Origin of the sequence: Mycolicibacterium frederiksbergense (assembly GCF_012223425.1) — a bacterium.
GTDB lineage: Bacteria > Actinomycetota > Actinomycetes > Mycobacteriales > Mycobacteriaceae > Mycobacterium > Mycobacterium frederiksbergense.
Window position 1 is genome coordinate 3208249 of sequence record NZ_CP038799.1, and the last position, 112190, is coordinate 3320438.

General features: G+C 67.3%; 114 protein-coding genes and 1 pseudogene (1 of these 115 running past the window's edge). 60 read left to right on the forward strand and 55 right to left on the reverse strand.

All coding sequences use genetic code 11. From position 1 onward, the window contains the following. Together EXE63_RS18435 and mhuD are read right to left on the reverse strand one after the other, a co-directional pair. Positions 1 to 243: pseudogene (locus EXE63_RS18435) on the reverse strand (serine hydrolase); the annotation flags it as partial. Continuing rightward, positions 224 to 535, reverse strand: a complete 312-nt coding sequence (gene mhuD, locus EXE63_RS18440) for a mycobilin-forming heme oxygenase MhuD (RefSeq protein WP_105362825.1) — start codon at positions 533 to 535, stop codon at positions 224 to 226. The gene mhuD and the pseudogene EXE63_RS18435, both read right to left, overlap by 20 nt. Positions 536 to 577: 42 nt before the next feature. On the opposite strand from mhuD, the gene EXE63_RS18445 reads away from it, so the two are divergent. Beyond that, the gene (locus EXE63_RS18445; protein ID WP_168143100.1) at positions 578 to 1360 is read left to right on the forward strand and encodes an alpha/beta fold hydrolase; all 783 of its coding nucleotides are present in this window, start codon (positions 578 to 580) and stop codon (positions 1358 to 1360) included. Here EXE63_RS18445 and EXE63_RS18450 read toward each other — a convergent pair. Continuing rightward, positions 1334 to 1612, reverse strand: a complete 279-nt coding sequence (locus tag EXE63_RS18450; protein ID WP_168143101.1) for a hypothetical protein — start codon at positions 1610 to 1612, stop codon at positions 1334 to 1336. The genes EXE63_RS18445 and EXE63_RS18450 overlap by 27 nt on opposite strands. 71 nt (positions 1613 to 1683) lie before the next feature. Between EXE63_RS18450 and EXE63_RS18455 the strand changes: the two genes are divergently transcribed. Continuing rightward, entirely contained in the window at positions 1684 to 2655 is a 972-nt protein-coding gene (locus EXE63_RS18455; RefSeq protein ID WP_168143102.1) for a GlxA family transcriptional regulator, read from the forward strand. Here the strand turns inward: EXE63_RS18455 and EXE63_RS18460 are convergent. Continuing rightward, entirely contained in the window at positions 2652 to 3548 is an 897-nt protein-coding gene (locus EXE63_RS18460; RefSeq protein WP_168143103.1) for an iron-sulfur binding domain-containing protein, read from the reverse strand. The genes EXE63_RS18455 and EXE63_RS18460 overlap by 4 nt on opposite strands. On the opposite strand from EXE63_RS18460, the gene EXE63_RS18465 reads away from it, so the two are divergent. Further along, the gene (locus tag EXE63_RS18465) at positions 3547 to 4167 is read left to right on the forward strand and encodes a carbonic anhydrase (protein WP_168143104.1); all 621 of its coding nucleotides are present in this window, start codon (positions 3547 to 3549) and stop codon (positions 4165 to 4167) included. The two genes, EXE63_RS18460 and EXE63_RS18465, sit on opposite strands and share 2 nt — an antisense overlap. A 69-nt stretch (positions 4168 to 4236) precedes the next feature. Further along, positions 4237 to 5022 carry a hypothetical protein gene (locus EXE63_RS18470; protein ID WP_168143105.1) on the forward strand — a complete coding sequence of 262 codons (786 nt, stop codon included), beginning with the start codon at positions 4237 to 4239 and terminating at the stop codon, positions 5020 to 5022. A 6-nt stretch (positions 5023 to 5028) separates the two neighbouring features. Here the strand turns inward: EXE63_RS18470 and disA are convergent, their stop codons facing one another. The 3 genes from disA to EXE63_RS18485 are packed head-to-tail and all read right to left on the reverse strand — an operon-like array spanning position 5029 to position 8177. After that, positions 5029 to 6141 carry a DNA integrity scanning diadenylate cyclase DisA gene (gene disA / locus EXE63_RS18475; RefSeq protein WP_168143106.1) on the reverse strand — a complete coding sequence of 371 codons (1113 nt, stop codon included), beginning with the start codon at positions 6139 to 6141 and terminating at the stop codon, positions 5029 to 5031. A gap of 8 nt (positions 6142 to 6149) precedes the next feature. After that, positions 6150 to 7547, reverse strand: coding sequence for a DNA repair protein RadA (radA, locus tag EXE63_RS18480; protein WP_168143107.1), 1398 nt, complete (start codon positions 7545 to 7547; stop codon positions 6150 to 6152). A 48-nt stretch (positions 7548 to 7595) separates the two neighbouring features. After that, on the reverse strand, positions 7596 to 8177 hold the full coding sequence (locus EXE63_RS18485; RefSeq protein WP_168143108.1) for a copper chaperone PCu(A)C domain-containing protein: 582 nt from the start codon (positions 8175 to 8177) through the stop codon (positions 7596 to 7598). Between the two features lie 248 nt (positions 8178 to 8425). On the opposite strand from EXE63_RS18485, the gene carD reads away from it, so the two are divergent. From carD to EXE63_RS18520, 7 genes are all read left to right on the forward strand, one after another. Beyond that, positions 8426 to 8914 (forward strand): RNA polymerase-binding transcription factor CarD, encoded by a 489-nt coding sequence (gene carD, locus EXE63_RS18490; RefSeq protein WP_057170837.1) that lies wholly within the window; start codon positions 8426 to 8428, stop codon positions 8912 to 8914. Between the two features lie 18 nt (positions 8915 to 8932). Next, positions 8933 to 9412 (forward strand): 2-C-methyl-D-erythritol 2,4-cyclodiphosphate synthase, encoded by a 480-nt coding sequence (gene ispF, locus EXE63_RS18495; protein WP_168143109.1) that lies wholly within the window; start codon positions 8933 to 8935, stop codon positions 9410 to 9412. Between the two features lie 78 nt (positions 9413 to 9490). After that, complete coding sequence (cysS, locus tag EXE63_RS18500; protein ID WP_234904604.1) at positions 9491 to 10894, forward strand: cysteine--tRNA ligase; 1404 nt, start codon at positions 9491 to 9493, stop codon at positions 10892 to 10894. Beyond that, on the forward strand, positions 10894 to 11838 hold the full coding sequence (gene rlmB, locus EXE63_RS18505) for a 23S rRNA (guanosine(2251)-2'-O)-methyltransferase RlmB (RefSeq protein ID WP_105365811.1): 945 nt from the start codon (positions 10894 to 10896) through the stop codon (positions 11836 to 11838). Before cysS ends, rlmB begins: the two co-directional genes overlap by 1 nt. A gap of 88 nt (positions 11839 to 11926) precedes the next feature. Further along, complete coding sequence (locus EXE63_RS18510) at positions 11927 to 12769, forward strand: SH3-like domain-containing protein (RefSeq protein ID WP_168143111.1); 843 nt, start codon at positions 11927 to 11929, stop codon at positions 12767 to 12769. Between the two features lie 22 nt (positions 12770 to 12791). Next, entirely contained in the window at positions 12792 to 13520 is a 729-nt protein-coding gene (scnC, locus tag EXE63_RS18515) for a thiocyanate hydrolase subunit gamma (protein ID WP_168143112.1), read from the forward strand. A gap of 56 nt (positions 13521 to 13576) precedes the next feature. Beyond that, positions 13577 to 13858, forward strand: a complete 282-nt coding sequence (locus EXE63_RS18520) for a thiocyanate hydrolase (protein ID WP_233213219.1) — start codon at positions 13577 to 13579, stop codon at positions 13856 to 13858. A gap of 2 nt (positions 13859 to 13860) precedes the next feature. Here the strand turns inward: EXE63_RS18520 and EXE63_RS18525 are convergent, their stop codons facing one another. The 4 genes from EXE63_RS18525 to mrf are packed head-to-tail and all read right to left on the reverse strand — an operon-like array spanning position 13861 to position 17466. Continuing rightward, positions 13861 to 15093 (reverse strand): SLC13 family permease, encoded by a 1233-nt coding sequence (locus EXE63_RS18525; protein ID WP_168143113.1) that lies wholly within the window; start codon positions 15091 to 15093, stop codon positions 13861 to 13863. Continuing rightward, complete coding sequence (locus tag EXE63_RS18530) at positions 15084 to 15998, reverse strand: MBL fold metallo-hydrolase (RefSeq protein WP_168143114.1); 915 nt, start codon at positions 15996 to 15998, stop codon at positions 15084 to 15086. The genes EXE63_RS18525 and EXE63_RS18530 overlap by 10 nt, the downstream gene beginning before the upstream one ends. A 38-nt stretch (positions 15999 to 16036) precedes the next feature. After that, positions 16037 to 16279 carry a type B 50S ribosomal protein L31 gene (locus EXE63_RS18535; RefSeq protein ID WP_168143115.1) on the reverse strand — a complete coding sequence of 81 codons (243 nt, stop codon included), beginning with the start codon at positions 16277 to 16279 and terminating at the stop codon, positions 16037 to 16039. Beyond that, the gene (gene mrf / locus EXE63_RS18540) at positions 16276 to 17466 is read right to left on the reverse strand and encodes a ribosome hibernation factor-recruiting GTPase MRF (RefSeq protein WP_168143116.1); all 1191 of its coding nucleotides are present in this window, start codon (positions 17464 to 17466) and stop codon (positions 16276 to 16278) included. Before mrf ends, EXE63_RS18535 begins: the two co-directional genes overlap by 4 nt. A gap of 117 nt (positions 17467 to 17583) precedes the next feature. Between mrf and rpmB the strand changes: the two genes are divergently transcribed. Genes rpmB through rpsR form a run of 4 tightly spaced genes read left to right on the forward strand, consistent with a single transcriptional unit; the run spans position 17584 to position 18546 of the window. Further along, entirely contained in the window at positions 17584 to 17820 is a 237-nt protein-coding gene (rpmB, locus tag EXE63_RS18545) for a 50S ribosomal protein L28 (protein ID WP_168143117.1), read from the forward strand. Further along, the gene (gene rpmG / locus EXE63_RS18550; RefSeq protein ID WP_105365803.1) at positions 17820 to 17987 is read left to right on the forward strand and encodes a 50S ribosomal protein L33; all 168 of its coding nucleotides are present in this window, start codon (positions 17820 to 17822) and stop codon (positions 17985 to 17987) included. Before rpmB ends, rpmG begins: the two co-directional genes overlap by 1 nt. Further along, positions 17987 to 18292, forward strand: coding sequence for a 30S ribosomal protein S14 (rpsN, locus tag EXE63_RS18555; RefSeq protein ID WP_168143118.1), 306 nt, complete (start codon positions 17987 to 17989; stop codon positions 18290 to 18292). Before rpmG ends, rpsN begins: the two co-directional genes overlap by 1 nt. Continuing rightward, entirely contained in the window at positions 18292 to 18546 is a 255-nt protein-coding gene (gene rpsR / locus EXE63_RS18560; protein ID WP_168143119.1) for a 30S ribosomal protein S18, read from the forward strand. The genes rpsN and rpsR overlap by 1 nt, the downstream gene beginning before the upstream one ends. On the opposite strand, the gene bluB is transcribed toward rpsR, so the two are convergent. Together bluB and EXE63_RS18570 are read right to left on the reverse strand one after the other, a co-directional pair. Continuing rightward, the gene (gene bluB / locus EXE63_RS18565; protein ID WP_209999736.1) at positions 18543 to 19211 is read right to left on the reverse strand and encodes a 5,6-dimethylbenzimidazole synthase; all 669 of its coding nucleotides are present in this window, start codon (positions 19209 to 19211) and stop codon (positions 18543 to 18545) included. The genes rpsR and bluB overlap by 4 nt on opposite strands. Positions 19212 to 19221: 10 nt before the next feature. Continuing rightward, positions 19222 to 20424 (reverse strand): MFS transporter, encoded by a 1203-nt coding sequence (locus EXE63_RS18570; protein WP_168143120.1) that lies wholly within the window; start codon positions 20422 to 20424, stop codon positions 19222 to 19224. Positions 20425 to 20523: 99 nt separating this feature from the next. On the opposite strand from EXE63_RS18570, the gene EXE63_RS18575 reads away from it, so the two are divergent. Continuing rightward, positions 20524 to 20859, forward strand: a complete 336-nt coding sequence (locus tag EXE63_RS18575) for an ArsR/SmtB family transcription factor (protein WP_168143121.1) — start codon at positions 20524 to 20526, stop codon at positions 20857 to 20859. Positions 20860 to 20899: 40 nt separating this feature from the next. Here EXE63_RS18575 and EXE63_RS18580 read toward each other — a convergent pair whose 3' ends face one another. Continuing rightward, a complete protein-coding gene (locus EXE63_RS18580; protein ID WP_168143122.1) occupies positions 20900 to 21664 on the reverse strand; it encodes a LamB/YcsF family protein in 765 nt (254 codons plus the stop codon). Positions 21665 to 21669: 5 nt separating this feature from the next. Next, positions 21670 to 22311, reverse strand: a complete 642-nt coding sequence (aztA, locus tag EXE63_RS18585; protein ID WP_234904181.1) for a zinc ABC transporter ATP-binding protein AztA — start codon at positions 22309 to 22311, stop codon at positions 21670 to 21672. A gap of 41 nt (positions 22312 to 22352) precedes the next feature. Here aztA and aztB point away from each other — a divergent pair, with 41 nt between their 5' ends. The 3 genes from aztB to aztD are packed head-to-tail and all read left to right on the forward strand — an operon-like array spanning position 22353 to position 26506. Beyond that, positions 22353 to 24350 carry a zinc ABC transporter permease AztB gene (gene aztB / locus EXE63_RS18590; RefSeq protein ID WP_168143124.1) on the forward strand — a complete coding sequence of 666 codons (1998 nt, stop codon included), beginning with the start codon at positions 22353 to 22355 and terminating at the stop codon, positions 24348 to 24350. Next, positions 24347 to 25258, forward strand: coding sequence for a zinc ABC transporter substrate-binding protein AztC (aztC, locus tag EXE63_RS18595; protein WP_168143125.1), 912 nt, complete (start codon positions 24347 to 24349; stop codon positions 25256 to 25258). Before aztB ends, aztC begins: the two co-directional genes overlap by 4 nt. Positions 25259 to 25297: 39 nt before the next feature. Then, positions 25298 to 26506, forward strand: a complete 1209-nt coding sequence (gene aztD / locus EXE63_RS18600; protein WP_168143126.1) for a zinc metallochaperone AztD — start codon at positions 25298 to 25300, stop codon at positions 26504 to 26506. Positions 26507 to 26554: 48 nt separating this feature from the next. Here the strand turns inward: aztD and EXE63_RS18605 are convergent, their stop codons facing one another. After that, the gene (locus tag EXE63_RS18605; protein ID WP_168143127.1) at positions 26555 to 27697 is read right to left on the reverse strand and encodes a GTP-binding protein; all 1143 of its coding nucleotides are present in this window, start codon (positions 27695 to 27697) and stop codon (positions 26555 to 26557) included. 57 nt (positions 27698 to 27754) lie between these two features. On the opposite strand from EXE63_RS18605, the gene EXE63_RS18610 reads away from it, so the two are divergent. The 4 genes from EXE63_RS18610 to EXE63_RS18625 are packed head-to-tail and all read left to right on the forward strand — an operon-like array spanning position 27755 to position 31498. Continuing rightward, on the forward strand, positions 27755 to 28771 hold the full coding sequence (locus EXE63_RS18610) for a metal ABC transporter solute-binding protein, Zn/Mn family (protein WP_168143128.1): 1017 nt from the start codon (positions 27755 to 27757) through the stop codon (positions 28769 to 28771). Beyond that, complete coding sequence (locus EXE63_RS18615) at positions 28761 to 29525, forward strand: metal ABC transporter ATP-binding protein (RefSeq protein ID WP_234904182.1); 765 nt, start codon at positions 28761 to 28763, stop codon at positions 29523 to 29525. The genes EXE63_RS18610 and EXE63_RS18615 overlap by 11 nt, the downstream gene beginning before the upstream one ends. After that, positions 29526 to 30386, forward strand: a complete 861-nt coding sequence (locus tag EXE63_RS18620; protein WP_168143130.1) for a metal ABC transporter permease — start codon at positions 29526 to 29528, stop codon at positions 30384 to 30386. It begins immediately after the preceding gene. 11 nt (positions 30387 to 30397) lie between these two features. Continuing rightward, positions 30398 to 31498: an Rv3575c family transcriptional regulator gene (locus EXE63_RS18625; RefSeq protein WP_168143131.1), complete on the forward strand. Its 1101-nt coding sequence runs from the start codon at positions 30398 to 30400 to the stop codon at positions 31496 to 31498. Here the strand turns inward: EXE63_RS18625 and EXE63_RS18630 are convergent. From EXE63_RS18630 to kstR, 3 genes are read right to left on the reverse strand one after another with little or no spacing between them, the layout of a single operon-like run. Then, a complete protein-coding gene (locus EXE63_RS18630) occupies positions 31495 to 32121 on the reverse strand; it encodes a class I SAM-dependent methyltransferase (protein ID WP_168143132.1) in 627 nt (208 codons plus the stop codon). The genes EXE63_RS18625 and EXE63_RS18630 overlap by 4 nt on opposite strands. Positions 32122 to 32157: 36 nt before the next feature. Next, the gene (gene otsB, locus EXE63_RS18635; protein ID WP_168143133.1) at positions 32158 to 32949 is read right to left on the reverse strand and encodes a trehalose-phosphatase; all 792 of its coding nucleotides are present in this window, start codon (positions 32947 to 32949) and stop codon (positions 32158 to 32160) included. Between the two features lie 3 nt (positions 32950 to 32952). Continuing rightward, a complete protein-coding gene (gene kstR, locus EXE63_RS18640; RefSeq protein WP_105365785.1) occupies positions 32953 to 33615 on the reverse strand; it encodes a cholesterol catabolism transcriptional regulator KstR in 663 nt (220 codons plus the stop codon). A 200-nt stretch (positions 33616 to 33815) separates the two neighbouring features. Here kstR and EXE63_RS18645 point away from each other — a divergent pair, with 200 nt between their 5' ends. Then, complete coding sequence (locus EXE63_RS18645; protein ID WP_209999739.1) at positions 33816 to 35996, forward strand: acyl-CoA dehydrogenase family protein; 2181 nt, start codon at positions 33816 to 33818, stop codon at positions 35994 to 35996. Here the strand turns inward: EXE63_RS18645 and EXE63_RS18650 are convergent. From EXE63_RS18650 to EXE63_RS18660, 3 genes are read right to left on the reverse strand one after another with little or no spacing between them, the layout of a single operon-like run. Further along, on the reverse strand, positions 35956 to 36600 hold the full coding sequence (locus EXE63_RS18650; protein WP_168145652.1) for a TetR/AcrR family transcriptional regulator: 645 nt from the start codon (positions 36598 to 36600) through the stop codon (positions 35956 to 35958). The genes EXE63_RS18645 and EXE63_RS18650 overlap by 41 nt on opposite strands. 14 nt (positions 36601 to 36614) lie before the next feature. Then, on the reverse strand, positions 36615 to 37190 hold the full coding sequence (locus tag EXE63_RS18655) for a hypothetical protein (RefSeq protein WP_168143134.1): 576 nt from the start codon (positions 37188 to 37190) through the stop codon (positions 36615 to 36617). Between the two features lie 39 nt (positions 37191 to 37229). Then, on the reverse strand, positions 37230 to 38285 hold the full coding sequence (locus EXE63_RS18660) for a ferredoxin--NADP reductase (protein WP_168143135.1): 1056 nt from the start codon (positions 38283 to 38285) through the stop codon (positions 37230 to 37232). Between the two features lie 149 nt (positions 38286 to 38434). Between EXE63_RS18660 and hsaA the strand changes: the two genes are divergently transcribed. Genes hsaA through hsaB form a run of 4 tightly spaced genes read left to right on the forward strand, consistent with a single transcriptional unit; the run spans position 38435 to position 41975 of the window. Next, positions 38435 to 39619, forward strand: coding sequence for a 3-hydroxy-9,10-secoandrosta-1,3,5(10)-triene-9,17-dione monooxygenase oxygenase subunit (gene hsaA, locus EXE63_RS18665; protein ID WP_168143136.1), 1185 nt, complete (start codon positions 38435 to 38437; stop codon positions 39617 to 39619). Positions 39620 to 39621: 2 nt separating this feature from the next. Next, the gene (hsaD, locus tag EXE63_RS18670) at positions 39622 to 40494 is read left to right on the forward strand and encodes a 4,5:9,10-diseco-3-hydroxy-5,9,17-trioxoandrosta-1(10),2-diene-4-oate hydrolase (RefSeq protein WP_168143137.1); all 873 of its coding nucleotides are present in this window, start codon (positions 39622 to 39624) and stop codon (positions 40492 to 40494) included. Positions 40495 to 40506: 12 nt separating this feature from the next. Further along, positions 40507 to 41406 (forward strand): iron-dependent extradiol dioxygenase HsaC, encoded by a 900-nt coding sequence (gene hsaC / locus EXE63_RS18675; RefSeq protein WP_105365779.1) that lies wholly within the window; start codon positions 40507 to 40509, stop codon positions 41404 to 41406. A 2-nt stretch (positions 41407 to 41408) separates the two neighbouring features. Then, entirely contained in the window at positions 41409 to 41975 is a 567-nt protein-coding gene (gene hsaB, locus EXE63_RS18680; RefSeq protein ID WP_168143138.1) for a 3-hydroxy-9,10-secoandrosta-1,3,5(10)-triene-9,17-dione monooxygenase reductase subunit, read from the forward strand. 106 nt (positions 41976 to 42081) lie between these two features. Here the strand turns inward: hsaB and EXE63_RS18685 are convergent, their stop codons facing one another. Genes EXE63_RS18685 through EXE63_RS18695 form a run of 3 tightly spaced genes read right to left on the reverse strand, consistent with a single transcriptional unit; the run spans position 42082 to position 44768 of the window. Continuing rightward, positions 42082 to 43068, reverse strand: a complete 987-nt coding sequence (locus EXE63_RS18685) for an Rv2253/PknI dimerization domain-containing protein (RefSeq protein ID WP_168143139.1) — start codon at positions 43066 to 43068, stop codon at positions 42082 to 42084. Further along, positions 43049 to 43852: an alpha/beta fold hydrolase gene (locus EXE63_RS18690; RefSeq protein ID WP_168143140.1), complete on the reverse strand. Its 804-nt coding sequence runs from the start codon at positions 43850 to 43852 to the stop codon at positions 43049 to 43051. Before EXE63_RS18690 ends, EXE63_RS18685 begins: the two co-directional genes overlap by 20 nt. A 13-nt stretch (positions 43853 to 43865) precedes the next feature. Then, the gene (locus EXE63_RS18695) at positions 43866 to 44768 is read right to left on the reverse strand and encodes a LysR family transcriptional regulator (protein ID WP_209999753.1); all 903 of its coding nucleotides are present in this window, start codon (positions 44766 to 44768) and stop codon (positions 43866 to 43868) included. A gap of 74 nt (positions 44769 to 44842) precedes the next feature. Between EXE63_RS18695 and EXE63_RS18700 the strand changes: the two genes are divergently transcribed. Genes EXE63_RS18700 through EXE63_RS18710 form a run of 3 tightly spaced genes read left to right on the forward strand, consistent with a single transcriptional unit; the run spans position 44843 to position 48854 of the window. Beyond that, on the forward strand, positions 44843 to 46195 hold the full coding sequence (locus tag EXE63_RS18700; RefSeq protein ID WP_168143142.1) for an MFS transporter: 1353 nt from the start codon (positions 44843 to 44845) through the stop codon (positions 46193 to 46195). Next, positions 46192 to 46938: a 3-hydroxybutyrate dehydrogenase gene (locus EXE63_RS18705; RefSeq protein ID WP_168143143.1), complete on the forward strand. Its 747-nt coding sequence runs from the start codon at positions 46192 to 46194 to the stop codon at positions 46936 to 46938. The genes EXE63_RS18700 and EXE63_RS18705 overlap by 4 nt, the downstream gene beginning before the upstream one ends. Then, the gene (locus EXE63_RS18710) at positions 46935 to 48854 is read left to right on the forward strand and encodes an acetoacetate--CoA ligase (protein ID WP_234904183.1); all 1920 of its coding nucleotides are present in this window, start codon (positions 46935 to 46937) and stop codon (positions 48852 to 48854) included. The genes EXE63_RS18705 and EXE63_RS18710 overlap by 4 nt, the downstream gene beginning before the upstream one ends. Here the strand turns inward: EXE63_RS18710 and EXE63_RS18715 are convergent. Beyond that, positions 48835 to 50115, reverse strand: a complete 1281-nt coding sequence (locus EXE63_RS18715) for a 13E12 repeat family protein (RefSeq protein WP_168143145.1) — start codon at positions 50113 to 50115, stop codon at positions 48835 to 48837. The two genes, EXE63_RS18710 and EXE63_RS18715, sit on opposite strands and share 20 nt — an antisense overlap. Positions 50116 to 50201: 86 nt before the next feature. Between EXE63_RS18715 and EXE63_RS18720 the strand changes: the two genes are divergently transcribed. After that, positions 50202 to 51029 (forward strand): alpha/beta fold hydrolase, encoded by an 828-nt coding sequence (locus EXE63_RS18720; RefSeq protein WP_168143146.1) that lies wholly within the window; start codon positions 50202 to 50204, stop codon positions 51027 to 51029. Here EXE63_RS18720 and EXE63_RS18725 read toward each other — a convergent pair. Further along, a complete protein-coding gene (locus tag EXE63_RS18725) occupies positions 50995 to 52191 on the reverse strand; it encodes a pyridoxal phosphate-dependent aminotransferase (protein ID WP_168143147.1) in 1197 nt (398 codons plus the stop codon). The two genes, EXE63_RS18720 and EXE63_RS18725, sit on opposite strands and share 35 nt — an antisense overlap. A 43-nt stretch (positions 52192 to 52234) precedes the next feature. Between EXE63_RS18725 and EXE63_RS18730 the strand changes: the two genes are divergently transcribed. Beyond that, positions 52235 to 52792 carry an isochorismatase family protein gene (locus EXE63_RS18730; protein WP_168143148.1) on the forward strand — a complete coding sequence of 186 codons (558 nt, stop codon included), beginning with the start codon at positions 52235 to 52237 and terminating at the stop codon, positions 52790 to 52792. 284 nt (positions 52793 to 53076) lie between these two features. Here the strand turns inward: EXE63_RS18730 and EXE63_RS18735 are convergent, their stop codons facing one another. From EXE63_RS18735 to fadD3, 5 genes are all read right to left on the reverse strand, one after another. After that, the gene (locus EXE63_RS18735) at positions 53077 to 54168 is read right to left on the reverse strand and encodes an IS110 family RNA-guided transposase (RefSeq protein WP_168143149.1); all 1092 of its coding nucleotides are present in this window, start codon (positions 54166 to 54168) and stop codon (positions 53077 to 53079) included. A 125-nt stretch (positions 54169 to 54293) separates the two neighbouring features. Then, positions 54294 to 55229, reverse strand: a complete 936-nt coding sequence (gene ipdE2, locus EXE63_RS18740; RefSeq protein WP_168143150.1) for an acyl-CoA dehydrogenase IpdE2 — start codon at positions 55227 to 55229, stop codon at positions 54294 to 54296. 2 nt (positions 55230 to 55231) lie between these two features. Beyond that, positions 55232 to 56185 carry an acyl-CoA dehydrogenase family protein gene (locus tag EXE63_RS18745; RefSeq protein WP_168143151.1) on the reverse strand — a complete coding sequence of 318 codons (954 nt, stop codon included), beginning with the start codon at positions 56183 to 56185 and terminating at the stop codon, positions 55232 to 55234. Further along, entirely contained in the window at positions 56185 to 57315 is a 1131-nt protein-coding gene (locus EXE63_RS18750; protein ID WP_168143152.1) for an acyl-CoA dehydrogenase family protein, read from the reverse strand. The genes EXE63_RS18745 and EXE63_RS18750 overlap by 1 nt, the downstream gene beginning before the upstream one ends. 1 nt (position 57316) lies before the next feature. Further along, positions 57317 to 58855 (reverse strand): 3-((3aS,4S,7aS)-7a-methyl-1,5-dioxo-octahydro-1H-inden-4-yl)propanoate--CoA ligase FadD3, encoded by a 1539-nt coding sequence (fadD3, locus tag EXE63_RS18755; protein WP_168143153.1) that lies wholly within the window; start codon positions 58853 to 58855, stop codon positions 57317 to 57319. 47 nt (positions 58856 to 58902) lie between these two features. On the opposite strand from fadD3, the gene ipdE1 reads away from it, so the two are divergent. The 8 genes from ipdE1 to fadA6 all read left to right on the forward strand — a co-directional run bounded on the left by ipdE1 (position 58903) and on the right by fadA6 (position 66705). Continuing rightward, entirely contained in the window at positions 58903 to 60051 is a 1149-nt protein-coding gene (ipdE1, locus tag EXE63_RS18760; protein ID WP_168143154.1) for an acyl-CoA dehydrogenase IpdE1, read from the forward strand. Continuing rightward, a complete protein-coding gene (gene ipdF / locus EXE63_RS18765) occupies positions 60048 to 60839 on the forward strand; it encodes a (5R,7aS)-5-hydroxy-7a-methyl-1-oxo-2,3,5,6,7,7a-hexahydro-1H-indene-carboxyl-CoA reductase (protein WP_168143155.1) in 792 nt (263 codons plus the stop codon). The genes ipdE1 and ipdF overlap by 4 nt, the downstream gene beginning before the upstream one ends. Before the next feature lie 65 nt (positions 60840 to 60904). Next, the gene (locus tag EXE63_RS18770; protein ID WP_168143156.1) at positions 60905 to 61570 is read left to right on the forward strand and encodes a response regulator transcription factor; all 666 of its coding nucleotides are present in this window, start codon (positions 60905 to 60907) and stop codon (positions 61568 to 61570) included. Then, complete coding sequence (locus tag EXE63_RS18775) at positions 61567 to 62559, forward strand: HAMP domain-containing sensor histidine kinase (protein WP_168143157.1); 993 nt, start codon at positions 61567 to 61569, stop codon at positions 62557 to 62559. Before EXE63_RS18770 ends, EXE63_RS18775 begins: the two co-directional genes overlap by 4 nt. Before the next feature lie 2 nt (positions 62560 to 62561). After that, on the forward strand, positions 62562 to 64085 hold the full coding sequence (locus tag EXE63_RS18780) for a DUF4153 domain-containing protein (RefSeq protein ID WP_234904606.1): 1524 nt from the start codon (positions 62562 to 62564) through the stop codon (positions 64083 to 64085). Between the two features lie 79 nt (positions 64086 to 64164). After that, positions 64165 to 64911 (forward strand): SAM-dependent methyltransferase, encoded by a 747-nt coding sequence (locus EXE63_RS18785; RefSeq protein WP_168143158.1) that lies wholly within the window; start codon positions 64165 to 64167, stop codon positions 64909 to 64911. Between the two features lie 53 nt (positions 64912 to 64964). Then, the gene (locus EXE63_RS18790) at positions 64965 to 65555 is read left to right on the forward strand and encodes a TetR/AcrR family transcriptional regulator (RefSeq protein WP_168143159.1); all 591 of its coding nucleotides are present in this window, start codon (positions 64965 to 64967) and stop codon (positions 65553 to 65555) included. Position 65556: 1 nt separating this feature from the next. Beyond that, positions 65557 to 66705: a steroid 3-ketoacyl-CoA thiolase FadA6 gene (gene fadA6, locus EXE63_RS18795; RefSeq protein WP_168143160.1), complete on the forward strand. Its 1149-nt coding sequence runs from the start codon at positions 65557 to 65559 to the stop codon at positions 66703 to 66705. Here the strand turns inward: fadA6 and EXE63_RS18800 are convergent. Both EXE63_RS18800 and EXE63_RS18805 read right to left on the reverse strand, forming a co-directional pair. After that, positions 66689 to 69388 (reverse strand): molybdopterin-dependent oxidoreductase, encoded by a 2700-nt coding sequence (locus EXE63_RS18800; RefSeq protein ID WP_168143161.1) that lies wholly within the window; start codon positions 69386 to 69388, stop codon positions 66689 to 66691. The two genes, fadA6 and EXE63_RS18800, sit on opposite strands and share 17 nt — an antisense overlap. Next, positions 69385 to 70200, reverse strand: coding sequence for an FAD binding domain-containing protein (locus EXE63_RS18805; protein ID WP_168143162.1), 816 nt, complete (start codon positions 70198 to 70200; stop codon positions 69385 to 69387). Before EXE63_RS18805 ends, EXE63_RS18800 begins: the two co-directional genes overlap by 4 nt. 85 nt (positions 70201 to 70285) lie before the next feature. On the opposite strand from EXE63_RS18805, the gene EXE63_RS18810 reads away from it, so the two are divergent. After that, positions 70286 to 71635, forward strand: coding sequence for a guanine deaminase (locus EXE63_RS18810; protein ID WP_168143163.1), 1350 nt, complete (start codon positions 70286 to 70288; stop codon positions 71633 to 71635). Here the strand turns inward: EXE63_RS18810 and hpxO are convergent. From hpxO to EXE63_RS18830, 4 genes are read right to left on the reverse strand one after another with little or no spacing between them, the layout of a single operon-like run. After that, on the reverse strand, positions 71619 to 72785 hold the full coding sequence (hpxO, locus tag EXE63_RS18815) for an FAD-dependent urate hydroxylase HpxO (RefSeq protein ID WP_168143164.1): 1167 nt from the start codon (positions 72783 to 72785) through the stop codon (positions 71619 to 71621). The genes EXE63_RS18810 and hpxO overlap by 17 nt on opposite strands. A 2-nt stretch (positions 72786 to 72787) precedes the next feature. Beyond that, complete coding sequence (uraH, locus tag EXE63_RS18820) at positions 72788 to 73105, reverse strand: hydroxyisourate hydrolase (protein WP_168143165.1); 318 nt, start codon at positions 73103 to 73105, stop codon at positions 72788 to 72790. Positions 73106 to 73113: 8 nt separating this feature from the next. Continuing rightward, positions 73114 to 73569 carry a 2-oxo-4-hydroxy-4-carboxy-5-ureidoimidazoline decarboxylase gene (gene uraD, locus EXE63_RS18825; protein ID WP_234904607.1) on the reverse strand — a complete coding sequence of 152 codons (456 nt, stop codon included), beginning with the start codon at positions 73567 to 73569 and terminating at the stop codon, positions 73114 to 73116. Positions 73570 to 73616: 47 nt separating this feature from the next. Further along, complete coding sequence (locus EXE63_RS18830) at positions 73617 to 75518, reverse strand: PbuX/PucJ/PucK family nucleobase permease (protein ID WP_168143167.1); 1902 nt, start codon at positions 75516 to 75518, stop codon at positions 73617 to 73619. A gap of 160 nt (positions 75519 to 75678) precedes the next feature. On the opposite strand from EXE63_RS18830, the gene EXE63_RS18835 reads away from it, so the two are divergent. Then, complete coding sequence (locus tag EXE63_RS18835) at positions 75679 to 76104, forward strand: cupin domain-containing protein (protein WP_168143168.1); 426 nt, start codon at positions 75679 to 75681, stop codon at positions 76102 to 76104. 5 nt (positions 76105 to 76109) lie between these two features. Here the strand turns inward: EXE63_RS18835 and EXE63_RS18840 are convergent, their stop codons facing one another. From EXE63_RS18840 to echA20, 6 genes are all read right to left on the reverse strand, one after another. Continuing rightward, positions 76110 to 77714, reverse strand: coding sequence for an SMI1/KNR4 family protein (locus EXE63_RS18840; RefSeq protein WP_168143169.1), 1605 nt, complete (start codon positions 77712 to 77714; stop codon positions 76110 to 76112). A gap of 59 nt (positions 77715 to 77773) precedes the next feature. Then, the gene (locus tag EXE63_RS18845; RefSeq protein WP_168143170.1) at positions 77774 to 78886 is read right to left on the reverse strand and encodes an NDMA-dependent alcohol dehydrogenase; all 1113 of its coding nucleotides are present in this window, start codon (positions 78884 to 78886) and stop codon (positions 77774 to 77776) included. Between the two features lie 113 nt (positions 78887 to 78999). Continuing rightward, a complete protein-coding gene (ipdC, locus tag EXE63_RS18850; protein WP_168143171.1) occupies positions 79000 to 80076 on the reverse strand; it encodes a (3aS,4S,5R,7aS)-5-hydroxy-7a-methyl-1-oxo-octahydro-1H-indene-4-carboxyl-CoA dehydrogenase in 1077 nt (358 codons plus the stop codon). Positions 80077 to 80079: 3 nt separating this feature from the next. Further along, positions 80080 to 80829 carry a cholesterol ring-cleaving hydrolase subunit IpdB gene (ipdB, locus tag EXE63_RS18855; protein ID WP_168143172.1) on the reverse strand — a complete coding sequence of 250 codons (750 nt, stop codon included), beginning with the start codon at positions 80827 to 80829 and terminating at the stop codon, positions 80080 to 80082. Continuing rightward, entirely contained in the window at positions 80826 to 81704 is an 879-nt protein-coding gene (ipdA, locus tag EXE63_RS18860; RefSeq protein WP_168143173.1) for a cholesterol ring-cleaving hydrolase subunit IpdA, read from the reverse strand. Before ipdA ends, ipdB begins: the two co-directional genes overlap by 4 nt. A gap of 78 nt (positions 81705 to 81782) precedes the next feature. Continuing rightward, a complete protein-coding gene (gene echA20 / locus EXE63_RS18865; RefSeq protein WP_105363929.1) occupies positions 81783 to 82553 on the reverse strand; it encodes a (7aS)-7a-methyl-1,5-dioxo-2,3,5,6,7,7a-hexahydro-1H-indene-carboxyl-CoA hydrolase in 771 nt (256 codons plus the stop codon). A 58-nt stretch (positions 82554 to 82611) separates the two neighbouring features. Here echA20 and EXE63_RS18870 point away from each other — a divergent pair, with 58 nt between their 5' ends. Next, complete coding sequence (locus tag EXE63_RS18870) at positions 82612 to 83385, forward strand: SDR family oxidoreductase (protein WP_168143174.1); 774 nt, start codon at positions 82612 to 82614, stop codon at positions 83383 to 83385. 12 nt (positions 83386 to 83397) lie between these two features. Continuing rightward, complete coding sequence (locus EXE63_RS18875) at positions 83398 to 84303, forward strand: SDR family oxidoreductase (RefSeq protein WP_168143175.1); 906 nt, start codon at positions 83398 to 83400, stop codon at positions 84301 to 84303. A 12-nt stretch (positions 84304 to 84315) separates the two neighbouring features. Here the strand turns inward: EXE63_RS18875 and EXE63_RS18880 are convergent, their stop codons facing one another. Beyond that, positions 84316 to 85551, reverse strand: a complete 1236-nt coding sequence (locus EXE63_RS18880; protein ID WP_168143176.1) for a histidine phosphatase family protein — start codon at positions 85549 to 85551, stop codon at positions 84316 to 84318. 75 nt (positions 85552 to 85626) lie between these two features. Between EXE63_RS18880 and EXE63_RS18885 the strand changes: the two genes are divergently transcribed. Next, a complete protein-coding gene (locus tag EXE63_RS18885; protein ID WP_168143177.1) occupies positions 85627 to 88407 on the forward strand; it encodes a helix-turn-helix transcriptional regulator in 2781 nt (926 codons plus the stop codon). A 1-nt stretch (position 88408) separates the two neighbouring features. Here the strand turns inward: EXE63_RS18885 and EXE63_RS18890 are convergent, their stop codons facing one another. The 5 genes from EXE63_RS18890 to EXE63_RS18910 form a co-directional block, all read right to left on the reverse strand. Continuing rightward, a complete protein-coding gene (locus EXE63_RS18890; protein ID WP_168143178.1) occupies positions 88409 to 90349 on the reverse strand; it encodes a thiamine pyrophosphate-dependent enzyme in 1941 nt (646 codons plus the stop codon). Continuing rightward, on the reverse strand, positions 90346 to 91962 hold the full coding sequence (locus EXE63_RS18895) for a glutamate synthase-related protein (RefSeq protein ID WP_234904185.1): 1617 nt from the start codon (positions 91960 to 91962) through the stop codon (positions 90346 to 90348). Before EXE63_RS18895 ends, EXE63_RS18890 begins: the two co-directional genes overlap by 4 nt. A gap of 66 nt (positions 91963 to 92028) precedes the next feature. Next, complete coding sequence (locus EXE63_RS18900; protein ID WP_168143179.1) at positions 92029 to 92508, reverse strand: nitroreductase family deazaflavin-dependent oxidoreductase; 480 nt, start codon at positions 92506 to 92508, stop codon at positions 92029 to 92031. Between the two features lie 9 nt (positions 92509 to 92517). Beyond that, positions 92518 to 92892, reverse strand: coding sequence for a DUF8021 domain-containing protein (locus EXE63_RS18905; protein WP_168143180.1), 375 nt, complete (start codon positions 92890 to 92892; stop codon positions 92518 to 92520). A gap of 54 nt (positions 92893 to 92946) precedes the next feature. Then, entirely contained in the window at positions 92947 to 94110 is a 1164-nt protein-coding gene (locus tag EXE63_RS18910; RefSeq protein ID WP_168143181.1) for a steroid 3-ketoacyl-CoA thiolase, read from the reverse strand. A 162-nt stretch (positions 94111 to 94272) separates the two neighbouring features. Between EXE63_RS18910 and EXE63_RS18915 the strand changes: the two genes are divergently transcribed. Genes EXE63_RS18915 through EXE63_RS18950 form a run of 8 tightly spaced genes read left to right on the forward strand, consistent with a single transcriptional unit; the run spans position 94273 to position 102118 of the window. Next, entirely contained in the window at positions 94273 to 95526 is a 1254-nt protein-coding gene (locus tag EXE63_RS18915) for a cytochrome P450 (RefSeq protein ID WP_168143182.1), read from the forward strand. A 22-nt stretch (positions 95527 to 95548) separates the two neighbouring features. Further along, complete coding sequence (locus EXE63_RS18920) at positions 95549 to 96547, forward strand: acyl-CoA dehydrogenase family protein (RefSeq protein WP_168143183.1); 999 nt, start codon at positions 95549 to 95551, stop codon at positions 96545 to 96547. Beyond that, positions 96547 to 97710 (forward strand): acyl-CoA dehydrogenase FadE29, encoded by a 1164-nt coding sequence (gene fadE29, locus EXE63_RS18925; protein WP_168143184.1) that lies wholly within the window; start codon positions 96547 to 96549, stop codon positions 97708 to 97710. Before EXE63_RS18920 ends, fadE29 begins: the two co-directional genes overlap by 1 nt. Then, complete coding sequence (locus tag EXE63_RS18930; protein WP_168143185.1) at positions 97707 to 98666, forward strand: bifunctional MaoC family dehydratase N-terminal/OB-fold nucleic acid binding domain-containing protein; 960 nt, start codon at positions 97707 to 97709, stop codon at positions 98664 to 98666. Before fadE29 ends, EXE63_RS18930 begins: the two co-directional genes overlap by 4 nt. Then, positions 98663 to 99055 carry a MaoC family dehydratase gene (locus tag EXE63_RS18935; protein WP_436277550.1) on the forward strand — a complete coding sequence of 131 codons (393 nt, stop codon included), beginning with the start codon at positions 98663 to 98665 and terminating at the stop codon, positions 99053 to 99055. The genes EXE63_RS18930 and EXE63_RS18935 overlap by 4 nt, the downstream gene beginning before the upstream one ends. Next, positions 99052 to 100212, forward strand: a complete 1161-nt coding sequence (gene ltp2 / locus EXE63_RS18940; protein ID WP_168143187.1) for a 17-hydroxy-3-oxo-4-pregnene-20-carboxyl-CoA lyase — start codon at positions 99052 to 99054, stop codon at positions 100210 to 100212. Before EXE63_RS18935 ends, ltp2 begins: the two co-directional genes overlap by 4 nt. A gap of 43 nt (positions 100213 to 100255) precedes the next feature. Further along, complete coding sequence (locus EXE63_RS18945) at positions 100256 to 101353, forward strand: hypothetical protein (RefSeq protein ID WP_168143188.1); 1098 nt, start codon at positions 100256 to 100258, stop codon at positions 101351 to 101353. 6 nt (positions 101354 to 101359) lie between these two features. Continuing rightward, positions 101360 to 102118, forward strand: a complete 759-nt coding sequence (locus EXE63_RS18950; protein ID WP_168143189.1) for a hypothetical protein — start codon at positions 101360 to 101362, stop codon at positions 102116 to 102118. Positions 102119 to 102132: 14 nt separating this feature from the next. On the opposite strand, the gene EXE63_RS18955 is transcribed toward EXE63_RS18950, so the two are convergent. From EXE63_RS18955 to kstD, 3 genes are all read right to left on the reverse strand, one after another. After that, positions 102133 to 102855 carry a GAF and ANTAR domain-containing protein gene (locus EXE63_RS18955; RefSeq protein WP_168143190.1) on the reverse strand — a complete coding sequence of 241 codons (723 nt, stop codon included), beginning with the start codon at positions 102853 to 102855 and terminating at the stop codon, positions 102133 to 102135. A gap of 95 nt (positions 102856 to 102950) precedes the next feature. Further along, positions 102951 to 103814, reverse strand: a complete 864-nt coding sequence (locus tag EXE63_RS18960; protein ID WP_168143191.1) for an enoyl-CoA hydratase ChsH3 — start codon at positions 103812 to 103814, stop codon at positions 102951 to 102953. Position 103815: 1 nt separating this feature from the next. After that, the gene (gene kstD, locus EXE63_RS18965; RefSeq protein WP_168143192.1) at positions 103816 to 105498 is read right to left on the reverse strand and encodes a 3-oxosteroid 1-dehydrogenase; all 1683 of its coding nucleotides are present in this window, start codon (positions 105496 to 105498) and stop codon (positions 103816 to 103818) included. A 95-nt stretch (positions 105499 to 105593) separates the two neighbouring features. Here kstD and EXE63_RS18970 point away from each other — a divergent pair, with 95 nt between their 5' ends. The 6 genes from EXE63_RS18970 (at position 105594) to EXE63_RS18990 (ending at position 110206) form a co-directional block, all read left to right on the forward strand. Then, positions 105594 to 106379, forward strand: a complete 786-nt coding sequence (locus EXE63_RS18970) for a 2-keto-4-pentenoate hydratase (protein WP_168143193.1) — start codon at positions 105594 to 105596, stop codon at positions 106377 to 106379. Between the two features lie 9 nt (positions 106380 to 106388). Continuing rightward, positions 106389 to 107306 (forward strand): acetaldehyde dehydrogenase (acetylating), encoded by a 918-nt coding sequence (locus tag EXE63_RS18975; RefSeq protein ID WP_168143194.1) that lies wholly within the window; start codon positions 106389 to 106391, stop codon positions 107304 to 107306. Further along, on the forward strand, positions 107303 to 108361 hold the full coding sequence (gene dmpG, locus EXE63_RS18980) for a 4-hydroxy-2-oxovalerate aldolase (RefSeq protein WP_168143195.1): 1059 nt from the start codon (positions 107303 to 107305) through the stop codon (positions 108359 to 108361). The genes EXE63_RS18975 and dmpG overlap by 4 nt, the downstream gene beginning before the upstream one ends. Before the next feature lie 648 nt (positions 108362 to 109009). Further along, on the forward strand, positions 109010 to 109258 hold the full coding sequence (locus EXE63_RS33615; RefSeq protein ID WP_436277552.1) for a hypothetical protein: 249 nt from the start codon (positions 109010 to 109012) through the stop codon (positions 109256 to 109258). Between the two features lie 14 nt (positions 109259 to 109272). Further along, positions 109273 to 109695, forward strand: coding sequence for a 3-oxoacyl-[acyl-carrier-protein] synthase III C-terminal domain-containing protein (locus EXE63_RS33620; protein ID WP_436277554.1), 423 nt, complete (start codon positions 109273 to 109275; stop codon positions 109693 to 109695). Positions 109696 to 109705: 10 nt separating this feature from the next. Next, positions 109706 to 110206: an isoprenylcysteine carboxyl methyltransferase family protein gene (locus EXE63_RS18990; RefSeq protein WP_168143196.1), complete on the forward strand. Its 501-nt coding sequence runs from the start codon at positions 109706 to 109708 to the stop codon at positions 110204 to 110206. Positions 110207 to 110273: 67 nt separating this feature from the next. Here EXE63_RS18990 and EXE63_RS18995 read toward each other — a convergent pair whose 3' ends face one another. Continuing rightward, positions 110274 to 111323, reverse strand: coding sequence for an alpha/beta fold hydrolase (locus EXE63_RS18995; protein ID WP_168143197.1), 1050 nt, complete (start codon positions 111321 to 111323; stop codon positions 110274 to 110276). Continuing rightward, positions 111323 to 112190, reverse strand: the 3' portion of a protein-coding gene (gene fmdA, locus EXE63_RS19000; RefSeq protein WP_168143198.1) for a formamidase. It continues 377 nt past the right edge of the window; only the last 868 of its 1245 coding nucleotides appear in the window; the start codon falls outside the window, past its right edge; it ends in the stop codon at positions 111323 to 111325. Before fmdA ends, EXE63_RS18995 begins: the two co-directional genes overlap by 1 nt.

Below are 112190 nucleotides of genomic sequence, written 5' to 3' on the forward strand. Positions count from 1 at the left end.
CATGCCGGGCACGGCCAGTGTCCCGACGGTCACTGTGCCGATCGGCCAGTCGGAATTGACCATGTCCAGCAGCTGTTTGGCGCGCAGCCCCTGCGGGGTGTTGGTGTCGATGTGCATGCCGTACGCCGCGTCGGCGACCGGCGGCCCGGTCTGCCCGCAGCTGGAGGTCAGCAGAACGACCGCGGTGGCCAGCGCGCCGACACCGAGCGCGCGCCGCTGCGTGCTACTTGCCAGTCCCCGCAACGTCCAACACAACCTCGAACTCCAGCAGCGATGCGCCGGTGGAAACCGGCTTGGCCTGCTGCCCGGCGTGGGCTTCCGCGGCCGGGCCCTTGGCCCACGCCTCGAATGCCTCGTCGGACTCCCACTGGGTGACCACGAAGTAGCGGTTCTCGCCCTTGACCGGACGCAGCAGCTGGAAGCCGAGGAAGCCGGGCTGGTTGTCCACCGCGTGTGCGCGATGGGCGAACCGCTTCTCCAGCTCTGGGCCTGCGTCGGCCGGTACCTCGATGGCATTGATCTTCACGACGGGCATGCGGTTCAGGCTACCCGGGCCCGGTCGCGGCAGGATGGCGGCATGCGCAGCGTTTCGCTCACGTCCCGCGGCGGCCCCGAGGATGCCGGTGGTGAACCTCTCGTCCTGGTGCACGGCCTGATGGGCCGCGGCAGCACGTGGTCGCGGCAGCTGCCCTGGCTGACCCGATTCGGCCCGGTCTACACCTATGACGCGCCCTGGCACCGCGGCCGCGATGTCAGCGATCCGTACCCGATCAGCACCGAGCGTTTCGTCGAGGATCTCGGGGCGGCGGTGGACTCGCTGGGGCGCCCGGTCACGCTGATCGGACATTCGATGGGCGGGCTGCATTCCTGGTGCCTGGCGGCCGAGCGACCGGATCTGGTGAGCGCGGTGGTGGTCGAGGACATGGCGCCGGATTTCAGGGGCCGGACCACCGGCCCGTGGGAGCCGTGGCTGCACGCGCTGCCCGTCGAGTTCGACTCCGCCGAACAGGTCTATCAGGAGTTCGGGCCGGTCGCCGGGCAGTACTTCCTGGAGGCGTTCGACCGGATCGAGTCCGGTTGGCGACTACACGGTCACACTGCCCGCTGGATCGAGATCGCCGCGCAATGGGGCACCCGCGATTACTGGGCGCAGTGGGAAGCGGTGCGGGCGCCGGTGCTGCTGCTGGAGGCCGGCGGCACCGTCGCGCCACCCGGGCAGATGCGCAAGATGCACGAGACGGGTCACCGGTCGACATATCTGAACGTTCCAGGTGCGGGACACCTGATCCACGATGATGCGCCGGAGGTCTACCGCCGGGCGGTGGAGTCGTTCCTAGCGGCGTTCGCCCGAGGCGCTTGAGGTGGGCCAGGAGGGCTGGGCCTCGAAGCGGGTGCGGATGGCGTCGAGGTCGTGCATCGCCCGCAAGCCGTCGCGGTCATCGGGATGGCCGCTGCCGGCAAGCCTGCCGACGAACGGCGCGGCGGGACGGAACTGATCGAGGGACAGCCGCAGGATCCCGGTACGGCGGGCGGTACGGCTGAGCGCCCAGGTGAGCGCGAACGGTGCCAGCAGTACGGCGCCCAGTGCGAGGTAGGTCAGTGGAGTAGTCATGGCAGTAAGTCTCCGTTGATAAATATCCGGCCAACAGTGGCAGGAATGACACCTTGAGATAAAATGCTGCCATGGCGATATCGAGCGTATCGGTGCTGGTGCTGGACGGTCTAGCGATTTTCGAGTTCGGCGTGATCTGCGAGGTCTTCGGCATCGACCGCTCCTCCGACGGTGTGCCCAATTTCGATTTCAGGGTGTGTGGGCCCGAGGCCGGCCGGCCGATCCGCACCGCCGTCGGCGCCACCCTGACGCCGGACCACGGGCTCGACGACCTGATCGGTGCCGACCTGGTGGCCATTCCGGCGATCAGCGGGACCGACTACTCGCCCGCGGCGCTGGCCGCGGTACGCAGGGCCGTCGAGTCCGGTTCGACCGTTCTGACCGTCTGCTCCGGCGCCTTCCTGGCCGGCGCGGCGGGTCTGTTGGACGGCAGGCCCTGCACCACCCACTGGATGCACGCCGACGATCTGGCCACCGCATATCCGACCGCGCGAGTGGACCGCAATGTGCTGTTCGTCGACGACGGGAACCTCATCACCAGTGCGGGAACCGCCGCGGGTATCGACGCCTGCCTGCACCTGGTGCGCCGTGAACTCGGCGCCGAGATCACCAACAAGATCGCCCGGCGGATGGTGGTGCCACCCCAGCGAGACGGCGGCCAGCGTCAGTACATCGACCAGCCGATACCGGTCCGTTACTCGGAAGGCTTTGCCCCGCAGCTAGATTGGATTCTGGCCAACCTCGACAAACCGCATACCGTGGCCAACCTCGCGGCCCGCGCCAACATGTCGGCGCGCACCTTCGCCCGGCGGTTCGTCGACGAGACCGGGCGGACCCCGATGCAGTGGGTGACCGATCAGCGGGTGCTCTACGCGCGCCGCTTGCTCGAGGAGACCGACCTGGACATCGACCGGGTGGCCGACCGCTGCGGGTTCGGCACCGCGACGTTGCTGCGCCACCACTTCCGGCGCATCATCGGCGTGACGCCGTCCGATTACCGGCGGCGTTTCTCCTGCGACAATGCCTGCGAGGCGACCGCTTAACCGCCTTCGCCCGCAAGGGCGAACAGGCCCGCTGCCGTCTGCTCGACCAGGCCGTCGACCAGCAGCGAATCCAGCGCCCGGTCGCGTTGCGCGGTATCGGAAAGCCACACCACATCCAATTGCGCCCGGGTGACCGGGTCGGTGCTGGCGCGCAACACATCGAGCAGGCGTCCACGGCACTGCCGGTCGGTGCCGGCGTAGCGCTGTACCCTTCGGGCCGGCGTTGACGCGGCCGGATATCCCGCGCTGCGCCAGCGGCAGGCGCGCAGCGGGCACACCCCGCATTTGGGGGCGCGTGCGGTGCAGACGATCGCCCCGAGTTCCATCAGCGCCGCCGAGAAGCGCGGCGCCGCATCACCTTCGGGCAGCAGTGCGGCCACCTCGTCGAGATCGCGGGTGCTGGCCGGCGCCTCCGCGACGCCGTGCACGACCCGCGACACCACCCGGCGGACGTTGGTGTCCACCACCGCGACCCGCTGTCGATAGGCGAAACACGCGATGGCCCTCGCCGTGTAGGCCCCGACGCCGGGCAGGGTCAGCAGGGTCTCCACATCGGTGGGCACCTCGTCGCCGTGCTGGCTCGCGATGGTCACCGCGCACTCGTGCAGGCGCTTGGCGCGGCGGGGATAACCCAATTTGCCCCACGCCCGCAGTACATCGGCCGGACCGGCCGCCGCGGTCGCCGACGGCGTCGGCCACCGGGCAACCCAGGCCAGCCAGATCGGCTCCACCCGGCTCACCGGCGTCTGCTGCAGCATGAACTCGCTGACCAGGATCTGCCACGCGGTGACCTCGGGCCGCCGCCACGGGAGATCGCGTTCAGCCTCGTCGAACCAGGCGAGCAGCTCCTCTGGGTCGATACCGACACCAGGCTCGGGCACAATACCGATCATGCCCAACTCGAATCCCATCGCCGCGTGGAAGTCACTCAAAGAGGGTAACGAGCGTTTTGTTGCCGGAAAGCCGCTGCATCCCAGCCAGGGGATCGAGGACCGCGCCCGGCTGACCGAGGCGCAGAAGCCGACCGCTGTCCTGTTCGGCTGCGGTGACAGCCGCGTCGCCGCGGAGCTCATCTTCGACCAGGGTCTCGGCGAGATGTTCGTGGTCCGCACGGCCGGCCACGTCATCGACTCGGCGGTGCTCGGTTCCATCGAGTACGCGGTCGGTGTGCTCAACGTGCCGCTGATCGCGGTGCTGGGGCACGACAGCTGCGGCGCGGTGAAGGCCACCCTGAACGCGCTCGACGAGGGCGACATTCCCGGTGGCTACATCCGTGACATCGTCGAGCGGGTCCTGCCGTCGATCCTGATGGGCCGCCGCGACGGCCTGACCCGGGTCGACGAGTTCGAGGCCCGCCACGTCATCGAGACCGGCGCGCAGCTGCTGGCCCGCTCGACGGTCATCGCCGAGCGGGTCGAGGCGGGCAGCCTGGCGATCGTGGGGCTGACCTACCATCTGGCCGACGGCCGGGTGGCGCTGCGCCAGCATTTGGGCGATATCGGCGAAGCCTGACCGATACCACACCCGACACGCCGACACGCCTCGAACGACTACAGGTGGCCTCGGCTTACCGTTGAGGTCGTGCTAGACACCGAGCCCCCGCGCCAGCTGCCACCGGAGATCTACCGGCGCCGCAGGGCGCTGGCGATAGGTGTCGCAGTGGTGGTGATCGTCATCGTCGCCGCCATCGTGGCGGTCGTGGTCGCCAACAGCACCGGATCCGACGGTGCCACCGCTGATCCGTCGGCCAACACCGAGGTCGCGCCGGCCCCCACGCCGTTGCCGGGTGAGGAGCCCGGGGTGAAGACCCCGGTCGTTCCGCCCGCCGCCCAGGCCCCGCCGCCGGTGCCGACACCGACCACCGCGGTCGTTCCGCCCCCGGTGTTGCAGGAGGGCGATGACTGCCCGGACTCCACTTTGGCGGTCAAGGGCATCACCAGCGCCCCCGACTATGTGATGGGCGATCAGCCGAAGTTCACCATGGTCGTCACCAATATCGGGCTGGTGGCCTGCCAGCGTGATGTCGGGGCCGCCGTGCTGGCCGCCTACGTGTACTCGCTGGACAACAAGCGGCTGTGGTCGAACCTGGACTGCGCGCCGTCCAACGAGACGCTGGTCAAGACCTTCAACCCGGGCGAGCAGGTGACCACCGAGGTCACCTGGACCGGTATGGACTCCGCCCCGAACTGCCCGCTGCCCCGCCAGCCGATCGGTCCGGGCACCTACAACCTGCTGGTTCAGCTCGGCAACCTGCGGTCGGCTTCGGTGCCGTTCGTCCTGTCCGAAGCGGCCCCGGCGCCACCGGCCGACGCGCCGCCGCCCGCGGAAGCCCAGCCGCACGAGGGTGGCGGGCAGGCGCCGGGCTGACGCAGCTCAGGCCAGCTGGTCGGCGATCGTCGACTCGGCCAGCTGGGACAGACCCTCCCTGATGTGGCGGGCCCACATCGAGCCGATACCGTCCACCGACTGCAGGTCGGTGGCACTGGCCGCGAGCACGCCCTGCAACGACCCGAAGGACCGCACCAGCAGATCGACATGGGCGAACTGCAGTCGCGGGATGCCCGCCATCGCCCGATAGCCGCGTGAACTCATCGCCGAGTCCTGCGCCTCGATGGTCGACGGATAGCCGAAAACCCTTGCCAGCGCGGTGAAGTCGAGCAGCTCATTGTCCGACAGTGCGTCCAGTTCCTCCAGCGTGGCGCTCACCTGGGCCGCACTCGGCGGATCCGGATTGGCGTGATAGTCGCGCATGATGAGCTCGCGGGCGGTGTCGTTGCCGCCGACGAGTTCCTCCAGTTGCAGCTTGAGCTGACGGCCGTCGGTGCCCAGTTCGACGACGTCTGCGTCGATTTCCAGGCTGATCCGGCGGACCATCTCCAGGCGCTGGGCGACCGTCATCACGTCGCGCAGCGTCACGAAGTCCTCGATCTCCGCGGTGGACAGCTGCCGGTTCACCTCGTCGAGACGGGACTTGTAGCGCTCCAGCGTCGCGATGGTCTGGTTGGCCCGGGACAGGATGGTCGGGGTGTCGGGCACCACGTGTCGCTCCCCGGCGGCGTACACCGTGACGATGCTCATCGAGTGGCTGACCGAGATGACCGGGTAGCCGGTCTGTACGGCGGCGCGCTCCGCGGAGCGGTGCCGGGTGCCGGATTCGTCGGTGGGGATCGACGGGTCGGGCACCAACTGCACATTGGCCTTGAGGATGCGGGAGCCGTCGCTGGAGAGCACCACCGCGCCGTCCATCTTGGACAGCTCGCGGAGTTTGGTGGGTGCGTACCGGACATCGAGGTTGAAGCCGCCGTCGCAGATCGCCTCGACGCTGTCGTCGTAGCCGAGCACGATCAGCGCACCGGTGCGACCCCGCAGGATCCGTTCCAGGCCGTCCCGCAGGTCGGTGCCCGGCGCCAGCCTGCCGAGCGTCTCGCGCAACGTGGGGCGGGCCAGATGCACCACGTTCCGGCTGCCCCTGGACTTCACCGCCATCGCGCCTCCTAGGATCGGCCGCCATTGTTGTCGATCGACCGGAGTGCCCGCAATGCCGTGCCGATGTTGTCCGCGGTGGTCAGGCGTAGACCTGCGGGCACATCCTTGACCCCGGGCGGCACGATCGCGTCCGTGAAGCCCAGCCGGGCCGCCTCGGCGAGTCTGCGGTCCATCCCGCTGACCCGGCGCAGATCCCCGGCCAGCCCGACCTCGCCGATGGCGATGGCCGTTGCCGGTAGCGGCACATCGGTCTGGGCCGATGCGATGGCCATGGCCACCGCCAGGTCCGCGGAGGGGTCGGTCAGGCGCATACCGCCCACGGTGGACAGGTAGATGTCGTGCTGCCCGAGTTTCAGGCCGGTGCGCTTCTCCAGCACGGCGGTGATCATCGCGGCACGGGCGGAGTCGATACCGCTGACGGCGCGCCGCGGGGTGCCCTGCGCCACGTTGCCGATCAATGCCTGCACCTCGCCGAGCAGCGGCCGTTTGCCGTCCATCGTCACCGTGACGGCGGTGCCCGGTACCGGGGCCGGGCGCTGATCCCGGAACAGCCCCGACGGGTCTTCCACACATTCGATCCCGTTGTCGTGCAACAGGAAACAGCCGACCTCATCTGATGCGCCGAAACGGTTCTTCACCCCGCGCACCATGCGCAGGGCCGAGGCGCGGTCGCCTTCGAAGTGCAGCACGACGTCGACGAGGTGCTCCAGTGAGCGTGGGCCGGCGATGGCACCGTCCTTGGTGACATGGCCGACCAGCAGCAGGGCGACACCGTCGGCCGCGCGGGACATCTTGGCGTAGGACGTCAGCGCCGTGGTGACCGCCCGCACCTGGGTGACCCCGCCGGTCACCCCGTCGGATTCGGAGCTGGACATCGTCTGCACCGAGTCGACCACCACCAGGGTGGGCTTGACCGCCTCGATATGGCCGAGCGCGGTCTGCAGATCGGATTCGGCGGCCAGATACATCTCGTCGTGTGTGCACCCGGTGCGTTCGGCCCGCAACCGGATCTGCCCGGCCGATTCCTCACCGGACAGGTAGAGCGCGCGCCGGCCTCTGCTGGCCCAGCGATGCGCGACCTCGAGCAGCAGGGTCGACTTGCCCACCCCGGGATCACCGGCCAGCAGTGTGACCGAGCCTGGCACCAGTCCGCCGCCGAGCACCCGGTCGAGTTCGCTCACCCCGGTGGGGAAGTGTCTGGTGACACCCGGGTCGATCGTCGTGATCGGAACCGCGGGGGAGGACGGCGCGACCGCGCGCCGGGTGGAACTGCCGTTCAGCGCGGTGAGCGCGGCGACTTCGTTGACGGTGCCCCAGGTACCGCAGTCCGGGCAGCGCCCGACCCATTTGGGCAGGACGTGACTGCATTCCGAACACCGGTATTGCGAACGTACTTTCGAAGCCACGCTGTGAACGGTATCGGTTCCCCCCGACAAACCGGTCAGATCGTCAGGTCAGTGCCCACCCGTGTCGTGTCCGCCGCCGACGACGGGCTCACCATCGCGGCGTGCCACCTCGCCGGCCGAGATCGGCACGGCGACGGTCGTGCTGCCGGCACGCTCGAAGGTGAAGGTGAAGTCGTACATGAGCCCGTTGGAGATCGGTTCGGTCAGCGTCACTTGCGCGTCGACGTCGTCCTCGCGCTCGATGGTGCCCAGGGCGTCATGACCGTCGGGGTCGCCGACGAGCAGCAGACCGCTGGCCGGGATCTCGCCATCGCCGGTGAGCGTCACCGTGCCGACATCGGATGTGACGGAGACCAGCTTGTCATCGACGTCGGCGGAGTTGTTGGCGGCCGCGAAGATCAGCTCGGCATCGGTACCGGGCTGCACGTAGTCGGTGGTCTGCGGCGCTCGCAGGAACACGTTGCGCAACGCGATGTCACCGACAGTGCCGACGGTGCCGTTGACGGCGGGTTCCTGATTGGCGCTCTGGGACACCTGACCGGCGCTGCAGCCGGTGAGGGCGAGGCCGGCGATCAGGGCGCCGGCGGCCAGGCGGGCCGCGCGCACATTGGAGCGGTTCACTGCGACCACTGGAGCCTCCTGCTCAACCGGACGGATTCGACTATGCACTGTAGTAGGTGCTGATTGCGCGCGGTAGCCGAGGGCTTCTCAGGGCCGTGGCGGGCCCCGAACTGGGCGCCAAGACAGCCGTCCACGTGCATGTATCGGCCACGGTGTCAACCCCTAGTCTTCGTCGCCGATGCCCCTGACCTGCATTGTTGTTCCGCGCGTGTCCGGGCTCCGTGCTAACATTGAGCGGTGAAAGGGGCTCGAAACTGATGATTTTCAAGGTCGGAGACACCGTTGTCTATCCACACCACGGTGCGGCGTTAATCGAGGCGATCGAAACCCGAACCATCAAGGGTGAGCAGAGAGAGTATCTCGTCCTGAAGGTTTCGCAGGGAGATCTCACTGTTCGTGTTCCCGCTGACAACGCCGAGTACGTGGGTGTCCGCGACGTCGTCGGCCAGGAAGGCCTCGACAAGGTCTTCCAGGTGCTGCGCGCGCCGCACACCGAGGAGCCGACCAACTGGTCGCGCCGGTACAAGGCGAATCTGGAGAAGCTTGCTTCCGGTGACGTGAACAAGGTCGCCGAGGTGGTTCGTGACCTGTGGCGTCGGGACCAGGAGCGCGGCCTGTCCGCAGGCGAGAAGCGCATGCTGGCCAAGGCTCGCCAGATCCTCGTCGGTGAGCTCGCGCTCGCCGAGAACACCGTCGACGCCAAGGCCGAGATCATTCTCGAAGAGGCGCTCGCGGCAGCGTCCTAGCCGTCACGAAGCGACGATGTGACGGATCTGCGCGTCGGTCTCGGGACCGACGTTCATCCCATCGAGGCCGGGCGGCCGTGTTGGTTGCTCTGCCTGTTGTTCGACCAGGCCGATGGCTGCGCCGGTCATTCTGACGGTGACGTCGCCGCTCATGCATTGTGCGATGCGCTGCTGAGCGCGGCCGGGCTCGGCGATCTCGGTGCCGTGTTCGGTACCGATCAACCCCAGTGGCACGGTGTGGGCGGCGCGGACATGCTCCGCCACGTCCACGGTCTGCTGGCGGCCGAAGGGTTCCGGGTGGGCAATGCCGCCGTACAGGTGATCGGTAACCGGCCCAAGATCGGGCCGCGCCGCACCGAGGCCCAGAACCTGCTCTCGGAACTGCTCGGCGCGCCGGTTTCGGTGTCGGCCACCACCACCGACGGACTCGGCCTGACCGGTCGCGGTGAGGGTCTGGCGGCGATCGCGACCGCACTTGTCGTCGGTCCGCACCGGTAACGCCACGAGGCTGGTGCGACCGACGGCAGAAGGCCGGTAAGCTGGCACGTCGTGACTGGACTGCGGCTTTACGACACGATGGCGGGCGCCGTTCGTGACTTCGTGCCGTTGCGCCCCGGCCACGCCTCGATCTATCTGTGCGGTGCCACCGTTCAGGGGCAACCCCATATCGGGCATGTGCGCAGCGGTGTGGCCTTCGATGTGTTGCGGCGGTGGTTGACCGCCAAGGGCTTCGACGTCGCGTTCGTCCGCAACGTCACCGATATCGACGACAAGATCCTGAACAAGGCCGCCGACGCGGGCCGCCCGTGGTGGGAATGGGCGGCGACCTTCGAGCGCGCCTTCACCGCCGCCTACGAGGCGCTGGGCGTGCTGCCGCCCTCGGTCGAGCCACGAGCCACCGGGCACATCACCCAGATGGTCGAACTGATCGAGCGGATGATCGAGCGCGGCCATGCCTACGAGGGCGGTGGGGACGTCTACTTCGATGTGCTCAGCCTGCCCGACTACGGCAAGCTCTCCGGGCACCGCATCGACGATGTGCACCAGGGCGAGGGTGCGGCCACGGGCAAGCGTGATCCGCGCGATTTCACGTTGTGGAAGGGCGCGAAGCCGGGCGAACCGTCGTGGCCGACGCCGTGGGGACAGGGCCGCCCCGGTTGGCACACCGAATGTGTGGCCATGTGTGAGGCGTACCTGGGTGCGGAGTTCGACATCCACGCCGGCGGCATGGACCTGGTGTTCCCGCACCACGAGAACGAGATCGCCCAGGCCGAGGCCGCCGGCGACGGCTTCGCCCGGTACTGGCTGCACAACGGCTGGGTCACCATGGGCGGCGAGAAGATGAGCAAATCGCTGGGCAATGTGCTAGCGATTCCCGCTGTGCTGCAGCGGGTTCGGGCTGCGGAGCTGCGTTACTACCTGGGCAGCGCACACTACCGTTCGATGCTGGAGTTCTCCGAGAACGCGCTGACCGACGCGGCCAAGGCCTATACCGGCATCGAGGAGTTCCTGCACCGGGTGCGCAACCGCGTCGGCGCGGTGGAACCGGGCACCTGGACCGACAAGTTCGAAGCGGCCCTCGACGACGATCTGGCGGTGCCGATCGCGCTGGCCGAGGTGCACACCGCCCGCGCGGAGGGTAACCGGGCGCTCGACGCCGGTGACCACGACGGCGCGATGGCCGCGGCCCGGTCGATCCGGGCCATGATGGGCATCCTCGGCTGCGACCCGCTCGATGAGCGCTGGGAGTCCCGGGACGAGACCTCGGCCGCGCTGGCCGCCGTGGATGTGTTGGTGCACTGGGCACTTGCCGGGCGCACCGAGGCGCGCGAGAAGCGCGACTGGGCCGCCGCAGACGCGATCAGGGACCGGCTCAAAGAGGCCGGCATCGAGGTCACCGACACCGCAGACGGGCCCCAGTGGTCGCTGACCGAAGCGGAGCACGGTCTGAGCGAGCGAACCGACGGGAAGAAAAACTGATGGCCGGAAACTCACAGCGCCGCGGCGCCATCCGCAAAGAGGGCACCAAGAAGGGCCCGGTGGTGGGCTCCGGTGGAGTGCGGCGGCGCGGGCTGGAAGGCAAGAAGGCCACGCCTGCGGCCAAGGACCGGCCGCACCATCCCGCCGCCAAGAAGGCCGCCAAGGCAGCGCGCGCGGCGCAGGGCCGACACCGCAAGACCGACGAGACCGAGGTCGTGCTCGGGCGCAACCCCGTGGTGGAGTGTCTGCGCGCCGGCGTGCCCGCCACCGCCCTGTGGGTGATGCTCGGAGTGGACGCCGACGAGCGGATCACCGAATCCGTGCAGCGCGCAGCCGATTCCGGCATCTCGATCCTGGAGGTTCAGAAGCACGATCTGGACCGGATCGCCAGCAACGGGCTGCACCAGGGCCTCGCCCTGCAGGTGCCGCCCTACTCGTATACCCACCCCGATGATCTGCTCAAGGCCGCCCAACGCGACAGCATCCCGGCCCTGCTGGTGGCGCTGGACAACATCTCCGACCCCCGCAACCTCGGTGCCATCGTGCGCTCGGTCGCGGCGTTCGGCGGGCACGGTGTGGTCATCCCGCAGCGTCGCTCGGCATCGGTCACCGCGGTGGCCTGGCGGACGAGTGCCGGTGCGGCGGCACGCCTTCCGGTCTCGCGGGCGACGAACTTGAACCGGACCCTGAACAGTTGGTCGGACGCCGGCCTGCAGGTGGTCGGTCTGGACGCCAAGGGTGACACCGAACTGGACCAGCTGGATGCCTCCGGGCCGATGGTGGTCGTGGTGGGCTCCGAGGGCAAGGGGCTGTCCCGGCTGGTGCGGGAGAACTGCGACGCGATCGTCTCGATCCCGATGGCCGGGCCCACCGAATCACTGAACGCCTCGGTGGCCGCCGGTGTGGTGCTCGCCGAGATCGCCCGCCAGCGCCGCCGCGGCTAGCAAACTCCTTCGCCGGTTTTGGGGGCGCCGCCTCCACGTGCGGGTTATGGTCGATGGGCCCATCCCAGTGGAGCCCGAGGAAGTCCCCATGAGTACTCCCGCGCAGCGCGCCGCCCAGCTGGAACTCGTCGCCAGGCTCAAGTCGTCCTATCCCGAACTACCGGACGCCCCCACACCTGATCTGCTCGACCACGAGTACATCGCCGCCTATCTCAAGCCGGTCCACGACGTGGGTGGTGAACCGGACGCCCCGATGAAGTACGAGAACAAGCAGTACGAGGCGTGGGAGGAACTCACCTACGTGATCTGCGAGGTGCTGGCCTGGCGCGGTATCTGGCTGTCCGAGGAGCGGCGCCGGATCGGCAATGTCGATGTCGGGCGCGCCGAATATCTGGGACTTCCGTACTACGGGCGCTGGCTGTTGTCGGTGGCGCGGATCCTGGTGGAGAAGCACCATATCGGACTCACCGAACTCACCGAGCGGATGGCCGAGGTCAAGGCCCGCTACGCAGGTGGTCTCAACGGCCGCGCCGTCGAGGCTCAGCCCAGGTTCGAAGGTGACGGGTCCGGGGTCAAGCGCAACAGCCACCATCTGCACGCGGTCGGTAAGGGTGACCCGCAGGTCTACGCCGGACTGGCCGGGCCCCCCGCGTTCGGAGTCGGTGACCGGGTGGTGGTCCGTGACGAGCTACCGGTGCTGTTCTACACCCGCACACCGGAGTACGTCCGCGGTGCCCCCGGTGAGATCGCGGCGGTGGCCTATGAGAGCCCGGCCGCCGAGGACGAGACCTGGGATCGCCCCGACGCACCGCCGGAATGGTTCTATGTGGTGCGTTTCAACATGTCCCAGCTGTGGCACGGCTACACCGGTACCGCCACCGACACCCTCCAGACCGAGATCCCCGAACATTGGCTCAGGCCCGCCAGTTGATTTCTGGCAGAAGGGTTTTTGCATGACCGAGCACGGTGCACATCACGACCATGACCACGACCATGAGCGCACGGTGGCGCCGATGGTCGACGAGATCACCGATTTCGAAGTGCTGGAAGTAGCACTGCGCGAACTGTGCATAGAGAAGGGCATCTTCACCGCGGCCGAACACCGCCAATTCACCGAGTTCGCCGAGCAGATCGGGCCGGCACCGGCCGCGCATCTCGTGGCGCGCGCCTGGCTGGATCCCGAGTTCAAGGCACTCGCACTTGCCGAGCCGATGTCGGCCAGTAAGGAAGTCGGTGTCGATTGGATGGAACCCACCGGCTTCGGCACGCCCAGCGACTTCACCGCCTTCCAGATCCTGGAGGACACCCCGAACCTGCACAACGTCATCGTCTGTGCGCTGTGCTCGTGCTATCCGCGACCCATCCTCGGCAACTCGCCGGAGTGGTATCGCACGCCGAATTACCGTCGGCGACTGGTCCGTTGGCCCAGGCAAGTTCTTGCCGAGTTCGGCCTGTACCTGTCCGACGACATCGAGGTGCGGGTGCAGGACTCGAACCAGAAGCACCGCTTCATGGTCATGCCGATGCGTCCAGAGGGCACCGAGGACTGGACCGAGGACCAACTGGCCGAGATCGTGACCCGTGATTCCCTGATCGGAGTGGCACTACCGAAGCCGGGCGTCACCACCAACGTCATCACCGACACCCGTCCGGCCGTTCACCCGATCCCGGACCGGCCGTGAACACGCCGATCGCCCCGCTGCAACAGATCGTCGAACGCGATCAGGTGTGGCCGCGGATGGCCGCCAAGTACGGCGTCGACAATCCCGTACCGCCGTGGAAGACCAGCCTCGACGGCCTGTGCGATGCCCTCGACGCCGCGTCGTGCAGCGCCGATGTGCCGAGCTTCAAGGAACGCCGCGATGAGGAGGACGCGCTCGCGGCGACCCTGTACGCGGCCCTGCCCTATCCCGAGAACCAGTTGATGGCCTTGGCCCATTCGCTGCTCGTGCGGGGTGTGATCACCGAGTCCGAGCTCGAAGCGCGGCTCGCCACCGTCCGCGCCCGCTTGCAGTCCTGAACTCAACCTGCCCGGGTGACGGCCCACAGGCACACCACCGCGGCGATCAGCGTCAACGGGGTGGTGCACAGCCCGACCCTGCTGAACTCGGTGAACCGTGCCCGCAACCCGTCACGGTGAACGATCCCGCGCCACAACAGGTTTGCCAGTGAGCCGGGGTAAGTCAGGTTGGGCCCGATATTGACCCCGATCAGCACGGCCAGCACCGCTGCCGGTCCCACGGGCGTCACCAGCGGCAGCATCACCAGCACCGCGGGCAGATTGTTGACGACGTTCGACAGCAGTGCCGCCACCGCGGCGATCCCCAGCAGTGCCGGCAGGCCCTGACCATCGGGGATGAGGCGGGCCATCGCGGGCTCGAGACCGTTGTTCATGACGGCGGCAACCACGACGCCGAGGCACAGCACGAATGCCAGGAACGGAAGGTCCAGTGCGGCAAAGATCCCGGATACTGTGCTGCGCTTCTGGGCCAGGCTGCGTACGCCGAGTACGAGCGCCCCGGCCAGCGCGGCCCAGGCGGGTGACAGGCCCAGCAGTGAGGTGACCGCGAATCCGGCGAGGGTCGCGAACACGACCGCGAGCGCGAAGACCGGCACCCGCAGGGGCTCATCCGGTGTGGTGTGGTGTGGTTGGACGGACAGGTCTTTCGCGAAGATCCATCGCAGCAGCACGAACTCGACCAGGATCGCAGCCAGCCAGGGCAGCGCCATGGTGGCGGCGAAATGCAGGAATGTCAGACCGGCCGCGCTGAACGCCAGCAGGTTGGTCAGGTTCGACACCGGCAGCAGCAGCGACGCGGTGTTGGAAAGATGCGCCGTGGCATAGGCGTGCGGACGGGCCGGCACGGACAGGGCACGCGCGGTGGCGAGCACCACCGGTGTCAGCAACACCACGGTCGCGTCCAGGCTCAGCACGGCCGTGACGGCCGCCGAGATGGCGAATACCGAGACGAGCAAGCGATTTTGGCCGCTGGAGGTAACCCGCGCCATCAGCACGCCGGCCGCGTGGAACAGCCCGACGTCGTCGCACAGTCGCGCCAGGACCAGGATGGCCGCCAGAAATCCGACCACCAGCGCCAGTTCGGACACCTCGGCGACCGCCGCATCCCAGGGCACCGCGCCGGTTGCGATCACCGTGGCCGCCGCGGCCACCGCGACCACGGCCTGGAAACGGGGGCGCAGCAGCGCAAATCCGAGCACCGCGGCGAGCGCGGCTACGGAGAGGGTCAGCGCCACGGATCCGTCGGCTGCCACAGCGTCGGCAGATGCAGGCCGACACCGTCCTGCGCGGCCAGCGCGGTCAGCGTCCGCATCGTCACGTCCAGATCGTCACCGGCGTACGGCAACGCCCGCAGTGGGCGGTCCAGGGGCCGGAAGAAATCATCCCAGTGGATGAGCACGACGCGGCGCGCGCCGACGGTGCGGACGGTCTCGGCCCAGTAGTCGCGCAGGTAGGTTTCGGGCTGCAGACCGAGCTGTCCGACGCCCAGATAGACCACCTCGGCGCGCTGACCGGCCAGCGCGCCCGGCACGAAGCCGGCGCTGCCGACGACCAGCATCCGGCGCCCGCTGGGCCGGTGCGCCACCATCGTCGACCAGGCCTCGCCGCACCGGTACACCGAGGCCCGCACGGGTGGGTCGACCGGCGCGTCGATCACACCGGGAAAGCGGTCCGGCGGGCAGTGGTCGCCGACGATCAGCGTGACCTGGAAGTTGCCGAGGCGCATCGATTCCCCGGGGGTGGCCACCACGACGCGGTCGGCGGGCAACCGGTGTCCGATGTGCGCCGCCGAGTGACCGCCGACCAGTGTCGCGCCGGTGCGTTGCGCGACCACCGCCGAGTCCATGGCATGGTCGAAGTGGGTGTGCACCGGGAGTACCGCGTCGAGGCTCCGTACCCCGAGCCGGCCCAGGCAACCGTCGATGCGGGGCTCCGACGGCGCGATCCGGCCCAGCCCTACCTGCAGCAGTGACGGCCTGCTGAAGAAGCCGTCGGTCAAGATCGCCGATGTGCCATCGGAGATCAGCAGCGTGGTGACACCGGCCCAGGTCACCGTCGGTGCTGCGGTCGTGCCGGCCGGCGGCAGGTCGAAGTACCGGGCGTAATCGTCGATATCGGGCCGGCCGGCTTTCAGACGCATGCCCAAAGCCTATTGCCCGAAGCTGGAGGACCCCTGCGCTACCGGGTCCCGTACCGGCGGCGGAACTTCTCCACCTGCCCGGCCGTGTCGAGGTGGCGGTTGGTGCCGGTCCAGAACGGGTGTGAATCGGAGGTCACGTCGACGACCACCAGTGGGTAGGTGGCGCCCTGGTAGTCGATGGTGCGGTCGCTCTTGATGGTCGATCTGGTGACGAAGGTCTTGCCGGTGTTGGCATCCTGGAAGACCACCGGATGGTAATCGGGGTGGATATCGGGCTTCATTCTTCTCCGTTCAACATGATGTGGTCATCGGTCAGGTCGTGTGCACGCTCGGAGCAGGGATCTTCGTGCCACTCCCCGAACGGGTCGGGGAAGCCGGCCCAGCCCTGTGGGTTGTCCAGTTCGGCATCCGTGAGCAGTGCGCCGTGCAGTGCGGTCATGATGGTGCCCGGGTTGGCCCCGCAGACCAGGATGGTCAGCGCGATGTGCCGGTCGCCGAACCGGTCGTCCCAGTGCGAGGCGGCCATCGCCGTGCGCTCGGGGTCGGCATAGGCGCGATCGCTCTCCGACATGCCTGCCAGCCAGCGCCCGGCGTCGCCGACGCCCAGTCCGCCGCCCGCCGATTCGATCCACACCACGGTGTCGGGTTGGCTGGCCAGCCAGGCCCGTCCGCGTGCCCGCACCACCCCGTCGAGCAACGCATCGATGGCCTGATGTAGACGCTCTGGATGAAAAGGCCTGCGCGCGTTGAACTCCAAGAGTTCCACCTCGCCATCGGGCTGCAGCGGCGGCTGCCCGGCCAGCAGCGAATCGTGCGGGTCGTCGCTGCGGCCCCGGCGCGACTGGGCGTCGAGGTGCTTGAGCGCGGTGGTGAAGTGCTGCAATCCGACGGTGATCCGCGCCCGGGGTGCCAACCTCCGCAGCACGGCCAGCGTCGCCCGGTCGGCTTCGGTCAGCACCAGCACATCGGCGAAGGCCGCCTGCCCGACCACCACCTGTGCCACGGTGCGGGAGTCGTCGAGCTCGTCCTCGCCGAGCGCCTGGCTCAGCCAGACACCGGTGTCGATACATGTCACGACGGCCTGGATCTCGACGTCGCGCCCGGCCGGTCCGTCGATGTAGCCGGGGCCCAGTTGCACCGGGGTGTCGTTGATGGCCGTGCAGATCGCTTCCGGGTCAAGCCATTCCATCAGCTGCACGACGATGCGCTGCACGTCGTCGCGCCGGTGCAGTTGGCGCAGCAGGATCAGCAGATCATTGCGGATGGTGCAGGTGACACAGCAGTTGGTGATCTCCAGCGGCCACTGGGTGATCACCAACTTGGTGTCCCGCATGCCGCTGACCTGCCGGACCACCACGTGCCCGTCGACCGAATAGCCGACCACCGCGGTTCCCTCGTCGCGCAGCAGGACGTCGACGGCGTCGGTCCCCGCGCCCTGACCGGCTACCAGTATCACTGGCGTCCGCATCTCATCACACCCTATCGGTAACGATTTTCAATAAGTCAGTTCCGTACGCTACCGTGTGGCGGTCAGCTTGTCGAAAATCGTTTTCATTAACGACCGAGCATGTATGAGGAGCCGTCGATGTCTGCGCACTGCCAGGTCACCGGGCGCGCACCGGGTTTCGGTAACCGAGTGTCGCATTCCAACCGGCGTACCCGTCGCCGCTGGAATCCCAATATCCAGATCAAGACCTACTACCTGCCCTCGGAGGACCGGCGGATCCGGCTGCGGGTCAGTACCAAAGGGATGAAGGTCATCGACCGCGACGGGATCGAGGCCGTGGTCGGTCGGCTGCGCCGGGAAGGGCAGAAGGTCTGATGGCCAAGAGCAACGACATCCGGCCCATCGTCAAGCTGAAAAGCACCGCAGGCACCGGGTATACGTACGTCACGCGGAAGAACAGGCGCAACGATCCGGACCGGTTGGTGTTGAAGAAGTATGACCCGGTGCTGCGCAAGCACGTCGATTTCAAGGAAGAACGCTGATGGCCAAGAAGTCCAAGATCGTCGCGAACGAGCGACGCCGCGAGACGGTGGCGCGCTACGCCGAGCGTCGTGCCGAACTGAAAGAGCTGATCCGCCGGCCGGATACCGAAGCGGCGCAACGCGCTGCCGCCCAAGCCGAGCTGCAGCGGATGCCGCGCGATGCCAGTCCGGTCCGGGTGCGCAACCGCGATGCGGTCGACGGGAGGCCGCGCGGCCACCTGCGCAAGTTCGGGCTGTCGCGGGTACGCACGCGCGAGCTGGCGCACCGCGGTGAGCTGCCCGGCATCCGGAAAGCGAGCTGGTGATGGCACCCCGCGCACCGAAGAAGCGCAGACCCGCGCCCGAAGAGATCAAACGACCCCGACAGAACAAGCTCAAGGCCCTCGGTATCACCGAGGTCGACTACAAGGACATCTCGGTACTGCGGACGTTCATCTCCGATCGCGGCAAGATCCGGTCCCGTCGGGTCACCGGGCTCACCCCGCAACAGCAGCGGCAGGTCGCGATCGCGATCAAGAACGCCAGGGAAATGGCGTTGCTGCCCTACGGCGGGCCCTAGCCGTCGGCACCCGAAGTTGCTGTGGCCCAACCGTTCTCCGAGACGAATTCCGACAGCGGCCGGCCCATGGTCCACTCGTCGATCTCCAGGGCCGGCCGGTCCGGGAAATCCGGAACCGGTCCCAGACAGAGGATGGCTACCGGATCGGCACCCGCCGGCATGCCCAGCAGTTCGGCCAACCGGGCAGGCTCGAAGATCGACACCCAGCCCATGCCGAGGCCTTCCGCACGAGCGGCCAGCCACAGGTTCTGGATCGCGCACGACACCGATGCCAGATCCATCTGCGGCATCGTGCGGCGCCCGAAGACATGGCGCTGCCGATCGTCGCGCAGCGCGACCACCAATAGTTCGGCGCATTCCAGGATGCCCTCGACCTTGAGCTCCAGGAACTCCTCGGCGCGCGGGCCCAGCGCCTCGGCGGTCAGCTTGCGTTCCTGATCGACCAGGTCATGAATCGCGTGGCGCAGGTGCGCATCGGTGACCCGGATGAAGTGCCACGGCTGCATCAGGCCGACACTCGGTGCGGCGTGTGCGGCGTGCAGCAGCCGGGCCAGGATGCCCTCGTCGACCGCGGTGCCGGCAACGAAGCGGCGCATATCCCGACGTTCGGCGATGGTCCGGTAGACGGCCCGGCGCTCGGCGGCGCTGAACGCGTGATCGGTCACGCCCGTCAGCCTAGAGACCCCGGGCGGCCCTGGTGCTGCGCAGCCCCGCCGCGGCCGCGCCGAGGCACGCCGCGGCGACGGCACCGGCGAACCAGGGGAACACGGATGCCAGATCCCACCTGGTGGCGGCCCAGCCGGCGATGAGGGTCGGGACGGCCATCGCGGTGTAGGCCAGCAGATAGAACGCCGACATCGTCTCACCGCGCCGCGTCGGGGGCACCACGTCGGACAGGTGGCGCAACGAGCCGCCGAATCCCAGTCCGAACGTCACGCCGAGCAGCACCGCGGCCACGAACACCAGCTCCCAGCGGTGGGTCAGCAGGACCGGAATGGTCAACAGCAGCGACACGGCCATCCCGATATCGCCGATGATCGCCGAGTATCTGGCGGGCAGCCGGGTGGCGCCGAGCTGGGCCATGGCGGCGGCGAACGCGGTGGTGGCGACCACCGCGCCACCGAAGACCAGGTTGTCGATATGAGTCTGCTGGGCGGCCAGCGACGGGTACAGCGACAGCAGCACCCCGAGCACCGACCAGGAGGCCATGGCGCCCAGCGCCGAGAACCAGAAATCAGCGCGGATCTCCTCCGGCACAGCCGGTTTGGCCAGCCGGATGGGGCCGGGCGTGCGCACGGTGTGTGGCTCGTTGAGGGCCAGCACGCCGACGCCGATCAACAGGCAGATCACCGCGACGACGGCATACGGCGTGCGCAGCGGATGCGGCGCGTACTGGGCCAGCAGAGCGGACCCGATGATGGCGACCGTCATCCCGATGTTGAAGCTGACGCCACTGAGTTGGCCGGTGCGCACCCCGCGGTCCGGGCGCAGATCGAGCAGTGCCGCCGCGCCGGCGACGACGATGGAGCCGACCGCGGCGCCGTGGATGGTGCGGGCCAGCAGCAGCATCGCCATGCTGTCGGCGATCAGGAAGACCCCGAGGCCGATCAGCAGGGCCACCAGCGCCCCGATCAGAACCGGCTTGCGGCCGACGACATCGGAGATTTTTCCCGACACCAACACCGCCGCCAGGGCCGCCAGCGCGTACACCGCGAAGACGATGGTGGTGGCCAGTGGGGACAGGTGCCAGTTCGCCTCATAGATGCCGTACAGCGGGGCGGGCAACCCCGAGACACCCAGCGCGACGCCGCTCAGCACCAGCACCACCGGGTAGGCCCAGCGTTGGGTCGGGGTGGTCGCAGGGTCGAATGCCACCATCGCGGTCACCTCCGGTGTCTGGTTTGACGGACATCGAACCCGTCCGAGGCTACGCTGGGTTCGACAGAGATCAAACCGAATATGACCGAGGTTATTCCGATGGCAGACAACGCGCTGGTCACCGAGTATCCGGTGCACCCGGTCGGGTCCGTGCAGAAGGTGCTGGCGGCGATCCATGATCCTGTGCGGTTGGAGATGGTGCGCCGGTTGCACAACGCGCAGGCGCCGCTGCAGTGTGTGGCGCTCTACGACGGCATCAACAAATCCACGGCCACCCACCACTTCAAGATCCTGCGCGAGGCCGGCATCACCGAACGTCTGATGATCGACGGGCTGACGTATCAGAAGCTGCGTCGCGACGCGGTCGAGTCGGCTCTGCCCGGATTGTTGGCCAGCGTCGTCGGCGGCGCCAACCGGGACGCCGCGTCTCAGTAGCTGCACCGGCTCATCCGCTACGAGCTGACCGAGACGACCACTAGCGGAACGGAGCGGGCGTGATCCCGTGCTCGGCGAGCCGCGCCCGGGCTGCGGCCGCAATATGTACCGCACCGGGCGAATCCCCGTGCACGCACACCGATTCGGCGTTGACCGGGATGCTCGTGCCGTCGACGGCGGTGACCCGGCCCTCGGTCACCATCGTCAGCACCCGGTCGGCGATCTCGTCGGTGTCGTGCAGTACGGCGCCGGGATCGCGGCGGGACACCAGCTGTCCGTCGGGTCGATAGGCCCGGTCGGCGAATACCTCCGAGACCGTCCGCACGCCGAGTTCCTGCGCGGCGGCGAAGAATGCCGATCCGCTGAGTCCCAGCACCGGCAACTCCGGATCCACGGTGTAGACCGCCTCGGCGACCGCCCGGGCCTGCGCTTCGTGAGTGACGATCGTGTTGTACAGGGCGCCATGTGGTTTCACATAGGTCACCGCGGTACCGGCGGCCTGTGCCAATGCCGACAAGGCGCCGATCTGATACATCAGGTCGGCGGTGAGGTCCGGGGCATCCACGTCGATGAACCGCCGCCCGAAGCCGGCCAGATCGCGGTACCCCACCTGGGCGCCGATCCGCACACCGTGTGCGGCGGCGGCATGGCAGACCCGCAGCAGCCCGGCCGGGTCGCCGGCGTGGAATCCGCAGGCGACATTGGCCGATGTCACGATGTCGAGCATGGCGTCGTCGTCGCCGAGCGTCCAGACGCCGAAACCCTCTCCGAGATCAGCGTTCAGATCGACGGTGTGCGAGGTCACGACGTTCAGCCTAGTGCGCCGCCCTGCCCGGCAAGGTCCAGTCGGCCGTCGGCGGCCTGCATCACGGCGGCGTCGTGGGTGGCCGCGATGACGGTCGCGCCGTCGTCGGCAAGGCGTCGCAGGTGCGCGATCAGCAGCGCCGCCGAGGCGGCATCCAATCCGGTGGTGGGTTCATCGAGCAGGAGCAGCGGTGCCTCCTGGACGAAAGCCTGCGCCAGCAGCACCCGTTGCCGCTGCCCTCCGGACAGTTCGCCGAGGGTGCGGTGCCGCAGTTCGGCGATGCCCAGTGTCGCCAGCCAGTGCTCGACGATGGCCCGGTCTGCAGCCTTGGGCCGGCGCAACAATCCGAGATGCCGCCACCGGCCCATCATCACGGCCTCGGACACTGTCACCGGAAACGAGTCGGTTACCCGACTGCGCTGCACGGCGAATGCGACGTTGTCCGTGCCGGCGCGAATGCTGCCCGCGTCGGGTTGCTGGACGCCGGCCAGAAGCCCGAGCAATGTCGACTTGCCGCACCCGTTGGGCCCGGTGAGGGCGGTCACCACCCCCACCGGGATGGTCAGGTCGAGCCCACGGAAGACCGGTGCGCCGGCGTAGCTGAAGTCCAGGCCGGCGACGCGGATGGGAACGGTGACCGCGGTCACCTTATTGATAATGACATTCATTACTGCTAAGAGTGTACGGCATGACGCACTGGCTGATCGACCCGTTCCAGGCCGACATGGTCCTTCGGGCACTGGTGGCCGGCGTGATCGCCGCGTGCCTGTGCTCCCTGGTGGGGTGCTGGGTCCTGTTGCGCCGCAGCGTATTCCTGGGCGAGGCGATGACGCACGGCATGCTGCCCGGGGTCGCGATCGCCGCGCTGCTGGGGGTGAGCCTGATGGCCGGCGGGCTGGTGGCGGCGCTGGTCATGGCCTTCGGGGTCGCGGCAATTGGGCGTTCCTCGAAGCTGGCCTCGGATACCAGCATCGGTCTGCTGCTGGTCGGCATGCTCGCCCTCGGCGTCATCGTGGTGTCGCGGTCACAGAGCTTCGCGGTGGACCTCACCGGCTTCCTGTTCGGAGACGTCTTCGCGGTGCGGACCAATGATCTCGTCGTCCTGGCGGTGGCACTGCTGCTGACCTTCGTCGCCGTCGTCGCCGGCCACCGAGCTTTCGTGGCGGTGACGTTCGATCCGCGCAAGGCCGCCACCCTGGGCCTTCGCCCGAACCTGGCAATTCCCGCGATGACCGTGCTCATGGCGGTGGCCATGGTGGCCTCCTTCCACGTCGTGGGCACGCTGCTGGTGCTCGGACTGCTCGTCGCGCCGCCCGCTGCCGCGCTCATGTGGGCACGCTCCATCCCCCGGGTGATGGTGTTGTCCGCGGTGATCGGCAGTGCGGCGGTCTACCTCGGGCTGATGATCTCCTGGTACGCCGGTACCGCGGGGGGAGCGACCATCGCCGGTGTCGCGGTGCTGCTGTTCTTCGCCTCGACCGCGCTCGCATTGCTGCGCAACCGCTGGAAGCCCGTCGCGGCCGTCGCCGCCACGGCGGTGGTCGCGGTGGGCTGTTCCAGCACGCAACCGCCCCCGGCGCCGCCGGAGACCTCCTCGGCCTCAACCGGCGACGGGGTGGACATCGAAGACGGCGCCCGCGAAATCGACGGTGCGCTGACCAAGCTGGTGCTGGTCGACCCGACCACCGGAGCGACGTCGGTGTATGACGCCGTGGACGAGATCGAGACCCAGATCGGTTCCTACGGAGCGGTTTCTGCGCTCTACGGGGACGGTCGATTCGGCTATCTGCGAACGGGGGAGCGGACGGCCGTGGTCGATGCCGGCGCGTGGACCTTCGACCATGGCGAGCACTACCACTACTTCGCCAGCGAACCGGCCGAGGTGGCGACCCTCGATCTGCCGGTCGCGGCGGTGGCCGCAAGCAGCTCCACGGTGGCGGTCCGGTCGGAGTCCGGTGTGGTGGACCTCTTCGATCGCGAAAAGCTCGGCACCAAGGCGATCGAAAGCGCGGAGGGGCTGACGGCCCCACCGGACACCGCGACCGTGGTGCCCTACGGCAGCAGGATCGTCTCCGTGTCCAACGGCGGTCGGATCCAGGTCACCGGTGACGCCGGCACGAGCGAACTCGATGCTGAATGTGCCGGCCCGACCTGGGCCAGGGCAACCCGCAAGGCGGTCGTCTTCGGCTGTGAGAACGGCGCGGTCCGGGTCACCGGCGGCGAGAAGGATCTCACCGTCACCGCGATGCCCTATCCCGCAGACGCACCGGCGCAACATCCGGCTCAGATGGAACACCGGGACCGCTCCGATGTATTCGCCGGGGTGGCCGAGGGAACGGTCTGGGTGCTCGACAGCCGGCAGCGCGCCTGGACGCCCATCCCCGTCCCCGATGCCATCGCCACCAATACCGCCGGTGACGGAACCGTATTGGTGCTGCGCCGGGACGGAAGCCTGAGTTCCTTCGATGTCCAGACGCGTGCCGAGACTGCGCGGATCCCCCTGATCTCCGGCGGAGTACCCGCCGAGGGGCCGCAGCCGGTCGTCGATCTCGATTCCGACCGTGCCTATGTCAACAACGCGGCAGCCAAGGAGATCTACGAGATCGACTATGCCGATGGGTTGCGGATCGCTCGCACCCTGCGCACCGAGGTCACGCCGGGACTCATGGTCGAGGCCGGCCGGTGACACGGCGGGCCCTCGCATCACTCGCGGCTCTGATCAGCGTCCTGGCCACCGCCTGCGGCGGCGGGTCCGGCGGTGGCAGCGGCGAGATCGTGGTGACCACCAACATTCTCGGAGACGTTGTCCGCAACATCGTCGGGGACGCGGCCGCGGTCCGGGTGTTGATGCAACCCAACGCCGATCCACACTCGTTCGGAGTCTCGGCCCGGGACGCCGCCGCGATGAACGGCGCCGGCCTCATCGTCTACAACGGTCTCGGACTCGAAGAGAACGTCACCCGCAACGTCGAAAGTGCTTCCTCGCAAGGTGTGTCGACGCTCGCGGTCGGCGAACGCATCGACCCGATCACGTACGCCGAGGGCGACAGCGCGGGCATGCCGGATCCGCACTTCTGGACCGATCCAGAACGGATGATCGCCGCCGTCGATGTCATCGAGGAAGCGATCGTGCGCGATGTCGCCGGTGTCGACGTCGACGCCGTCATCCGCAACGCCGAGAACTATCGCGCACAACTGCGCCGCCTCGACGACACGATGAGCCAGGGTTTCGCCGCGCTCCCACCGGACCGGCGCAAGCTGGTGACCAACCATCATGTGCTGGGATATCTGGCGGAGCGCTTCGATTTCGAGGTGATCGGTGCCGTGGTGCCCAGCGGCACCACACTGGCCGCGCCGAGCGCATCCGACCTGCAGTCGCTGGTCGGCGCGATCCAATCCGCCCGGGTGCCAGCCATCTTCGTCGACTCGTCGCAGCCGGAGAAGCTGGCCCGGGTGCTGGCACAGGACGCCGGCGTACAGGTGCAGATCGTGCCGCTCTACAGCGAATCCCTCAGTCCGGCCGGCTCGCAGGCCGACACCTACCTCGACATGATGCGCGCCAACACCGACGCCATCATCACCGGACTGAGATAACCGCAGATCTCACGACCCCCAACAAAAGGAGCAACAATCATGTCCAATCCGCGGTGGTTGTACCGCGTCGGAGCCGTGACGTTCACGGCGGCGGCGCTGGCGGCATGTTCGTCGGGCACCGAAAGCTCCGACAGCACAGGAACTTCCGAGACCTCGGGTACCGCCTCGGCGGTGCCGAGTGCGCCGATCGCCGAGCCGCTGGTGACCACCTACGACGGCGGACTGTATGTCCTCGACGGCGAGACCCTCGAGGTCAAGCAGGACATACCGCTCGATGGATTCCTGCGGATCAATCCCGCCGGTGATCACGGCCACCTCCTGGTCACCACCACCGATGGCTGGCGCATTCTGGACGCCGCCGGTGGCACGCTGACCGACGACACGTTCCCGGGCGCGGAGGCGGGCCACGTCACCCCGCACGGCGAGAACACCGTGCTGTTCGCCGACGGCACCGGCGAGATCACCGCCTTCGATCCGCACGCGCTGGAGGCCGGCGGCATGCCCGAGACCCGGAACTGGAAGACCCCCGAACCGCATCACGGCGTTGCGGTGATCCTTACCGACGGCACACTTGTCCACTCGCTCGGCAACCCGGACACCCGGGTCGGGGCCGTGGCGCTCGAAGGCGACCGCGAGATCGCCCGCAACGAGGAATGCCCGGGCGTGCACGGCGAGACGGTGGCCGCCGACGAGGTCGTCGTCATCGGCTGCGAGAACGGTGTCCTCACCTATGCGAACGGTGAATTCACCAAGATCGCCAGCCCGACCCCGTACGGCCGGATCGGCAACACCCGTGGCCATGAGGACTCGCCCGTGGTGCTGGGTGACATGAAGGTCGACGCCGATGCCGAGATGGAGCGGCCCAACCAGTTCTCGCTCATCGACACCACCACCGACCAGCTGAAGGTGGTCCCGCTCCCCGAGGGGGTGAGCTACTGGTTCCGTTCGCTGGGGCGTGGGCCGCAGGCCGAGGCCCTCATCCTGGGGACCGACGGCAGGCTGCACGTCTTCGATCCGGTGACCGGCGACCTGGTCACGTCGATCGAGGTGACCGGGCCGTGGACCGAACCCGACGACTGGCAGCAGCCGGCCCCGGCGGTGTTCACCCGTGAGGACGCGGTCTATGTGAGTGACCCGGCGACCAAGCAGATCCACCTGGTGGATCTGGCTGCCGGCACGGTGACCGAATCGGTGACGCTGGAGCAGACCCCCAATGAGCTGAGTGGCGCGGTCGGCCACGATCACTGAGACTGCTCGGGAACCGGCCGGAGGCAGCGCCTTCGGCCGGTTCTCCTGTCAGTGTGAATGTTGTTGGGTCACACCCCAGGCGGGGAGCGGGTCGGCGTAGGTCAGCCAGGCCCGTTCCCCTTCGGCGACTTCGTCGTCGGTCAGGATCGCCTCGTCCAAGAGGCGGTGAACCTTGTCGCGGTCCAGTTTCACGCCGATGAAGACGATCTCCTGGCCGGGGGTGATCTCGGTATTCGACCAGTACTGGGCCGGTTCGATCACCAGGTTCGGCCCGGCCTGTGACCAGATGGCGGCGATCGTGGGGCGGCTGGCGATCCAGCAGAACCCCTTACTGCGCAGCACTCTGGTGGTCTGGGCGAGTGCGTCGGCGAGACGCTGGGGGTGGAAAGGCCGGTCGGACCGGAAGGTCATCGAGCTGATGCCGTACTCCTCGGTCTCCGGTGTGTGACCGTCGGCAATCTCCTCGTCCCAGCCCGGCGATTGCGCCGCGGCGATCGGATCGAACAGTCCGGTGCCCAGTACCTCACCGATCTCGACGACACCGTGATCGGTCCTGATGAGCTTCGCGGTGGGGTTGAGCCGGCGCAACAGGGTTTCGACCGTGCCGAGTTGGGACGGGCTCACCAGGTCGGTCTTGTTGAGCAGCAACACATCCGCGAACTCGACCTGATCGGTGAGCAGATCGGCGATGCTGCGAGCGTCACCCTCACCCGCGGAAAGGTCCCGGTCGGCAAGGGATTCGCCTCTGGCGATCTCGGCCAGGAAGGTCGAGGCGTCCACCACCGTGACCATGGTGTCCAATGTGGCGAGCTGTCCCAGCTGGAAGCCGTCCTCGAACTCCCACTCGAAGGTGGCCGCCACCGGCATCGGCTCGGAGATCCCGGTCGACTCGATGACCAGCTGGTCGAACCGGTTCTGCCGGGCCAGCGTGCCGACCGCCTCCACCAGGTCCTCACGCAGGGTGCAGCAGATGCAGCCGTTGGTGAGTTCGACGAGCTTCTCGTCGGTGCGTTCGAGGTGTCCCTGTCCGGCGATCAGGGCGGCGTCGATGTTGATCTCGCTCATATCGTTGACGATGACCGCCACGCGGCGGCCCTCGCGGTTGGTGAGAATGTGGTTCAGCAGCGTGGTCTTGCCCGCTCCGAGAAAGCCGGACAGCACGGTGACGGGAAGTAGGGCGGGGGCTGTCATGATGCTCCTTATTGAAAATGATTATCAATAAAGCATCCTCCGATGCGGCGTTAATTAATGCAAACGGTTATCGTTATCGGCGTGATCACATCTGTGTCGTCCCGCGCGCTGGCCGCGGGCCTGCTCCTGGCCGTTCCGTTCGCTCTCAGCGCCTGCGGGACGAGCGATGACACGGCTCCGGCGTCGACCGCGGCCCAGGCCGGGGACTGCCCGACCGAGCCCGTCGAGGTCGTGGTCAGCGTCGACCAATGGGGCAAGATCGTGTCGGCACTCGCCGGGGCGTGCGCCGACGTGACCACGGTGCTGTCCGGCTCCTCGGTCGACCCGCACGATTTCGAACCGACTCCCTCGGATGCGGCGGCCTTCGAGGGTGCCCAGTTGGTCGTGATCAACGGCGGCCACTATGACGAATGGGCCGCCAAGCTCGCCGAGAGCACCGCCCCGGACGCGCCGGTCGTGGATGCGATGGCAATCCTCACCGGGGATCACGAGGGTCACGATCACGAGGGGCATGAGGAGCCCGGCCATGAAGGGCACGGCGATGGCGCCAACCCGCACGCCTGGTACAGCCCGGTCGCGGTCACCGATGTGGCCGAGGCCGTCACCGCGAAACTGACCGAACTCGCCCCGGCCGCAGGCGAATACTTCAGCGCCCGCAACACCGAGTTCACTGCGGCGATGCAGCCCTACCGTGATCTCATCGCCGAGATCAAGGCCGGCGCAACCGGCAAGAGCTACGCCGCCACCGAGAGCCTGTTCGACGATATGGCCGCCGAACTCGGGCTGGCCAACCGCACCCCGCCGGGCTACCAGGTGGCTTCGTCGAACGAGTCCGATCCCTCGCCGGCCGACCTCGACGCATTCCTGCGGCTGCTGTCGGATCGCGGCGTCGACGTGCTGATCTACAACACCCAGACCGAGGGCTCGGTGCCCCAACAGCTGCGCGCCGCCGCCGAGTCCGCCGGGGTTCCGGTGGTCGATGTCACCGAAACTCCTGCGCCGGGCGCGCCGACGTTCGAGGCTTGGCAGGTGGACCAACTCACCGCCCTTGCCGAGGCTCTCGGTGTCCGATAACGCGCTTGTCTTCGACGATGTCAGCGTCGTCCGCGGCGGCCGGCTGATCTGGTCGGAAGGCACCTTCGCGATCCCCGCCGGCGGCATCGTGGCGGTGATCGGATCGAACGGCTCGGGCAAGTCGACGCTGCTGCAGGTGGTCCTCGGCCTGCTGCCGGTGGCATCGGGCACGGTGCAGGTGCTCGGCGGGCGGCCCGGGGCGAACAACGATGCCATCGGGTACGTGCCGCAGGATTATGTGGCCGGTGCCGGCGAGGCGATCCGGGCGCGTGACGCCGTGATGCTCGGGCTCACCGGCCGCCGGTGGGGGGTGCACCGTGCCACCGCGGCCGACCGGGCCCGCGTCGACGAGGCGTTGCGGGCCGTCGAGGCCGACGAGTTCGCCGACCGGCGGGTGTCCGAGCTGTCCGGCGGCCAGCGCCAACGCATCGCCCTGGCCAATGCCCTGGTGTCCCGTCCGCGGCTGCTCATCCTCGACGAGCCGCTCGCCGCGCTCGACCTGCGTAACCAGCACGAGATCGTCGCGCTGCTGTCCCGGCTGAAGTCCGAATACGACGTGACCATTCTCGTTGTCGCCCATGATCTGAATCCGCTGCTGTCGGTGCTGGACAGTGCGGTGTACCTGCTCGACGGGCACGCCCATCACGCCGCCATCGATGAGGTCGTCGACGCCGATCTGCTGACCCACCTCTACGGCACCACAATCCAGGTCGCCAATACCCTGCAGGGCCAGCTGTACATGAGGAGCGGGTAGATGCCGGGCGGCACCGCGCAGGTCTATCTCGCGCTCGGCTATCAGGAGAACTGGTGGCAGATCCTGACCTCGGCGTTCATGCGCAACGCCTTGATCGGTGGGACTCTGGTCGCCCTGGCTGCCGGGCTGATCGGCTATTTCATCATCGTGCGCAACACCGCGTTCGCGGCACACGCACTGGCCCACATCGGCCTGCCGGGGGCAACCGGTGCTGCGTTGCTCGGCCTTCCGGTGGTGCTCGGACTGGGCGTGTTTTGTATCGGCGGAGCGCTGGTGATCGGGGCGATGGGCAAGCGCGCCGGTGACCGCGAGGTCACCACCGGCACGGTGTTGGCGCTGGCGACCGGGTTCGGGCTGTTCTTCAACTCGCTGGCCAGCAAGAACTCGTCCACGCTGACCAACGTGCTGTTCGGCAATCTGCTGGCGATCACCCATCAGCAGCTGCTGACATTCGCCGCTCTGCTGTTGGTGATCGCCGCGACCGTCGCAATCGTCTACCGCCCCTTGCTGTTCGCCTCGGTCAACGCTCAGGTTGCCGAGGCCAAGGGCGTGCCGGTACGAGCCCTGTCGGTCGTCTTCATGGCACTGCTCGGACTGTCCGTGACGATGGCCGTGCAGGCCGTCGGTACCCTGCTGCTGTTCGCTCTCGTCGTCACGCCGGCCGCGACCGCGATCATGCTGACCGCGCGACCGTTGGCCGCGATGGCGATCTCGACGGTGATCAGCCTGCTCTCGGTGTGGGCGGGCCTGGCGGTGTCGGCAGTTTTCAACATGCCGCCGAGCTTCGTCATCGTCACCATTGCGTGCGTTATCTGGCTCGCGGTGTGGTCGGGTAACCGGATCGGTGCCGTCGTCCGCTAGCCTCAACAGGCATGTCCAGAAGTCCGGCGCCGCGCAGGCGCGCGACGCTGGCATCGTTGGCTGCCGAACTCAACGTGTCGCGCACCACCATCTCCAATGCCTACAACCGGCCGGATCAGTTGTCGGCCGATCTGCGCGAGCGGGTGCTCGCCGCGGCAAAGGATTTGGGTTACCCGGGCCCGGACCCGGTGGCGCGTTCGCTGCGCACCCGCAAGGCCGGTGCGGTGGGCCTGATGATCACCGAGCCGCTGAACTATGCGTTCAGCGATCCGGCAGCCCTGGATTTTGTTGCCGGACTTGCCGAATCGTGTGAGGAGGCCGGGCAGGGTCTGCTGCTGGTCGCGGCCGGCCCCAACCGCAGCGTCGACGACGGATCGGCGGCCGTGCTCTCGGCGGGTGTCGACGGATTCGTGGTCTACTCGGCCTCCGATGACGACCCCTACCTGCCGGTTCTGCTGCAACGCCAGCTGCCGATGGTGGTCGTCGATCAACCCGGGGATGTCCCCGGTGCGTCGCGGGTCTGCATCGATGATCGTGCGGCGATGCGCGAGCTGGCTGAACATGTTGTGGGACTTGGCCATCGTGAGATCGGCCTGTTGACGATGCGGTTGGGGCGGGAATGGCCGCATCCGAGCACCAAACCCATGGTCGCTGACCCGCAGCGGCTCGACTCGCCGCATTTCCATGTCCAACGTGAGCGGGTGCACGGGGTGTACGACGCGATGAGTGCGGCCGGACTCGATCCGGCATCGGTGACCGTGGTCGAGAGCTATGAACATCTGCCGCAGTCCGGTGGTGCGGCAGCGGAGGTGGCACTGGCCGCCAATCCGCGCATCACCGCGCTCATGTGCACCGCCGACGTGCTGGCGGTCTCGGCCATGGACTACCTACGGGCGCACGGCATCTTCGTGCCGGGGCAGCTCACGGTGACCGGTTTCGACGGCGTTCCCGAGGCGCTGGCGCGTGGTTTGACGACGGTCATCCAGCCGAGCATGGAGAAGGGCCGGCGCGCGGGCGATCTGCTGCACAACCCGCCGCGCTCGGGTCTGCCGGTCATCGAGGTGCTGCCCACCGAGATAGTACGGGGGCGGACCTCCGGTCCACCGGCCTAGCGTGTGCGCCGGGCCAGCACCACGTCATCGTGGGTGTGCTGCCCGTCCGGTCCGGCCGGCACGTCCCGCAGGCGTCCGCGGTCGACGGTGACATCCCAGTCCGCGCCGAGCAGGGCGACCACATCGTCGTGCAACAGATAGACGGCCGGATCGAATCCGTGCGATTTGGCCAGCTCGACGTCGATATCGGCATGGTGGACCACCAGCAGGAGACCGCCCGGCGCGACGGCGGCCAGCAGGGCCCGTTCGGCGTCCCGCCCGGGGGAGTGCAGCAGCGCGGGGTAGTGCGCGGTGACGAGGTCGAAACCGCCTTCGGGCACGTCCAGGTCCTCCAGTCGGGACCGGATCCAGGTCACCGTGACACCCGCCTGATCCGCGGCCGCGGCGGCCCGGTCCAGGGCCACCTGGGAGACGTCGAGGGCAGTGACATCCCAGCCCTGGCCGGCCAGCCACACCGCGTCGGCGCCCATGCCACAACCGATATCGAGTGCCGAACCCGTTGGGCGTCCGGCGATCTCGGTGATCACGACGGGGTTGGGGCGCAGTTCCGGTAGCTGATCCAGGAAGGAGTTGTAGCGCTCGTCCCACTCGTCGAACAGGGCGTGTGTCGGCATCTCGGTCATGGGTCCAGGATGCGCGGCCGGCGGGCCGATCGGCAATCAGTCTTGCTGATCTGGCAATCGGGCATCGGCCAGGTACTGCAGCACCGCCGCCACATCGGCGGGGGTGTCGACCCGGTAGCCGGCCAGGGTGTCACCGGGCCCGATCTTGATGCCGACATCGCCGTCGCGCATCCGCCGGAACGCCTTCTCGTCGGTGACGTCATCGCCGAGGAAGACCACTGCCGTTGCCGCACAACGGTTCCGCAGGATCTCGATGGCCTCGCCCTTGTCGGTCACGATCACCGCGAACTCCAGCACCGCCTTCCCCGCGGTGGTGTGGGCGTCCCAGGATTCGGCGGCCGCGGTGGCCAGGGCGAGTGCGGCCGCACCGTCGGAGTCCGACGCGTTGCGCACATGCAGCGCCACGCTGGCGGGTTTGGTCTCGACGGTCACCCCGGGACGGCCGGCGGCAATGGCGTTGAGCTCATCGATGATTCGGGCCAGCAGTGCGGTGTCGATCTCGTGGGCGAATCCGGACACATTCCCCGAGTCGCTTCGCTCCGGCCCGCCGGTCTCGAATTCGGCGCCGTGGCTACCTACCGCCTGCACCGCAGCCGACATCCCGGACAGCTCGCGCAGCACGCCCAGCGCCCGCCCGGAGATCAGGGCCGCGGCGGTATCGGGCAGGGCGGCCAGTGCTTCGAGCGCGGCGGCGGCCGCCGGCAGCGGCCGGGCATCGGCGGGGTTGTTCACGATCGGCGCGAGGGTGCCGTCGAAATCGGAGGTGACCAGCAGGCGCGGGGTGGCCGCAGCGGCGGTGAGGGCGCACTGCAGATCGGGGTCAAGCACCCCTCACACCTTAGGTTGTTCTCCGTCGCCGATGAGCAGCCGGACCGCCAGGTCGAGCCGCTTGGCCACGTCGGTGGCCGAGGCGCGCCGCGTCAGCCAGGCCAGCAGGTTGGACAGCCACACATCGGAGATGACGCGGGCGATGTGGTACTGGTCCTCGGTGGGTTCGCCCTCGCTCATCGCGCGCGCGAACATGGAATCCATCAGCTTGCCGACATGATCGACCTCGCCGGCGGCCGACGCGTCGGCGAAGACGAACGCACGGGTCATGGCCTCGGTGAGCAGCGGGTTGCGCTGCATCGACCGGTTCAGCCTGCCCACCATGATGTTGAGCCGCTCGTACGGGGTGCCGCCGGTCAGGGTGGCGCGGTCGGTCTTGGCGTCGATGCGTTCGAACTCCCGGCCCAGTGCGGACACCAGCAAGTGCACCTTGGACGGGAAGTAGCGGTACAGGGTCCCGACGGCGACATCGGCGCGTTCGGCGACGGCCCGCATCTGGACGGCCTCGTAGCCGCCCTTGGAGGCGATGGCCAGGGTGGCGTCCAGGATGCGCTTGCGGCGTTCGCGCTGCGCTTCGGAGCCGAGCTCGGATTCGGAGAGAACGGCCACAGCCATCACCTGACGGGGTGAGTCAGAACCCGATCCGGGTTGTGCAGGCGACGACATGTGGCGGACAACTCCTTCGTGATGCGCTTAAGGGGAAAACGATACGCATGCCGACTGTTGATCGCTCACCTCCCCGCTCGGAGATCACAACGGCGCGTCGCGGCCGTGGCCGTGGTCGACTTGACGTCCGCACGCTGGCACTATTAGAACACGTTCTAGTGGGAAGCGGAGTCTTCTCACCCAATGGCTAGGAGTCGCCGGTGTCCGTGTTGTCAGTGCAGGCCGACACATCCGATGAGATTGCGGCCCGTGAGCTGGTCCGTAGCTGGGCCGGGAGCTCCGGAGCGATCGAGGCGACCCGCAATGTGGAGCTCGGTGACCCCGATGCCTGGCGGGCCCCATACAGCGCCTTCGCCCAACTAGGGGCATTCGGTGTGGCGGTCCCCGAGGAGTTCGGCGGGGCGGGTAGCACCATCGGCGATCTGCTGGCCATGGTCGACGAGGCCGCGGCCGCCCTGGTACCCGGTCCGCTGGCCACCACCGCGCTGGCCACCCTGGTGGTCGACGATCCCGCCGTGCTGGAGGCGCTGGCCGGCGGCGAGCGCAGCGCGGGTATCGCCCTGGCGTCCGATATCACCTTCGATGCGGGCACCGCGACGGGGACCGCGGCGTTCGTCCTGGGCGCGGACCCGGCCGGCGTCTTCGTGCTGCCCGCCTCCGGCGGGCAGGAGCGCAGCGACTCGGGGATCAGTCCAGTTGACAATTGGTTGCTGGTCGACGGCGCCGCCGAGGGCGTCACGGTCGAACCGTTGGAGGCCACCGACTTTTCCCGGCCGTTGGCCCGGGTGGTGCTCGCCGGCGCCCCCGCCCAGGTGCTTGGCGCCTCCGGGCAGCGGGTCACCGATCTGGTCGCCACGGTGCTGGCGGCCGAGGCGGCCGGGCTGGCCCGCTGGCTCCTGGACACCGCCAATGAGTACGCCAAGGTGCGCGAGCAGTTCGGGAAGCCGATCGGCAGCTTCCAGGCCGTCAAGCACATGTGCGCCGAGATGCTGCTGCGCAGCCAGCAGGCCGCCGTCGCGGCCGCCGACGCCGCGGCTGCTGCTTCCGGTGATGACGGCGACCAGCTGTCGATCGCCGCCGCGGTCGCCGCGTCCATCGGCATCGACGCCGCCAAGAAGAACGCCAGGGACTGCATCCAGGTGCTCGGCGGTATCGGCATCACCTGGGAGCACGACGCGCACCTGTACATGCGCCGGGCCTACGCCGTCGCGCAGTTCCTGGGCGGGCAGTCCCGGTGGCTGCGCCGCACCGTGGAACTGACCCGTGCCGGTGTGCGCAGGCAACTGCACGTGGACATCGAAGACAGCATCGTCGACGCGGACCTCTTTCGTTCCGAGATCGCCGCTGCCGCAGCGAAGATCGCCGAGCTGCCCGAAGAGGAGCGCCAGCGTGCACTGGCCGAGTCGGGGCTGCTGGCGCCGCACTGGCCCAAGCCCTACGGCCGGGACGCGACGCCCGCCGAGCAACTGGTCATCGACGAGGAACTGAATGCGGCCGGGGTGGCGCGCCCGGACATCTCGATCGGCTGGTGGGCCGCGCCGACCATCCTGGCGGCGGGCACCCCGGAACTGATCGACCGGTTCATCCCCGGCACCCTCACCGGCGACGTGTACTGGTGCCAGCTGTTCTCCGAGCCCGGCGCCGGGTCGGACCTCGCTGCGCTGCGCACCAAGGCCGTTCGCACCGAACGGGATGGCAGGGCTGGTTGGAGTCTGACCGGGCAGAAGGTGTGGACCTCGAACGCGCACCGCGCGAACTGGGGCATCTGCCTGGCCCGCACCAACCCCGATGTGCCGAAACACAAGGGCATCACCTACTTCCTGGTCGAGATGAACTCGCCCGGTATCGACATCCGCCCGCTACGTGAGATCACCGGAGAGGCGCTCTTCAACGAGGTGTTCTTCGACGACCTGTTCGTGCCCGACGAGTTGGTGGTCGGCGAGGTCGACGGTGGATGGCCGCTGGCCCGCACCACCCTGGCCAACGAGCGCGTCGCGATCGCCACCGGCGGGGCGCTGGACAAGAGCATGGAGCACCTGCTCGACGTGATCGGCGACCGGGCGCTCGACGGCGCGGAGGCCGATCGGCTGGGCACGTTGATCATTGCCGCACAAGTCGGTTCGCTGCTGGACCAGTTGATCGCGCGGTTGGCGGTCGGTGGAAACGATCCGGGTGCGCCGTCGAGCGTGCGCAAGCTGATCGGGGTGCGCTACCGCCAGGGCCTGGCCGAGACGGTGATGGACTTCCTGGACGGTGCGGGCATCGTCGATTCCCCGGACGTGCGCTACTTCCTGAACACCCGCTGCCTGTCCATTGCCGGCGGCACCGAGCAGATCCTGCTCACGCTGGCGGGGGAGCGGCTGCTGGGACTGCCGCGCTGACGGTCAGGTAACCCGTCAGCAGTCGCACCACCTCGTCCTCCAGCTGGGCGGTGTCCACTGGCGCCCCGATGAGCCGGTGCACCAGCGATTCGACCGTGGCGATGGTCAGCCGGGCCGCGAATTCCGGGTCGCCGACCCGGACGTCGGGGTGGCGGCGCAGCAGTTCGGTGACAGCCGCGACACCACGCGCCTCGGTATCGCGCAGCCGGGCCAGCAGCGCCGCCGAACGGGGTGCCTCCTCGAACAACACCCGGTGCAGCGCGGGGTCCTCGCGGTGATTGTCGATGGCGGCCCGCACGAACAGCCGCACCAGATCGTCGAGCGCCTCGGGTAGACCGTCGCGCAGCCGGTCGGCCAGCAGCGTGGTGCCGGCGTCGATGTGAGCGTCGCTCAGCGCGGCGAGGATGGCGTCCTTGTTCGGAAAGTACTGGTACAGCGAGCCGATGGACACACCCGCCGCCGCCGCGATGCGGTTCGTGGTGCCGGCGGCGTAGCCGTGCTCGCTGAAGACGCGTGCCGCCGCGTCGAGGATGTCGCGGCGGGTCTGGGCGGAACGCCGCTGTCGGGGCTGCTTGCGGGCACGGAACCGGTCGGTGGGTGCCATGTCGCCGCCGTGGGTCAGCTGAAGGTGGTCTGCGCGCACGCCGCCGGGGTGGTGAAGTTCACCCCGGAGTAGACGACCTGCACGTTCGAACACACGATGAAGCCGGCTTCGGTGGTGGGTTTGCCGGTGGCCCAGTCGGTTTGCACGGCGACGCCGTCGGTGCGGAAGCGTTCGAGGGGCCCGCCGCCGAAGTAGGTGACCGAGATCTCGTTACCGCTGACGGCCTTGAAGGATCGGGACAGGACGTTGTTGATGTTGGCGCCCTTGGTTTCCGGCGGCGCGCCCGTCGGCGCGCTGTAGCTCACTTCTTGCCACACGCTGCGGTCGGTGCTGCGCAGGGTGATGGTCTGGCGGGCCCAGAATTCCTGGGGAAAGCCGATGGGGCCCTGCGGGGTGAGCAGGTTCATCTGCGTGTTGAAGAAGCACCGTCCCTGCGCCTGCACGCAGTCGGCGGTGGCGTGCAGTTCGAGCGTGCCGCCCGGCGCCGGTATCGACGACATACCGGTGTTGGTCGCGGCCCCCGCGACAGCCGGACCGGTCAGCGCGGCGGTGGCGCAGACGGCCGCGGCCACTCCAAGAATCCTCTTCACGGCAGTTCCTCCCGGTCCGGGCGAATGTTAGCCCGGGCGCTATTCGTCGTAGGTGACTTCCACCGAATCCGACGCGGGCAGCGCCTGGCACGCCAGGATCAGCCCCTCGTCGAGATCGGACGGTTCGAGCACGTCATTGATCTCCATGTCCACATCGCCCTTGCGCATCAGCACCGCGCAGGCTCCGCAGTGGCCCTCGCGGCAGGAGAAGGGGGCGTCGAGTCCCTTGTTGAGCAGGACGTCGAGCAGCTTTGCCTTGCGCGGCCACTCGATCTCATGGGTGGTGCCGTCGAGTTCGACGATGGCCTGCGCCGGCCCGCGGTCGTCGTCCTCGTCGATCTCGATGACGACCTCGGCGAAGGGATCGGAGTCCAGGGACTTGAAGACCTCGATGTGGATGTGTCTCGCGTCGACGGTCTTCAACGCGGCCTCGGCGGCCGCCATGAACGGGCCGGGCCCGCAGATGAACGCCTCGTGCGCGGCGAACGGGCGTAGCAGGGTGGCCAGCGCGTCGGTGCTGGGCAGGCCCTGCACGGTCTCCAGCCAGTGGATGACCGTCAACCGGTCCGGGTGTGCGGCCGCGAGCTCCCGCAGCGCGGCGGCGAAGATCACCGAGTTCTCGTCGCGGTTGGCGTAGACCAGCACGATCTTTCCGCTGCCCTCGGCGAGTGCCGATTTGCAGATCGCCATCATCGGCGTGATCCCGCTTCCGGCGGCCAGCAACAGCAGATCGGTGTTCAGGTTCTTGGGCACGAAGGTGCCCGACGGGGCCAGCACATGCATCCGCATCCCGGCGTGGGCGTTGTCGCACAACCAGTTCGAGGCGTAGCCGTCGGCGGTTCGCTTGACGGTGACGGTGAGGTGTTCGTCGATGGTCGGCGCACTCGACAGCGAGTAGCAGCGGGCCACCGATCCGGTCCGCTCGCTGGGCACCCGTAGCGTCAGGAACTGGCCGGGTGCGTAGCGAAGCCGGTCTGCGGGAATGTCACTCCCGTCCGGAATCGTGAACACCAGCGAGCGGGCGTCGGCGGTCTCCTCGACGACCTCGGTCACCTGCAGTTCCAGCACATGGCTGCCGAGCGGCTCATCCGTCACAGGCCTGCCCTCATTTCCCTCATAACTAGAACATGTTACAAAACTGAACATGTGCAGGTCCAGCCGATGATTCGGCACGCTACTCGACACAAATCGTAACGTGTTCTAATCTTTGTCCAGTGCTTGATCTCGATCCGGGAGGCAATTCAGTGACGTCTATTGAACAGCGTGACGTGCAGGCGGTGCTCGCCGGCATCGATGATCTGTTGCCCAAGCTGCGTGAACGGGCCCAGGCCGCCGAAGATCGGCGCCAGGTGTCCTACGAAACCATCAACGAACTCGACGAGGTCGGCTTCTTCAAACTGCTCCAGCCCGAGCAGTGGGGCGGTCTGCAGGCCGACCCGACGAACTTCTACGAGGCGGTCCGCAGGCTGGCGAGCGCCTGCGGTTCCACCGGCTGGATCAGTTCGATCATCGGTGTGCACAACTGGCACCTCGCGCTGTTCGATCAGCGGGCCCAGGACGAGGTGTGGGGCGAGGATCCGACGGTGCGGGTGTCCTCGTCGTACGCGCCGATGGGCGCGGGCACCGTCGTCGACGGTGGCTACCTGGTGAGCGGCGCCTGGCAGTGGTCCTCCGGTAGCGAGCACGCCACCTGGGCATTCCTCGGCGGCCCGGTGATCAAGGACGGGCGCCCGGTCGACTTCGGCAGCTTCCTGATCCCGCGCACCGAATACACCATCGACGATGTGTGGCATGTCGTCGGCCTGAAGGGGACCGGCAGCAACACCGTCGTCGTCAAGGACGTGTTCGTGCCCTCGCACCGCTTCCTGTCCTACAAGGCGATGAACGACGGCACCGCGGGCGGATACGAGAACAACACCGCGCCGGTCTACAAGATGCCGTGGGGCACCATGCATCCCACCACCATCTCCGCACCGATCGTCGGTATGGCCTACGGCGCCTACGCCGCCCATGTCGAGCATCAGGGCAAGCGGGTGCGTGCGGCCTTCGCCGGCGAGAAGTCCAAGGACGACCCGTTCGCCAAGGTCCGCATCGCCGAGGCGGCCAGCGATATCGACGCCGCCTGGCGCCAGCTGATCGGCAACGTCGGCGACGAGTACGCGTTGTTGCAGGCGGGCAAGGAGATTCCGTTCGATCTGCGCGCCCGCGCCCGTCGCGACCAGGTGCGTGCCACGGCCCGCTCCATCGCCTCGATCGACCTGCTGTTCGAGTCGGCCGGCGCCACCGCACTGGTGACCGGCGCTCCGCTGCAGCGGTTCTGGCGTGATGCCCACGCCGGCCGGGTGCATGCCGCCAACGAGCCCGAGCGCGCCTACCTGATCTTCGGTAACAACGAATTCGGCCTGCCGCCCGCGGACACGATGGTCTGACAGTGACAGCAACGCAAGAAATTACCTTCGAATCCACCTCCCGCTACGCGGATGTGCAGGCCGGCCAGCTGGCCATGCGCTTGCACTACCACGAGGCGGGCGACCCGACCGCGCAGACCATCGTGCTGTTGCACGGCGGCGGGCCGGGCGCATCGAGTTGGTCGAACTTCGGCCGCAACATCGCCGTGCTCGCCGAGAAGTTCCACGTCATCGCGATCGACCAGCCCGGATACGGACTGTCCGACAAGCACACCGAGCACGAGCAATACAACCGGTACAGCGCCAAGGCGGTGCTCGGTCTGCTCGACCGCCTGGGTGTGCAAGGTCGGGTTCCGCTGCTGGGCAACTCGCTCGGCGGCGGTACCGCGGTGCGGTTCGCGCTCGACTACCCGGACCGGGCCGGCAAGCTCGTCCTGATGGGCCCCGGCGGACTGAGCGTCAACCTGTTCGCGCCCGACCCGACCGAGGGTGTCAAGGCGCTCGCCAAGTTCAACTACGAGCCGACTCGGGAGAACCTCGAAGCCTTCATCCGCATCATGGTTTTCGACCAGAAGCTGGTCACCCCGGAACTCGTCGACGAGCGCTTCGCGATCGCCAGCACCCCGGAATCGCTGGCCGCCACCCGGGCGATGGGTAAATCGTTCGCGGGACCGGACTTCGAGCTCGGCATGATGTGGCGCGAGGTGTTCAAACTGCGCCAGCCGGTGCTGTTGATCTGGGGCCGTGAGGACCGGGTCAATCCGCTCGATGGTGCGCTGGTCGCGGTCAAGCAGATTCCGCGCGTGCAGTTGCACGTCTTCGGTCAGTGTGGACACTGGGCCCAGGTCGAGAAGTTCGACGAGTTCAACAAGCTCACCACCGATTTCCTCAGCTAGGAAGGCACAGCGATGAGCATCAAGGCTCTTGGATACATGCGCATCGAAGCCACCGACGTAGCGGCGTGGCGCGAGTTCGCGCTCAAGGTACTCGGCATGGTCGAAGGCGACGGCTCCACCCCGGGTGCGCTGTACCTGCGGATGGACGAGATGGCGGCCCGGCTGGTCATCGTGCCCGGCGAGCAGGACCGGCTGCTGATCTCGGGCTGGGAGGTCGCCGATGCGCCGGCGCTGCAGGCGCTGCGCGAGACGCTGTCCAAGGCGGGCGTCGATTTCACCGAGGGCACCCGCGAGGAGAAATCCGAACGGCGCGTCGAGGGCCTGATCCGTTTCACCGACCCGGCGGGCAACGTGCTGGAGGCCTTCCACGGCGCCCAGTATCTGGGCCGCCGGTTCGTCAGCCCGTACGGCCACAAGTTCGTCACCGCCGAGCAGGGACTGGGGCACGTGGTGCTCACCTGTGACGATGATGCTGCGGCACAGGCGTTCTACCAAGACGTGCTCGGCTTCCGATTGCGGGATTCGATGAGCCTGCCGCCGCAGCTGGCGGGCCGCCCGGCCGATGGCGATCCGATCTGGTTGCGTTTCTACGGGTGCAACCCGCGCCATCATGCGCTGGCCTTCATGCCGATGCCCAACCCGACCGGCATCGTCCATCTGATGGTCGAGGTCGAGGAATCCGACGATGTCGGTCTCTGCCTGGACCGTGCGCTGCGCCGCAAGGTGAAGATGTCGGCGACCCTGGGCAGACACACCAACGACAAAATGCTGTCCTTCTACATCAAGACCCCCGGCGGCTTCGATATCGAGTTCGGTTGTGAGGGACTCGAAGTCGAGGACCATAGCTGGGTGGCCCGGGAGAGCACCGCGGTCAGCCTGTGGGGCCACGACTTCAGCGTCGGCTTCAAGTAGTCATGAGTTCTGCGACCATCGATCCGCGCACGTTCCGGCATGTGCTCGGGCAGTTCTGCACCGGTGTCACGGTGATCACCACCGTGCATGAGGCGACCCCGATCGGGTTCGCCTGCCAGTCCTTCGCCGCGTTGTCGCTGGATCCGCCGCTGGTGTTGTTCTGCCCGACCAAACAGTCGCGGGCCTGGCAGGCCATCGAGGCCAGCGGGAAGTTCTGCGTCAACATGCTGCACGAGAACCAGCAGCACGTCTCGGCGCAGTTCGGGTCCAAGGCTCCGGACAAGTTCGCCGGGATCGACTGGAGCCCTTCGGAACTCGGATCGCCGGTGATCGAGGGCAGCCTGGCCCACATCGACTGCACGGTGGCCTCGGTGCACGACGGCGGCGATCACTTCGTGGTGTTCGGTGCGGTGCAGTCGATGTCGGAGCCGCCCGCTCTCAAGCCGCGACCGCTGCTGTTCTACCGGGGCGAATACACCGGTATCGAACCGGACAAGAACACCCCGGCCCAGTGGCGCGACGACCTGGACGCCTTCCTCACCGCGACCACCTCGGACACCTGGCTGTAATCCCGTCGCTTCGCTCGCCCGGGGCGCTGTAATCCCGTCGCTTCGCTCGCCCGGGGCGCTGTAATCCCGTCGCTTCGCCCGCCCGGGGTGCTGGAGACCGCGGGCGCTAATCGCCGGTGCGCTGGATCCGGACGTCCAGTTCCACCTGGGCCGGGCAGTCTCCGGTGTAGTCCTGGAACGACTTTCCGGTCAGCGTCTGGATCGGGTTCTGCGGTCCCTGCGGCAGTGGTAGTTCATCGCGGGATGACTGGCGCACCTTGCCGATTCCGTCGGTGCACTGCGCGTCACCCTCGGGGAAGCTCGCGGTGAAGCGGCGGTCGCCGTACTGCATGACGAACAGGTTGTTGGTGTCGATGGTCGACATCAACGTCACGCACCGCTCACCGGTACGAAGGCAGTGGGTGGTGGCACGGTAGTCGTGCGGCGGGAAGACCTCGCCGGTGGCCGGATAGGTCTGGGTATAGGTGTAGGTGCCCCACAGCGCCGCGCCGGGAGAGGCTCGCAGCGGCGGCTCCTTCGCCGGATCCGCCGCCTCGGTGCCGGTGCCTGCTCCACTGGTGGGCGACAGGTTGACGGCACGCTTGCTGGCGCACAGGGCCGGTGCGGTCGCCCAGGTGTACTCACCGGACATCGACCCGTCGAGCCGGGGCCGCAGCGAGATGATCGACCAGCCGGTGACATCGACCTCGGCATCGCCGACCTTGCACTTGTCGGGTGCCTCGCGCACGCTCAGCCAGTCACCGTCGACGTAGTCGAACACCATCGTGAGCGCCGGTGGGCCGGACGGGTTCTTCGGATCGACCACCGACACCGTCGCAACGCATTCGGTGCCGCGGCACGTCGAGCGGGCCACCCAGGTCTCGGTGCGGGCGGTGCCGGCCACCGGCTTGCCGTCCGGTGTGGCGGTCGGGCCGATGTCGACCTTGAAGCTGCCCTGGAGCGCCGGTCCGGAAGTTGTCTCCGTCGCCGCGTCGTCGGAGCGGACGGTGAACAGGCACGCCGCGAAACCGCCGAGGATGACCGCAATGAGCGCGATCGCCGCCAGCAGTTTGACCAGTGTGCGCTTGGTGTCTTTATTCAGCCCGAGTGCCATCGCGAACAGAATGCCATCCCAGCGTCGCCGCGATGAAGGCAATGACGGTCGTGGCGACATCTCGGTGCACTGTTTCGTTGAGGATGTCGTGTTTGGCGGCGGGGAATTCGGCGATCTGCAGGGCGTCGATCTGTTCGGCATAGGCCCGCACCGGTCCCACTGGCGCAATGGGATCGCCGACGCCGTGCACCGCCAACGTCGGCACCGTGAGCGTCGGGAGCTCGGAACCGAAACGGTCCCAGGCGGCATCCAGCGCGCGGGTGAGCGGCGCGCTGTCCGCCTCGACGAAAGCCAGCGGATCGTTCTCCAGCGCGTCGAGATAGAACGGGTCACCGGACAGCCAGGACGGATCCAGATCCAACGAGGTGTCCACGTCCAGCAGGTCGGCGACCGGGGCCAGCGGAGCCCCGGAGATGATGCCCGCGCGGTAGCGTGCCGGCTGCTCCACCAACCGCAACGCGGTGACGACGGAACCAAATGAGTGGCCGGCGGCGATCAGCGGCAGGCCGGGCCGCTGTTGCTCGACGATGACGGTGAGCGCCTCGGCCAGTGCCGAGCTGTCCGCCAGGGTGCCGAAATCTCCACGGCGCCCCGGGCTGAGCCCATGGCCCAGCTGGTCGACGGCCCACAGATCGATCCCCGCGGCATTGAGCGTGAATCCGTAGCGGTGGTACAGCCCGGTGTGCTCGCCGAAACCGTGCAGGAACACGACGGCGGCCCGGGGTTCGGCGGCCGGCCAGTGCCGGTAGTAGGCGCGGGCGGTGTCGGTCTGCAGGAACGGCATGGCCTCACGATATTCAGGTCGGCCTGCCGAGCAGGGCATTACGGTCAGCGCGCATCCGATCCCGGATCGCGTCGATGATGGCCGCGACTTCGGGCCTGCGCAGCGTCTCGGCGCGGGTCACCAGCCAATAGGTCAGCGCCACCGCGACGGTCTCGGGAAGCACCCGGATCAGATCGTCATGCCGGTCGGCCATGAAACACGGCAACAGCCCCAGTCCCGCCGCCGCGCGGGTCGCCTCGACGTGGACGAAGACGTTGGTCGAGGACACCGACTGCCGCATGTTCGGGGCGAAGCCGGTGGCATGGTCGAGATCATCGACCTGCAGCATGGAGTCGATGAAGTAGACCAGCGGGTGCTCGCTCAGTTCATCGAGTCCGGTGGGCGTGCCATGTTCGGCCAGGTATCCCGCCGAGCCGTACAGGCCCAGGCAGTAGTCGCCCAGCCGGATCGCCTGCGCCCGGTGCACGGTCGGCTCGCCGACCACTACTTCGATATCGACGCTGGAGCGTTGCTGGCTGGCCCGCCGGATCGCGGCGACGATCTCCACCGACACCCCGGGATGGCTGCGTTGCACATCCGCCGCCGCGGGGCTGGCGATATAGGCGCTGAAACCGTCGGTCGCCGAGATGCGCACGACACCCTCGAGCGGACGCGGTTGGCCCGCGGCGCCACCCAGCGAGTGGACCGCGGCCTCGACCGCTTCGGCGGCGGCCAGCACCTCGCGACCACGGTCGGTGAGTTCCCAGCCCGCGCCCACCCGGGTCAGCACCCTGGTGCCGATGGCCTGCTCGAGGGCGGCGATGCGGCGCGAGATGGTGGTGTGGTTGACGCCGAGCGCTTCGGCGGCGCTGATGTAGCGACCGGTGCGTCCGACGGCCAGCAGGATGAGCAGATCGTCGGCACTCGGCAGTCCCATATCTGCATTTTTGCAGACAGGTGCTGCAGATCTGAGCATTGTTTCGATCTTGACGTGCATGAATACTCACCCGTATGTGTGCTGCCGATCACAATTCCGCTCAGACCTCCGGCTTGAAACGCGTCGTCACCGCATCCATGGCCGGCACGGTCGTGGAGTGGTACGAGTTCTTCCTGTACGGCACCGCGGCGACGCTGGTGTTCAGCAAGGTGTTCTTCTCCGAGACGACCAGTGAGCTCAACGCGATCTTCCTGGCCTTCGCGACCTACGCGGTGGGCTTCGTGGCACGCCCGCTCGGCGGCATCGTGTTCGGCCACTACGGCGACAAGTTCGGTCGCAAGAAGCTGCTGCAGTTCTCCCTGCTGCTCGTCGGCGCCGCCACCTTCCTGATGGGCTGCCTGCCGACATTCGGGCAGATCGGCTACTGGGCGCCGGGACTGCTGGTGATGCTGCGCTTCATCCAGGGTTTCGCCGTCGGCGGTGAATGGGGTGGCGCGATCCTGCTGGTCGCCGAGCACAGCCCGAACAACCGGCGCGGATTCTGGGCCAGCTGGCCGCAGGCCGGAGTGCCGGTGGGCAACATGCTCGCCACCGTCGTGCTGCTGGTGCTCACCGCGACACTGTCGGAAGCGGCCTTCCTGTCCTGGGGCTGGCGGGTGGCGTTCTGGCTGTCCGCGGTGGTCGTCCTGGTCGGCTACTACATCCGCACCAAGGTCACCGACGCACCGATCTTCGTTGCGGCACAACAGGAGGCCGAGCAGATCAAGGCCACCTCGTTCAGCGTCGTCGAGGTGCTCAAGCGCTACCCGCGTGGTGTGTTCACCGCGATGGGTCTGCGATTCGGCGAGAACATCATGTACTACCTGGTGGTCACGTTCTCCATCACCTACCTGAAGGTGTCGGTGGGCGCGGACACCAGTTCCATCCTGTGGTACCTGCTGTTCGCACACGCGGTGCACTTCGCCGTGGTACCGGTGGTGGGCTACCTGGCCGACCGCTTCGGCCGGCGCCCGGTGTACATGGTGGGCGCGGTGCTGGGCGGCACCTGGGGCTTCTTCGCCTTCCCGATGATGAACAGCGGCAACTACGTCGTCATCACCGCCGCGATCACCCTCGGCCTGATGATCCACGCGCTCATGTACGCGCCGCAGCCGGCCATCATGTCCGAGATGTTCCCGACCCGGATGCGCTACTCCGGGGTGTCCCTCGGCTATCAGGTGACCTCCATCGTGGCGGGCTCGCTCGCGCCGCTGATCGCGGTGAAGTTGCTCGACATCTACGACTCCCCGGTGCCGATCTCGATCTACCTGGCCATCGCCTGCGCCATCACTCTGGTCGCGGTGCTCTTCACCCGGGAGACCAACGGCATCGACCTGCGGACCCTGGACGACGCCGACGCGCGGGACATCGCCGAGGCGCGTGCATGAGTGAGCTCTCCGGTAAGACCGCCCTGGTCACCGGCGGCGCCAGCGGCATCGGCGCGGCATGTGCACGCGAACTGGCAGCCCGCGGTGCGCATGTCACCGTGGCCGACCTGGACGGCGACGGGGCCGGCGCACTGGCCGACGAGATCGGCGGCACCGCATGGGCGGTCGACCTCCTCGATGTGCACGCCCTGCAGGACGTGGTGCTGCAGACCGACATCCTGGTGAACAACGCCGGAGTGCAACGCGTCGCTCCCATCACCGAGTTCCCGCCGGAGGCGTTCCGCATGCTGCTGGCGTTGATGACCGAGGTACCGTTCCTGCTCATCCGGGCCGCGCTGCCGCACATGTATGACGCGGGCTTCGGCCGGATCATCAATGTGTCATCGGTGCACGGACTGCGGGCATCGGAATATAAGGTCGCCTACGTGACCGCCAAGCATGCACTGGAGGGACTGTCCAAGGTGACCGCCCTGGAGGGCGGCCCGCACGGAGTGACCAGCAACTGCGTCAACCCCGGATATGTGCGAACTGCGCTGGTGGACAAGCAGATCGCCGATCAGGCACGCACCCACGGTATCGACGAGCAGCAGGTCGTCGAACAGATCCTGCTGAAGGAGAGCGCCATCAAACGACTGGTGGAACCCGCGGAGGTGGCCTCGCTGGTGTGCTGGCTGGCCTCCGAGCAGGCCGGCATGGTGACCGGCGCGTCGTACACGATGGACGGCGGGTGGAGCGCCCGGTGAGCGCCGCGCCGCAGTGGGAGCCCACCGCCGCCGATGTCGCCGAGGCCCGGGTCACCGATTTCGCCCGGTTCGCCGGGGCCCCGGCCGAGTATCACGCGCTGTGGCAATGGTCGGTGGATGAGCCGGCGGCCTTCTGGGGCGCGCTGTGGGAGTACTTCGGGCTCGGTGAGGTGCCCGGTGAGGTACTGGCCAACACCGACATGCCCGGCGCACGGTGGTTCCCCGGCGCGCGGCTCAACTTCGTCGACCAGGTGGTCCGGCAGTCCCGCGCCGACCGTCCCGCGATCCTGTGTGCAGGTGAAGACACCCCGACCGTAGAGCTGTCCTGGACCGAACTCCTGAGCCGCACAGCGGGATTCGCCAAGTCGCTGACCGATCTCGGCGTGGGCGCCGGTGACCGGGTGGTCGGCTATCTGCCCAATATCGCCGAAGCGGTCATCGCCTTCCTGGGCACCGCCGCGGTCGGGGCGGTGTGGAGTGCGTGTGGTCAGGACTATTCGGCCAAGGCGGCGCTGGATCGGCTCGGTCAGCTCGAACCGGTGGTGCTGGTGACCACCGACGGGTACCGGTTCGGCGGCAAAAGCCACGACAAGAGCGCCGATGTCGCCGCGCTGCGGGCCGGGCTGCCCACGCTGCGCGCCACCGTCTCGGTATCGCGGCTGGCTCCCACGCCCAGTGACCATCTCGACTGGGACGCGGTGACTTCCAATGGCGGTGAACTGGTCACCAGCGCCGTCGCTTTCGACCATCCGCTGTGGATCCTGTTCTCCTCGGGCACCACCGGCCTGCCCAAGGGCATCATCCACGGTCACGGTGGAGTGCTGCTGGAGCACCTCAAGGCCGTTGCCCTGCAGAGTGATATCGGCGAGCGCGACACCTTCTTCTGGTACACCAGCCCGAGCTGGATGATGTGGAACTTTCAGATCGCCGGGTTGCTGGTCGGCGCCACCATCGTCTGCTACGACGGCAGTCCGTCCTACCCTGCGCCGGATGCACTGTGGGCCATGGCCGCCGACGTCGGTGCGACCGTGCTCGGTACCAGCCCGGGATATGTGCTCGGCTGCATGAAGGCGGGCGCAGTCCCGCGGACCGAGCACGATCTGTCCGCGTTGCGGACGGTCGGGATCACCGGGTCATCGCTACCGCCCTCGACGTCGTTGTGGATGCGCGACAACATCGGTGAGCATGTTCAGGTCGCGTCGATCAGCGGGGGCACCGACGTGGTGTCGGCCTTCATCGGCGGCGTGCGCACGGTGCCGGTGTGGCCGGGGGAGCTGTCCGCCCCATTTCTCGGGGTGGCACTGGACGCCTGGGACGAGTCGGGCAATCCGGTGCGTGGCGAGGTGGGAGAGCTGGTCGTCACCAAGCCGCTGCCGTCCATGCCGGTCGCCTTCTGGAATGACCCGGACGGATCACGGTACCGCGACGCCTATTTCGAGATGTTCCCGGGTGTCTGGCGCCATGGTGACTGGATCACCATCACCGATCACGGCAGCGTCATCGTGCACGGTCGCTCCGACTCGACCCTGAACCGGCACGGTATCCGGATGGGCAGCGCCGACATCTATCAGGCGGTGGAACGACTGCCCGAGATCGCCGAGGCACTGGTGATCGGGGCCGAGCAGCCCGACGGTGGTTACTGGATGCCGCTGTTCGTGGTGCTTGCCGACGGTGTCGAACTCGATGACGCGCTGCGGGAGAAGGTCAAGAACACCATTCGCACCGAGGTCTCCCCGCGCCACGTTCCCGATGACATCATCCTGGCGCCGGGTATCCCGCACACCCGCACCGGCAAGAAGCTCGAGGTGCCGATCAAGAAGCTGTTCCAGGGGGCGGACGCCGCGAAAGTGGTGGAACGCAGCGCCGTCGACGACCCGGACTTGCTGGAGTGGTACGTCACGCAGCGTCGAACCTGACCATGTCGACACTCAACCCGCACTCGATGACGCTGACCGTCCTGATCGGCGGCCCCGGCAGCGGCGGGGCGGTCGATCGGTAGACGGCGCCGGTGGGCGTGCGGAATTCGGCGGTGTGCACGCCGTCGGCGTCGGCGGTGGTGACCGACCAGCCGGGTGCGTCCTTGGCATAGTTGCACGCCTCGCATTCGCCGAGCCCGTTCAGAGCACTCGTGGGGCCACCCCGATGCGCCGGGCGGGCATGGTCGTGGTGACGGATCGGCGCATCGCAATACGGTGTGCGGCAGGTCCGGTCACGTAGTTCCAGAAATGTGGCCAGGCCCTTCGGGAAGATTCGTGCCTGTGACTCCATGGCCACCAGCTGCCCGCTTCGCGGGTGGCGGTACAGCCTGCGCAACATCGTCTTCACCGCGGCGTCCGCGGCGGCATCACCGGTCATCCTCCGCGCAAAACCGGCCGGAATGGGTCCGTAGTCGGCGAGCCACCCGGGTGCGTCGTCATCGCCGGCCAGGGTGGTGTCGGCCAGCACCAGGTTCAGGGTCATCGGCACCAGTTGTTCGGCCGGTCGGCCGGTCACCCGTTCGATCAGGGTGTCGGCCATGATCTGGCCGCGCGACCGGTCATCGAAAGTGGTGTCGGCTGCACGCTTCAGCGCGGCGTACACCGCCACACCCTGAGCGACGGGTAGCAGTGCGGTCACGTAGGTCATGGTGTCCGGCGCCGGGCGGATGGTGACGCAGCGGTCCTTGGCGGCCTTGGCCGACCGCGCGAGGACCGCCTCGACATCCAACCTCACGACGATGGCTTTGGCCTCGGCCACCACGCGCTTGTCGCCCCAGCCGTCCAGCCGGGACGCATCGGCACACAGCTCGGTGTCGAACTCGCGGCGGTGTTCGACACTCAGGCAGGCCGATTCACGCACGATCAGGGTCGCCCGCCATTCCGACAGCGCCCCACATTCGAGCGCGGCCAAGGTGCACGGCATCTCGTGCACCAGTGCCTTGGCGAAACCGAGGTGCTGGTCGCCCTTCTTGGTCGAATCGCGGCGCGCCAGCCCTACCTCTGCGGCCAGACCCCGTCCGCGTTTCGCCGCCGGGACCCCGGCGACGGCCTCGGCCGCGCGCCGCTTGGCCGCCCACAGCGCCGTGGCTCGGGCCTGCGCCGCGGCCGCCGCCGCCTTGAGCCGTTCGAACCGCTCGACTTCGGCCCGCAACTCCGCCTCACCGGCAGCCGGATCGATGTCGAACACACTTTCGAACACATCTGGAATGCTATCTGCTGCCACCGACATGTAATGGTGGCTAGCGGTATCGACATCACCCTGCCGAGCGAGCAGAGTTATCGCCCATGAGCATCCTCACCACCGCCGACGGCACCGACATCTTCTACAAGGACTGGGGGACGGGCCAGCCGATCGTGTTCAGCCACGGCTGGCCGTTGTCCTCCGACGACTGGGACACCCAGATGCTGTTCTTCCTGGGTCAGGGTTACCGGGTGATCGCCCACGACCGGCGCGGGCACGGCCGGTCCACCCAGACCCCGGGCGGTCACGATCTCGACCACTACGCCGACGACCTGCACGCCCTCGTGGAGCACCTCGACCTGCACGACGCCGTCCACGTCGGGCACTCCACCGGCGGCGGCGAGGTGGTCCGCTTCCTGGCCCGCCACGGCGAGAGCCGAGCGTCGAAGGCCGTCATCATCAGTGCGGTGCCCCCGCTCATGGTGCAGACCGAGGCGAACCCGGAAGGCTTGCCCAAGAGCGTGTTCGACGGTCTGCAGGCGCAGTTGGCGGCCAACCGCTCGGAGTTCTACCGCGCGCTGCCCGCAGGCCCGTTCTACAACTTCGACAAGCCCGGTGTCGAGTCGTCCGAGGCTGTCATCGCCAACTGGTGGCGCCAGGGCATGATGGGCGACGCCTTCTCGCACTACGACGGGATCGTCGCCTTCTCGCAGACCGATTTCACCGAGGATCTGAAGAAGATCACCGTGCCGACGCTGGTGATGCACAGCACCGACGACCAGATCGTGCCCTACGTGGCGGCCGGGCCGAAGTCCGCGGCGCTGCTGCAGAACGGCACCTTGAAAACGTACGGTGACAACTTCCCGCACGGCATGCCCACCACGCACGCTGACGTGATCAATGCCGATCTGCTGGCATTCCTGAAGTCCTGAGCCATGGTCCCAGGCGCTCCAGCGCGGTGGTGATGTCGGAGGCCGCGCCGGCGAAGGACAGCCGGACGAACGAGCCGCCGTGCACGGTGTCGAAGTCGACACCGGGCGCGATGGCAACACCGGTGTCGGCCAACAGCTTTGCGCAGAAACCGAGGGAGTCCGTCGAGTATCGCGAGATGTCGGCGTACACGTAGAACGCGCCGTCGGCCGGGGCGAGCCGGTCCAGGCCGATCTCGGCCAGGCCGGTCAGTAGGAGATCCCGGTTCACGGTGTACTCCTGCACCAAGGCGTCGGCCTCGGCCAGTGACGCCGGATCGAACGCGGCCACCGCCGCCAGCTGCGGAAGCGTCGGCGGGCAGATGGAGAAGTTGCCGGTCAACCGGTCGACCGCCCGGCGCAGCGGCTCCGGTACCAGCAGCCAGCCCAGCCGCCAGCCCGTCATGGCGAAGTACTTCGAAAAGCTGTTCACCACAATGGGGTTGCGTGATGTCTCCCACGCGCAACTGGTCGCCGGTGCGCCCGGATACACCAGGCCGTGGTACAGCTCGTCGCTGACCAACTGCACGTCGCGCTCATCGCACCAGTTCACGATCGCGGCCAGGTCGGCGGGCGGGATGACGGTGCCGGTGGGGTTCGCCGGGCTGGCGATGATCAGCCCCTTGACCGGTGGGTCGAGGGCGTCGAGCATCTGCACGGTGGGCTGAAAGCGGGTCTCCGGCCCGCACGGCACCTCGACCGGCTCACAACCGAGGGCGGACAGGATGTTCCGGTAACACGGGTAGCCGGGGCTGGTCACCGCCACCCGGTCACCCACGTCGAAACAGGACAGGAACGCCAACAGAAACCCGCCGGTGGACCCGGTGGTGACGACGACCGCGTCGGGGTCCACATCGATGCCGTGCCGGTCGAGGTAGGACGCGGCGATCGCCTCGCGCAGCTGTGGAATGCCCAGCGCCACGGTGTATCCGAGGTTGTGGTGTTCCAGCGCCTCGGCGGCGGCCGCCCGCACCGGTGCCGGTGCCTGTGCACTGGGTTGGCCCGCGGACAGGTTGACCAGGTCGCCGTGTGTGCGCTGCCGTTCGGCGGCTGCCAGCCACACGTCCATCACATAGAACGGCGGGATCCCGGCGCGCAGCGCCACCCGGCGGGTGTTTGCGGTCATCGGAACGAGGTTAGTCTCCGGCCGCGGCGGCTACTTTGGAGACATGACCACTCTGAAGAACCGCCCGAACAGCGCCCTGCTGGTGATCGATGTCCAGCACGTCGTCGTCGCCGACGCGGTCAGGCGCGATGACGTGGTCGGCGCGGTCGGTCGACTGGTCGAGCGGGCGCGATCGGAGAACGTCCCCGTGGTGTGGGTTCAGCACTCCGATGACGAGATCGAGCGGGGCAGCGACGGTTGGCGGATCGTCGAGGAGCTGATGCGCGAGGACACCGAACCGTTGATCGAGAAGAACCACGGCGATTCGTTCGAGGGCACCACGCTCGAAGGCGTTCTGGACAGCCTGGCGGTCGGTCGCCTGGTGGTGGTCGGCGCATCCAGTGACCAGTGCATCCGGTCGACCATTCACGGCGCCTTCGCCCGCGGCTATGACGTCACGCTCGTCGGTGACGCGCACACCACCAGCGATCTGACGCAGTGGGGCGCCCCGCCGCCGGAACAGGTGATAGCGCACACCAACCTGTACTGGTCCCATCAGACCGCACCGGGCAAGACCGCCACCGTCGTCGATGCGAACGCCGTGACCTTGGGCTCGGCCTGATATGTAGGGAAGTTTGTCAATAGGCAGGGTGAGGCGCCGCCGGGAAAGTTATCCCCGGCGGCGCCTCGTTGCTTCCTGGGTCCGTGTGGTGAGCGTGTCGGTTGGCGACGCGCGGTCAGACTGATATGCGCGGATTGGTTACCGCAGGACGGTGTTTCGGCTGGATCGTATCCGCGTGTCTAGAATCGAGCGTCGGCCCCCTTTCAGGGGTCTGCTCATAGGCCGGTCGCGGGTCGATCCACGCGCTGCCACCACCGTGACCAAGGAAGCAGCTTGGGTGGCGGTTAGTCGTCCATGACCGCCAGCGACCAGCACCAGCCGGCCAGTTCGCGGGCGACCGCAACATTGGCCACCGTGGACCGCTTGCGGCGGGCCAGAAAGCCCACCCACCGGTGATGCAAGCGTCGGTTGCCCTCGTCACCACGGGCACGGGCGGCGACCGGGGCCAGGTCCCACCGTGACCGCATCACCGGTCCGACACGATAGCGAGGTCGGTGATGCCAGGCTGCTTCGACGAGCAGGCGGCGTACGTGGGTGTTGCCGGTCTTGGTGATCGGTCCCTGCACCCGTGCCGAACCCGACGAGTGTTCCGAGGGCACCAGTCCGACGAAGGAGCCGATCGTGTTGCCGGTGAATCTGTTCCAGTCGCCGATCTCAACCGCCAGTGCGAAGCCGGTCAAGGTGCTTACGCCGCGAAGACACGACACCCGACGCACGATGGGGGTGAACTCGCTGTCGGCGGCGACTTCGTGGATCGCTGCGTCCAAGCGGTCGCGTCGGGCCTGCAGCATCAGTACATGCTCGTAATCGGCGTCGAAGGCCATCCGTGTGGCTGGCATCTGCAACCGGGTCACAGCATCAGTGCGCAGCCAGCGATCATGGGTACCCGTCCAGGCGTGGCCGCCGTAGTAGACGATGCCGTGGCGCAGCAGCAGCTTGGACAGTCGATGACGGGCCCGCATCAGATCACCGCGGCAGTCTTCGCGAGCGCGCACCAGATCGCGGCATGCTTCCTGGTTCAGGCTCGGGATCGCCACCGAGGTGACCTCGTCTAAGCGCAGCAGCCGGGCCAAGTGCAAGGCGTCGCGAGCATCGGTCTTCACCCGATCTCCGGCGGGTTTCTGCAGCTTCGATGGTGCGAGCACCTCGCACCGAATTCCTGCGCTGGTCAGTGCGCGATACAGTCCAAAACCCGTGGGGCCGGCCTCGTAGGCAACCGCCACCGGACCAGGCATCTGTTTGATCCAGTCCTGGATGTGCTCGTAAGACGGCGTCAACCGGGTCTGGGTCACCTGACCGGTCATCCCATCGATTGCTGCCGCCGCGACCGAACGTGCGTGCACGTCCAGCCCAATACTCGTACGCTCAGTGAACACCGGGGCCTCCCACCACTGTTGGATAGACCGGGCGGGCCCACTACCCACCCGGTAACCCACGAACATGGGTGAGCGAGGCCCCGGCCCGCAACCCCCGACAACAGCCGACGGTCACCTCATACCGTCTAGAAGACTTCGGCTTCCAGCCGGCGCAGATGCTCCCGCGGCGGCCCGAGCAACTGCGCGCTGCCATGGGCGCGCTTGAAGTACAGCTGGATATCGTGCTCCCAGGTGATGGCGATACCGCCGTGCATCTGGACGGCTTCCCCGACGACGGAGGTCAGCGCCTCACTGGCGAAGACACGGGCCAGCGAGGCCGAAGCGGGCGAGGGTTCGGCGATGGCGTCGTAGACGACGGCACGTGCGGTCTGGACGGCCACGTACAGATCGGCCATCCGGTGCTTGAGCGCTTGGAAGCTGCCGATCGGACGTCCGAACTGCACCCGGTCCTTGGTGTAGGCCACCGTCAGGTCCAGCGCACGCGCCGCGGCGCCGATCTGTTCGGCGGCCAACAGCAGCGCCGCGGTATCGGCCAGCCCGGGATCGCTGCCCAGCGGTGTGGTTTCGCCGGCGGTCACCGACGACAATCGACGGGTCAGGTCCATCGTGGACTTGGCCTGTGCGGTGAAGGTGTTCCAGCGCGTCAGGTTCGCACCGTCCGCGGCGATCATCACGTCGGCGATATGGCCGTTGATGACGTACTCGGGATCGAACACCACCGCCCCGATGGAGGTGCCCTCTGCCAGACCTTCCAGCGGCTCATGGTCCTCGGCGCTCAGCAGCGCCACCTCGGCCAGGGTTGTCCCCAGCAGCGGGGTGGGGACCAGCGCCTTGCCGAGTTCCTCCAGCACCACTGCGGCGTCGGCGAGTTCGCCGCCGGCGCCACCGAGATCTTCAGGCACGACAAGTGCTGCGGCGCCGACCTGTTCACACAGCAGCTTCCACAGTGCCTCGTCGTAACCGCGCTCGGATTCCATCGCACGCCGCACGGCCTCGGGGTTGGCGTGCTTGTCGACCAGCGCGGCAACGGTGGAGCGGAGCAGTTCGCGTTCTTCACTCATGACTAGAGAGCCTCCAGCAGTCGGCGGCGGTGCAGGGTCGGGTCGCCCCAGGCCGAGCGCAGCGCCTGCACCCGAAGCAGCAGCAGCGACAGGTCGTGCTCCTGGGTGAAGCCGATGGCGCCGTGGGTCTGCAAGGACGAGCGGGCGGACAGCAGTGCCGCGTCGGCGGCCGCGACCTTGGCCGCGCTCACATCGCGGGCGGTGTCCGCGGATGAGTCGGCCAGCGAGAGCGCCGCGCCGTAGACCAGCGGGCGGGCCATCTCGAGGGCGATGTGCACGTCGGCCAGCTTGTGCTTGATCGACTGGTAGGAGCCGATGACGCGGCCGAACTGGGTGCGCTGCTTGGCGTAGGCCACCGACTGGTCGAGCATGGCCTGCCCCGCACCGATCAGCTGAGCCGCGGTGGCCAGCACACCGAACTCGTACGCGCGCGCGGTGTCGGCAGTCCGCGCGGCCCCGGAAGCGCTGACCTCGAACAGCTTGCGCGCCGGATCCACCGAGTCATACGCCGCACCGGCGACGGCATCGAAAACCTGCCCGTCCTCGCCGAGCAGCACCAGATCGGCGAAATCGGCGTTGACGGCGTGGCGGACCTGCGGCGGCAGTGCGACGGTGGCGATCGATTCGCCCGCGGCCAGGGCGGCGGACCGGTCGTCATCGCTCAGCAGCAGCGGTGCGACGATGATCGACTCGGTGACCGGTCCGGGCACCGCCCAGTAGCCGAGACGTTCCAGTGCCACCACGGCATCGACCGGGTGCGCATCGATACCGTCGAACTTCTCGGCCACCAGGAGCGCGGTGACACCGAGTTCGGCGAGCTGATTCCAGACCTTGCGGGCCGGTGTGGTGTCGCCGTCGGCCCAGGCGCGGACCGCGGCGGGGACGTTCGCCGCACCCAGTGCGGCGTCGATGCTGGCCGCGAAATCGCGCTGCTGTTCGTCGATCTCGAAATTCATTACTTCGGCTCCCGGGGCAGACCGAGTAGGCGCTCGGCGATGATGTTGCGCTGGATCTCGTTGGTACCGGCGTAGATCGGGCCGCCCAGGGCGAACAACAGGCCCTCGGTCCAGTCGTCGACGATCTCGGCGTCCGCGCCCTGCAGGTCCAGGGCGGTCTGGTGCAGCGCGACATCCAGGTCGGACCAGAACACCTTGGTCACCGAGGATTCGGCGCCGAGTTCGCCGCCGCCGGCCAGCCGGGTGACGGTGCCGAAGGTGTGCAACCGGTAGGCCTGTGCCTTGATCCAGGCATCGGCCACGCGGTCGGTGAACACCGGGTCCGGATTGGATTTCCACCGTGCGACGAGGCGTTCGGCCGGGGCCAGGAAGCGGGCCGGGCTGCGCAGCGACATGCCGCGCTCATTGCTCGATGTGCTCATCGCCGCACGCCAACCGTCGTTGACCTCGCCGATGACGTCCTCGTCGGGGACGAACACGTCGTCGAGGAAGACCTCACCGAAACCGGTGTCGCCACCGAGCTGCGCGATCGGCCGGACGGTGACACCGTCGGCGTGCAAGTCGAACATGAAATAGGTGAGGCCCTTGTGCCGCTGGGCCTGCGGGTCGGAGCGGAACAGCCCGAAGGCGCGTTCACCGAACGGGGCCCGCGAGCTCCAGATCTTCTGGCCGTTGAGCTTCCAACCGCCGTCGACCCTGGTGGCCGTCGAGCGCAACGAGGCCAGGTCGCTGCCGGACTCCGGCTCGGACCAGGCCTGCGCCCAGATCTCCTCGCCGCTGGCCATCTTCGGCAAGACCCGGTCCAGCTGTTCCTTGGTGCCGTGCGCGAACAGCGTCGGCGCCAGCATTGAGGTGCCGTTGGCGCTGGCCCGCCCGGGCGCGCCGGCGCGGAAGTACTCCTCCTCGAACGCCACCCACTGCAGCAGGGTGGCGTCACGCCCGCCGTACTCCTTCGGCCATGCGATCACCGACAACCCGGCGTCGAACAGCACCTTGTCCCAGCGGCGGTGCTGCTCGAAGCCCTCACGGGTGTCATATGACTCGGTCGGGAAGGACTCCCGGTTGGCTGCGAGGAAGTCGCGGACCTCGGCCCGGAACTCCTCGGTGCCCTCATCGAAATTCAGATCCATCTCAGGCTCTTCCGTCGATCTCACGGAGCAGTGGTTTGACCACTTTGCCTCCTGGGTTTCGCGGCAGAACATCGAGGAACGCCACCGAACGCGGCACCTTGAAGTTCGCCAGATGCTCACGCGTGTAGGCGATCACGGCCGCCTCGTCGAGCTGGACGCCGGCCTTGGCCACCACGAAGGCCTTGCCGACCTCGCCGAGCCGCTGGTCGGGAACCCCGATCACCGCGGCCTCGGCCACCCCGTCCAGGCGGGCCAGCACCTGCTCGATCTCGGCCGGGTACACATTGAACCCGCCGCAGATGTACATGTCCTTCAACCGGTCGGTGATGGTGAGATTGCCTGCCGCGTCCAGGGTTCCGATATCGCCGGTGTGCAGCCAGCCGTCGGCGTCGATGGCCGCGGCGGTCGCCTCCGGGTCGTCGAGGTAGCCGATCATGACATTGGGACCGCGCAACAGCACCTCCCCGGACTCAGCGAGACGCAATTCGAAGTCGGCGATCGGGCGACCGCAGGTGGTGGCCACGGTGGTGGCGTCGTCCTGGGCGCTGCACATGGTGCCGAAGCCGGCGGCTTCGGTCAGGCCGTAGGCGGTCAGCACGATGTCGATGTCCAGCTCGGACTGCATCCGCTCGATCAGCACCACCGGCACCACCGCAGCGCCGGTGACCGCGAATCGCAGTGAGGTCAGATCGTGCTCGGCGCGGCGTGGATGGTCCAGCAGCGTCTGGTAGATGGTCGGCGGGCCGGGTAGCACGGTGATCCGGTGTTCGGCAACGGCTTTCATCGCCTGCTCGGGATCGAAGGTGAGCAGTGGGTAGAGCGTTGCGCCGGTCTGCAGACAGGCCAGGATGCCGGCCTTGTAGCCGAAATTGTGGAAGAACGGGTTGATGCACAGATAGCGGTCTGCGCTGGTGACCTCACCGCAGGCCGCCCAGGCCGCCGAAGCGTCCAGCGACTGGCGGTGCGCGCAGCGCACACCCTTGCTGCGGCCGGTGGTGCCGGAGGTGAACAGGATGTCGGACACGTCATCGGGTGAGACGGCGGCGGCGCGCGCATCGACCTCGGTGAGATCGGTCCCGCGGGCCACGAAGGAGTCCCACGAATCGTCGCCTGTTTCCTTCCTGTCGATCGGTACCCGCACGATATCTCGCAGCGCGGGCAGTGCGGTTCGGTCGAGTTGGGTGCTGCGGTCAGCCCCGAGGAACTCGCCGGCTGCAATCAGCAGGGGAGCCTCCGTGCGGGCCAGGATGTCGGTGGCCTCACTGGCGGTGTAGCGGGTGTTCAGCGGGACGACGATCGCACCGGCGTAGTGGGTGGCCAGTGCGGCGACCACCCAGTGCCAAGTGTTGGGCGACCAGATCGCGACCCGGTCGCCGACGGCGACCCCGAGGTCGATCATCGCCGCGGCGGCCCGTCGTACCTCGTCGCGCAGCTGACCGTAGGTGAGTCGTTTATCCGGCGTGACCAGCGCGTCATGCTCGGTTAGCTGTACGGCAATCCGGTCCAGCACCGCTGGAACGGTCCGCTCTACGCTCGTCATTGACGCTCCTCTAACAAAGCAAGTGCTTGGTAGGTTAGCCTACAGGGGTGATAGAGGTCGAGGACTTCCGGGCCGAGGTCCGGCAATGGCTCGCCGATAATCTCGTCGGCGAATATGCAGCGCTCAAGGGCCTCGGAGGTCCGGGCCGTGAGCACGAGGCATTCGAAGAACGGCGTGCGTGGAACCAGCATCTGGCCGCCGCGGGCCTGACCTGCCTGGGCTGGCCCGAGGAGCACGGTGGTCGCGGTCTGACCGTCGCGCACCGGGTGGCGTTCTACGAGGAGTACGCCAAAGCGGACGCCCCCGACAAGGTCAACCACTTCGGCGAGGAACTGCTCGGTCCCACGCTCATCGCGTACGGCACCCCCGAGCAGCAGCAGCGCTTCCTGCCCGGCATTCTCGACGTCACCGAACTCTGGAGCCAGGGCTATTCCGAACCGGGCGCCGGCAGTGACCTCGCCAATGTGTCCACGTCTGCAGAGCTCGTCGGCGACGAGTGGGTGATCAACGGTCAGAAGGTGTGGACCTCGCTGGCGCACTGGGCGCAGTGGTGCTTCGTGGTGGCCCGCAGCGAGAAGGGGTCCAAACGGCACGCCGGGCTGTCCTTCCTGCTGGTGCCGCTGGACCAGCCGGGTGTGCAGATCCGGCCGATCATCCAGCTCACCGGCGACTCCGAGTTCAACGAGGTGTTCTTCGACGACGCCCGCACCGAGGCATCCCTGGTTGTCGGCGAGCCCGGCGACGGCTGGCGGGTGGCGATGGGTCTGCTCACCTTCGAGCGTGGCGTGTCCACCCTTGGCCAGCAGATCCGTTACGCCCGTGAGCATGCCAATCTGGTCGAGCTGGCCAAACGCACCGGCGCGGCCGACGATCCGCTGATCCGGGAGCGGTTGACCCGATCCTGGACCGGGCTGAAGGCCATGCGGTCCTACTCGCTGGCGACGATGGACGTCGAGCAACCCGGCCAAGATAACGTGTCGAAACTGTTGTGGGCCAACTGGCATCGCGAACTCGGCGAGATCGCCATGGACGTGCAGGGCACCGCGGGACTGACCCTGGACAACGCCGAGTTCGACGAGTGGCAGCGGCTGTATCTGTTCTCCCGTTCGGACACCATCTACGGCGGCTCCAACGAGATCCAGCGCAACATCATCGCCGAGCGGGTGCTCAGCCTACCCCGAGAGGCCAAGGGATGAAAGACCTTTCAGTCGCACCACAGGAGATCGAGGGCCACGGCCTGCTGAAGGGCAAGGTCGTCCTCGTCACCGCGGCCGCAGGCACCGGTATCGGGTCGACCACCGCGCGCCGCGCGCTGCTGGAGGGCGCCGACGTCGTGGTCTCCGACTTCCACGAGCGCCGCCTCAACGAAACCCGCGAGGAGCTGGCCGCGCTCGGTCTCGGCAAGGTCGAATCGGTGGTCTGCGATGTCACCTCCACCGCGGCGGTCGACAACCTCATCACCGAGGCCGTGGCCAAGGCCGGGCGCATCGACGTGCTGGTGAACAACGCCGGCCTGGGCGGACAGACACCGGTGATCGACATGACCGACGACGAGTGGGACCGCGTCGTCAATGTCACGCTGACCTCGGTCATGCGCGCCACCCGTGCCGCGCTGCGTTACTTCCGCGATGTCGAGCATGGTGGTGTCATCGTCAACAACGCCAGCGTGCTGGGCTGGCGCGCCCAGCATTCGCAGTCGCACTACGCCGCCGCGAAGGCCGGGGTAATGGCGCTGACCCGTTGCAGCGCAATCGAAGCCGTCGAGTTCGGGGTCCGCATCAACGCGGTGTCGCCGAGCATCGCCCGGCACAAGTTCCTGGAGAAGACGTCCTCCTCGGAGTTGCTGGACCGACTGGCCGGCGACGAGGCCTTCGGCCGGGCCGCCGAACCGTGGGAGGTCGCGGCCACCATCGCCTTCCTGGCCAGTGACTACTCCAGCTACCTGACCGGCGAAGTGATCTCGGTGTCCAGCCAGCGCGCCTAGTTTCTCCACAGAACCTTCACAAACGCTGCCTGAAAGCACCACAGCCTGCGCATACAGTGCACGGTGTGAAGCGAATCCTGGTGGTCGACGACGAGCCGACCATCCTCGCCGCGGTGGCCGACCGGCTGCGCGCCGAGTCGTTCACCGTGGACACCGCGGTTGACGGGCCGTCCGCCGTCGCCGCCGCCGCGGCCACCGCGCCGGATCTGGTGGTCCTCGACGTCATGCTGCCGGGATTCGACGGCCTGGAGGTCTGTCGCCGTATCCAGGCCGAACGGGCTATCCCGGTGCTGATGCTGACCGCCCGCACCGATGAGACAGACATGCTCATCGGCCTGGGCGTCGGCGCCGACGATTACCTGACCAAACCGTTCAGCATGCGAGAGTTGGTTGCCCGGGTACAGGTGCTCCTGCGCCGGGTCGAACGTGCCGCTGGGCAGCAACCGCTCGCCGTCGGTCCGTACCGGATCGACCTGCAGGAACGCCGGGTTCATGACGGCGATCGGGAGATCTACCTGACCCGAACGGAATTCGATCTGCTGGTGTTCCTGGCTGGACGGCCCCGGGCCGCGGTCGACCGCGAGACGCTGCTCGAGCACGTGTGGGGCTGGGCCGCCGAGGTGGAGAGCCGCACGGTCGACAGCCATGTGAAAGCGCTGCGGCGCAAGCTGGGTCCCGATTTGATCCGTACCGTGCACGGGGTGGGCTACGCCCTGGAGATCCCCAGATGACCGCCCAGGACTGGTGGGACAAACTGCCCCGGCCATTGGATCCGCTGGCATCCTTCAAGGTCAAGACCACCCTGCTGGTGGGCAGCGCGATCACCTTGGCGGCATTCACGTTCTGGATCGGCGCCAGCTGGCAGTTCCGCTGGGCACTGCTGGCGGCACTGACGACTTCGATGCTGTTCGTACAGTTCCTCGCGCACGGTATGACGTCCCCACTGCGGCAGATGACGGCCGCGGCGCGAGCGATGGCGCGCGGTGACTACAGCATCCGGGTGCGTGCCACCTCACGGGACGAGGTCGGCCAGCTCGCGTCGGCGTTCAACCAGATGGCCGCGGATCTCGGCGCCGCCGACGAGTATCGGCGCGGCCTGATCGGCAATGTCTCCCATGAACTTCGCACCCCCATCGCGGCCCTGCAGGCGGTGCTGGAGAACATCGTCGACGGCGTCGCCGAGCCCGACCCGAACACGTTGCGCACGGCGCTGAAGCAGACCGAGCGGCTCGGGGAGCTGGTGACCGACCTACTCGACTTGTCTCGCCTCGAGGGCGGCGTAATCTCCCTGCAGCTCAGCAGGTTCGGCGTCGAGGAGTTCCTGCGCGACGCCGTCGCGCACACCTCAGTCGAGGTCATCGTCGACTCGCCAGGGCTGACCGCGGTGGCCGACCCGGCGCGACTGCGCCAGGTGGTGGTCAACCTGGTGGACAACGCCATCCGGCACAATCCACCCGCTGGGCGGGTGTGGGTGCGTGCGCGCGCCGGCTCGGGGCTGCAACTGGATGTCGGCGATGACGGTCCGGGCATCCCCGCTGCGGAGCGTGAGCGGGTGTTCCAGCGGTTCACCCGCGGTGACACCTCCGATGGCGGTACCGGCCTGGGCCTTGCCATCGCCCGCTGGGCAGTCGAGTTGCACGGCGGCACCATCGAAGTACTGGACGCAGCCAGCGGCTGTCAGATCCGGGTGACCATCCCGGACAGGGAGGAACTCTCGTGACCATGATGGCTCCGGGCGCGTATCCGATGATGCCGCCGCCGATGATCGGCCCAGCACTTCCCCGGCATGGTGAGCCGGGATTCTCCGTCTTCTCCCGCCGGGTCTGGCCACTGAACCCGGTGGCGGCCGCACCGCTGCCGTTCGTGATGATCGCTCTGGCCGTCGGGCTCATCGGCACCGCGCTGTGGCGGCCGCTGGAGCACAGCATCGGCTATCTGCTGGTTGGTGTGATGGTCTTTGCCGCCGTGTACGGGACCGTAGGGCGCCGCCCGAGCATCTTCGAGGCGATCGGCATCGCCGCGACGCTGGCGCTGCTGGCGGTCCCGGCGGTGCTGGCCGCGCCGTGGGTGAACGCGCTCTGCATCGTGGCGGCCTGGCTGATCGGCTGGCACACGCTGGCCGGTGGGCGCACCTGGACTGCGGTGATCGCGGGAGGGTTGGTGGCGTGGGCGCTGCCCGCCAGGGTCATCGGCTGGGTGCAGCGCGCCGCACCGCGCCGCGTGCAGATCCCCCAGCTCGGGCGTATCGCGCTGGTCACCGCGATCACCTTCGTTCTGGTGTTCGTGTTCGGCGGATTGTTCGCCGGTGCAGACCCGGTCTTCAACACGTTGGTGCAGAGCCTGATCCCGTCGTTCGACACCGAGGACATCGTCTCCCGGACCGTCGTGTTCTTCCTGGTGCTGGTGTTCGTGTTGGGCGGTGGATATCTGGTGCGATTCCCCCCGAAGGTCGACGCGCTGGCCCCGGCAGCGGGGAAGCCAGTTCCGCGCTGGGAATGGGCGGTACCCCTGGCCGTGCTCGACGGATTGTTCTTGACGTTCGTGGCCGTTCAGGCCTCGGTGCTATTCGGTGGGCACGCCCACGTGTTGGCCACCGAGGGGCTGACCTATGCGGAGTATGCGCGGCAGGGTTTCTGGCAGTTGCTGTGGGTGTCGGCGCTGACCGTGCTGGTGATTGCCGTCGTGATCCGGGTCGCCTCGCGGGCGACCCGAACGGACCGCCGGATGCTGCGCATCCTGGTCGGAACCCTCTGCGCCACTTCGACTGTAGTGGTCACCTCGGCGATCCACCGGATGTGGGTGTACCAGGACGCGTATGGATTCAGCACCGAACGGCTGATGGTCATCACCATCGAGTTGTGGTTGGGAACCGTCTTCATCCTGATCGCCGTGACTGGTATCCGGATGTCTGCTTCCTGGCTGCCGCGGGCGGTCCTGGTGGCCGGTGTGGCGGCCCTGCTCGGGTTGGCGGGGCTGAACCCCGAGCGCCTGATCGCGGACCGCAATATCGACCGGTTCGAGCGGACCGGCCAGCTCGACGCGAAGTACCTGTCCGGGTTGTCCTCCGATATCGACCCGGCGCTGCAACGCCTACCCGAGTGGGTGCGCCAATGCGTGAATCGGGAGGGGCTGGAGCGCGATCCCTGGTACCTGTTCAACCTGTCCCGGTCCGGGGCGGTGGACGGCCGGTATCAGGCCGATCTTCCCGTGGTGTGTGAGCTGTACTGGCCGGGTTTCTATCGCTGAGCAAATTCGCTGGCACTCCGGACCCGCGAACGAGTACCTTCGCGGGGCCCGACACCGCACGATGGACAGGAGCGTACCGGTGGATCTGCCGCGCATCTTCGCCGTTCGGGAGAGCAACCACCGTATCCACAACCCGTTCAGCCCCGAGAAGCTCGCCTATCTGGGCCAGGCGCTGCACCTGGCGTCCGGGACCCGGGTGCTCGACCTCGGCAGTGGCTCGGGCGAATTGCTCTGCACATGGGCTCGCGATCACCAGGTCACCGGTACCGGGGTGGATATCAGCCCGCTGTTCACCGAGCAGGCCCGTGCCCGTGCCGTGGAACTCGGTGTGGCAGAGCGGGTCACGTTCCTGCACGATGACGCGTCCGGGTTCATCGCGGAGGAGCTGGTTGATCTCGCCGCCTGCGTTGGTGCTACCTGGATCGGTGGCAGAGTGGCGGGCACCATCGAACTGCTCGGCAGGAGTCTGCGTCCCGGCGGACTGACCCTGGTGGGAGAGCCATTCTGGCGCAGGCGGGTCCCGGATCGGGACACTGCGAGGGCTTGCCTCGCCGGCGGCGAGGATGACTTTCTGGGACTGCCGGAGTTGATCGAGCAGTTCGGTGGTCTCGGCTACGACGTGGTCCAGATGGTGCTGGCCGATCAGGAGAGTTGGGACCAGTACCAGGCGGCGCAATGGCTCACTATGCGTCGCTGGCTCGACGACAATGCCGATGACGAGTTGGCGGGGCAGGTCCGCGCCGAACTCACGGCCGAGCCCACCCGGTACACGCGATATCAGCGCGAGTATCTCGGGTGGGGCGTCTTCGCGCTGATGGCTCGCTGACTCACCCACTCCACCGTTCGACCTAGCAAGTGCTTGGTTGGTACGCTGTCGGAATGACGCAGCCGGCAAGCCGCCGCGACGAGCTCCTGCAGCTTGCCGCGACGATGTTCGCCGAGCGCGGCCTCAAGTCGACCACAGTGCGCGATATCGCCGATTCGGCGGGCATTCTCTCGGGCAGCCTGTATCACCATTTCAAGTCCAAAGAGCAGATGGTCGAAGAGGTCCTCAGGGATTTCCTGGACTGGCTCTTCGGTCGCTACCAGGAGATCATCGCGGGAGAATCCACCCCGCTGGATCGGGTAAAGGGCCTGTTCATGGCCTCTTTCGAGGCAATCGAACACCGGCACGCGCAGGTGGTGATCTACCAGGACGAGGCCAAGCGACTCTCCTCGCTGCCCCAGTTCGCGTTCGTCGACGACCGCAACCGCGAGCAGCGCAAGATGTGGGTGGACCTGCTGCACGCGGGTGTCGCCGATGGCTCGTTCCGGGCCGACCTCGACGTCGATCTGGTCTATCGCTTCATCCGTGACACCACCTGGGTGTCGGTCCGGTGGTACCAGCCGGGCGGACCCCTCACGGCCGAGGAAGTCGGCCGCCAATATCTCGCCATCGTTCTTGGCGGAATCACCGATAAAGGAGTCTGACATGGCTGAGGCGTACGTCATCGATGCCGTTCGTACCGCGATCGGCAAGCGCAACGGATCGCTGAGCGGTGTGCACCCGGTGGATCTCGGCGCGGCCGCCTGGCGGGGACTGTTCGAGCGCACCGATCTGGACCCGGGCGCCGTCGACGACGTCATCGCCGGCTGCGTGGACGCCATCGGTGGACAGGCCGGCAACATCGCCCGGCTGTCCTGGCTGGCCGCCGGCTTCCCCGAAGAGGTGCCCGGTGTCACCGTGGACCGCCAGTGCGGCTCCAGCCAGCAGGCCATCTCCTTCGGCGCGCAGGCGATCATGTCCGGTACCGCCGATGTGATCGTCGCCGGCGGCATGCAGAACATGAGTCAGATCCCGATCAGTTCGGCGATGATCGTCGGCGAGCAGTTCGGCTTCACCTCGCCGACCAACGAGTCCAAGAGCTGGCTGCATCGCTACGGCGATCAGGAGATCTCGCAGTTCCGGGGCTCGGAGATGATCGCCGAGAAGTGGAACCTGTCCCGCGAGGACATGGAGCAGTTCGCGTTGACCAGCCACCAGCGTGCTCAGGAGGCGATCCGGGCCGGGTACTTCGAGAACGAGATCATCCCGGTCGACGGATTCGCCATCGACGAGGGCCCACGGGAGACCTCGTTGGAGAAGATGGCCGGACTCAAGACACTGGTCGAGGGCGGACGACTGACCGCCGCGATGGCCAGCCAGATCTCCGACGGCGCCAGTGCCGTCCTGCTCGCGTCGGAGGACGCCGTCAAGACCCATGGTCTCAAGCCGCGCGCCCGCATCCATCACATCAGCGCTCGTGGCGCCGACCCGGTGTTCATGCTGACCGGACCCATCCCGGCCACCCACTACGCGCTGGAGAAGACCGGCCTGTCGATCAGCGATATCGACACCGTCGAAATCAACGAGGCCTTCGCGCCGGTGGTGCAGGCCTGGCTCAAGGAGACCGGTGCCGACCCGGCGAAGGTCAACCCCAACGGCGGCGCCATCGCCCTTGGGCATCCGCTGGGCGCGACCGGTGCCAAGCTGTTCGCCACCATGCTGAACACGTTGGAGCGCACCGGCGGTCGCTACGGGCTGCAGACCATGTGCGAGGGTGGCGGCACCGCCAACGTCACCATCATCGAACGGCTCTGATCGCCCGCCATACCCGGGCCGGGGTCATCGGCAACTGATAGACCCGCGCCCCGCACGCCCGGGCGATGGCATTCGCCAGGGCAGGGGCGACCGGGTTGTACGGCGATTCGCTCATCGACTTCGCGCCGAGCGGCCCCAGTTCGTCGTAGGTGTCGGCAAAGTAGACCTCCGTCATCGGGATGTCCGCCAATTGCGGGACGTGGTAATTGCGTAGCGTCTGGGTGGCGACCGTGCCGTCGGGACCGATCTGGATCTCCTCGAACAGTGCCGACCCGATCGCCTGCGCGACGCCGCCCTCGACCTGACCGCGGCACTGCTGCGGGTTCATCACCACCCCGGCGTCGGCGGCCTGTATCGACTGCAGGATCGACACCTCACCGGTCTCGGGGTTCACCGCGACCCGGAACGCGTGCACATTGAAGGCCACCGAACGCGGTGTGCCGTCGTGCTTTCCGCTTCCGGTCATGGGCACCGGCAACGATCCGAAGTCCACCAGCTGTGCGCCGCACAGCACCCCGTTGCGGTCCAGTCTGCACAGCGCCGGTGACACCCCGGTCAGCTCGGAAGCGGCGGCCACCATGGCGTTCTGAAGCTCACGAGCGGCGAGTTGGGTAGCCCGCCCGGCGACCACCGTGCCCGCCGAGCCGAACGCACCGGTGTCGTAACCGGTGGTGGCCGTGTCCGATTGGCGGATCCTGATCTGCTCGACGACGGTGTTGAGCTCGTGGGCGGCCAGCTGCGTGTGCACCGTGGTGGTCCCGTTGCCGAATTCGGTGGTGCCGATGTCCAGGGTGTAGATGCCCTCGGCGTCGACCGACACCGTGGCCTCCGCGAAATGCCCGCGCGGGGGAATCGTCGCGATCATGGCCACCGCCATGCCCTCACCGACCCGCCATCCCTCGGGCGCCGCGACGCCGTTACCCGCCCGAAGGGCCGCCTCGGTGAGATCGAGGCACTGGTCCAGCCCGTAACTGCCGAAGGTCAGATCGTCGTCGAGCACATGGGAATCCACGAAACTGTCACCGGGCACGATGACATTGCGGCGCCGGAACTCGAAGGGGTCGATGCCGAGCCGGTCGGCGAGCTGGTCCATTGCGGACTCGATCGCGAACATGACCTGGCCGAGCCCGTACCCGCGGAAGGCGCCGGAAGGCAGGTTGTTGGTGTACACGGACTGCGCGTCGATCCGCTTGTTCGGACTTCGATACACCGCAACGGATTCACCGCAGCCGTGGAACATCACACCCGGGCTGTGGTTGCCGTACGCCCCGGCGTCGACGAGGACGTCGATGGCCAGCGCGGTGAGCGTCCCGTCACCGTCGGCGGCCACGGTCACATCGACACGGAACGGGTGCCGGCACGGCGCCACGGTGAACTGGTCGCTGCGCTGGAACTCGTAGCGCACCGGTACTCCGAGACGCAGCACCGCCAGGGCCACCAGGTCCTCGGTGAGCATCTCCTGCTTCCCGCCGAACCCGCCGCCCACCCGCTTGGTGAACACGTGCACGTCATCGACGCCGAGACCGAAGATGTGGCACAGCTCGTTGCGCACCAGGAAGGGCACCTGCGTGCTGGTGCGGATCACCAGCCGCCCGGACTCGTCGCGCCATCCGGTGCAGCCGTGCGTCTCCAGATGCACGTGCTGAACCCGCTGGGTCTGCCAGCGGCCACGCACCACGGCCCCGCCCGCAGCCTCGGCGGCAGCGATCCCGGACGCGACATCGCCCACCTCGCCGTGTAGTTCGGCCACCAGATTGCGGCTGGGATCGGCAATACGCGACCCAGAGTCCTTGTCTGCGTGCAACAGCGGCGCGTCCGTGGATCTGGCGGCGTCGGGGTCGAATACCGAGGGCAGTGCCTCGTAGTCCACAATGATTGCCCGGCAGGCATTTTCGGCGATATCGTAGCGATCCGCCACTACCGCAGCGACGCGTTGGCCGACGAATCGCACGGTGTCGTCCAGGATGGCGGTGTCATCGGGATCATCGTCGCGCAGTTCGTGGCGCGCCGTGGAGAACAGCACCGGCGGGCTGTCCCGGTGGGTGAGGACCAGGCGCACCCCAGGCATCGCCTCGGCCGCCGCGGTGTCGATGAACCGGATGCGGGCGTGGGCCAGCGGGCTCGGCAGCACGGCCATGTGCAGCAACCCGGCGGGCGCGTCGTCCATGGTGTATTCCTCGGTGCCGGTGACCACCCGGACCCCTGCCGGGGCGCCGATGGACCGGCCCGCATCGTGGACATCGGATTTGTCGATGTTGACCACCCCGGAGAGCGCATCGGTGATCGCCCGGTAGCCGGTACACCGACACAGGTTGCCCTTGAGGTGCTCCGGCAGATCCGACATCTGTTCTGTGGTCAACGTGGTTGCGGTGGTGACCATCCCGGCGGTACAGAATCCGCACTGGAATCCGGCGGCCTCCACGAAGCGGCGTTGCACGGGGTGCAGGTCATCCGGCGTACCCAGACCGGCGGCCGTCGTCACCGACAAGCCTGCGGCGCGGAAAGCCGGGAACACGCAGGAATGCACCGCGGCCCCGTCGACGAGCACCGAACACGCGCCGCAGTCCCCGGCGTCGCAGCCCTTCTTGACCTCGAAGTGACCGTGTTCGCGCAGGAAGGTGCGCAGGCACTGACCGGGACGTGGGTCCCCGTCGCAGTCGGAGCCGTTGACCGAGAGCTTCATGCCAGCTCGGCGCGGATCTGCTCGGCAAGTGTCAGCGTTACCGCCCGACGCCAGTCCGGGTCGCCGTGCGCATCGCGGGTCAGGTCGCGGTCCGGGATCCCGTCCAGTGCCGCCCGCAGATCGTCGGGGGAAGGCACCGCGGAGAATCGGAACACGTGGGGCCGTACCGTGGCCGCCGTCACCGACAGCACGAATCCGCCGTCCTCGTCGCTGCGCCCGATGACCACCACACCGGACCGGCCGAGCGGGGACGGCGCGAGCTTGCGGTAGGCGGTCCGGGCCCGCAGCGCCGCCGCCGGTATATGGACGGCACGAACGACATCCCCGGTCTTCAGCACGTTGGTGGCCTCGCCGGTGACGAACTCGGTGACCGGCAAGCTGTACTCGGAACCATCGGCCCGCCACACGGTCACCGAGGCATCCAGCGCCGTGCACAGCGAGATCATCGCTCCGGCGGGAAAGGACAGGCAGATGTTGCCCCCGACGGTCGCGGTGCGCCAGATCTTGAACGAGGCGAGCAGCGCGGTGCAGCACTGCCGGAACAACGGGGCGGCCGCGCATTCCGAGGGCAACGTCGTTGACAGCGACGCGACTTCGTCGAGCGTGCAGGTCGCCGCGAGTTCCAGCCCGTCCGGCCCCAGGGCGACCGGCGCCCACCCCAGCCGGGTGATATCGACGAGCCGGGTCACCGTCGGCTGCGGTTCGGAGAACAGCCAGGTGCCACCGGCGAGGACGGCGTCGGTGGGTCCCAGCGGCCACACCTCGTCGCGGCGGGTGGGGATGTGCACCGCCTCGACGGTGTTGAGGTCCATCTATCGACCGTAGTCGCCGTTCCGGGCGCCTGCAGGCCGAAGCCGATGACCTGCGCGGTGGCACAGACACTGTGACAATCGGTGTATGCGTGTGTACCGCGGTCATCTGATCCACATCGGCGGTGCGCCACGCCTCGATGGTGCGCGCGAACATCTGGTGAGCATCCCCGACGGTGCGCTGGCAGTCGATGACGCCGGGATGATCGGCTACAGCGGTGCGTACCCGGGGCTGCCCGAGTCCGCGGCCGGCGCCGAGATCATCGACTGCCGTCCCGGCTTCCTGCTACCCGGGTTCGTCGACACCCACATCCATTTCCCGCAGACCCACTGTGTGGACTCCTACGGCGGTGGTCAGCTGCTGGACTGGTTGCAGCGCTGCATCTTTCCGGCGGAGGCGATGCTGGCCGACACCGGCTACGCCCGCCGCGTCGCGCGAGACTTCTGCAGCCGGCGCATCGCCGTCGGAACCACCACGGCGCTGGTCTTCGGATCCGCCTTTCCACATGCCCAGGACGCCCTGTTCGAGGAATCGATCGCCGCGGGTCTGCGCACGATATCCGGGCGTGGTATCCAGACGGTGGGCCCCGCGGCCGCCGGGCCGCTGTTGACCGGGGACGCCGAGGCAATCGACCTCACCCACAACGAGATCGAACGATGGCACAACCACGCCGGCGGACTCACCCACGCAGCGGTGGTGCCCCGCTTCGCGCTCTCGGTCACCGAGACGACACTGCGCGCGCTGGGAGAACTCTACGAGGACGCCAGCGCCGACGGTGTGTACTTCCACACCCACCTGTCGGAGAATCGCGGCGAGATCGAGGCGGTACGTGCCGATTACGGTGTGGAGCACTACCTGGACACCTACGACGGGCGGTGCGCGGGCGGTGGTGTCTCGCTGCTGGGCCGGCGCAGTGTGTTCGCACACGCCGTGCACTGCACCGACCATGAGCTGTCACGGTTGGCCGAGACCGGCAGCTCGATCGCACACTGCCCGACCTCGCAGCTGTTTCTCGGATCGGGCACCATGCCATGGCAGCGCACCACCGCGAGCGGGGTCACCGTGGCGCTGGGAACCGATGTGTCCGCCGGGGACGAATGGCTGATCCCCCGGGTGCTCAACGACTGCTTCAAGGTGCACATCAGCGAGCCCGAGGGACAGGGACTCTCGATCCCACCCGCCGACCTGCTGTTCACCGCGACGCTGGCCGGTGCACGGGCACTGGATCTCGAGGACCGGATCGGTAACCTGGACGCCGGTAAGGAGGCCGACTTCCTGGTCGTCGACCCGCAACGCCAGGCGCTGCTGCCCGAACTGCTGGCGCGGACAGACCCCGAGGATGCCGACCGCCTGCTGTTCACCCTGCTGATGAGCATGCGTGAGGACGTCATCGATGGCGTCTACGTACGAGGTCGGCTGGTCACCGAGCCGGGGTGAGCGGCCCGCCCAGGATGTTGCCGACGATGCCGCGGATGACGTTGGTGCCGTCTTCTTTTCGTAGTTCGTCGTACCACTGCGCAGTCGCCTGCGGATCCTTGGCGTGGGTGACATCGCAGCGTTTGCGCGCTCGCAGCACGAGTTCGCCGGCACGTTCGGTGCGGGCGGACTGATACGCGGCCAGCGCGGCGTGCACATCGCCGGGGTGATCCTTGAACGCCCACTGCAGTTCGATGGCGTCCTCCATGGCCGAGCAGCCGCCCTGCCCGATATCGGGTGTGGTGTTGTGCGCCGCATCGCCGAGGACAGCGACCCGGCCCTTCACCCAGGTGTGGAAGGGATCCAGGTCCAGGATCTCCACCCGGTTCGTGGTCTGCGGATCCAGTTTGTCGATCAGCGTCTGCACCCCGGGAGCCCAGCCCGCGAAGTGGCTGCGCAACACCTCGCGGGCGGTCCCTCTCTCGTACGGCACACCCTCGAGTTCGACGACGTCGAAGAAGAAGTAGAAGCGTCCGCCGGCCACCGGCATCACCGAGACACGTTTGCCCTCACCGACATACGTGGTCCATTCGGTGGCGGGACCGATCGCGTCGTCGGTGTCGACCAGGCCGTTGAAGTTGACGTAGCCCGCGTAGCGGCGGGTCACCGGGGTGCCGAGCACGTACTCACGGGTGATCGAACTCGCACCGTCGGCGCCGATGATCACATCGGCGGTCACGGTGGTCCCGTCGGCGAAGGTCGCTGTCGCCGCATCGGGTCCGTCGGCAACGCTGACCATCTTCATGCCGAAGTTGATGGCATCCATGCCGTACGCCTGCATCAGCATCGACTGCAGTTCGGCGCGGGCGATCGGGTACGGACGCTGCCCGACCTCGTCGATCAGCGGCTGCATCGAGAAGCGGCACATGGTCTCACCGGTGTGCGCGTCGATATAGCTCATGGTCTCGACGATGCCGCCCAGTTCCGCGGTTTCTTCCTGCAGGCCTAAGTAATTGAGGCATTTCACCCCGTTGGACCACACCGAGATGGCGGCGCCGACCGGCTTGTTCTCGGTGACCCGCTCATAGACCGCGGTCTCGATGCCGATCTGGCGCAGGGCGATGGCGGCGCTCATTCCGCCCATGCCCGCACCGATGATCACGACCTTCACGTTCAGCTCCCTCGATAGGTGGAGTAGGAGTACGGGGACAGCAGCAGCGGCACGTGGTAGTGACCCGTCAGATCGGTGATCTCGAAGGCGATCACGACCTCCGGATAGAAACCGTTGATCCCTTCGGCGGCGAAATAGGCGCCGGTGTCGAAATGCAGCCGGTATACGCCGGCGGCCAGCTCCGCGCCGAGTCCCGCGATACGGCCGTCGACATCGGTGATGCCGTCGGCGACCCTGGTCCCCGCGGCGGTGAGGGTGACTACGACGCCGGCGGCGGGCCGGCCTGTGGTGGCGTCCAGGACATGTGTGGAAAGTGTCATGCTGCCTATCATGTCGGCTCGCTCAGCAGGCGCTCCAGGCGCAGCCGGTTGATCTTGGCCAGCTCGCTGCGCATGACCCGGCGCTCGGTCTCCGGATCGTTGTCGAGGCGGTCGGTCAGGATGGCCAGCAGTTCATCGGCGGAGCGCCCGCTGGCGCACACCAGGTAGACATAGCCGAACCTGTCCTCGTACTCCCGGTTCTTCTCTGCCAGTGCGGCTTTCACTGCATCGCCGGCATCGGCGACACGGGCCTGCTCGCGGGCCGACGACGGGCTGTGCGCCGCCGAAACCGAGGCGCCGATGCGTGGGTGGCCGTCGAGGGCGGCGTCGATCTCGGCATCGGGTAGTTCGGCGAGGACCCGGTCGGCCCGGTCGTAGAGGGCTTCGGCATCCCGGAACGGTGAGCCCGCTACCAGCCGTCGCGCCCAGATCGTCGATGAGCACACCTCGAACAGCAGGTGCATCCGTTGCCGGTCGGACAGCGCGTTGAAATCCTCCAGTCCGATCGCCTTCACGAGAGTTCGTTGAGCCTGCCGAACCGGGCCGCGGCAATGGGATTGGCGTCGGCGACCAGATCGGTGAAGCGGTAGTTGGCGATCTTTGCCACCTCGATCAGCGCGTAGGCCTTCTCGGTGGCCGCGGAATTGTCGATCCGCGACCAACCATTGCGCAGCACCCTATCGAAGCGCTCGGTCTCCCGCGCGCAGATGATCAGCGGGAAGCCGAAGTGTTCCCGGTAGGCGGTGGCCAGACCCACGACGTCCTGGTGGTCGTCCTCGTCCAGATTGCTCAGCGCCACATGGTCGACCGCCAGCACTTGCCCTGTCTCGTCCTCGGCACCCAGATCATGGAAGGCGTTGAGTAATTCCTCCTGCTGATCTGTCGTGCCGGTCAGCACCGCATCCTGGAATGCCTCCCGCAGCGCGGTGGTGTCGGTGAACGGCCGCTGCTCGTAGGCACGGTCGGCGGCCCACGCGACATCCTGCACGACATGTCCGAACACCTCGGTGAAACGTTCCCGGGTCATGGTGTTCACCTCGTCGAGGGAGATGGAGCCGCCGCCGGCAACCCGCGGTCCCTTCTTCCCGAGGTGGAAGAACACGATATTGAGCACGATGGCGGTGATGGCGCCGGTGCTGATGCCGCTGCCGAACAGGATGTCCAGTCCGGCAGGCAATGCCGATGAGATGCCCGGGTACGACGTCACCAGCAGCGCCAGCGCCAGGCTGGTGGTCACGATGATGACGTTGCGGTGGTCGGTGAAGTCGACCTTGCCCAGCGTCTGGATGCCGACGACGGCGACGGTGGCGAACAGCACCAGGGCCGCGCCACCGAGTACCGGGTTCGGGATCGACGCGACGATCGCGGCCACCTTGGGCAGGAAGCCCAACATGATCATGATGACGCCGGCCGCCGCGACCACCCAGCGGCTCTTCACCCCGGTGAGTCGCACCAGGCCGACATTCTCGGAGAACGCGGTGTAGGGAAACGAGTTGAAGATGCCGCCGATGGTGGTGGCCACGCCGTCGGCACGCAGCACATTGCCGATATCGGACGGGCGGACCCGCTTGCCGACGATCTCACCGGTGGCCAGTGTGCTGCCGGTCGATTCCACCGCGATGATCATCATCACGATGATCATCGTGATGATCGCGACGATGTCGAACTTGGGCATGCCGAATACGAATGGCGGTGTGAACCCGAACAGCGAGGCGGCGCCGACCCGGTCGAAGTTCATGTCGCCCAGGGCGAACGCCACCGCGCAGCCGGCGATCAGGCCCAGCAGCACGGCGATGGTGGACATGAACCCGCGGAAGATCCGCTGGATCGCCACGATCACGGCGATGGTGCCCAACGCGTAGAGAACCCAGCGCAGGTTGGTGGGGTCGGGCTCGTGGGTGGCCGGGTTGGTGACCGCGTCCAGCGCACCGATCGGCACCAGGCACAAGCCGATGATGGTGATGAGCGTGCCGGTCACCACGGGCGGGAAGAACTTGAGCAGCTTCACGAAGACGGGGGCGATCAGGAAGGTGAAGACACCGGCCACGATCACCGCACCGTAGACGTAGAGCAGGCTCGCGGTCCCGCCTCCGTGGGCCAGGCCGATCGCGATGATCGGCGCGACGCCCGCGAACGTCACGCCCTGCAGCAGCGGCAGCCGCACCCCGACGTTCTTGAACCCGACCGCCTGGATGATCGAGGCGATACCGCAGGTGAAGAGGTCGGCGGTGATCAGCATGACGAGCTCTTCGCCGGACAGCCCCAGGGCGTTGGCGATCAGGATCGGTACCAGCACCGCGCCCGCGTAGAACGCGACGACGTGCTGGAAGCCGTAGGCGGCCAGCTTCGGAAGGGGAAGCACCTCGTCAACGGGGTGTACGCGCTTGCGCTGGCTCTTGGTAGGTGCCGACATGGGAACAGGATCGGGCAGCTTCGCTGTTTTCCGGTGTCCTGCGCGTTTCGAGGATGTTGCCGCCGGACCGCAGCGGCGAACCCATCTCATCGTTTTCATCGATGAGGGTCATCGAAAGTCATCGTTGGACGTGATCGGCAGGTGCTGCTGTCATGGACGCATGACGAATTCACTGACGCGGTTCGCCGCCGTGGCCGCCCTCGCCGTCGTGACCGGCACGGCCTGCGCCCTGGAGGCCGGCGTCGCCCGCGCCGACAACGAGCCGACGGCGGGAGTGACGCGCACCGAGTTGCAGCGACTGCCCGCGCCGGACCCGGCCTTCGAGATCGTGCAGACCCGCACCGAGATCCCGGTGGGCACGCGGTCCGGCCGGCATTCCCACCCCGGTCCTGAGGTCGGCTACATCGTGGCCGGCGACATCGAGTTCCGGTTCGACGACCGGCCCACGCAGTATGTGCACACCGGGGACCCGTTCCTCATCCCGGCCGGGGTGGTCCACGACGCGGTCAACGTGGGGCAGGTGCGCACGCTGATGTTGTCCACCTACGTCATCCCGGTCGGGCAGTCACTGGTGGACATGCACTGACGTGCTCAGAGGTCGTCCGCATGCGGTGCGGCCACGTCATCCCAACCGCCGATCTGGAACCGCAACTGCGCCGCCAGCGCATCCCAGTCCTCGAATCGGGAGGCCTCGGTGAGAGGGCGGCCCAGATCGGCCACCGCCAGCACCGCCGGTTCGGGCCCGCCCCGGTAGTCAAGCAGTACCGCGCGGTCATGATCTGCTTCCAGCACCATCAGCCGGTCGGAGCCGGGATGCCGCTGCCCCCATGGTGTTTCGCCAGGGGGAAACTCGATCCGGTCCGACAGTGCGGCGAGGCTGACGATGTACTCCAGCGGCACCGGGAACCGCATCACCTCGGTCCGGTCATCGGACGTCCCCACGAATCTCGATGCGACGCCACCACCGTTCTTTGCCCGCCACAACGTGATCAGTCCGGCGGGCAACGTCACCCCGAGCCGGGCGTGGGTGGCCGCCACGAGATCATCGTCGGCGCCATGTTCGGCCGCGCCGGCGTTGGCGTGGAAGGGATGTGCGGAGCCCGCACCCCAGAAGCGGCGTGCCCGGTGCTCCTGGGCAGCCTCGCCCAGCGGCGCGCCAAGGGGGCGTGCGGGCGCTGTGTCACGCGACCTGCTTCGGTCGCGGCGCAGCGCGGCGAAGAAGGTGTCGAAATCGTCGAAGGCGATATCGACGGGGTCCCCGCCGTACTTGTCGTAGTCGACGATCAGCACCCGCGGCGCGGGTCCGCGCGAGTAGTCCAGCAGCGTCATGTCGCCGTAGCGGGCCTGCAGGATGACCTGCTGGTCGGCCCCGGCCGGGATCTCGTCGGGATCGTCGGTGAAGTCGTGGTAATGCTCGTTGACCGTGCGCAGCGTCTCGACCGGAGCCAACTGCGAATAGTCGATCGAGAAGGCGCCGCGCCAGTCGTCGTACACCGGCTGCGGGTCGGCCTTCAACGGCACATAGAGCCAGTCGACGTACCCGCCGTTGCACACGCCGTACAGCGTGCGCAAGGTGTCGGGCAGCCGGACCCCCAGCCGCTGCTCCGCGGCCGCGATCATGTCCTCGCGCGCCGCCAGTGGCGGTCGCACCACGGTCTCCCCACGCTTCTCCAGCGCGGTGCGGGCAGCGTTGACCCGCCAATAGCCGGGTGAGGTGAAAAATGTGTCGATGGTGAGCGGGGTCGGGTCGACATCGACCTCGGGTTCTTCGGTTGTCGATATGCGCGCTGCGGGTTCTGGCCGAACTTTCTCAGCGCGGATGACGACTGCGCTGAGTGCCACCCCGATACCGAACAGAACCACCGCCGCGGCGACATCCCCGGCCGATAGCGCCGCCAATGGTCGGTAGCCGCCGACCAGACGACCCAGACCCAGGCCCAGTACGTAGAGCACCGCGGCCAACACCGCCTGGATCGGCAGCGTCACCATCGTCGCCGCCACGATCTGCTTGAGTCCGCCGGCACGCCAGGCGGCCGTCCAGGCATTCCATTTGCCGAGCGCGTACAGCACGGTGAATGCCGGCGTCGCCACCGCAACCACCCACGGCGACCGGTGCAACCAGCCCGCGGCGATCATGACGATGACGATGGTCAGGGCCGCCGTGATTCTGGCGTAGCCGCCGAGCGTGGATGTCAACCGGTCCTCCCGTCCCGCGGATATTCTTCCCGATATCCCGGTGACGTCGGACGCTGGGGCTAGTGGTCGTGCAGGATCACCCCGCGGATGTTGCGGCCGTCGCGCATGTCCTGGTAGCCCTCGTTGACCTCGGCGAGTTTGTACTCGTGGGTGACGGTCTCATCGAGCAGCAGCTTGCCCTCCCGGTACAGCGACAGCAGCCGCGGGATGTCCGCGCGCGGGTTGGCCTCCCCGTAAAGACTGCCCAGCAGCCGCTTCTGGAACAGCGTGAACATCATCATTCCGAGGGTGGGGGAGTTGTCGGCCATCGTCGACAGTGCCGTCATGACCACCGCGCCGCCCTTGCGGATGATGTTGGCGGCGTCCTCGAGCATGGCGCCCTCCAGCAGTCCGACGGTGAGGATGGCCGAATCCGCCATCACCCCGCGGGTCAGCTCGGCGACCAGCGCGGTGGCCTCGGGCAGTGAGGTGGCAAAGTGGGTGGCGCCGAATCGGAAAGCCAAGTCCCGCTTGGCTTCCACCGGTTCGACGACGAGGATCTTCTCCGCACCGGCCAGCCGCGCGCCCTGGACGGCGCCGCTGCCGATACCGCCGAGCCCGATGATCACGACGGTGTCGCCGGGTGCGACGTCGGCGGTGTTGACCGCCGAACCCCAGCCGGTGGTGACACCGCAGCCCAGCAGGCAGGCCCGGGACAGCGGAATGTCGTCGTCGATCTTGACGATGGAGGCCTCGGGCACGGTGCCGTGTTGGGAGAACGTGCCGACCAGGGCCATCACGCCGACGTTCTGGTCCCGTGCCCGGCGCCGGTAGGTGCCGTCGAGTTGGGTTCCCGCCATGATCATCGCGCCGAGGTCGCAGAGGTTCTGGTGGCCGGTCGAGCAGAACCGGCAGCGCCCGCAGGCCGGCAGGAACGAGGCGACCACGTGATCGCCCGGGGCGAGCCCGACGACGCCGGCCCCGACCTCGCGCACGATCCCGGCACCCTCATGGCCGCCGATCAGGGGCAGCGGTGCGGGCAGGTCGCCGGTGCGGATGTGTTCGTCGGAGTGGCACAGCCCGGTCGCCTCCCAGGACACCAGCACCTCACCGTCGCCCGGCGGATCGAGGTCGATCTCCTCCACGGTCCAGTCGCCGCCGTACTCCCACAGAATCGCCGCGTTGGTCTTCATGTCTGGAGTGTAGGAATGCGTGTGTAGCGCCGAGATGGTTTCGCGCGTAATGCCCCTGCACCTGTGTCAGGTGAAGAAAATGGCTTCACCCTGTCATGACGAAGCTATTTCCTTCATTCCGACGTGATGAAGGAGGACGCATCCCTTAGGTGTGCCACGGCCTCGGCGACGATCTGTGGCACCAACTCCGCGCACGACGGCAGGTCGTCCAGAATGCCGGCCACCTGACCGGAGGCCAGCACACCGGCGTCGGTGTTGCCCTCGACCAGACCGGCCTTGAGCAGCATCGGGGTGTTCGCCGCCATCACGACCTGCGACCAGGTGAGATCCTTGCCGTGCCGCATGGCCAGGCCGTCGGTGACCATGGATTTCCAGGTCATCCCGGACAGTTTCTTGAACTTCTGCGCATTGCCGATCGCCGCCGCGAAACCGCGTACCGGTGAACCGCTCTCCAGCTTCTCGACCAATCCGGTGCGCAGCACCCGGTGCGGCATGCCGTCCACGCGGGTGGAGACGACGGTGCCGTCCAGTGCCGCGTCCAGGTAGCGCCGCTTGACGGCGTCGGGGACGGTCGAGTCCGAGGTCAGCAGGAACCGGGTGCCCATCGCGACCCCGGCCGCACCGTAGGACAACGCCGCGGCCAGACCGCGACCGTCGAAGAAGCCACCCGCGGCGATCACCGGCATACCGGTGTCGGCGACGGCGTCGAGCACCGACGGCAGCAGCAGGGTGGTCGCGATCGGGCCGGTGTGGCCTCCGCCCTCACCGCCCTGCACGATCACCGCGTCCGCGCCCCAGCCGGCGACCTTCTTGGCGTGCTTGGCCAGCCCGACCGACGGAATGACCACCACGCCCGCCTCTTTGAGCCTGGCGATCAGGTCGGGTTTGGGCGCTAAAGCGAAGGAGGCAACTTTGACTCCTTCGCGGATCAGGAGGTCGACGCGGTCGTTCGCGTCGCCGGCGTCGGCGCGGATGTTGATGCCGAACGGTTTGTCGGTGGCCGCCTTGACCTTGGCGACGGCCGTGGTGAGCTCCGCCAGCGTCATCGTCGCCGAGGCCAGGATGCCGAGGCCGCCGGCGTTGGAAGTGGCCGCCACCAGCCGGGCACCCGCCACCCAGCCCATACCGGTCTGGACGACGGGGTGTTCGATGCCGACCAGTTCGGTCAGCGGAGTTTTCAGCTTGGTCATGATCTAGACCTTGACCTCTTTGTCGCGCAGCGATTTCGGGTCGATGACCTCGCGGAGCAGTTTCTGCTCATCGCCGCTGGGCACCCGAGTGGTGTCGGCCTCGCTCAGACCGTGCACCTCAAACGATGTGTTCTCGGCGACCTGATCCGCCTCGACCCCCGGGTGCAGCGAGACCGCACGGAACTGGTGATCGGGACCGTTGAAATCGAAGACGCCGAGGTTGGTGACCACCCGGTAGATGTTGGCGAACCGGAAGGCCGGGTTGGCGGGATCGATCTTGTCCCAGCCGATCCCGGAGACGATATCGACGGAATCGGTGAACACCCGCTTGGAGTGGTTGCCCACGAAGTAGCTGGTGGCGTGGTTGATGCTGTTGCCGGGCGCGCCGCGCACACCGAACATCTGCCGGGTCGGATGCTGGATGGGGCCGAAGGCCGAAAGGTTCTGGTTCCCGAAGCGGTCGATCTGGTTGGCGCCCATCACGACATGGCGCCGCCCCCAGGACAGGGTCTCGAAGACCCGGTTGAACGGCATCCAGCCCTCGATCGTCGCGGGAGCTCCGATGGCCGGGGTATCGGCGATGATGCGGGCCTCACCGTCGGTCAGCACGATATCGGGAGAGAAGGTCAGTCGAGCCAACCGGGCCCCGATCTGGACGATGGTGGTCATCGGAGAGACCATGATCTCGCCTGCGTCACGGAACAATTCGGCGCACGCGACGGCGCACACCTCGGCACGGGTCACCGACATCACTTGGCTCCTTCCTTCTGTGCTTCGGCGAACTTGCGCACCGCGGCCTGGTAGTCGGCCTCGCTGCCGGACAGATACGTCTTCACGAACTCGGCCCAGGTCTCATCGGATCCCGCCGCCTCGGCGTAGTGGCGCTGGAACTTCTCGTCGCGCTTGTAGTCGGGTTCGTTCGTGGTGAAATGTGCACCGTTGGGCGCCTCCACCACGGCGTCGACCATCATCCGGTTGATCAGCAGCTGTTGGGGCACAACCGAACTGACCAGCTCCTCGGTGGACACCACCTTCTCCACGCTCAGGAAACGCTGCTGGGCGGACATCAGGAACAGATCGTCGAAGTACGGGTCGATCCCGGTGTAGGCCGCATTGCCGCGGGCATCACCCAGGTTCAGGTGCACGAACGCGGCGTCCAGATTCAGCGCCGGCATCGCGATCAGCTCTTCGTCCCCATAGGGCGATGTGACGGTCTTGAGTTCGTCACCCCAGAAGGTCCGCACGTCGCTGCCCAGTCCGGCGCGGATCGGCAGGAACGGCAGCCGCTGCGCGGCGGCCTGCAGCCCGCAGCGCAGCATGCCCTCGTCCATCTCACGGGCCTCGATGGCTCCGGTGGTGCGGGCCTTGGCGAACCACGGATCGTAGAACGGTGGCGAGTCCAGCGAGACGAAGCCGTAGTAGACGCGCTTGACCTTGTCGGCCGAGCACAACAGGCCCAGATCGGGCCCGCCGTAGGTGACCACCGTCAGATCCTTGACGTCGGTGCGCAGCAGTGCGCGGATGAAGGCCATCGGCTTGCGCCGCGACCCCCAGCCTCCGATGCCGATGGTCATGCCGCTCTCGATGGAGGACACGGCCTCGTCCAGAGTGGTTCTCTTGTCGGACATTATTTCCCCGCTCGCTTCGCTCGTGCCCGCCGCGCCATTATTTCCCCGCTCGCTTCGCTCGTGCCCGCCGAATCATGGTCACTTCGTTCCCTTGTCGGTTCCGGCGAACGCGTCGCGGTGCTCATCGGACACCCCGGCCAGGTTCAGCTCGAAGGTAAACCCTTGTTCCATGCGGTATCTCGCGGTGACCGGCTGCACGTCGATGAAGTTCAGCGCTTCCTTGGCGGCCCGGATCACCCGGGTGTCCTTGCTGGCGATATCGCGGGCCACCCGCAGCGCGGACTCGTCGAGATCGGCACGCGGCACGACCTCATGCACGGACCCGAAATGGTGCAGCGTGTTCGCATCCACGGTGGCGGCGGTGAAGAACAGCCGGCGCATCAGATGTTGGGGGACCAGCCGCGACAGGTGGGTGGCCGCGCCGAGTGCGCCGCGCTCCACCTCGGGCAGGCCGAACTTGGCGTCATCGGAGGCGACGATGACATCGGCGTTGCCGACCAGGCCGATACCGCCGCCGACGCAGAAGCCGTTGACGGCCGCGATCACCGGTACCTCGCACTCGTAGACCGCCTTGAACGCGTGGTAGCAGCCACGGTTGGCGTCGATGAGCGCGGTGAAGCCCTCGGTGTTCTGCATTTCCTTGATGTCCACGCCGGCGTTGAAGCCGCGTCCCTCCGCGCGCAGGATCACCACGTGGGTGCTGCGGTCACGTCCCGCGGCGGTGATGGCGTCGCCGAGTTCGAACCAACCGCGAGACGGGATGGCGTTGACGGGCGGGTAGTTCACGGTCACCGAGACGATGCCCGGTTCGACTGTCGCGGTGGTGATGGTCTTCGTTTTGTCTGACACAAGTCACTTCCTGGAGGGGTCGCTACCTAAGCAAGCACTTGCTTGGTACGCTAGCACAGTGAGTGACGCGGCTGGAATCAATCTGCAACTGGACGGCCGGGTGGTCCTGGTGACCGGCGGAGTGCGTGGCGTCGGAGCCGGGATCAGCGCCGTCTTCGCTGCTCAGGGTGCCACCGTGGTGACGTGTGCGCGCCGCCCGGTCGAGGGTTCGCCGTACGAGTTCCACTCCTGCGACATCCGCGACGATGACTCGGTGCAGGCCCTCATCGGCGCGATCGTCGAGCAGCACGGCCGCCTGGATGTGGTGGTCAACAATGCCGGCGGATCGCCCTACGTGCTGGCCGCCGATGCCTCGGCCAAGTTCAGCACGAAGATCATCGAACTCAATCTGATCGGCGCGCTGTCGGTCTCCACGCACGCCAACGCGGTGATGCAGCGCCAAGATTCCGGCGGGTCCATCGTCAACATCTCCAGTGTGAGTGGGCATCGCCCCACACCGGGCACGGCCGCCTACGGCGCCGCCAAGGCCGGCATCGACAACCTCACCTCGACGCTGGCCGTCGAATGGGCCCCCAAGGTGCGGGTCAACTCGGTGGTGGTCGGCATGGTCGAGACCGAACAGGCCGAGTTGTTCTACGGCGACGCGGACTCGATCGCGGCCATCTCGAAGAATGTGCCGCTGGGGCGCCTGGCCAAGCCTGCCGATATCGGCTGGGCCACCGCGTTTCTGGCATCCGAAGCGGCTTCCTACATCAGTGGTGCGTCGTTGCAGGTGCACGGCGGCGGCGAGCCACCGCACTACCTGTCGACCACCACCGCGGACATCAAATAAAGGAGAACAGCAATGGGTTTGCTTGACGGCCGGGTAGTCATCGTGACGGGCGCCGGTGGCGGTATCGGGCGCGAACACGCACTCGCCTTCGCCGCCGAGGGCGCCCGAGTGGTGGTCAACGACATCGGTGTGGGACTCGACGGTTCACCGGCCGGCGGCGGCAGCGCCGCGCAGACCGTGGTCGACGAGATCGTGGCCGCCGGTGGCGAAGCCGTCACCAGCGGTGCGAATGTCGCGGACTGGGGCCAGGCCGAGGGGCTCATCCAGACCGCCGTCGACTCCTTCGGCGGCCTCGATGTCCTGGTCAACAATGCGGGCATCGTCCGGGACCGGATGTTCGTCAACGCCACCGAAGAGGAGTTCGACGCGGTCACCGCCGTGCACCTCAAGGGGCATTTCGCCACCATGAAGCATGCCGGTGCCTACTGGCGCGCTCAGTCCAAGGCCGGTAACGCGGTCGACGCCCGCATCATCAACACCAGCTCGGGCGCGGGTCTGCAGGGCAGCGTCGGGCAGGCGACCTACAGCGCCTCCAAGGCCGGTATCGCCGCGCTGACCCTGGTCGCGGCGGCCGAGATGGGGCGCATCGGTGTCACCGTGAACGCCATCGCGCCGTCGGCCCGCACCCGGATGACAGAGACCGTGTTCGCCGAGATGATGTCGACCCAGGACGCCGCCTTCGATGCGATGGCGCCGGAGAACATCTCCCCGCTCGTCGTCTGGCTCGGCAGCGTCGAATCCCGTGACGTCACCGGCCGGATCTTCGAGGTCGAAGGCGGCATCATCCGGGTGGCCGAAGGCTGGGCGCGCGGCGGCGAGATCGACAAGGGCGCGAAGTGGGATCCGGCCGAACTCGGTCCGGTGGTCACCGACCTGCTGGCCAAGTCCCGGACACCGATGCCGGTGTTCGGAGCCTGAGCCCCCGCGGTGTCAGGCGGCTTCTTTCTCGGCGCCTGAATCGCCATCGGCGGGCTTGCTCTCCGGGCGCGCCGCCTGCTTGGGGGTGATCGGAGAGACCTTGCGGTCGGTGCTGAGATCGGCTGTGTGCGGGTATTTTTCGGTGATCGCCGCGCTGGGACGACCCGGCTTCTTCACCGTACGGGCGGTCCGCAGCTTCTTGACCGGCGCGGCGACCTCCGGTTCGGCCGCCACTGCCTCGGCTGCCTCCGGCGCCGTGATCCGGGCCTGCGCGGCCGCTGCTGCCGGAGTGTCGCTGGTCGTGGTGTCTGGAGCGCTCGGCCGGATCTTCCTGGTGACCTCGTCGACGACATCGCGCACCACAGCGACCGTGAACGTGATCGGGGCCTGCACGACGGCGCCCACGCCGTCGCGGATGGCCGTGGCGATCTGGCCGATATCCCCGGTGCCAAATGCCCGCACCACGTTGTAGGCCGCGGTCTGCGGTGTCACCGCGAGGTCGCGGGCGTTGACGAACAGTTTGGTGCCCAGGCTCGCCGGTCCGACCGGTAGGCCCGCCCAGGTCTTGAGCGTCCAACCCTCGTCGGCGCTGCCCTCCACGACCACGATCCCGGTGTTGTCCAGCCGGTGGCGCAGCATCAGCCCCAGGTCCGGGTTGTCGACGTTCATCATCGTCCAGAACATGATCGTCGCGGCATGGGAGAACACGACGGGATTCTGCGCACCGGCCTGCTCCACGAGCTTCAAGGCGGAATCCATGCGTGCATCGAAGGCATTGCCGTCTCCGCCGCCGGGAACCGGCACCGACCGCGCGCCCAGCGTCCACAGCGCGGGTGCCAGCACGTAACCGATGCCGCCGAGCCCGGAATCCGACGATCTCTCGAACCAGCCGGCGTTGATCTCGCGGAACCCGGGCAACACAGTGGGAGTGAGCCCGGTGGTAGCCGCGAACGGCGCGGCGGTTTCGGTGGTGCGCACCATGTTCGACGCGTAGATGGCGTCGTAGTCGACGCCATCGGCGGCCAGCGCTGCCGCGACCGCCGCCGCCTGGGCCTGGCCCAGCGGCGTCAGGGGGGCTCCGGGAATCGAGTTGTCGATCGTGTGCGACGCGTTGGCCTCGGACTCACCGTGCCGGACGAAGGTCACCGTCATGGCGGCCACCGGCACGGCGGTGATGACGAACAGGACCGTCGCGGTCAGCGCCGCGAGCAGGAGTTTCAATGAGTGCCTGCGGGACCCCGTGACCATCGGCTCACAGTAGCGAGCCATACGGGACCGCCGCGTAAAATGGTGCGAAATGCAGTCGGAGCCGGCGGTGCGTCCATGACACAGCCTGGTTCCGCCGTGCCGATTTTCGGCCGTGCCCCGCTGGCGGGTTTGACGACGCAGGTCGCCACCGGTGCGGCCGGTGCACCGCAGGCGATCGTCTTGGTGGGTGAGCCGGGGATCGGCAAATCGGTCCTGCTCCGGCACGCCATGGCACAGGTGCCGAGCCCTGGCCGGGTGCTCTTCGCATCCGGGACAGAGCCCGACCACGTCCCGCCGTTCACCGCGTTGTCCGAGTTCATCCGGCCCATCGCGGATCGGATCGCGGATCTGCCGATGCTGCTGCGCGACGCTCTCCGGGATGTGATGGGGGCAGGCGGGGATTCCGGGACGCCGAGTCCGGCCGTGATCCAGCAGGCAGTGCTCGCCCTGTTCGTTGCGGCCGCCGATCAGCTGTTGGTGCTCGTGCTCGACGACTTCGACCGGTTCGAGCCGGACTCGCGTCAGGTGCTCGCCTACGTTCTCGGCCGGGTGCCGCACCTGCCGGTGCGGATCCTGATGAGTGCACGTCGACTGGACCTGCTGCGCGGGCTCGACTCGGTGATGACCGTCGTCGACGTGCCCCCACTGACGGATGCGGCAGCGACACAGTTGATCGAGGCGCAGTCGGTGGTGCCACACCCCAGCGTGTGCGGCGAGATCATTCGATGGTCCGGCGGAAATCCGCTGGCGATCATCGAGTCCGCACGGTTCTACGGCCGATCCGGATCGGAGGTATTCCGGTTCAACCGCATGGTCGATGGAGGGTTCGCCCACACGCTGTTCGCCACCCGGATAGCCGAACTACCGCAAGATGCCGGTCGGCTCGTTCTGTTCGCGGCGACCGGCGCCGGTTACGAGGACATCGACATCCTCACCACCGCTGCGGGTTTCGGAGACGAGTTCGCCCGGTGGGAGCCGGCCATCGCGGCCGGAATCGTGACCGTCGGCGAAGATCGGCGGGTGCGGTTCAGTCACCCGCTGATTCGGAGCGTCGCCTACTCCGAGGGTGGTCACGATCAACGCCGCGCAGCGCATATCGCGCTCGCCGAGACGGCGACCCTGGATTTGTTCTGTCGCGCATGGCATCTGGCCGCGGCCGCGACCGGACCCGACGAGAGCGTCGCCGCGCTTCTGGAACGGGGTGCTGCGCACTCGCGGCAACGCGGCGGCTATCTGGAGGTGGCCCGGGCCTTGCAGCGGGCCGGGGAGTTGAGTCCGGGCCGTGAGAATGCGGCTCGCCGGTTCACGTTGGCCGCGGCGGCGGCGAACTTCGGTGGCGACCCGTCCTGGGCGCAGGCTCTGAGCGCTTCCGCGGTGCACAATTCGGCGGATCCGGAGATCATCGGACAGGCGGCGCTGACCCGGGCATCCGTGCTCGTGCAGGCTGCCCGCCCTGCGGAGGCGCACGACCTGGTCCGCGCCACGCTCGACGGGGCAGGACCGTCGGACACTCGGCTGCGGCTGGGTCTCATGTACGTCGCGGCTTCTGCCGCGTACTACTCAGGAGACCGCCTCGAGCGGTCCCGGCTACGCCGTTGGCTCGATGAGACTGCGGGCGACACCCTCTCCGCGTCGGTCTTCTCGATGCCACTGCCGGTGGAGTCGGCTCCGTTACAGCGGGCGTACATCGCGATGTATGCCGACAGTGCCGGCAGCGCACACAGCCGTCCTGCGCCGTGGGACCGGCGCTGGTTGCAGCCGATGCCCGCCGCGGTCGAGCCGTATCGCAGGCTGATCGTCGGCGAGATGGCCTATGTGAGCGAAGAAAGCGCATTGGCGGTCGTTGAGTTCAGGGAAGCCGTCGAACAACTGAAGGCGACGGGCGGCTTGCGGGGTTTCACCTATGCCATGGCGGCCCTGGCGTGGGCACTGCACGACACCGGTCGCTGGTCTGAACTACAGGAATTGCTGGCCGAGACCGAAAGCCTCTGTGCCGTATACGACCTTGCCCTGCTGCATACCGAAAGCAGTGTCGCGCGCGCACATCTGCTGGCCGGTATCGGAGATTCCGGCGGCGCAGACGCCGCACTCGATGACGCCACCCGCATCGTGGCGGACAAGGGTGGTGCGGCGACCGCTGTCGCATTGGCCCGGGCGAGCGGCTGGAACGCCCTGGCCCAAGGCGATTTCGACACGGCGTATCGGTCCTTCCGGCAGGTGTTCGGCACCGACGGCGAGCCCGTCCACTTCGTCGTCTCCCACCGCGCGATCGCCGATCTGGCCTGGGCAGGCGTGCGTAGCGGACACACCGAAGAGGTGCGCCCCCTCGTCGCCGCGATCGGCCGGCAGCTCGGATCGCGCCCGCCCCTGCGGCTGCGGCTCTTGCGGCATCAGGCGCTCGCGCTGACCGCCTCGGCCCATCTCGCCGAACGCCACTACCGGTTGGCGGTTGCCGACCCGGCCGGCGAACAGTGGCCCATGGAACACGCCCGCGCGCGCCTGCACTACGGCGAGTGGCTCCGCCGGGTCCGGCGTCCGGCGCAGGCTCGGACTCAGCTCGCGGCCGCGCTGGAAGTGTTCGAGCGACTCGGCGCGGTTCCCTTCGAACAGCTCGCGCGCGCCGAGTTGCGCGCCGCCGGCGTCACCGAATCAGCCCCGCGGCCGGTCGAGGGGATGGATTCGCTGACGGCTCAGGAACGTCAGATCGTCGCAATGGCGGCGGCCGGCCTCACCAACCGCGAGATCGGACAGCGCGTCAACCTCTCGCCGCGGACCATCGCCTCCCATCTCTACAAGGTGTATCCCAAGCTGGGGGTCAGCCGTCGTCATCAACTACGCGACATCGTCGACGGCTGAGTTAGTGACTGGCCGGATCGGTGAGGATCTCGACCAGCGCAGGCCCGGGGTACCTGAGCGCCTCGGCGATCGCAGGTCCGAGATCGGTTGCGTCGGTGACGCGGACGCCGTGAGCACCGCAATTCCGCGCGTAGGCGGCGAAGTCCGGATTGTGCAGTGATGTCTGCCAGACGGCGTATTCGGCGCCGCGCTGTTCCTCGCTGATCTTCGCCAGCTCTCCGTTGTTGAGCAGAATGTGGGTGATGTTCATGCCGTATTTCACTGCGGTGGTGACCTCGGCGAGGTATTGGCCGAAGCCGCCGTCGCCGGTGATGGCCACGATCGTGCGGTCGGGTGCGGCCGCCCAGGCTCCCATGGCGGCCGGATAACCGAAGCCGATGGAGCCGAGATACCCCGACATCAGCACCGACTGTTGTTTTGTCTCGAAATAGCGGCCGAACGAATAGGCATGATTGCCGACGTCCACCGCGAGGACGGCATTGTCGGGGACGTGGCGGGCCAGTTCTTCGAAGACGGTTGCCGCCGCGACCCGGCCGACCGGCTGTTTGGTGGCGCGTCGGGCCTTCTCAGATCGCCAGACCGACCACCGGGCAGCCACTTCCGGCCGCTGGTCGACCAGCGCGGGATGTGCGCGAACGCTGCCGAGAATCGCCTCGGCGGTGACGCCGACATCCCCGAGCACCGGAACCGACACCGGGCGGAAGCGGCCGAGGACCATCGGGTCGGTGTCGACCTGAATGGTCGGTTTGTACGGTGAGATCCCGCTGTGATTGGAGAATGAGGCACCGAACACCAGGATCAGGTCGGCCTTGTTCATCATCCACGATGCCACCGGTGTCCCGGAGCGGCCGAGCACACCACAGGCCAGCGGATGGGCATCCGAGATCTGCCCCTTCGCCTTGAAGGTGGTCAACACCGGTGCGCGCAGGTGCTCTGCCAGCGCCACCACCGCGGGCATATCGGATTTTGCGCCGGCGCCGACGATGACCAGCGGCCTGGTCGCCGAGGCGATCAGGCCGAGCGCCTGCTCCAGTGCAGATGCCGGTGGCCCGACCCGCATGTCCGGCATCCGGCCTTCGGGACCCGATGGTGGTCCGTCGCCGGCGAGTACCTGGACCTCGTCGGGAAGCACCAAATGGCCGACTCCGCGGTCCAGGATCGCGTGTTTGAGTGCCATGGTCATCAGCTCGGCGTGATCGGAACCGGCCCGCACCATGGCCGAGTAGACGGTGACATCGGCGAATGCGGCGAGAAGGTCGATGTCCTGGAATGCGCCCTTGCCCGCCACCGAGGAATCGACGTTCCCCGAGATCGCGAGGACCGGCGCCCGGTCCGATCGGGCGTCGTACAGGCCGGTGAGTAGATTGGTCGAGCCCGGCCCCGCGATGCCGAAACATACCGCGGGTCGTCCGGTGAGCTTGCCGTACGCAGCGGCCGCGAATGCGGCCGCCCCCTCGTGCCGGATCCCGAAATACCGTAGTTTCCCTGCGTCTTCCGCACGGTGCATGGCTTCTGCGATACCGAGATTCGAATGGCCGACCATGCCGAAGACGGTGTCGACACCCCAATTGGACATCGTCTCGACCAGCACGTCGCTGACCGTCCGGGTGCGTTCGGCGGACTTCGGCACCTGGACGTACACGCCGTCGGTGCGCACCTCGACCGGGTAGGTGGGTACGTCGAAATCAGGACCTCCCGCCGCCTCGCCGGTGAACGGGTCGAAGTCGAAACCGTGCCAAGGACAGCGGATCTTGTCGTTCTCCAGCGTGCCCTGCCCCAGCGGGCCACCCTGGTGTGGGCACCTGTTGTCGATGGCGCCGTACCGGCCGCCCAGTTTCGTCAGGGCCACCGTCTTGAGCCCGGCCGGGCACACCGCAACCTCGCCGTCGTCGAGGTCATCGATGTCAACGGCCTTGTGCCAGAGCTGTTCCTGGTCGCTCACAGCGGTATCGCTCCTGCATAGGGGACTCCGGCCAGGTAGGCGAAGTCGCGTTCGTAGGTGACGAGGTCGTCGAGTTCGAAGTCGGCCAGACGCCGGTGACCGCAGGCCCGGGCAAGCACGACCATCAGGTCGACGGTGGCGCGCAGGAAACGGTCCAGGCGTTGAGCGGCCTGTTGCACCGGTAGCCGGGCGCGCAGACGCGGATCCTGGGTGGCGATACCGACCGGGCAGGTGTTGGTGTTGCAGGCACGCATGCCGACGCACCCGATGGCCTGCAGTGCGGCGTTGGAGAGGCCTATCGCATCGGCACCCAGCGCCAGCGCCTTGACCATATCTGCCGGGGTGCGGATACCGCCGGTGATGGCCAGGGTGACCCCGCGCGCCTCGCAGCGGTCGAGGTGTCGCCGCGCCCGTGCCAGCGCGGGGATGGTCGGCACGGAGATGTTGTCACGGAAAATCGTTGGGGCGGCTCCCGTTCCGCCGCCACGGCCGTCGAGTATGAGGTAGTCGACGCCGATCTCGAGGGCCGCGTCGATGTCGTGTTCGATCCTCTGCGCGCTCATCTTGTACCCGATCGGAATTCCGCCGGAGATCTCGCGCACCTGGGCCGCGAATTCGGCGAACTGGCTCACCGACGTCCAGTCCGGGAAGCGGGCGGGGGAGATGGCGGCGGTTCCCGGGACCAGGCCCCTGACCTCGGCGATCTTCCCGACCACCTTATTGCCGGGAAGGTGTCCGCCGGTTCCCGTCTTGGCCCCCTGCCCGCCCTTGAAATGGAAGGCCTGAACCTGGTGTATCCGGTCGAAGCTCCATCCGAACCGGCCGGAGGCCAGTTCGTAGAAGTACTTCGAATTCTCCTGCTGTTCCTCCGGCAGCATGCCGCCTTCGCCGGAACAGATCCCGGTGCCCGCCAGCTCGGACCCCATGGCGAGTGCGGTCTTGGCCTCCTGCGAGAGTGCGCCGAAACTCATATCGCTGATGAACAGCGGGATGTCGAGGACCAGCGGTCGGTTGGCCAGTGGGCCGATCACGGTCTCGGTGCCCACACTCTCGTCGTCGAGCAACGGCAGCCGCGCCAGTTGGGCGGTGACGATCTGGAGCGAGTCCCAGGACGGCAGCTGATCACGCGGCACGCCCATCGCCGCTGACGCGCCGTGGTGGCCGACTCTGCTCAGCCCGTGCGTCGCGAACTCGTGGATCGCGGTGACGAACGGTTCCTCGGCGGTGTCGGTCGGCTTGACCCACTTACCCTGATAGCCGTCGTCACCGTGGCTCTGCGGGTTGGCCCGGGCGAACTCGGACACCGCGGCGTGATCGACATAGACGTCGTCATCGGAAACCCATACCGGGAACTTGGTCAGCGCGACAGCCGGATTCACCGGCGAGACGCCGGTATCGGCGTCGTAGCGCCAACCGTGCACACCACAGACCACGAGGTCGTCCTGCAGATGGCCGTCCGACATCAGGGCCCCGCGGTGGCTGCACCGGCCGTACAGCGCCGAGACGGCGTCGCCGCGCCGGATCAGGATCAGCTCCACCCCCGCGGCCACCACCGGGTACGGCGAGCCCTCCGGTAGCTCCGCCAACGATGTCACTCTCAGCGCCGTCTCCACGCGGCGACTATCGCGCACCGACGGCGAATGCACATCAGTCAGATGACTGGTGGCATCGGCAGGGAGCTACACGGGATCGCAGATGAGGATCGGGATCTTGCGATCGGTGTAGGACCGGTAATTGGCGAAGTCGGCGTACATCGCGTCCAGCTTGGGCCAGTACTGGTCACGTTCGGCGTCGGTGGCCTCGCGGGCCACCAGATCCAGTTTCTCCTTCTTGGTCTGAAAGGAGATGTTCGGGTTGGCCGTGATGTTCAGGTACCACATGGGGTTGGTGGCCCGGCCGCCCTGGGAGGCGACCAGGACGATGCGCGTGCCCTCCTGCAGGAACAGCAGCGGACTGTCCCGGGGCTCTCCGGACTTGCGCCCGATGGTGGTCAGGATGCCGACCTCGGCGCCGTGCAGGAACTTGTTCCCGAACCTGCCGTTCGTCTTCTTGAAGATCCAGGTCTGGGCGCGGGACATCCACTTGATGGCGGTCCCGGTGGCCGGCGCATTGAGCCGTTCGACCTGTTTGGGGTTGAGCGACTTGGGTGTATCTGGCATGAGCTGAACCTATCGCCCGATGAACGGCTTCAGCGACGCCCGGATGTGGTGGATTCGGGGATCGTCGGCGGGGATCAGAAAGGTCTCGTCGACGTGTGAGCAGACCCGGCGGCCGAACAGTCGCGGTTTGGTCAGCACGTCGAACTCGGCCCGGATGTGGTCACCGTCGACGGTGAACGTGGGCGGCGTCGTCTGTTCGATCAGCTTGAACTGGGGGCCGTTGTTCAGACTGCGCCGCAGGTGATCTCCCGAGCGCCCGGTCTTGAGCCCCATCTCGATGCGGATGCAGTCCGGTGCGAACGGGACCGCATCGGCCCGATGGGTGGACAGCGCGTCGATATAGGACTGGGCGGCCGCGATGCGGTCCGCCTCCGTGGCCACCATCAGATCCGCTCGATGATGGTGCCCGTAGGACCGCCGATACGTGAGACGGGCATCTCAGATCCGCTCGATGATGGTGCCCGTAGACAACGCGCCGCCGGCGCACATGGTGATCAGCGCGGTGCTCTGACCGGTGCGCTCCAGCTCGTGCAGAGCGGTGGTGATCAGTCGGGCGCCGGTGGAGCCGACGGGATGTCCGAGCGCGATGGCGCCGCCGTTGACGTTCACCTTGTCCATATCGGCGCCGTGCACCTGAGCCCAGGACAGCACAACCGAGGCGAAGGCCTCGTTGATCTCGACGAGGTCGATATCGCCGATCTTCATGCCGGCCTTCTCCAGCACCTTTGCCGTCGACTGCACCGGTCCGTCCAGGTGGTAGTAGGTCTCGGCGCCGACGTTGGCCTGCGCGACGATCCGCGCCCGCGGCTTCAAGCCGTGAGCTTTGGCGACGTCTTCATCCATCCAGAGCACCGCGGCCGCACCGTCGGAGATCTGCGAGGAGGTGCCTGCGGTATGGCTGGCACCCTCCATCACCGGCTTCAGCGCTGCCAGACCCTCGGCGGTGGTGTCGCGCAATCCCTGATCGCGGGTCACCAGCGCCCACTCGTCGGTGGGACGCTTGTTCTCGTCGAGCACCGGTGCCGAGATCGGCGAGATCTCGCGGTCGAAACGCCCTTCTTCCCAGGCCCGCTTGGCCTTGGCCTGCGACGCCAGACCGAGCGCGTCGAGGTCCGCGCGGCTGATCCCGCGGCGTTTGGCGATGCGTTCGGCGGCCTCGAACTGGTTCGGCATGTCGATATCCCACGACGAGGCGCGGATGATGCTGCGATCGGGTCCGGCGTTGGCGCCGAGGCCGACCCGGCTCATCGCTTCGACACCGCAGGCGATGCCGATGTCGATGGCGCCGGTGGCGATCAACCCGGCGATCAGATGGTTGGCCTGCTGAGCGCTGCCGCACTGGCAGTCGATGGTGGTGGCGCCGACGTGCTCGGGCAGGCCGGCGGTCAGCCAGCCGACCCGGGTGATGTTGTTGGACTGCTCGCCGAACTGGGTGACGCAACCGCCGATGAGCTGCTCGACGTCACCGGCATCGATACCGGCTTTCTCGACGACAGCCTTCTGGACCGCGCCCAGAAGTTCGGTGGCGTGCAGCCCGGACAGCCACCCATTGCGCTTGCCGATGGGGCTGCGGGTGGCTTCGACGATGACAGGATTACCCATGATGTCAGGCTAGAACACGTTTCATTAGTCTGACAAGCGACGATGCCCCCGTGCCTTTTATCTGCGGTGAAGGCATGTTTCAATGGTTCGCAAGTGGCACTAGGAGGAATTGTTCCCAACCCCTGACATGTGCCCGGACTTTGCGCAAAGGAGATCATCTGCATGGCCAGCCTGAACCTGCCCGACGGCTTCGATCCGCTCGACGCCAGCCTCAACCTCGAACGGCTGCCCGTAGAAGAGTTGGCGGAAATCCGAAAATCCGAACCCATCCACTGGGTCGATGTGCCGGGGGGAACCGGCGGCTTCGGCGACAAGGGCTACTGGATCGTCACCAAGCACGCCGATGTCAAAGAGGTGTCCAAGCGCAGCGATGTGTTCGGCAGCTCGCCCGACGGCGCCATCCCGGTCTGGCCGCAGGAGATGCAGCGCGACGCCATCGACCTGCAGAAGGCCGTGCTGCTGAACATGGACGCCCCGCAGCACACCCGGCTGCGCAAGATCATCTCCCGCGGTTTCACCCCGCGCGCGGTGGGCCGGCTGGAAGACGAGCTGCGGGCACGCGCCCGCAAGATCGCCGAGACCGCCGCCGCCGACGGGGTCGGTGATTTCGTCGAGCAGGTCGCCAGCGAGCTCCCGCTCCAGGCGATCGCCGAACTACTCGGCGTGCCGCAGGAGGACCGTGACAAGCTGTTCCGCTGGTCCAACGAGATGACCGCGGGCGAGGACGAGGAGTACGCCGACGTCGATCCGGCGATGTCCTCCTTCGAACTGATCACCTACGCCATGAAGATGGCCGAGGACCGGTCCAAGAATCCGACCGAAGACATCGTGACGAAGTTGATCGAAGCCGACATCGACGGCGAGAAGCTCTCCGATGACGAGTTCGGGTTCTTCGTGATCATGCTGGCGGTGGCCGGCAACGAGACCACCCGCAACTCGACGACGCACGGCATGATCGCCTTCGCGCAGCACCCCGAACAGTGGGAGCTGTACAAGAAGGAGCGCCCGGGCACTGCGGCCGACGAGATCATCCGTTGGGCCACACCCGTTTCGGCATTCCAGCGCACCGCCCTGGAGGACACCGAACTGAACGGGGTGAAGATCAAGAAGGGTGAGCGGGTGGTGATGTCCTACCGCTCGGCCAACTTCGACGAGGACGCGTTCGAGAACCCGGAGCAGTTCAACATCCTGCGCGACCCGAACCCGCACGTCGGTTTCGGCGGCACCGGTGCGCACTACTGCATCGGCGCCAACCTGGCCCGGATGACCATCAACCTGATCTTCAACGCCATCGCCGATGTGATGCCCGACATCAAGCCCGTCGGCGATCCCGAGCGGCTGAAGTCGGGCTGGCTCAACGGCATCAAGCACTGGCAGGTCGACTACACCGGCGCCGGATCAGCCGTCTCCAACTAGCACATATCAAGGAGCAGAACGGGTGGACTTCTCGCCGAATCCGGAGCAGCAGGCTGTCGCCGATGTGGTGACCTCCGTGCTGGACCGGGAGAACAGTTGGGACGCGCTGGTTTCCGGTGGTGTCGCCGCGCTTGCCGTGCCGGAGCGGCTCGGTGGTGACGGTTTGGGACTGGCCGAGGTGGCCACGGCGCTGACCGAGATCGGCCGACACGGCACGGTCGGTCAGGCGCTGGCCACCCTCGGGTTCGGACTGGTGCCGTTGCTGGACCTGGCCTCCGAGACGCAGCAGGACCGTTACCTGGCTGGCGTGGCCGGCGGCACGGTGCTGTCGGCGGCGCTCAACGAGCCGGGGACGACGTTGCCGGAGAAACCATCGGTCACACTGACCGACGGGAAGCTCAGCGGCACCAAAATCGGTGTGCCCTATGCCGAGACGGCGCAATGGCTGGTGGTCACCGCTGCCGGCGCGGTCGTGGTGATCTCTCCGCACGCCGCCGGTGTCACGCTCACCAAGACCCCGAGCTCCAACGGGTCCGACGAGTACGTGGTGGTTTTCGACGACGCCGAGATCGACGGCGTCCTGGAGGGCGCGAGCGTCGCCAGGGTGAACCAGTTGGCGCTGGCGGCCATCGGCGCCTTCGCCGCCGGCCTGGTGGCCGGTGCGTTGCGGCTCACCGCGGACTACGTGGCGACCCGCGAGCAGTTCGGCCGTCCGCTGTCGACCTTCCAGACGGTCGCTGCTCAGCTGTCCGAGATCTACATCGCTTCGCGGACCATCTCGCTGGTGGCCACGTCGGTGGTGTGGCGGCTCACCGAAGGCCTGGATACCGAGGATGATCTGGCGTTGCTCGGCTACTGGCTGACATCGCAGGCGCCGCCTGCGATGCGGCTGTGCCATCACCTGCACGGCGGCATGGGTATGGACATCACCTACCCCATGGACCGTTATTTCTCTTCGATCAAGGATCTGACCCGGTTGCTGGGCGGACCTTCTTATCGGCTGGACCTGGTGGGAGCCTGATGTTCATCGAACTGACCTCGGAGCAGCGGTCACTGCAAGCCGAACTGCGCGAGTACTTCTCGACTCTCATCACGCCCGAAGAGGCGGCGGCGATGGAGTCCGACCGGCACAACGAGGCCTACCGCACGGTGATCAAGCGGATGGGCTCGGACGGCAAGCTCGGTGTCGGCTGGCCCAAGGAGTACGGGGGTCTCGGCTTCGGGCCGATCGAACAGCAGATCTTCGTCAACGAGGCCAACCGGGCCGATGTGCCGCTGCCGATGGTGACGCTGCAGACCGTCGGACCCACCCTGCAGGTGCACGGCACCGAGACGCAGAAGAAGAAGTTCCTTCCCGGGATCCTGGCCGGTGAAGTGCATTTCGCGATCGGCTACTCGGAGCCGGAGGCCGGTACCGACCTGGCCTCCCTGCGGACCTCCGCCGTTCGGCACGGCGACGAGTACATCGTCAACGGGCAGAAGATGTGGACCACCGGGGCCCACGATGCCGATTACATCTGGCTGGCCTGCCGTACCGATCCGGAAGCCGCCAAGCACAAGGGCATCTCGATCCTGATCGTCGATACCAAGGATCCCGGCTACTCCTGGACGCCGATCATCCTGTCCGACGGTGCGCACCACACCAACGCCTCGTACTACAACGACGTCCACGTGCCCGCCGACATGCTGGTCGGCGACGAGCACGGCGGCTGGAAACTCATCACCACCCAGCTCAACCACGAGCGCGTCGGACTGGGGCCGGCCGGGCGTATCGCCGGCATCTACGACGAGGTCCACGAGTGGGCGGCCAAGCCCGGTTCGGACGGCGTCACACCGCTGGAGCAGGAGGGCGCACGCCGGTTGCTCGGCCAGATCAAGTCGATCTGGCGCGTCAACGAACTGCTGAACTGGCAGGTCGCGGCATCCGGCGAGACCATCGCGGTGGCCGATGCCGCAGCGACGAAAGTGTTTTCCACCGAACGGATCCAGGAAGTCGGCAGGCTCGCCGAGGAGCTCGTCGGCCGCTACGGCAACCCGGCCGACCCGGAGACCGCCCGGCTGCTGGACTGGCTGGACAAGATGACCAAGCGCAACCTGGTCATCACCTTCGGTGGCGGCGTCAACGAGGTGATGCGCGAGATGATCGCGGCATCGGGGCTCAAGGTGCCGAGGGTTCCCCGGTGACGGAACTGCAGGCAGGTATCGACGCGATCGTCGCCGCGGGACGGGGCGAGCCGACCATTGCCCGGGACCCGGTGAACCGGCCGATGATCCACCACTGGACCGATGCGATCGGTGACACCAACCCGATCTACGTCGACGAGGACGCCGCCAAGGCAGCCGGGCATGACGGCATCGTCGCCCCGCCGGCCATGATCCAGGTCTGGACCATGATGGGTCTGGGGCGTACCCGCTCCGACGACGATCCGCTGGCACGGGCCATGAAGCTGTTCGATGACGCCGGGTACGTCGGCGTGGTCGCCACCAACTGCGATCAGACCTATCACCGCTACCTGAAGCCGGGCGAGCTTGTCGCGATGAGCGCCGAGATCACCGATGTGGTGGGCCCCAAGCAGACTGCGCTGGGCGAGGGCTACTTCATCAACCAGAAGATCCGCTGGCACGTGGGCGATGAAGAGGTCGCCGAGATGGACTGGCGCATCATGAAGTTCCTGCCGGCTGCCAATCAGGCCACCGCCGAAACGGCGGTGTTGCCCGAGGATCTCGACCCGGACAAGCTGATGCGGCCGTCGTCCTCGCGCGACACCAAATTCTTCTGGGACGGCATCAACGCCCACGAGTTGCGGATCCAGCGACGTCCGGACGGCACGTTGCAGCATCCGCCGGTGCCCGCGGTCTGGGCCGACAAAGATGCGCCCGCCGATTACGTCGTTGCCTCCGGCAAAGGCACCGTGTTCAGCTATGTGGTGCACCATGCGCCGAAGGTGCCCGGGCGAACGCTGCCCTTCGTGATCGCGCTCGTCGAACTCGACGAGGGTGTCCGGATGCTCGGTGAGCTGCGCGGTATCGACCCCGCGGATGTGAAGATCGGAATGCCGGTGCGCGCAACGTATCTCGACTTCCCGGACAGCGATGTCAGCCCGGCCTGGACCCTGTACGCATGGGAGGCCACCGCGTGAGCGTGACCGTGGGCACCACGCTGCCCGAACTGAAGATCTACGGTGATCCGACATTCATCGTGTCGACCGCCATCGCGACGCGCGACTACCAGGACGTGCACCACGACCGGGACAAGGCGCAGGCCAAGGGGTCCAAGGACATCTTCGTCAACATCCTGACCGACACCGGTCTGGTGGGGCGTTATGTCACCGACTGGGCCGGCCCGAACGCCGTCGTCACGTCGATCAAGCTTCGCCTCGGGGTGCCGTGGTACGCGTACGACACCATCACGTTCACCGGTGAGGTCACCGCCGTCGACGGCGACCACGTGACGCTGAAAGTGGTGGGCGCCAACAGCCTCGGTAACCACGTCATCGCCACGTCCACTCTGACCTTGGGGGACAAGTGACGCTCTCCGGCAAAGCTGCCATCGCCGGTATCGGCGCCACCGACTTCTCCAAGAACTCCGGTCGCAGCGAGCTACGCCTGGCCGCCGAGGCAGTGCTGGACGCGCTCGACGACGCGGGACTGACCCCGGGCGATGTCGACGGTCTGGTCACCTTCACGATGGACTCCAACCTGGAGACGGCCGTCGCACGGTCGACCGGGATCGGGGATCTGAAGTTCTTCAGCCAGATCGGCTACGGCGGCGGCGCCGCGGCCGCGACGGTGCAGCAGGCCGCGCTGGCGGTCGCGACGGGAGTCGCGGAAGTCGTGGTGGCCTACCGGGCCTTCAACGAGCGCTCGGAATTCCGCTTCGGTCAGGTGATGAGCGGCCTGACCGTCAACGCCGATTCCCGCGGTGTGGAGTACAGCTGGTCCTATCCGCACGGCCTGAGCACCCCGGCCGCCTCGGTGGCGATGATCGCGCAACGGTACATGCACGAATACGGCGCCACCAGCGCCGATTTCGGTGCCGTCTCGGTCGCCGACCGTAAGCACGCCGCGAACAACCCGAAGGCACATTTCTACGGCAAACCGATCACCATCGAGGACCACCAGAACTCGCGGTGGATCGCCGAGCCGCTGCGGCTGCTGGACTGCTGCCAGGAAACCGACGGCGGGGTGGCCATCGTGGTCACCACCCCGGAGCGGGCCAAGGACCTCAAGCACCGGCCGGCGATCATCGAGGCCGCCGCACAGGGCGCCGGCGCCGATCAGTTCACCATGTACTCCTACTACCGCGATGAGCTCGGGTTGCCCGAGATGGGACTCGTCGGCCGCCAGCTCTGGGAGCAGAGCGGACTGTCGCCCGCCGATATCCAGACCGCGATCCTCTACGACCACTTCACTCCCTACACCCTCATCCAGCTGGAGGAGCTCGGCTTCTGCGGTAAGGGTGAGGCCAAGGACTTCATCGCCGGGGGCGCCATCGAGCTGGGTGGACGATTGCCGATCAACACCCACGGCGGACAGCTCGGTGAGGCGTACATCCACGGTATGAACGGCATCGCCGAGGGTGTGCGGCAGTTGCGCGGTACCTCGGTCAACCAGGTCGACAATGTGGAGCACGTGCTGGTCACGGCGGGTACGGGTGTGCCGACCTCGGGTCTGATCCTCGGGTAATTAGTGTGCCGACCCCGATCGGGGGCACGGTAATCTCGAGGCCATGGGGATCCAGCCTGATGTGAGCCCATACGGGGGGCAGACGGTCACCGGCCCGGGGTGGCCGAACGTCGACGAGAACGCGCTGGCCGCGGCGGCGGCGCAGTACGAGGCACTCGCGGCCAAGATCGGCGGCACGGTGGTGCCGCAGCAGCAGAGTCAGCTGATGAAACTCACCGACACCTGGGAGGGTGGCGGTTCGATGGCCGCCGCCGGTGAGGCCACCACGATCATCGGTGGGCACGAGGCGAACGCCGCTCAGGCTGCTGCCATCGCAGCCAAGCTGCGCACCATGGAGGCCGCCGTCATCCAGACCAAGACGATGGCGAACATCGTCGCGCAGGAGACCCAGGCCGAGTGCATGGCGATCCAGTCGATGCCGGTCAGCAACACCCAGGCCCTGGTGCAGAGCCGGATCATGCTGGGGCTGTCGCAGAATTCGGCCACCGTGACGGCCAATGCGAGCACGATGGCCAACAGCATCGGCGCCCCGGCAAGCACGCCCACCACGGGAACACCCCCGGTGGGGCCGCAGCAGGTCGCCGGCCAGGACCCGTCGCAGGCAATGCAGATGATGGGTCAGCTGGCCGGTCTCGTCGGTCAGATCCCGCAGATGCTCGGTCAGGCCATGGGCCAGGTGACCCAGGCCCCGCAGCAGCTGGCGCAGACCGTGGGCCAGCCGCTCCAGCAGCTCACCTCGATGTTCGGCCAGGGCGGCGGCGGAGCGGGTCTCGGTGGGCTCTCGCCTTTCTCCGCGTTCTCCAACCACCCATTGGCCGGTGGCGGCGGAGCGGGCGCCGGGGCGGGCATGGTGCGTGCGGCCGGCCTGCCCGGTGGTGGCGGGGGATCCGCGCAGTCCCCGTTGATGGCCAGTCTGGTCGGTAGCACCGTGCCCGTGTCGGTCGCACCGGCGCCCGGAGCCGGTGCCGGCAGCGGCGCGATCGGCGGTATGGCGCCGGTGGCCGCCGGTGGCGGGATGGGGGGTGGCATGGGGCCGATGATGGGGCAGCGCGGGACCAGCGGGGGCACGACAACTGGCTTGGCACTGCCCGAGGCCCTGGAACACGACCTGGCCGAAGACGACGTCGACGAGGATTGGTGAGCAGCAATGTCAAGCCCACTTCGCAAACCCGAGGGCATCAGCTGGAGCGCGGCATCGGTGGAGTTACCGCCCATGCCGGTCATCCCGCCCGGCGCCGATGCGATGAGCATGACGATCGCGGCTGTGCTCCCCACGCTGGAAGCGTCGATGACGGCCAACGTGACTTCGCTTGCCGCCAAAGAGAACACGTTCTCCGGCAAGGTCGGAGCGGCGCAGGCCGCCTATAACGTGGGTGACGAATCCGCCGGCCAGTCGGTGGGCCAGACGGGCGACATGTTGGGGCAACTCACCGGCCAGCTGGGGCAGTTGGCGCAGATGCCGCAGCAGGCGGCGAGCAGCCTCGGAGGTGGCCAGGGTGGTGGTGGCGGCGGGCAGGGCGGCGGCTTCGGCCAGCTGATGCAACAGGCGATGCAGGCGGCGCAGGGTGCCGTGCAGCAGGGCACCCAGGCCGTGCAGCAGGGCCAGGAGCAACAACCGGGCGGGCCTGCCGGTGGCCCCCCTCCTGGGATGTCCGCGGCACCGACACCCGAGCAGCGTGACGCTCAGCAGAACGCCCGCGAAGACCAGCAGAACCAACGCGAAGATCAGCAGGACCAGCGCCAGGCGACCCAGGACGCCCGCGATCAGCAACAGGATCAACGCCAGTCGGCACTCGATTCGCGCGAGCAGGCGGCGGCCGGTGGTTCGACCGCGGGCCCGGCGCCCGTCGCACCGCATGGTCCGTCGCGCCCGACCGGTGGTGAGGATCTGTCCACGCGGGTGTAGCCCGCGGCCTGGCGTCAGTCGGGTTCGAGGATGGCGGTGGTGTCCGCACCCCCCACCACCGCGCGCGCCACGTCAGCGAGTTTGCGGTTGTTCCGTCTGGCGTACCCGCGCAGCACAGTGAAAGCAGCGTCCATGTCGACCCCGCCACGCTCGGCGAGCACGCCCTTGGCCTGTTCGATGACGGTGCGGGTGTTCAACGCGGTTTGTAGCTGCTGGTTCAGCACGTCCGACCTGCTGGCGATGCGTTGGTGAACGATTCCGATCGTCGCCACGTCGGCCAGCGCCTGACCGATCGCGATGTCGGCGTCCGGCATTTTGCCGGAGTCGAAGCGAAGCAAATTCAAGGCGCCGACTCGATCGTTGCGCAGCCGTAGCGGGAGCGCGTGCACGGAAAGGAACCCGTATTCGATGGCGCGTGCGGCGAACTCCGGCCAGCGGGCGATGTCGATCCGTAGATCCTCGACAACTACCTGCTCACCGGTGCGATGGGCGAGCAGACATGGGCCGCTGTTTTGCTGGATCTGGAACAGTTCCAGCAATCGGGTCTGTTCGCTGTTGGATGCCAGTACCTGGAAACGGCCGTGCACGTCGGCGAGCACGATTCCTGCGGCGTCGACCGGGAGCAGCGCCATGGCGTTCTCCACCAGCTGCTGGGCCAACTCGACCACGTCGAAATCCGCGACCAGCGTGTCCGCCAGCCTCACGAATGCTCGGGCCAAGCCCTCGTAACGGTCCATGTTGCTCCCACCGGGATTCTGCCATGGCCTGATTGTTCGTCCGCCCACTCCGCGACATCGTCGCGTGCACAGCAGAATTCGAGACCGTCGTGGGACTAGCCGGCCGGAATGAGCTCCACGCCGGAGAGCACCACGGTGTTGTCCCGGCTGGGGGCGGTGAGCGTCCCGATGTACTTGCCGTCGTGGTGCCAGATGTTGGCCTGCAACGTCTCGCCGGGGATGACGGTGCCCGCGAACCGCGCGCCGTAGGTGCCGACCTGGCGCACATCACCGTCCAGGAAGTGATCGACGATGGCCTTGGCGCCGATGCCGTAGGTGCACAGCCCGTGCAGGATGGGGCGGTCGAAACCGGCGGCCTTGGCGAATCCGGGATCCGAGTGCAGCGGATTGCGGTCACCGCACAGCCGGTACAGCAGCGCCTGCTGCGGCAGCGTCGGAATGGCGATCTCGGCGTCGGGTGCGCGGTCGGGCAGTTCCACCGACGTGGAGGGCCCACGCTCACCACCGAATCCGCCCTCGCCGCGGGCGAAGATGGAGCGCTTCGTCGTCCACAGCACCGTGCCGGACTCATCGGTCACGGTGGATTCGCTGACGATGACGGCCGCCTTGCCCTTGTCCCAGATCTCGGTGAAGCGCTGCTTGGACCAGGCCTTGCCGCTGGTCGGGATGGGCCCGGGCACTGTCACGCCCTCGCTGGCGTGCAGCACCTTGGACAACTCGATGTCGATACCGGGGAACTGCACCGTCGGCGCCTCGGTCATGTGGAAGCTGACCGCGACATTGCCGAAGGTGGGCAGCACCTGCGGGGTGTTGTCGGTCAGGTAGCGCAGCTCGCGCTCATCCATCGGGTCGGCGCCGGCACCCAGACCGAGGTGGTAGAGCTGGATATCGCTACTGGTCCAGGAGAACTCGATGGGCTCCAGATCGGCGGCGAGCGCCAAGGCGGCATCAATCGGCATATCAGCCCTTTCCGGCAATCGCGAGCGCAGCCAGGTATCCGAAGGTCATCGCGGGTCCGATGGTCCCGCCCGGGCCGGGATAGGTGTGCCCCATTACCGGCGAACTGACATTACCTGCGGCGTACAGCCCTTCGATCACCGAGTTGTCGTCACGCAGCGCACGCCCGTCGTTGTCGGTACGGATACCGCCCTTGGTCCCCAGATCACCGGGCACCATCTTCGCGGCGTAGAACGGGCCGTGCTTGATCTCGCCCAGGTTCGGGTTGGGCTTGATCGTGGGGTCGCCGTAGTAGCGGTCATACGCGCTGTCGCCGCGGTGGAAGTCCTCGTCGACGCCCGAGCGCGCGAAGCCGTTGAACCGGTCGACGGTGGCGGCCAGCGCCTCCGCGGACAGCCCGGTCTTCTCCGCCAGCTCGGCCAGTGTGCCGGCCTTGACGATGACGCCGGACTCCATCCACTTCTTCGGAATGCGTTGTCCGGGTTGCAGCCCCGCGAAGATGTAGCGGTCGCGGTACTGCTGGTCGAAGATCATCCACGCCGGCACGTTCTCGCCGGGGCCCTCGCCCTGTCCGTACTTGCCGCCGTACATGTGATGGCAGGCCTCGACATAGGGCATCGACTCGTTCATGAACCGCTTGGCTGACATGTTGACGATGATCGACCCGGGCGAATTGCGTTCCGACAGCGCGAACCACGGCGCGTCGACCAGTGGAACCGTCGGGCCCCACCACGAGTCCTCCATGAGCTCCAGTGCCGCACCGAGCTTTTCGGCGGCGAGGATACCGTCGCCGGTGTTGGCGGCAGCGCCCACGGTCCACTCGGTGGTGATCGGGGCGCGCTGGTACTTCACCCGCATCTGCTCGTTGTGCTCGAACCCGCCGGACCCCAGGATCACTCCCTTGCGGGCCCGGATCAGCGTCGGCTCAGCGCTTTCGGGGTCCTGCGTGTTACGCACATAGATCCCGCGCACCACGCCGTCCTGGACGTATAGATCGGTGAGCGCGGTGTTGAGCAGCACCGGCACGCCGGCCTTCTGCAGCCCGATACGCAGCGGAGCGATCAAGGCTCGGCCCATGCCGACGAGGTTCTTGCCGGTCGCGTTGGCCCAGACGGAGCGCACCCCGACCTTGATGCTGCGCAGCACGCCACGCGGGTGACGCTTGAGCTGGTTGAGCCGCACATAGTCCTGCTGCAGCACCACCATGTTCATCGGCACCTTGCCGTACGGCGGCTCGAGGCCCTTCTCGTCGGGACCGAGCTTCTTGGCGTTGAACGGCTTGGGTTCCACCGAGCGACCGGTGGCCTTACCGCCCGGGGTCTCCGGGTAGTAATCGGAGTAGCCCGGCACCCAGCACAGCTTGAGTGGGGAGTTCTTGAGAACGAACGACAGCATCTCCGGACTGCGGTCCAGGTAGGTGTCGATCTTGTCGGCCGGCACCGCGTCGCCGATGATGGCGTGCAGGTACTGGCGTGCCGCTTCGGCGGTGTCTTTGACCCCGTCACGCTTGAGGATCTCGTTGTTCGGGATCCACACGCCGCCACCTGACCGCGCAGTGGAACCACCGTAGCGCGGAGCCTTCTCGACGACTACTGTCGAGAGACCCTGGTGAGCAGCGGTGAGGGCGGCGACCATGCCGGCAGCGCCGCTGCCGACCACGACGACGTCGTACTCCTGTCCAGTCATGTAGAACACGTTATAGAATTGCAGTGCCTTTCGACAACAGGCCCGCAACTGTGCCGGTCGAGGCCCTAATCGAGTTATGAGGGGAATTCACCAAGATGCTCAGTGTCGAGGTCCGTGACCAGCTTGCTGCCGATCTGGCTGAGGCGGAGCGTAGCCGGGTGCCGACAACCCCGTTGACGGATCGGTATGCCGATATCGACGTCGTCGATGCCTACGAGATCCAGCTGATCAACATCCGGCAGCGTGTTGCCGAGGGCGCGCGGGTGATCGGGCACAAGGTGGGTCTGTCCTCGGAGGCGATGCAGAAGATGATGGGGGTGGATGAGCCCGATTACGGTCATCTGCTCGCCGATATGGAGGTCTTCGAGGACAAACCGGTTGCGGCGGGCCGGTTTCTGTATCCGCGGGTCGAGGTCGAGGTGGGGTTCATCCTGGCCGATGACCTGCCCGGGGCCGGGTGCACCGAGGACGATGTGCTGGCCGCGACGGCGGCGTTCGCGCCGTCGATCGAGCTGATCGATACCCGGATCACCGACTGGAAGATCAAGCTGTGCGACACGATTGCCGACAACGCGTCGTCTGCGGGTTGGGTGCTTGGCCCGGAACGGGTGTCGCCCAAGGACATTGACATCAAAAACATCAGCGCTGTGCTTAAACGCAACGGTGAGGTGGTTGCCGAGGGTCGAAGTGACGCCGTGCTGGGCAATCCGGTCACCTCGGTGGCGTGGTTGGCGCGCAAGGTCGATCAGTTCGGGGTTCGCCTGAAGGCGGGGGACATCGTGTTGCCGGGTGCCTGCATGCGTGCGATAGATGCTCGTCCCGGTGACGATTTCGTAGCAGATTTCGACGGGCTAGGTTCAGTTCGTCTTTCTTTCGAATAGGAGCCACATATGGCTGAGAAGTTGAGTGTTGCGATTGTGGGGTCGGGCAATATCAGCACCGATCTGCTGTACAAGTTGTTGCGGTCGGAGTGGCTGGAGCCGCGCTGGATGATCGGTATCGATCCGGCGTCCGAGGGTTTGGCCCGTGCCCGCAAGCTCGGGTTGGAGACCAGTCACGAGGGGGTGGATTGGCTGCTGGGCCAGTCCGAGCGCCCCGATATCGTGTTCGAGGCGACCAGTGCCTATGTGCACCGCGATGCTGCGCCGCGCTACGCCGAAGCGGGGATCACCGCGATCGATCTGACTCCGGCGGCGGTGGGGCCGGGGGTGATTCCGCCGGCGAATCTGCGGGCGCATCTGGATGCGCCGAATGTGAACATGGTGACTTGTGGTGGGCAGGCGACCATCCCGATGGTGTATGCGGTGTCTCGGGTGGTGGATGTGTCCTACGCCGAGATCGTGGCGTCGGTGTCCTCGGCTTCGGCCGGTCCGGGCACGCGGGCCAATATCGATGAGTTCACCAAGACCACCAGTGCGGGTGTGCGCGATATCGGTGGGGCGCGCAGCGGCAAGGCGATCATCATTTTGAACCCGGCGGATCCGCCGATGATCATGCGCGACACCATTTTCTGCGCGATCCCCGAGGACGCCGATCATGACGCGATCACAGCCTCGATCAAGGAGGTCGTGGCCGAGGTGCAGACCTACGTGCCCGGCTACCGGCTGCTCAACGAGCCGCAGTTCGATGAGCCGACGGTGTTCAACGGCGGCAACCATCTGGTCACCACGTTCGTCGAGGTCGAAGGCGCCGGGGACTACCTGCCGCCCTATGCGGGGAACCTGGACATCATGACCGCGGCGGCGACCAAGGTGGGCGAGGAGATCGCCCGCGAACGAGTTTCAGCAGGGACAGGGGTGCAGGCATGAGCGGCACAGGTGAGATTTTCTTCAACCCGGTGTGGGATGTCCGGATGACCGACACGTCGTTGCGGGACGGGTCTCATCACAAGCGCCACCAGTTCAGCACCGATGAGGTGCGCTCGATCGTCGCGGCGCTGGACACGGCGGGGGTGCCGGTCATCGAGGTCACCCATGGTGACGGGCTGGGCGGGTCGTCGTTCAACTACGGGTTCTCGAAAACTCCTGAGCAGGAGCTGATCAAGCTCGCGGCGCAGACGGCCAAGGACGCCAAGATCGCCTTTTTGATGCTGCCCGGTGTGGGCACCAAGGAGGACATCAAGGAGGCGCAGAACAATGGTGGTGAGATCTGTCGGATCGCCACCCATTGCACTGAGGCCGATGTGTCGATCCAGCATTTCGGGCTGGCCCGTGAACTCGGGTTGGAGACGGTCGGGTTTTTGATGATGAGCCACACCATTTCCCCGGAGAAGCTCGCGGCCCAGGCCCGGATCATGGCTGATGCGGGTTGTCAGTGCGTGTATGTGGTGGATTCTGCGGGTGCGTTGGTGCTCGATCAGGTCGCCGATCGGGTGGCCGCGTTGGTCGCCGAACTCGGCGATGATGCCCAGGTCGGTTTTCATGGGCATGAGAACCTCGGGCTCGGGGTGGCCAACAGCATCGAGGCGGTGCGTGCCGGTGCCAAGCAGATCGACGGATCGTGTCGCCGGTTCGGTGCCGGTGCCGGTAATGCGCCGGTGGAGGCGATGATCGGGGTGTTCGACAAGATCGGGGTGAAGACCGGTATCGATTTCTTCGAGATCGCCGATGCCGCCGAAGAGGTCGTGGCCCCGGCGATGCCCGCGGAGTGCCTGCTGGATCGTAACGCGCTGATCATGGGGTATTCCGGGGTGTACTCCAGCTTCCTCAAGCACGCCATCCGCCAGTCCGAGCGCTACGGTGTGCCCGCGCATCAGCTGCTGCACCGCGCCGGGCAACGCAAGCTGATCGGTGGCCAGGAAGACCAGCTCATCGACATCGCCCTGGAGATCAAGCGCGAGCAAGAAGCCGCCGCCACAACATAGCGTCAGCGCCGCGGCGGGTATCAGCCGATCATCAGCGAATAGATAAGCGACAGACAGATATCCAACCATTCCTGGGAAGTCCCGGAAAAATGGATATCGGGCCTGTGTAATTTGTCAGAAAATCGGCCTGAAATGCGGTTATAGCGCGAATTTGTGAAAATAGCGTGAATTAGAGCGGTATTTCACAAATGGCGATTCGGATGAACTTATTCGGTGTTGTCATGCGTTCAACGGGCATGACAGATACATCGGAAACCCCATTCATCAACACCCTCGGCAGCCCGCGTCCGGGTGCCCCGCACATCGCGGGCACCGGGGTGGCAATGACGCCGCACCGGTACTCACAGGACGAGGTCGTCCGCGAGCTCGGCACGGTTGTCGACCCGGCATTCACCCGGTTCGCAAGCACCAGCGGGGTCGCGACCCGCAGCCTCGCGCTGCCCCTCGATCGCTACGCGACGCTTTCGGGCTTCACCGAGGCAAACGAGGCCTACCTGCAGGTCGCGACGGAACTCGGTGAACGTGCCGCACGCACGGCGCTGGACGACGCCCATCTGCGGCCGGAGGACGTGGATGCCGTGATCGCGGTGTCGAGCACGGGGCGTCGCCGTTCCGACGATCGACGCCCGGATCTTCTCCCGGCTGGGGTTGCGGCCCGACGTGAAGCGGCTCCCGCTCTTCGGCCTGGGCTGTGTCGGCGGTGCCGCCGGCCTGGCCCGGATGCACGATTACCTTCGCGGTTTCCCCGACCAGGTGGCGCTGCTGCTGTCGGTGGAACTGTGCTCGCTGACCCTGCAACGTGACGACACGTCCATCCCGGCGCTGATCGGACTGTGCCTGTTCGGTGACGGCGCCGGTGCCGTCGCGCCAATCGAACGCCGGCCGGGCCCAACCTGATCGGTAGGCCGCGAGTGCTGGCCACCCGCAGCAGGCTGTTCCCCGACACCGTCGACGTGATGGGCTGGAATGTCAGCGCGAGCGGATTTCAGCTGGTGATGTCGCGCGACGTGCCACGGATGGCCTCGGATCACCTGGGTGCCGAGGTCACCGACTTCCTGTCCGACCACGGCCTGACGACCGCCGACGTGTCCACCTGGGTGTGCCACCCGGGTGGACCCAAGGTGCTCGACGCGGTGTCGGAGGCACTGGACGTTCCGCCCGTCGAGTTCCGGCACAGCTGGGAGTCCATGCGGGACAACGGCAATATTTCGTCGGCGTCCGTGCTGGATGTGCTCGACCGCACGCTGACCGAGCCCCCGGACCGGGGATCGACGGGCCTGCTGCTGGCCATGGGGCCTGGATTCAGCTTCGAGCTCGTGTTGCTGGGCTGGTAGGCGGCCCGCGATGTACTACCTGTTCATTGTGCTGATCGGTCTCGAGCGGCTGGTCGAGCTGGCGGTTTCGCGCAGAAACGCCAACTGGTCCTTCGCCCGCGGGGGCCGGGAGTTCGGTCAGGGTCATTACCCGGTGATGGTGGCGATGCACGGCGCGCTGCTGCTGTCGTGCATGGCCGAAGTCGCTTTCGCGCACCGGCCGTTCATCCCCGCACTGGGGTGGCCGATGGTTGCCCTGGTGGCCGCCAGCACCATCGTCCGCTGGTGGTGTGTCGCCACGCTCGGCAAGCACTGGAATCCGAGGCTCATCATCGTGCCCGGCGCCGAACTGGTTCGCAGCGGTCCATATCGCTGGATACATCATCCCAACTACACCGCGGTCGCCGTGGAAGTCGTCGCCCTGCCGCTGGTGCATTCGGCATGGCTGACCGCCATCGTGTTCACCATCGCCAACGCGGCGGTACTGCGCGTGCGGATCACCGCCGAGAACCTCGCGCTCGGATACGCCTGAGAAGAAGGAGCCGGGCGCCCCGGTCACCGAGCACAGGTGACCGGGGCCGCGGCGTGCGGCGACACGGCTACTCGGTGGGCGAGTATCCCGGCCTTGTCATCAGTTCGCGCAACCCGGCATCGATGAAGTCGGTGTCCACGTCGTTGGCGCCGCCACCGGCGAAGTGCCCCCAGATGCCCGGGATCACCCTGACCTCGCCGTGCGGTATGAACTCGCTCGCCCACTGCTCGTCCTCGGGCGGGAAGTACAGGTCCTTCTCGGCGGGCATGGCCAGCAGCGGGCACTTGATGGATGCCAGTGCCTTCTCCACATCGCCGTCGAAACCCGGTGTGTTACCGACATTTCCGCTGTGCCATGTACCGATCATGGTGATCAGGTTGTTCGGGTCGCGGCCGTCGCGGAAGAACCCCTCCCAGAACCCGTAGAGGAAGTCGTCGAAGGATGTGTAGCCCAGTTCGCGCCAGGTCTCCTGCCAGTAGAACGCCTGCGAGTACCCCCAGCCGGAGTAGACCCGCGCGAACGCGCGTAACCCCTTGACCGGCAGCCGATCCGGTTCGTAGTCGCCTTCGGCGAAGGCGGCGTCGGCGGAGAGCGCGGCGACCAGCGACTCCAGGAATACCTTGTTGTGCGGTGCGGTGATGCTGGATCCACAGAAGGGTGCGGCCCGTTGCACCATCTCGGGATGGCTGACCGCCCACTGATACGTCTGGCCTGCACCCATCGACCACCCGGTGACAAGTGCGATCGACGTGATGCCGAACTTTTCGGTAACCAGCCGATACTGCGCTTCCACCTGGTCATGGAACGTGACGTCGGGAAAACGCGGCCCGTCATAGGGTGCGGGCGTGTTCGACGGTGACGAAGACAGCCCGTTGCCCAACATGTTGGGAACGATGATGAACTTCTCGGCAGGATCGAGAACGCGGCCGGGCCCGATGAGCCACTCGTTGTCGGTGTGCCACCCGGAATACCAGGTGGGGTAGACGATCACGTTGGACCTGTCGGCGTTGAGTGTGCCGTAGGTCTTGAAGGCCAGTGTGGCGCCGCGCAGCGTGTGGCCATTCTGCAGGGTGAAGTTCCCGAGATCGAAATACTCGGCGTCTGTCGGTGCGGGCATCAGCTGCTCACCGCGCACTGCCCGCGGTCGATGCGCTGCGGTGGGGTGGCCGAAGGCCGTATGTCGATATCGAAGATCGCGGTCGGGACATACAGCGTGGCACACGAATTGGGCACATCGACGACACCGGAGAGGCGTCCCTCCACGGGGGCGGCACCGAGAATCAGGTACGCCTGTTCCTTGGTCCAGCCGAACTTGGAGAGGTACTCGATGGCGTTGAGGCAGGCGTTCTGGTAGGCCAGCGTGGTGTCGAGGAAATGCTGAGTGCCGTTGCGGTCCACCGAGAATCCGACGAAAGTCAGGAACTCGGAGTATCGGGGCTCGACGATGCCGGGCATGAAGATCGGGTTGGTGGTGACCCCGTAGGTCTGCATCCCGCCCTTGATGATCTCCACGCGCAGGTCGATGTAACCTCCCATCTCGATTGCGCCGCAGAAGGTTATCTCACCGTCTCCCTGGGAGAAGTGCAGGTCGCCGAGCGAGAGGTTCGCCCCGTCGACGAACACCGGGTAGAAGATCCGGCTGCCCTTGGAGAGGTTCTTGATGTCCTGGTTGCCCCCGTTCTCCCGGGGTGGTGCGGTTCGGGCGGCCTCGGCGGCCACGCGTTCGTAGTCGGAGCCGGACAGGCTGCCCAGCACCGCATTGGACGGTTGAGGTGGCAGCGCGAGCGGCGGCACGCGGTCCGGGTCGGTGGAGATCAACTGAGCTTCCCGGTGATTCCACTCGGCGAGCAGCCCGGCGCTCGGTGCCGTGCCCATCAAGCCCGGGTGGATGAGTCCGGTGAACTCGACGCCGGGAATGTGCCTGCTGGTGGCCTTCTGGCCGGTGAAATCCCAGACCGCCTTGTACGCGGCGGGGAACCAATCG

Bases quoted from the DNA above. Each gene is read 5' to 3' on its own strand.
- mhuD (WP_105362825.1), bottom strand. From the start codon at position 535: ATGCCCGTCGTGAAGATCAATGCCATCGAGGTACCGGCCGACGCAGGC.
- EXE63_RS18445 (WP_168143100.1), top strand. From the start codon at position 578: ATGCGCAGCGTTTCGCTCACGTCCCGCGGCGGCCCCGAGGATGCCGGT.
- EXE63_RS18450 (WP_168143101.1), bottom strand. From the start codon at position 1,612: ATGACTACTCCACTGACCTACCTCGCACTGGGCGCCGTACTGCTGGCA.
- EXE63_RS18455 (WP_168143102.1), top strand. From the start codon at position 1,684: ATGGCGATATCGAGCGTATCGGTGCTGGTGCTGGACGGTCTAGCGATT.
- EXE63_RS18465 (WP_168143104.1), top strand. From the start codon at position 3,547: ATGCCCAACTCGAATCCCATCGCCGCGTGGAAGTCACTCAAAGAGGGT.
- EXE63_RS18460 (WP_168143103.1), bottom strand. From the start codon at position 3,548: ATGATCGGTATTGTGCCCGAGCCTGGTGTCGGTATCGACCCAGAGGAG.
- disA (WP_168143106.1), bottom strand. From the start codon at position 6,141: ATGGCGGTGAAGTCCAGGGGCAGCCGGAACGTGGTGCATCTGGCCCGC.
- carD (WP_057170837.1), top strand. From the start codon at position 8,426: ATGATTTTCAAGGTCGGAGACACCGTTGTCTATCCACACCACGGTGCG.
- cysS (WP_234904604.1), top strand. From the start codon at position 9,491: ATGGCGGGCGCCGTTCGTGACTTCGTGCCGTTGCGCCCCGGCCACGCC.
- rlmB (WP_105365811.1), top strand. From the start codon at position 10,894: ATGGCCGGAAACTCACAGCGCCGCGGCGCCATCCGCAAAGAGGGCACC.
- EXE63_RS18510 (WP_168143111.1), top strand. From the start codon at position 11,927: ATGAGTACTCCCGCGCAGCGCGCCGCCCAGCTGGAACTCGTCGCCAGG.
- scnC (WP_168143112.1), top strand. From the start codon at position 12,792: ATGACCGAGCACGGTGCACATCACGACCATGACCACGACCATGAGCGC.
- EXE63_RS18520 (WP_233213219.1), top strand. From the start codon at position 13,577: ATGGCCGCCAAGTACGGCGTCGACAATCCCGTACCGCCGTGGAAGACC.
- EXE63_RS18530 (WP_168143114.1), bottom strand. From the start codon at position 15,998: ATGCGTCTGAAAGCCGGCCGGCCCGATATCGACGATTACGCCCGGTAC.
- EXE63_RS18535 (WP_168143115.1), bottom strand. From the start codon at position 16,279: ATGAAGCCCGATATCCACCCCGATTACCATCCGGTGGTCTTCCAGGAT.
- mrf (WP_168143116.1), bottom strand. From the start codon at position 17,466: ATGCGGACGCCAGTGATACTGGTAGCCGGTCAGGGCGCGGGGACCGAC.
- rpmB (WP_168143117.1), top strand. From the start codon at position 17,584: ATGTCTGCGCACTGCCAGGTCACCGGGCGCGCACCGGGTTTCGGTAAC.
- rpmG (WP_105365803.1), top strand. From the start codon at position 17,820: ATGGCCAAGAGCAACGACATCCGGCCCATCGTCAAGCTGAAAAGCACC.
- rpsN (WP_168143118.1), top strand. From the start codon at position 17,987: ATGGCCAAGAAGTCCAAGATCGTCGCGAACGAGCGACGCCGCGAGACG.
- rpsR (WP_168143119.1), top strand. From the start codon at position 18,292: ATGGCACCCCGCGCACCGAAGAAGCGCAGACCCGCGCCCGAAGAGATC.
- EXE63_RS18570 (WP_168143120.1), bottom strand. From the start codon at position 20,424: ATGGTGGCATTCGACCCTGCGACCACCCCGACCCAACGCTGGGCCTAC.
- EXE63_RS18575 (WP_168143121.1), top strand. From the start codon at position 20,524: ATGGCAGACAACGCGCTGGTCACCGAGTATCCGGTGCACCCGGTCGGG.
- aztB (WP_168143124.1), top strand. From the start codon at position 22,353: ATGACGCACTGGCTGATCGACCCGTTCCAGGCCGACATGGTCCTTCGG.
- aztD (WP_168143126.1), top strand. From the start codon at position 25,298: ATGTCCAATCCGCGGTGGTTGTACCGCGTCGGAGCCGTGACGTTCACG.
- EXE63_RS18605 (WP_168143127.1), bottom strand. From the start codon at position 27,697: ATGACAGCCCCCGCCCTACTTCCCGTCACCGTGCTGTCCGGCTTTCTC.
- EXE63_RS18610 (WP_168143128.1), top strand. From the start codon at position 27,755: ATGCAAACGGTTATCGTTATCGGCGTGATCACATCTGTGTCGTCCCGC.
- EXE63_RS18620 (WP_168143130.1), top strand. From the start codon at position 29,526: ATGCCGGGCGGCACCGCGCAGGTCTATCTCGCGCTCGGCTATCAGGAG.
- EXE63_RS18625 (WP_168143131.1), top strand. From the start codon at position 30,398: ATGTCCAGAAGTCCGGCGCCGCGCAGGCGCGCGACGCTGGCATCGTTG.
- EXE63_RS18630 (WP_168143132.1), bottom strand. From the start codon at position 32,121: ATGACCGAGATGCCGACACACGCCCTGTTCGACGAGTGGGACGAGCGC.
- kstR (WP_105365785.1), bottom strand. From the start codon at position 33,615: ATGTCGTCGCCTGCACAACCCGGATCGGGTTCTGACTCACCCCGTCAG.
- EXE63_RS18650 (WP_168145652.1), bottom strand. From the start codon at position 36,600: ATGGCACCCACCGACCGGTTCCGTGCCCGCAAGCAGCCCCGACAGCGG.
- hsaC (WP_105365779.1), top strand. From the start codon at position 40,507: ATGAGCATCAAGGCTCTTGGATACATGCGCATCGAAGCCACCGACGTA.
- hsaB (WP_168143138.1), top strand. From the start codon at position 41,409: ATGAGTTCTGCGACCATCGATCCGCGCACGTTCCGGCATGTGCTCGGG.
- EXE63_RS18685 (WP_168143139.1), bottom strand. From the start codon at position 43,068: ATGGCACTCGGGCTGAATAAAGACACCAAGCGCACACTGGTCAAACTG.
- EXE63_RS18690 (WP_168143140.1), bottom strand. From the start codon at position 43,852: ATGCCGTTCCTGCAGACCGACACCGCCCGCGCCTACTACCGGCACTGG.
- EXE63_RS18695 (WP_209999753.1), bottom strand. From the start codon at position 44,768: ATGGGACTGCCGAGTGCCGACGATCTGCTCATCCTGCTGGCCGTCGGA.
- EXE63_RS18700 (WP_168143142.1), top strand. From the start codon at position 44,843: ATGTGTGCTGCCGATCACAATTCCGCTCAGACCTCCGGCTTGAAACGC.
- EXE63_RS18705 (WP_168143143.1), top strand. From the start codon at position 46,192: ATGAGTGAGCTCTCCGGTAAGACCGCCCTGGTCACCGGCGGCGCCAGC.
- EXE63_RS18720 (WP_168143146.1), top strand. From the start codon at position 50,202: ATGAGCATCCTCACCACCGCCGACGGCACCGACATCTTCTACAAGGAC.
- EXE63_RS18725 (WP_168143147.1), bottom strand. From the start codon at position 52,191: ATGACCGCAAACACCCGCCGGGTGGCGCTGCGCGCCGGGATCCCGCCG.
- EXE63_RS18730 (WP_168143148.1), top strand. From the start codon at position 52,235: ATGACCACTCTGAAGAACCGCCCGAACAGCGCCCTGCTGGTGATCGAT.
- ipdE2 (WP_168143150.1), bottom strand. From the start codon at position 55,229: ATGAGTGAAGAACGCGAACTGCTCCGCTCCACCGTTGCCGCGCTGGTC.
- EXE63_RS18745 (WP_168143151.1), bottom strand. From the start codon at position 56,185: ATGAATTTCGAGATCGACGAACAGCAGCGCGATTTCGCGGCCAGCATC.
- EXE63_RS18750 (WP_168143152.1), bottom strand. From the start codon at position 57,315: ATGGATCTGAATTTCGATGAGGGCACCGAGGAGTTCCGGGCCGAGGTC.
- fadD3 (WP_168143153.1), bottom strand. From the start codon at position 58,855: ATGACGAGCGTAGAGCGGACCGTTCCAGCGGTGCTGGACCGGATTGCC.
- ipdF (WP_168143155.1), top strand. From the start codon at position 60,048: ATGAAAGACCTTTCAGTCGCACCACAGGAGATCGAGGGCCACGGCCTG.
- EXE63_RS18775 (WP_168143157.1), top strand. From the start codon at position 61,567: ATGACCGCCCAGGACTGGTGGGACAAACTGCCCCGGCCATTGGATCCG.
- EXE63_RS18780 (WP_234904606.1), top strand. From the start codon at position 62,562: ATGATGGCTCCGGGCGCGTATCCGATGATGCCGCCGCCGATGATCGGC.
- EXE63_RS18790 (WP_168143159.1), top strand. From the start codon at position 64,965: ATGACGCAGCCGGCAAGCCGCCGCGACGAGCTCCTGCAGCTTGCCGCG.
- fadA6 (WP_168143160.1), top strand. From the start codon at position 65,557: ATGGCTGAGGCGTACGTCATCGATGCCGTTCGTACCGCGATCGGCAAG.
- EXE63_RS18800 (WP_168143161.1), bottom strand. From the start codon at position 69,388: ATGAAGCTCTCGGTCAACGGCTCCGACTGCGACGGGGACCCACGTCCC.
- EXE63_RS18805 (WP_168143162.1), bottom strand. From the start codon at position 70,200: ATGGACCTCAACACCGTCGAGGCGGTGCACATCCCCACCCGCCGCGAC.
- EXE63_RS18810 (WP_168143163.1), top strand. From the start codon at position 70,286: ATGCGTGTGTACCGCGGTCATCTGATCCACATCGGCGGTGCGCCACGC.
- uraH (WP_168143165.1), bottom strand. From the start codon at position 73,105: ATGACACTTTCCACACATGTCCTGGACGCCACCACAGGCCGGCCCGCC.
- uraD (WP_234904607.1), bottom strand. From the start codon at position 73,569: ATGCACCTGCTGTTCGAGGTGTGCTCATCGACGATCTGGGCGCGACGG.
- EXE63_RS18830 (WP_168143167.1), bottom strand. From the start codon at position 75,518: ATGTCGGCACCTACCAAGAGCCAGCGCAAGCGCGTACACCCCGTTGAC.
- EXE63_RS18835 (WP_168143168.1), top strand. From the start codon at position 75,679: ATGACGAATTCACTGACGCGGTTCGCCGCCGTGGCCGCCCTCGCCGTC.
- EXE63_RS18845 (WP_168143170.1), bottom strand. From the start codon at position 78,886: ATGAAGACCAACGCGGCGATTCTGTGGGAGTACGGCGGCGACTGGACC.
- ipdC (WP_168143171.1), bottom strand. From the start codon at position 80,076: ATGACCAAGCTGAAAACTCCGCTGACCGAACTGGTCGGCATCGAACAC.
- ipdA (WP_168143173.1), bottom strand. From the start codon at position 81,704: ATGTCCGACAAGAGAACCACTCTGGACGAGGCCGTGTCCTCCATCGAG.
- EXE63_RS18875 (WP_168143175.1), top strand. From the start codon at position 83,398: ATGGGTTTGCTTGACGGCCGGGTAGTCATCGTGACGGGCGCCGGTGGC.
- EXE63_RS18880 (WP_168143176.1), bottom strand. From the start codon at position 85,551: ATGGTCACGGGGTCCCGCAGGCACTCATTGAAACTCCTGCTCGCGGCG.
- EXE63_RS18885 (WP_168143177.1), top strand. From the start codon at position 85,627: ATGACACAGCCTGGTTCCGCCGTGCCGATTTTCGGCCGTGCCCCGCTG.
- EXE63_RS18900 (WP_168143179.1), bottom strand. From the start codon at position 92,508: ATGCCAGATACACCCAAGTCGCTCAACCCCAAACAGGTCGAACGGCTC.
- EXE63_RS18905 (WP_168143180.1), bottom strand. From the start codon at position 92,892: ATGGTGGCCACGGAGGCGGACCGCATCGCGGCCGCCCAGTCCTATATC.
- EXE63_RS18910 (WP_168143181.1), bottom strand. From the start codon at position 94,110: ATGGGTAATCCTGTCATCGTCGAAGCCACCCGCAGCCCCATCGGCAAG.
- EXE63_RS18915 (WP_168143182.1), top strand. From the start codon at position 94,273: ATGGCCAGCCTGAACCTGCCCGACGGCTTCGATCCGCTCGACGCCAGC.
- fadE29 (WP_168143184.1), top strand. From the start codon at position 96,547: ATGTTCATCGAACTGACCTCGGAGCAGCGGTCACTGCAAGCCGAACTG.
- EXE63_RS18945 (WP_168143188.1), top strand. From the start codon at position 100,256: ATGGGGATCCAGCCTGATGTGAGCCCATACGGGGGGCAGACGGTCACC.
- EXE63_RS18950 (WP_168143189.1), top strand. From the start codon at position 101,360: ATGTCAAGCCCACTTCGCAAACCCGAGGGCATCAGCTGGAGCGCGGCA.
- EXE63_RS18955 (WP_168143190.1), bottom strand. From the start codon at position 102,855: ATGGACCGTTACGAGGGCTTGGCCCGAGCATTCGTGAGGCTGGCGGAC.
- EXE63_RS18960 (WP_168143191.1), bottom strand. From the start codon at position 103,814: ATGCCGATTGATGCCGCCTTGGCGCTCGCCGCCGATCTGGAGCCCATC.
- kstD (WP_168143192.1), bottom strand. From the start codon at position 105,498: ATGACTGGACAGGAGTACGACGTCGTCGTGGTCGGCAGCGGCGCTGCC.
- EXE63_RS18970 (WP_168143193.1), top strand. From the start codon at position 105,594: ATGCTCAGTGTCGAGGTCCGTGACCAGCTTGCTGCCGATCTGGCTGAG.
- EXE63_RS18975 (WP_168143194.1), top strand. From the start codon at position 106,389: ATGGCTGAGAAGTTGAGTGTTGCGATTGTGGGGTCGGGCAATATCAGC.
- dmpG (WP_168143195.1), top strand. From the start codon at position 107,303: ATGAGCGGCACAGGTGAGATTTTCTTCAACCCGGTGTGGGATGTCCGG.
- EXE63_RS18990 (WP_168143196.1), top strand. From the start codon at position 109,706: ATGTACTACCTGTTCATTGTGCTGATCGGTCTCGAGCGGCTGGTCGAG.
- EXE63_RS18995 (WP_168143197.1), bottom strand. From the start codon at position 111,323: ATGCCCGCACCGACAGACGCCGAGTATTTCGATCTCGGGAACTTCACC.